83 protein-coding genes and 1 pseudogene (2 of these 84 only partly in view) are annotated in these 115,343 nt (G+C 70.8%); 43 read left to right on the top strand and 41 right to left on the bottom strand.

The annotated features are described in order from the left end of the window. Positions 1–4 carry the end of an NADH-quinone oxidoreductase subunit N gene (locus WMF22_RS23170; RefSeq protein WP_437301260.1) on the top strand. Its footprint begins 1,523 nt before the window's first position, so only the last 4 of its 1,527 coding nucleotides appear in the window; the start codon falls outside the window, past its left edge; its stop codon occupies positions 2–4. A 309-nt stretch (positions 5–313) separates the two neighbouring features. Beyond that, positions 314–1,243, top strand: a complete 930-nt coding sequence (locus WMF22_RS23165) for a hypothetical protein (protein ID WP_438037068.1) — start codon at positions 314–316, stop codon at positions 1,241–1,243. Between the two features lie 36 nt (positions 1,244–1,279). Here WMF22_RS23165 and WMF22_RS23160 read toward each other — a convergent pair whose 3' ends face one another. Both WMF22_RS23160 and hisC read right to left on the bottom strand, forming a co-directional pair. Next, a complete protein-coding gene (locus WMF22_RS23160; protein ID WP_437301258.1) occupies positions 1,280–2,488 on the bottom strand; it encodes a tetratricopeptide repeat protein in 1,209 nt (402 codons plus the stop codon). After that, positions 2,479–3,570 carry a histidinol-phosphate transaminase gene (gene hisC, locus WMF22_RS23155; protein ID WP_438037067.1) on the bottom strand — a complete coding sequence of 364 codons (1,092 nt, stop codon included), beginning with the start codon at positions 3,568–3,570 and terminating at the stop codon, positions 2,479–2,481. Before hisC ends, WMF22_RS23160 begins: the two co-directional genes overlap by 10 nt. Before the next feature lie 100 nt (positions 3,571–3,670). Here hisC and WMF22_RS23150 point away from each other — a divergent pair, with 100 nt between their 5' ends. Together WMF22_RS23150 and WMF22_RS23145 are read left to right on the top strand one after the other, a co-directional pair. Further along, positions 3,671–4,600: a hypothetical protein gene (locus WMF22_RS23150; protein WP_438037066.1), complete on the top strand. Its 930-nt coding sequence runs from the start codon at positions 3,671–3,673 to the stop codon at positions 4,598–4,600. A 149-nt stretch (positions 4,601–4,749) separates the two neighbouring features. Next, a complete protein-coding gene (locus WMF22_RS23145) occupies positions 4,750–5,838 on the top strand; it encodes a hypothetical protein (RefSeq protein WP_438037065.1) in 1,089 nt (362 codons plus the stop codon). On the opposite strand, the gene WMF22_RS23140 is transcribed toward WMF22_RS23145, so the two are convergent. The 10 genes from WMF22_RS23140 to WMF22_RS23095 all read right to left on the bottom strand — a co-directional run bounded on the left by WMF22_RS23140 (position 5,839) and on the right by WMF22_RS23095 (position 20,432). Next, on the bottom strand, positions 5,839–10,119 hold the full coding sequence (locus tag WMF22_RS23140; protein ID WP_438037064.1) for a PAAR-like domain-containing protein: 4,281 nt from the start codon (positions 10,117–10,119) through the stop codon (positions 5,839–5,841). 137 nt (positions 10,120–10,256) lie between these two features. After that, on the bottom strand, positions 10,257–11,021 hold the full coding sequence (locus tag WMF22_RS23135; RefSeq protein ID WP_438037063.1) for a phosphoenolpyruvate--protein phosphotransferase: 765 nt from the start codon (positions 11,019–11,021) through the stop codon (positions 10,257–10,259). Positions 11,022–11,298: 277 nt separating this feature from the next. Then, a complete protein-coding gene (locus WMF22_RS23130; RefSeq protein WP_438037062.1) occupies positions 11,299–12,873 on the bottom strand; it encodes a hypothetical protein in 1,575 nt (524 codons plus the stop codon). Next, positions 12,849–13,496 carry a hypothetical protein gene (locus tag WMF22_RS23125; protein ID WP_438037061.1) on the bottom strand — a complete coding sequence of 216 codons (648 nt, stop codon included), beginning with the start codon at positions 13,494–13,496 and terminating at the stop codon, positions 12,849–12,851. Before WMF22_RS23125 ends, WMF22_RS23130 begins: the two co-directional genes overlap by 25 nt. Beyond that, positions 13,493–14,755: an AAA family ATPase gene (locus WMF22_RS23120; RefSeq protein WP_438037060.1), complete on the bottom strand. Its 1,263-nt coding sequence runs from the start codon at positions 14,753–14,755 to the stop codon at positions 13,493–13,495. Before WMF22_RS23120 ends, WMF22_RS23125 begins: the two co-directional genes overlap by 4 nt. 121 nt (positions 14,756–14,876) lie before the next feature. Then, a complete protein-coding gene (locus WMF22_RS23115) occupies positions 14,877–15,782 on the bottom strand; it encodes a hypothetical protein (RefSeq protein WP_438037059.1) in 906 nt (301 codons plus the stop codon). A gap of 510 nt (positions 15,783–16,292) precedes the next feature. Then, on the bottom strand, positions 16,293–17,294 hold the full coding sequence (locus WMF22_RS23110; protein ID WP_438037058.1) for a hypothetical protein: 1,002 nt from the start codon (positions 17,292–17,294) through the stop codon (positions 16,293–16,295). Continuing rightward, complete coding sequence (gene mvaD / locus WMF22_RS23105) at positions 17,291–18,298, bottom strand: diphosphomevalonate decarboxylase (RefSeq protein WP_437301246.1); 1,008 nt, start codon at positions 18,296–18,298, stop codon at positions 17,291–17,293. The genes WMF22_RS23110 and mvaD overlap by 4 nt, the downstream gene beginning before the upstream one ends. After that, positions 18,295–19,323 (bottom strand): mevalonate kinase, encoded by a 1,029-nt coding sequence (gene mvk, locus WMF22_RS23100; protein WP_438037057.1) that lies wholly within the window; start codon positions 19,321–19,323, stop codon positions 18,295–18,297. The genes mvaD and mvk overlap by 4 nt, the downstream gene beginning before the upstream one ends. After that, positions 19,320–20,432: a polyprenyl synthetase family protein gene (locus tag WMF22_RS23095; RefSeq protein WP_438037056.1), complete on the bottom strand. Its 1,113-nt coding sequence runs from the start codon at positions 20,430–20,432 to the stop codon at positions 19,320–19,322. The genes mvk and WMF22_RS23095 overlap by 4 nt, the downstream gene beginning before the upstream one ends. A 220-nt stretch (positions 20,433–20,652) precedes the next feature. Between WMF22_RS23095 and WMF22_RS23090 the strand changes: the two genes are divergently transcribed. After that, positions 20,653–22,644, top strand: coding sequence for a DUF6345 domain-containing protein (locus WMF22_RS23090; protein ID WP_438037055.1), 1,992 nt, complete (start codon positions 20,653–20,655; stop codon positions 22,642–22,644). Positions 22,645–22,698: 54 nt separating this feature from the next. Here WMF22_RS23090 and WMF22_RS23085 read toward each other — a convergent pair whose 3' ends face one another. Further along, positions 22,699–23,127 (bottom strand): GxxExxY protein, encoded by a 429-nt coding sequence (locus tag WMF22_RS23085; protein ID WP_437301242.1) that lies wholly within the window; start codon positions 23,125–23,127, stop codon positions 22,699–22,701. Positions 23,128–23,503: 376 nt separating this feature from the next. Beyond that, entirely contained in the window at positions 23,504–26,236 is a 2,733-nt protein-coding gene (locus tag WMF22_RS23080; protein ID WP_438037054.1) for a protein kinase domain-containing protein, read from the bottom strand. A 731-nt stretch (positions 26,237–26,967) separates the two neighbouring features. Between WMF22_RS23080 and WMF22_RS23075 the strand changes: the two genes are divergently transcribed. Continuing rightward, complete coding sequence (locus WMF22_RS23075) at positions 26,968–28,857, top strand: phosphoenolpyruvate carboxykinase (GTP) (protein WP_437301594.1); 1,890 nt, start codon at positions 26,968–26,970, stop codon at positions 28,855–28,857. 354 nt (positions 28,858–29,211) lie between these two features. Then, entirely contained in the window at positions 29,212–34,911 is a 5,700-nt protein-coding gene (locus tag WMF22_RS23070; protein ID WP_438037053.1) for a sensor histidine kinase, read from the top strand. A gap of 19 nt (positions 34,912–34,930) precedes the next feature. Here the strand turns inward: WMF22_RS23070 and WMF22_RS23065 are convergent, their stop codons facing one another. Beyond that, a complete protein-coding gene (locus WMF22_RS23065; protein WP_437301239.1) occupies positions 34,931–35,938 on the bottom strand; it encodes a cation diffusion facilitator family transporter in 1,008 nt (335 codons plus the stop codon). Positions 35,939–36,544: 606 nt separating this feature from the next. Between WMF22_RS23065 and WMF22_RS23060 the strand changes: the two genes are divergently transcribed. The 3 genes from WMF22_RS23060 to WMF22_RS23050 all read left to right on the top strand — a co-directional run bounded on the left by WMF22_RS23060 (position 36,545) and on the right by WMF22_RS23050 (position 43,984). After that, positions 36,545–37,054, top strand: a complete 510-nt coding sequence (locus WMF22_RS23060; RefSeq protein WP_437301238.1) for a hypothetical protein — start codon at positions 36,545–36,547, stop codon at positions 37,052–37,054. Positions 37,055–37,082: 28 nt separating this feature from the next. Beyond that, a complete protein-coding gene (locus WMF22_RS23055) occupies positions 37,083–37,982 on the top strand; it encodes an STAS domain-containing protein (RefSeq protein ID WP_438037052.1) in 900 nt (299 codons plus the stop codon). 308 nt (positions 37,983–38,290) lie between these two features. Further along, the gene (locus tag WMF22_RS23050) at positions 38,291–43,984 is read left to right on the top strand and encodes a sensor histidine kinase (RefSeq protein WP_437301236.1); all 5,694 of its coding nucleotides are present in this window, start codon (positions 38,291–38,293) and stop codon (positions 43,982–43,984) included. A 49-nt stretch (positions 43,985–44,033) separates the two neighbouring features. Here the strand turns inward: WMF22_RS23050 and WMF22_RS23045 are convergent, their stop codons facing one another. Further along, entirely contained in the window at positions 44,034–45,284 is a 1,251-nt protein-coding gene (locus WMF22_RS23045) for a zinc-dependent alcohol dehydrogenase (RefSeq protein ID WP_437301235.1), read from the bottom strand. A 1,044-nt stretch (positions 45,285–46,328) separates the two neighbouring features. Here WMF22_RS23045 and WMF22_RS23040 point away from each other — a divergent pair. From WMF22_RS23040 to WMF22_RS23030, 3 genes are all read left to right on the top strand, one after another. Next, positions 46,329–46,877 carry an RNA polymerase sigma factor gene (locus WMF22_RS23040; protein WP_438037051.1) on the top strand — a complete coding sequence of 183 codons (549 nt, stop codon included), beginning with the start codon at positions 46,329–46,331 and terminating at the stop codon, positions 46,875–46,877. Next, positions 46,874–47,158: a hypothetical protein gene (locus WMF22_RS23035; protein WP_438037050.1), complete on the top strand. Its 285-nt coding sequence runs from the start codon at positions 46,874–46,876 to the stop codon at positions 47,156–47,158. Before WMF22_RS23040 ends, WMF22_RS23035 begins: the two co-directional genes overlap by 4 nt. Before the next feature lie 439 nt (positions 47,159–47,597). Beyond that, complete coding sequence (locus WMF22_RS23030) at positions 47,598–48,452, top strand: hypothetical protein (protein WP_438037049.1); 855 nt, start codon at positions 47,598–47,600, stop codon at positions 48,450–48,452. A gap of 61 nt (positions 48,453–48,513) precedes the next feature. Here WMF22_RS23030 and WMF22_RS23025 read toward each other — a convergent pair whose 3' ends face one another. Both WMF22_RS23025 and pyrE read right to left on the bottom strand, forming a co-directional pair. Beyond that, a complete protein-coding gene (locus WMF22_RS23025; protein WP_438037048.1) occupies positions 48,514–48,717 on the bottom strand; it encodes a hypothetical protein in 204 nt (67 codons plus the stop codon). Positions 48,718–48,779: 62 nt separating this feature from the next. Continuing rightward, positions 48,780–49,373 (bottom strand): orotate phosphoribosyltransferase, encoded by a 594-nt coding sequence (gene pyrE, locus WMF22_RS23020; protein WP_438037047.1) that lies wholly within the window; start codon positions 49,371–49,373, stop codon positions 48,780–48,782. 676 nt (positions 49,374–50,049) lie between these two features. Here pyrE and cas2 point away from each other — a divergent pair. Next, the gene (gene cas2, locus WMF22_RS23015) at positions 50,050–50,343 is read left to right on the top strand and encodes a CRISPR-associated endonuclease Cas2 (RefSeq protein WP_438037046.1); all 294 of its coding nucleotides are present in this window, start codon (positions 50,050–50,052) and stop codon (positions 50,341–50,343) included. Positions 50,344–50,412: 69 nt separating this feature from the next. Here the strand turns inward: cas2 and WMF22_RS23010 are convergent, their stop codons facing one another. Beyond that, complete coding sequence (locus WMF22_RS23010) at positions 50,413–50,748, bottom strand: hypothetical protein (protein ID WP_438037045.1); 336 nt, start codon at positions 50,746–50,748, stop codon at positions 50,413–50,415. 304 nt (positions 50,749–51,052) lie between these two features. On the opposite strand from WMF22_RS23010, the gene WMF22_RS23005 reads away from it, so the two are divergent. Further along, entirely contained in the window at positions 51,053–52,147 is a 1,095-nt protein-coding gene (locus tag WMF22_RS23005; protein ID WP_438037276.1) for a transposase, read from the top strand. Between the two features lie 109 nt (positions 52,148–52,256). On the opposite strand, the gene WMF22_RS23000 is transcribed toward WMF22_RS23005, so the two are convergent. The 3 genes from WMF22_RS23000 to WMF22_RS22990 all read right to left on the bottom strand — a co-directional run bounded on the left by WMF22_RS23000 (position 52,257) and on the right by WMF22_RS22990 (position 58,931). Beyond that, positions 52,257–55,754, bottom strand: coding sequence for a kelch repeat-containing protein (locus WMF22_RS23000; RefSeq protein WP_438037044.1), 3,498 nt, complete (start codon positions 55,752–55,754; stop codon positions 52,257–52,259). 601 nt (positions 55,755–56,355) lie between these two features. Then, positions 56,356–58,053, bottom strand: a complete 1,698-nt coding sequence (locus WMF22_RS22995; RefSeq protein ID WP_438037043.1) for an AAA family ATPase — start codon at positions 58,051–58,053, stop codon at positions 56,356–56,358. Positions 58,054–58,154: 101 nt separating this feature from the next. Further along, entirely contained in the window at positions 58,155–58,931 is a 777-nt protein-coding gene (locus WMF22_RS22990; protein WP_438037042.1) for a tetratricopeptide repeat protein, read from the bottom strand. A gap of 58 nt (positions 58,932–58,989) precedes the next feature. On the opposite strand from WMF22_RS22990, the gene WMF22_RS22985 reads away from it, so the two are divergent. From WMF22_RS22985 to WMF22_RS22975, 3 genes are all read left to right on the top strand, one after another. Beyond that, positions 58,990–60,273 (top strand): glycoside hydrolase family 1 protein, encoded by a 1,284-nt coding sequence (locus WMF22_RS22985; protein ID WP_437301231.1) that lies wholly within the window; start codon positions 58,990–58,992, stop codon positions 60,271–60,273. Positions 60,274–60,299: 26 nt separating this feature from the next. Then, complete coding sequence (locus WMF22_RS22980) at positions 60,300–62,129, top strand: radical SAM protein (RefSeq protein WP_437301230.1); 1,830 nt, start codon at positions 60,300–60,302, stop codon at positions 62,127–62,129. Between the two features lie 62 nt (positions 62,130–62,191). Beyond that, positions 62,192–63,010: a HugZ family protein gene (locus WMF22_RS22975; protein WP_438037041.1), complete on the top strand. Its 819-nt coding sequence runs from the start codon at positions 62,192–62,194 to the stop codon at positions 63,008–63,010. Between the two features lie 74 nt (positions 63,011–63,084). Here WMF22_RS22975 and WMF22_RS22970 read toward each other — a convergent pair whose 3' ends face one another. Continuing rightward, positions 63,085–64,374 carry a PAS domain S-box protein gene (locus tag WMF22_RS22970; protein ID WP_438037040.1) on the bottom strand — a complete coding sequence of 430 codons (1,290 nt, stop codon included), beginning with the start codon at positions 64,372–64,374 and terminating at the stop codon, positions 63,085–63,087. 309 nt (positions 64,375–64,683) lie between these two features. Between WMF22_RS22970 and WMF22_RS22965 the strand changes: the two genes are divergently transcribed. The 11 genes from WMF22_RS22965 (at position 64,684) to WMF22_RS22915 (ending at position 78,501) form a co-directional block, all read left to right on the top strand. Beyond that, the gene (locus WMF22_RS22965) at positions 64,684–65,814 is read left to right on the top strand and encodes a lysylphosphatidylglycerol synthase domain-containing protein (protein WP_437301227.1); all 1,131 of its coding nucleotides are present in this window, start codon (positions 64,684–64,686) and stop codon (positions 65,812–65,814) included. A gap of 49 nt (positions 65,815–65,863) precedes the next feature. Further along, positions 65,864–66,943, top strand: coding sequence for a hypothetical protein (locus tag WMF22_RS22960; protein WP_438037039.1), 1,080 nt, complete (start codon positions 65,864–65,866; stop codon positions 66,941–66,943). Beyond that, positions 66,940–67,752 carry a cytidylyltransferase domain-containing protein gene (locus tag WMF22_RS22955; RefSeq protein WP_438037038.1) on the top strand — a complete coding sequence of 271 codons (813 nt, stop codon included), beginning with the start codon at positions 66,940–66,942 and terminating at the stop codon, positions 67,750–67,752. The genes WMF22_RS22960 and WMF22_RS22955 overlap by 4 nt, the downstream gene beginning before the upstream one ends. After that, on the top strand, positions 67,749–68,615 hold the full coding sequence (locus WMF22_RS22950; protein ID WP_438037037.1) for a transketolase: 867 nt from the start codon (positions 67,749–67,751) through the stop codon (positions 68,613–68,615). The genes WMF22_RS22955 and WMF22_RS22950 overlap by 4 nt, the downstream gene beginning before the upstream one ends. Then, positions 68,615–69,553, top strand: a complete 939-nt coding sequence (locus WMF22_RS22945) for a transketolase family protein (RefSeq protein WP_437301223.1) — start codon at positions 68,615–68,617, stop codon at positions 69,551–69,553. The genes WMF22_RS22950 and WMF22_RS22945 overlap by 1 nt, the downstream gene beginning before the upstream one ends. 16 nt (positions 69,554–69,569) lie before the next feature. Next, entirely contained in the window at positions 69,570–70,949 is a 1,380-nt protein-coding gene (locus WMF22_RS22940) for an aminotransferase class III-fold pyridoxal phosphate-dependent enzyme (protein WP_437301222.1), read from the top strand. A 9-nt stretch (positions 70,950–70,958) separates the two neighbouring features. Then, entirely contained in the window at positions 70,959–71,768 is an 810-nt protein-coding gene (locus WMF22_RS22935; protein WP_438037036.1) for an SDR family oxidoreductase, read from the top strand. Between the two features lie 13 nt (positions 71,769–71,781). After that, positions 71,782–72,294 carry a KdsC family phosphatase gene (locus WMF22_RS22930; RefSeq protein WP_437301220.1) on the top strand — a complete coding sequence of 171 codons (513 nt, stop codon included), beginning with the start codon at positions 71,782–71,784 and terminating at the stop codon, positions 72,292–72,294. 76 nt (positions 72,295–72,370) lie between these two features. Beyond that, complete coding sequence (locus WMF22_RS22925; protein WP_437301219.1) at positions 72,371–73,294, top strand: N-acetylneuraminate synthase family protein; 924 nt, start codon at positions 72,371–72,373, stop codon at positions 73,292–73,294. A 26-nt stretch (positions 73,295–73,320) separates the two neighbouring features. Next, the gene (locus WMF22_RS22920; protein ID WP_437301218.1) at positions 73,321–74,202 is read left to right on the top strand and encodes a sterol desaturase family protein; all 882 of its coding nucleotides are present in this window, start codon (positions 73,321–73,323) and stop codon (positions 74,200–74,202) included. A gap of 216 nt (positions 74,203–74,418) precedes the next feature. Further along, positions 74,419–78,501 (top strand): chemotaxis protein CheB, encoded by a 4,083-nt coding sequence (locus WMF22_RS22915; RefSeq protein WP_438037035.1) that lies wholly within the window; start codon positions 74,419–74,421, stop codon positions 78,499–78,501. Positions 78,502–78,619: 118 nt separating this feature from the next. On the opposite strand, the gene WMF22_RS22910 is transcribed toward WMF22_RS22915, so the two are convergent. Further along, the gene (locus tag WMF22_RS22910) at positions 78,620–79,156 is read right to left on the bottom strand and encodes a hypothetical protein (RefSeq protein ID WP_438037034.1); all 537 of its coding nucleotides are present in this window, start codon (positions 79,154–79,156) and stop codon (positions 78,620–78,622) included. A gap of 586 nt (positions 79,157–79,742) precedes the next feature. On the opposite strand from WMF22_RS22910, the gene WMF22_RS22905 reads away from it, so the two are divergent. Then, positions 79,743–80,303: a hypothetical protein gene (locus tag WMF22_RS22905; RefSeq protein WP_437301215.1), complete on the top strand. Its 561-nt coding sequence runs from the start codon at positions 79,743–79,745 to the stop codon at positions 80,301–80,303. Between the two features lie 34 nt (positions 80,304–80,337). On the opposite strand, the gene WMF22_RS22900 is transcribed toward WMF22_RS22905, so the two are convergent. Further along, positions 80,338–81,474 (bottom strand): CAP domain-containing protein, encoded by a 1,137-nt coding sequence (locus WMF22_RS22900; RefSeq protein WP_437301214.1) that lies wholly within the window; start codon positions 81,472–81,474, stop codon positions 80,338–80,340. A gap of 590 nt (positions 81,475–82,064) precedes the next feature. On the opposite strand from WMF22_RS22900, the gene WMF22_RS22895 reads away from it, so the two are divergent. Further along, the gene (locus WMF22_RS22895) at positions 82,065–84,668 is read left to right on the top strand and encodes an RTX toxin (protein ID WP_438037033.1); all 2,604 of its coding nucleotides are present in this window, start codon (positions 82,065–82,067) and stop codon (positions 84,666–84,668) included. 217 nt (positions 84,669–84,885) lie between these two features. Here the strand turns inward: WMF22_RS22895 and WMF22_RS22890 are convergent, their stop codons facing one another. Beyond that, positions 84,886–86,172, bottom strand: a complete 1,287-nt coding sequence (locus WMF22_RS22890; RefSeq protein WP_438037032.1) for an extracellular catalytic domain type 1 short-chain-length polyhydroxyalkanoate depolymerase — start codon at positions 86,170–86,172, stop codon at positions 84,886–84,888. A gap of 374 nt (positions 86,173–86,546) precedes the next feature. Between WMF22_RS22890 and WMF22_RS22885 the strand changes: the two genes are divergently transcribed. The 4 genes from WMF22_RS22885 (at position 86,547) to WMF22_RS22870 (ending at position 90,179) form a co-directional block, all read left to right on the top strand. Next, the gene (locus WMF22_RS22885) at positions 86,547–88,007 is read left to right on the top strand and encodes a protein kinase domain-containing protein (RefSeq protein WP_438037031.1); all 1,461 of its coding nucleotides are present in this window, start codon (positions 86,547–86,549) and stop codon (positions 88,005–88,007) included. Then, positions 87,997–88,989: a hypothetical protein gene (locus WMF22_RS22880; RefSeq protein WP_438037030.1), complete on the top strand. Its 993-nt coding sequence runs from the start codon at positions 87,997–87,999 to the stop codon at positions 88,987–88,989. The genes WMF22_RS22885 and WMF22_RS22880 overlap by 11 nt, the downstream gene beginning before the upstream one ends. Then, positions 88,989–89,780 (top strand): hypothetical protein, encoded by a 792-nt coding sequence (locus tag WMF22_RS22875; RefSeq protein ID WP_438037029.1) that lies wholly within the window; start codon positions 88,989–88,991, stop codon positions 89,778–89,780. Before WMF22_RS22880 ends, WMF22_RS22875 begins: the two co-directional genes overlap by 1 nt. A gap of 192 nt (positions 89,781–89,972) precedes the next feature. After that, complete coding sequence (locus tag WMF22_RS22870; RefSeq protein ID WP_438037028.1) at positions 89,973–90,179, top strand: hypothetical protein; 207 nt, start codon at positions 89,973–89,975, stop codon at positions 90,177–90,179. 26 nt (positions 90,180–90,205) lie between these two features. Here the strand turns inward: WMF22_RS22870 and WMF22_RS22865 are convergent, their stop codons facing one another. From WMF22_RS22865 to WMF22_RS22830, 8 genes and pseudogenes are all read right to left on the bottom strand, one after another. Further along, positions 90,206–91,963, bottom strand: a complete 1,758-nt coding sequence (locus WMF22_RS22865; RefSeq protein ID WP_437301186.1) for a hypothetical protein — start codon at positions 91,961–91,963, stop codon at positions 90,206–90,208. A 59-nt stretch (positions 91,964–92,022) separates the two neighbouring features. Then, on the bottom strand, positions 92,023–92,937 hold the full coding sequence (locus tag WMF22_RS22860; protein WP_438037027.1) for a hypothetical protein: 915 nt from the start codon (positions 92,935–92,937) through the stop codon (positions 92,023–92,025). After that, positions 92,934–93,506, bottom strand: coding sequence for an RNA polymerase sigma factor (locus WMF22_RS22855; protein WP_437301184.1), 573 nt, complete (start codon positions 93,504–93,506; stop codon positions 92,934–92,936). Before WMF22_RS22855 ends, WMF22_RS22860 begins: the two co-directional genes overlap by 4 nt. A gap of 57 nt (positions 93,507–93,563) precedes the next feature. Then, the gene (locus WMF22_RS22850; RefSeq protein WP_438037026.1) at positions 93,564–93,785 is read right to left on the bottom strand and encodes a hypothetical protein; all 222 of its coding nucleotides are present in this window, start codon (positions 93,783–93,785) and stop codon (positions 93,564–93,566) included. A gap of 2 nt (positions 93,786–93,787) precedes the next feature. Next, positions 93,788–96,400, bottom strand: a complete 2,613-nt coding sequence (gene rph, locus WMF22_RS22845) for a rifamycin-inactivating phosphotransferase (protein ID WP_438037025.1) — start codon at positions 96,398–96,400, stop codon at positions 93,788–93,790. 175 nt (positions 96,401–96,575) lie between these two features. After that, a complete protein-coding gene (locus WMF22_RS22840; RefSeq protein WP_438037024.1) occupies positions 96,576–96,809 on the bottom strand; it encodes a hypothetical protein in 234 nt (77 codons plus the stop codon). Continuing rightward, complete coding sequence (locus WMF22_RS22835) at positions 96,722–97,372, bottom strand: hypothetical protein (protein WP_438037023.1); 651 nt, start codon at positions 97,370–97,372, stop codon at positions 96,722–96,724. The genes WMF22_RS22840 and WMF22_RS22835 overlap by 88 nt, the downstream gene beginning before the upstream one ends. Before the next feature lie 317 nt (positions 97,373–97,689). Beyond that, positions 97,690–97,844 (bottom strand): annotated as a pseudogene (locus tag WMF22_RS22830) (dihydrofolate reductase family protein); the annotation flags it as partial. Between the two features lie 123 nt (positions 97,845–97,967). Here WMF22_RS22830 and WMF22_RS22825 point away from each other — a divergent pair. The 3 genes from WMF22_RS22825 to WMF22_RS22815 all read left to right on the top strand — a co-directional run bounded on the left by WMF22_RS22825 (position 97,968) and on the right by WMF22_RS22815 (position 100,647). Then, positions 97,968–99,620 carry a ferritin-like domain-containing protein gene (locus WMF22_RS22825; RefSeq protein ID WP_438037022.1) on the top strand — a complete coding sequence of 551 codons (1,653 nt, stop codon included), beginning with the start codon at positions 97,968–97,970 and terminating at the stop codon, positions 99,618–99,620. A gap of 167 nt (positions 99,621–99,787) precedes the next feature. Further along, complete coding sequence (locus tag WMF22_RS22820) at positions 99,788–100,153, top strand: ArsR/SmtB family transcription factor (protein WP_438037021.1); 366 nt, start codon at positions 99,788–99,790, stop codon at positions 100,151–100,153. Beyond that, entirely contained in the window at positions 100,150–100,647 is a 498-nt protein-coding gene (locus WMF22_RS22815; RefSeq protein ID WP_438037020.1) for an SRPBCC family protein, read from the top strand. The genes WMF22_RS22820 and WMF22_RS22815 overlap by 4 nt, the downstream gene beginning before the upstream one ends. A gap of 34 nt (positions 100,648–100,681) precedes the next feature. Here the strand turns inward: WMF22_RS22815 and WMF22_RS22810 are convergent, their stop codons facing one another. After that, positions 100,682–101,494 (bottom strand): phytanoyl-CoA dioxygenase family protein, encoded by an 813-nt coding sequence (locus tag WMF22_RS22810; RefSeq protein ID WP_437301175.1) that lies wholly within the window; start codon positions 101,492–101,494, stop codon positions 100,682–100,684. A gap of 270 nt (positions 101,495–101,764) precedes the next feature. After that, on the bottom strand, positions 101,765–102,343 hold the full coding sequence (locus WMF22_RS22805; protein WP_437301174.1) for a superoxide dismutase: 579 nt from the start codon (positions 102,341–102,343) through the stop codon (positions 101,765–101,767). 470 nt (positions 102,344–102,813) lie between these two features. Between WMF22_RS22805 and WMF22_RS22800 the strand changes: the two genes are divergently transcribed. Together WMF22_RS22800 and WMF22_RS22795 are read left to right on the top strand one after the other, a co-directional pair. Next, a complete protein-coding gene (locus tag WMF22_RS22800) occupies positions 102,814–104,220 on the top strand; it encodes an MBL fold metallo-hydrolase RNA specificity domain-containing protein (RefSeq protein WP_438037019.1) in 1,407 nt (468 codons plus the stop codon). A gap of 19 nt (positions 104,221–104,239) precedes the next feature. Then, positions 104,240–104,404 (top strand): hypothetical protein, encoded by a 165-nt coding sequence (locus WMF22_RS22795; RefSeq protein ID WP_437301172.1) that lies wholly within the window; start codon positions 104,240–104,242, stop codon positions 104,402–104,404. 237 nt (positions 104,405–104,641) lie between these two features. Here the strand turns inward: WMF22_RS22795 and WMF22_RS22790 are convergent, their stop codons facing one another. Further along, complete coding sequence (locus tag WMF22_RS22790; RefSeq protein WP_438037018.1) at positions 104,642–105,895, bottom strand: acyl-CoA dehydrogenase family protein; 1,254 nt, start codon at positions 105,893–105,895, stop codon at positions 104,642–104,644. A 380-nt stretch (positions 105,896–106,275) separates the two neighbouring features. On the opposite strand from WMF22_RS22790, the gene WMF22_RS22785 reads away from it, so the two are divergent. Beyond that, positions 106,276–107,172 (top strand): LysR family transcriptional regulator, encoded by an 897-nt coding sequence (locus tag WMF22_RS22785; protein ID WP_437301170.1) that lies wholly within the window; start codon positions 106,276–106,278, stop codon positions 107,170–107,172. A 100-nt stretch (positions 107,173–107,272) separates the two neighbouring features. Here WMF22_RS22785 and WMF22_RS22780 read toward each other — a convergent pair whose 3' ends face one another. From WMF22_RS22780 to WMF22_RS22770, 3 genes are all read right to left on the bottom strand, one after another. Then, a complete protein-coding gene (locus tag WMF22_RS22780) occupies positions 107,273–108,505 on the bottom strand; it encodes a GNAT family N-acetyltransferase (protein ID WP_438037017.1) in 1,233 nt (410 codons plus the stop codon). Between the two features lie 134 nt (positions 108,506–108,639). Next, entirely contained in the window at positions 108,640–110,427 is a 1,788-nt protein-coding gene (locus WMF22_RS22775) for a hypothetical protein (RefSeq protein WP_438037016.1), read from the bottom strand. Positions 110,428–110,530: 103 nt separating this feature from the next. Beyond that, positions 110,531–111,340, bottom strand: coding sequence for an alpha/beta hydrolase (locus WMF22_RS22770; RefSeq protein WP_438037015.1), 810 nt, complete (start codon positions 111,338–111,340; stop codon positions 110,531–110,533). 536 nt (positions 111,341–111,876) lie between these two features. Here WMF22_RS22770 and WMF22_RS22765 point away from each other — a divergent pair. Both WMF22_RS22765 and WMF22_RS22760 read left to right on the top strand, forming a co-directional pair. Further along, positions 111,877–113,598, top strand: coding sequence for a DUF1592 domain-containing protein (locus tag WMF22_RS22765; RefSeq protein ID WP_438037014.1), 1,722 nt, complete (start codon positions 111,877–111,879; stop codon positions 113,596–113,598). Next, positions 113,595–114,971, top strand: a complete 1,377-nt coding sequence (locus tag WMF22_RS22760) for a DUF1552 domain-containing protein (RefSeq protein WP_438037013.1) — start codon at positions 113,595–113,597, stop codon at positions 114,969–114,971. Before WMF22_RS22765 ends, WMF22_RS22760 begins: the two co-directional genes overlap by 4 nt. A 74-nt stretch (positions 114,972–115,045) precedes the next feature. Here the strand turns inward: WMF22_RS22760 and WMF22_RS22755 are convergent, their stop codons facing one another. Further along, positions 115,046–115,343, bottom strand: the 3' portion of a protein-coding gene (locus WMF22_RS22755; protein ID WP_437301164.1) for a S1C family serine protease. It continues 869 nt past the right edge of the window; 298 of the gene's 1,167 nt are visible here — the last part of the coding sequence; the start codon falls outside the window, past its right edge; the stop codon is at positions 115,046–115,048.

Below are 115,343 nucleotides of genomic sequence, written 5' to 3'. Positions count from 1 at the left end.
CTAGAGCGGGGGGCCACCCGCTTCGGATACGGGCCCACCTCGACGTTTTCGGTGCTCAGCGCACAGGAGTGCGCTTGCGCGCCGAAAACGCCGATCTGGGCCCGTCTCCTGTGCGGGTGGACCCCCGCTCGGCAACGCGGGTGCGGGTCTGGAAGAGGGCTGCCAACTCGTGTGGCAACGGAGCGCTGGCGATCGAGGCGCTCGCGCTTCGTTCGGCCGTGAAACCGGGGTGCTGCGCGGGGCGCGCGAGTTGCTAAAGTCGGCGCCGATGCGAACCGGCGAGAAGCTGCAGAGAAGAGCGGGTGATGCGAGGATGCGAGCGGCGTGCGTGGCGCTGCTCGGGGCGCTCGGGTGTCAGGGAGGGAACGCGAGCGGCGGCGCAACCGCAGGGAGCGCGACACCGGCGGGGAGCACGGCGCCTGTGGCCGCGGGGAGCGCGGCGCCGGTGGTCGCGGGGAGCGCGGCGCCGGCGGGGAGCGCGCAGGCCGGGGCGGGCGAGGCGCGCGAGATCTCGCTGACGTCCGAGGACGTCGCGAAGGTGATGAACCCGAAGCGGCGGGCGCCGTACAGCGGGCCCACGGGGACGCTGCGAGGACGCGTCACCATCAAGGGCGACCCGCCGCCCGATACAGGGCTCAGCTTCCCCATCGGCAAGTGCGGTGAGGCCGCCGCGACCTACGGGCGGCTGTTCCGCGTGGGACAGCAGAACGGGGTCGCCGACGCGCTCGTCACCGTCGTCAACTACAGCGGCTACGTGCCGGAACGCGAAGAGGCGGAGAAGGTGACCATCCACGGGTGCGCGTTCTCGAAGCGGACGGTGGTCATGACCTACGGCCAGCGGCTCGAGGTCGCGAACCTCGATCCCCTGGAGCCGTACATGCCAAACCTCGAGGGCGCGCCCTTCATGGCGGTCCTCGTCGCCGTGCCGCAAGGCGACCCGGTGAAGTTCTACCCGCCGCAGCCAGGCTACTACCACCTCGTGGACAAGCTGCCGAAGCCGTTCCTCAAGGCCGAGGTCTTCGTGCTCAAGTTCGCGACCCACGACGTGACCGGGCTCGACGGCAAGTACGAGATCAAGGGCATCCCCGTGGGCAAGGTGCTCACCGCCGCCCTGCTGCCGGCCATCGATCAGGACGTGAAGAGGGAGATCGAGATCAAGGAGGGCGAGAACACGCTCGATTTCGAGCTCAACTTCGACCTCAAGAAGTACAAGGAGAAGCCGCACACCAAGCGCGCGCCTTGAGTGATGACGGCGAGGCGCGTGCCCCCGCCGTGTAGCTCAGCGTGCGCCGCCCATGAGCTCTCGGTGGACGCGCCGCTCGACCTCCTGGGACAGCGCGTCCGGGGCGCCGAGCGCAGGCGGCGGCGGGCCGAGCCAGGTGAGCGCGGCGTCGCGGCCGACGCGACGGAAGAGCAGCTCGGCGAAGAGGAGCCGGGCGAGCCGCGAGGGGGCCACCGTGGGGCCGCCCGCCGCCGCGGGCAGGTCGAGGGCGTCGCAGGCCCGGGCCAGCGCGTCGAGATCACCGCTCAGATCGGCCGCCACCGCGAGCGCCACGAGCGCCTCGGCGCTCGCCGGATCGGCCGCCGAGACGAGCTCGGCCTGCTCGCGGGCCTCGCCGAGGCGGCCCAGCGCGGCCGCGCGCACCGCGACCTCGGCGGGCGTCAGGTCCGCGTCGCGCGCAAGGCGGCGGGCGCGGCGCAGCTGGCCCAGGACGAGCGCCTCGTCGACCTCGGCCAGCCGCCCCCCTGACGGCATCCGCCGCCCCAGGACGGCCGCTCCCGGCGCAGCCAGCTCCCGCAGGCGCCGCGCAGCCTGCTCGGCCACCGCGCGATCGCCCGCCTCGACGGCCGCCGCGTGCAGCGCGCGCCACGCCTCCGTCGACCAGGGGCGCCGCACCACGAGCGCCCGCAAGGCGAGGCGCGCGTCGTCCGTGCGGCCCAGCCGCCGCAAGATCTCGGCCCGGAGCAGGGCGCCGTCGTCACGATCCGGATCGAGCAGGATCGCCCGATCGATCCGCCCGAGCGCCGCCTCGAGCCGCCCCGCCGAGAGATCGCAGCGCGCCTGCTCGCGGTAGGCCGGCTCGTAGTCGGGCTCGATCGCGCGGGCCCGATCGAAGGCGGCGCCCGCCGCCTCCCCGCGCCCGAGCCGGCAGCGCACGGACCCGATACGCGTCCAGATGTCCGCGCTGTCGGGGTCTCCGTCCTCCGCCAGCTCGTACGCCTCCAGCGCCGTCGCGAGATCGCCGCGCGCCTCGGCCTCGGCGCCGATCGCATACAGCGCATAGGCGTGCGCCGCGATGGTACGCCCCTCGATGATCTGGCCGTCGATCGAGCGCGCGACCCGGGGCGCGGCGCAGCCGGCAATGGACGTCAATGCCGTCAATGCCGTCAATGCCGTCAACGCCGTCAATGCGGCGAGCCCCGCGAGCGTCGCGAGGAACACGCGCGGCGCGCGCCGCGCGGCGGAGAGCGGCACGGCTACGCGCACGCGGCGATCTCGGCGAGGAGGCGATCGTTCTCCTCCGGGAGGCCGACGGTGATGCGGAGCCGGTGCGCGAGGCGCCCGCCGGCCGCGTGGAAGCTGCGCACGAGGACGCCGCGCGCCGCGAGCGCCTCGAAGACCTCGCCGGCAGGGCGGCGCGTGCCGATCCAGAGGAAGTTGGCGTGGCTCGGCGCGACCGAGAGGCCGAGCTCGGCGAGCCCGGCCGCGAGGCGCTCGCGCTCGGCCGTCACGGCGGCGGCGGCGCGGCGGAGCTCGCCGCCGAGCTCCCGCAGGGCGAAGGCGGCCGCGCGCTGCGACGGGGTGGGCAGGTTGTAGGGCTGGCGGACCTTGTCGAGCTCGGCCACGAGCTCCCGGGCGCCGATGAGCCAGCCGATCCGCAGCGACGCGAGGCCGATCTTCGAGAGCGTCCGCAGCACGGCGACGTTCGGGTGCTTGCGCAGGAGGGCGAGCTGGTCGCGCGGGGCAAAGTCGATGTACGCCTCGTCGACGATCACGAGGGCGTCGCTCGCCGCGGCGACGACCGCCTCGAGGCGGTCCTCCGACATGAGCGCGCCCGTCGGGTTGTTGGGCGAGGCGATGAAGACGACGTTGGGGCGCGCGAAATCGACGGCGCGCCGGAGGCCCGCCACGTCGAGATCCCAGCCGGCGTCGAGCGGGACCTCGACGACGCGCATCCCGCGCGCGCGCGCGCTCAGCTTGTACATGACGAACGTGGGGCTGACCGTGACGACGCTCGCCGCGTCCGCGCCCTGCCGCGGGCGGCTGAGCGCGGTGAGCACGATCGAGATCACCTCGTCGGAGCCGACGCCGGCCACGATCTCGTCGGGCTCGGCGCCGCAGTGGGCGGCGATGGCCTCGCGGAGATCGAGGGCGCGCGCGTCGGGGTAGCGGCCCCAGTCCTCGGGCGCCGCGGCGCGCGCGAGGGCCGCCCGCGCCTCGGCCGAGAGCAGCGGCGGGCTCTCGTTGGCGTCGAGGCGCACAGGGAAATGCCCCGCGACCGGGGTGTAGGCGTGGAGCTCGGCGAGCTCCGGACGAAGCAGCGCAGGGAGGAAGTCGGGCAGCGGCATGGCTCGGTCCATGGTCGTCGCGGGCGCGGCGAGGAGGGGAGGCGGAGGGGAGCGGTATACTATCCGCCTCCTTCCAGGACCAGAGGACCTCATGCCCACGATGAGCCCTGCGACCGTGCTCGTGCCGTCGCTCTCGTCCCCCATCGTTCCAGACCTGAACCTGCTCTTTTCGCCAGACTTTCCCTTCGAGGAGCGAGCGGGAGAGGCGTTCCCCGTGCCCCACGCCAGCGGGTCGCCCTGGTCGGTCACGCGCGTCGGCCCCGCAGGAGAAGCGCTCCGGGACATCGAGCAGGAGATCGCGCGTCGGTTCGGCCCCGTCCCCGAGGGCGCCCTGCCGGAGAGCGCGCCGGGTGACGCCCTCGGGGCGTACGCATTCTCGTTCGTGCGTCCGTCGTTCGTATCGCCCTTCGCCAGCCAGCTGGAGGCCATCCGCTTCGGCGAGCACGTCGTGCCTGTCTTCGGCCTCTGGAAGGATGTCGACGATGTGACGAGGTCGATGGCCGCGGCGCAGCTCCTGGTGCATCGTCACCGCGGCCTCGACGACTTCGTGATCGAGATCGACGCCAAGGACGATGAGCGGGTCGTGGTCGCGCGATGCCCGCGCCCTGAGACGCTCGGGGCGGCTGTCGCGGAGGTCGTCGCGTCCGTGCGGAGGTCGCGGAGCTGGCTCCGGAGATGGTTCGGACAGAAGCCTTTCGATGGGAGCTGTGCGCTGAGGATCCCCCCGCTCGATCTGTGCGCGATCCGCGCTCATGAGGAGCTCATCGGCAAGCCGCTCGCGGACGGGGATGGCCGCCGGATCGGCGACGCCCGCCATGTGGTTCGCTTCCGCCTGGGCTGGGACGCGCTCCCGCCGATCGGGCCCGGGCCGATCACCCTCGGGCGCGGCGATGCGTACGAGCGCCCCTTCGTCTGCAACGGCCCGTTCCTCGTCGTCGTCCTGGGCGCGCCGCCGCAGGACGAGGTGCGGCTCGCCGCCTGGATCGCGGCACCGGAGGCGCTGGAGGGCGCGACCGCCGGCGCATCCTGAGGGTTCGGCGCGCCGAGCCAAGGGAAACCAACGTGCGGGAGAGGGAGATGACCAGGCAGGAACGTCGGGCTCATGCTTCTTCCTGGCGCTGGCGGCGCGGGCTCGCTCGGTGCGAGGCAGGCGTTCGCGATTAAACTCCCCTTGTCGCCATGCCGCCCACCACCTTCGCCGTCTGTCACCACGACGCGCCGCACGCGTTTGTGCGCGTCTGCCCTCACCTCGACGTCGAGCACCGGCCGGGCGTGAGCCTCGTGTGGACCGGCGTGAGCGCGATCGCGTGGCAGCGGCTCGCCTCGCTGGCAGGGGCTCCCCTCGAGATCGCGCTTGCTGGGACCGGCGAGCCGGCGGCGTCGCTCGCGCAGGCCACGCGCGAGAGCTCGATCGACGAGACGACCCTGGACCCGGCGTACTGGGCCGCCTGGGCCGGGCCGCTCGCCGAGAGCTCGGCCGAGGCGCTCCAGCGGGAGAGCTGCCGTCTCTTCGGCGTGGACTGGCCCCTGGGCGCGCCGTCCGGCGCGGACCCGGACAGGATCGCCCTGTGGAGCGGCTTCGCGATGCACCCGCGCTTCGATCCTCCGCTGGCCCGCGCTCCGTTCCCTCGATCGCATCACGGCGTTCAGGTCCCCTGCTTCGGCGTGTGGTCGAGCCCGGACGAGCCCGAGTCCGTCTGGCAGTCGCGGGCAACGCAGGCGCTCGTGCATTTCCCCCGCTACACGGACGCCGAGCTCGTGGGCCTCTCGGACGAGGAGATCGACGCCGCGTACAACCAGTTCGTCGTCGAGCTCCGCGCGGCTGATCCCGAGGTCAGGATCATCGTGGCCACGTTGCCCGCCGGATCGACGCTGGCGCGCACGATCAACCGCGCGCTCTCCCTTCTTCAGGAAGACGACGCGCACCCGCGCGCGCGCTTCTCCGCCGACGAGGGCCTGTTCATGCCGGTGATCGACATCGCGTGCGCCGCTCGCTCGAGCGAGCTCGCCGACCGCGTGATCGAGAGTCCGTCGCTCGGGCGCGTCCGCCTGGGCCCTCTCGAGCAGGTCATCCGCTTTCGCCTCGACGACGGGGGCGCGACGGCACCCTCGCCGTCGCGCTCCTTCGGCCTGATGTCACCCCCGCGGCGCTTCAGCTGCGCCATGCCGTTCCTGGTCCTCGTCCTCGCCCGGCGCAGCAAGCTGCCCGTCTTCGCGGCGTGGGTCGAGAACGCCGAGGTCCTCGCGAAGGCGAAAGCGCCCCGGTGATCAGTCTTCGTGCGGCGGCGCGCCGGGGAAGCCGCCGCCGTGCGACCCGCGCCCGGTCGGCGCCGTGGGATCGTTCCACGAGCCGGCGTGCTGCGAGCTGGGCGCGCTGACCTGGCTCACCGTGGGCGTGCCACCGCGCGGACCCGTCGCGCGGTCCCAGTGCCCATCCGTGAGATCCACCGAGCCCGCAGCGCCCGGCGTCGGCGGGCAAACGCCGCAGTATTGCTGGTTGTAGGGGCGGACATAGGCGATCCCCGAGGGCCCCGAGGTCGGGCAGCCCGTGGCCTGGTTGACGCCCGCGATGACGCTCTGCCTCGGTCGCTCCGTGGGGGTCGTGGACGCATTGCAGGCGACGACAACGACCTCCGAGCTTGGCTGTAGCCCTGCCTGGTTCAGCGCCTCGCCGAGCTGGCGGCCGGTCGACCAGTTGCGCTGCCCGTTCTGGAACGTGACCTGGCCGCCGCGGGTCGAGCCGTGCGTGACGACCTCCACGTGCGTCTCGCCTTCGAGCGAGATGCCGCCCGGGTTGTGGGGACCGCGCAGCTCGTCGGCGCGCACCACCCGCTGTCCGGTGGCCGCCCCGCGTTCCTGCGCGGCGCGGAGCGTCTCGCCGCGCCCCTGCGCGTCGGGATGATCGTCGTTGGCCGTGTAGCCGATGATGACGATGAGCCCCAGCGGGTCGATGTACTCGGTCGCGTTGGGGACGAAGCCGATGTCGTGCACCGAGCCGGCCTGTCCGAGCGGGTCCGGCGTAAGAAAGGTCCCGAGCTCCGGCGAGTAATACCGGTGCCGGTTGTACCGGAGACCGGTCTCCACGTCGGCGCGCTGGCCGGCGAACCGGAGCAGCCCGATCCGCCCCTCGATCCTCGCCTCGTTGCCCAGAGGGTCGAGATCGAGCGACGCGACGGCGCCGCCGGCGCTCAGGTAGAGCCAGGGCGTCGCGGCCGCGTCGGTCGCCACGAGCCGCCAGCCTGCCTCGTCCGCGAGCTCGGCGAGAGGTGTATATCCGTCCTCCCGGAACACCCGGCGCACCGCGTGCCCCGCGCTGGGCCGCTCCTCGACCATCGAGTCGCCATCCCATCCGAACCAGGTGCTCGTCCCGTCGCTGCGCAGGAGCGCAAGGCGCCGCCCGAAGGCGTCATAAACGAAGCGGACCACGAAGCCGTCGTGCCGCTGCGCCTCGATCAGCCGGTTCTCGCCGTCGTAGGCGTACGTCCACGAGCTCGCCGGCGAGTCGCCGAGGCGCTGCGCGAGCCGTCCGCTGGTGTCCCACAGGAAGCGCGCCGAGCCGGCCGCGCGCTTGCGGCCGCCGCGGCCGACGGAGGCGGTGCCCTCGCTGCCCGCGATCGGCGTCCCCTGGGCCGCATACTCGTATCTCTCCTCGACCCCGAGGCCGCTCGCGCGGCGGACACGACCGATCGCGTCGAGCGTGTAGCTGCGGCGACCGTGGGCGCTGTCCACGACGGTCGCGATGCCCGGCTGGGGCGCCCACTCGAACGCGCGCTCGCGGATCGACGCGCCGCCCTCGCCGAGCGCGCGGACGCGCACCGGCCTGCCGAGGCGGTCGCGGGTGATCGCGATCCCGGTCCGCCGATCGGAGCGCCGCACGATCTCCTCGGGCCCATGCTCGAACGTCAGCGCCTCCTCGATGGACCCGTCGGCGCCGTGCACGGTGAGCTGCTCGATGACACCGCCTTTGCCCCTGCGGCGCGAGACGTACCAGCCGGTCGAGTAGCGGGTCCCGACCTCGTGGCCGAGCGAATCGAACTCGTGCTGCACCGAGAAGGACCACCCGCCGCACCGCTGCGTCTCGCGCACGACGCGACCCGTCTGGTCGCGGACGAGCTCGACGCTCGCGATCCCGTCGAGGGCGCGCGTGACGAAGCCGCGGACATCGCGCTCGAGGACGACGCTCGTCCCGTCGTGGCGCTCCCGCCGAACGACCTGCCCCGCGGCGTCGAGCACGAGGCGCAGCGCGCGCCCGTCTTCTCCTGTCCTTGCGACGCACCGACCGAGGAGGTCGTACTCGTAGTGATGCTCATGTCCGGCGAAGGTCCGCTCGCGCACGAGCTGGCCCGCCACGTCGTACTCGAACAGGTGGCGCTCTCCGGCGGCGTTCTCGATCCACACGGGGCGCAGCATCGCGTCGTAACCCCATCTGAGCCGGGAGCCATCCGCGAAGGCGCGCTCCACGAGCGCATCTCCCACGAATCGCGATCTCGTGATCCCGCCTCCCGGGTGCCGCTCGGCGACGACCCGCCGGCGCGCGTCAAACTGGCGCTCGGCACGGCGCCCGTGCGGCCCAACGACCTCCACGATATCGCCCCGGGAGTCGTACGAGAGCTCATACACCGCGCCCGTGGGTGTCTCGAGGCGCACGGGGAGGCCGAGGAGATCCCACGTGTAGCGCCATGTCTCGCCGCGCACGCCGATCCGCTCGATCAGGTTCGCGTGGGCGTCGTAGCGCGTCTCTTCCGTCCCTCCCGGCCCGGTGGTCCGTACCGCGCGCCCGCAGGCGTTGTACTCACACCGCGTTGCGGCGCCTGACGGATCGGTGCGCTGCACCAGCCGGCCAGCGGCGTCGTGCTCCATCTTCCAGACCGCGCCGGCCGGGTCGGTCAACTCGACCGCGTTGCCCTGCGGGTCCCGGCGAAAGCGCAGCCGGCGACCGAGGACATCGGTCGACGTGAGCGGTCTGCCCATGGCGTCGTGACGCGTGTGGTCGACGTAGCCCATGGCATCCTGCACGCTGGCGAGGTGGCCGTTCGCGTCGTACGACAGGCGGGTCGCGCGGCCGAGCGGATCGACGTACCGCTCGACCAGCCCGAGCGCGTTGCCGTGATAGCGGTGGACGCCGCCCGTGGCGTCGGTGACGGTCGACTCGAACGGGCTCGGGCCGTAGGCGATCTGCACGTGGAAGAGGCCCTTCGCCGCGGAGGCGCCGCGGTCGCCGATCTCCGCGAGGATGTCGCGGCCGGGCAGCTCGCCCCACGTCTCGACGCAGCGGCGCTTGCGGTCGGGGCCGTCCTCGTAGCGGAAGCGGTAGACCATGCCGTCGGGCAGCCGCTCCTCGATGAGGAAATGCTCCTCGTCATAGCGGTACTCGACGGCAACGCCGCCCGAGTCCACGACCTTGACCAGGTCCCCCCGCGCGTCGATCTCGTACGCGACCCCGAGCCGGCGGTGCTGCGCGCCGTTCTCATCGGTCATCAGGATCCGCCACAGGATCACGTTGCCCGCCTGCTCGCGCTCGATCCGTCGCCCCACGGAGTCCGTGAGCGCGACGAGCTGGCCGCCCTCCCACGAGAGCTCGATCTCGTTGCCGGAGCGGTCACGGACGGCGTGCAGGCGGTACCGCCCCTGCGATTCACGCTGCAGCACGCGCTCCACCCCGTCCCGCGTCGCGAGCACGAGCGCTGCGCCCCTCCGCTCAAGGCTCCGGCCGAACGGCGCATAGGCGATCTCGCCGTCGTTGACGGGTGGAAAGTGGAGGGGGCTCCCCTCGCTGTCGAAGACCGTGACGATGGACTCGCCGACCTCGGCGGTCCAGCCGAACGAATGGGTCCATCCCCAGCCGAGCCCCGATCGGCGGTGAACAGCGGACGTGCGGTACTGGCGCACCCACTGCAGCGGGAGCGGCCCCCCGAGCTCGAAGTCGACGGAAGGCACCGTGAACATCGCGCCGGTGATCACGTCGACCGGGTGCCCAGCCTTGCCTTGACCGTCGGCGCCCGGCGGCGCGGGCGGGCTCGGCGGCGCGGCGCCGCTGTTGCTCCCGCCGCCGTCTCCGCCGCCGTTGCCGCCGCCTTGCGGGCTGGCGCCGCCCGGGCCCCCGGCGCCGCCGCCGCCGCCCCCACCGCCGCCGCCGCCCCCGCCCGCGCCGCTCGCGCTGGCGCCGGCGCCGACGGTGATGCTCTTGTTCATCTGGCCCATGCTGCCGGTGATGCCGGCCATGCCGAGCTCGATGATGACGTTCGGCGCGCCGAGCCAAGGGAAGCAAGGCCCGCCGGTGTTGAGGCTGACGACCTCCTTGAGCGTGCCCGGCTCGTTGCCGTGGCACGCCTTCATGCAGCCGCCGACGGTGAGGATCTTCGCGCCCTCGATCTTCGTGCGCATGCACGGGTCGATGATCCCCTCCGCGACGGTGCCCATGGTGGGGTAGGGGATCGGCAGCGGGCTGGGCGCGGCCGGGGTCAGACACACGCTCACCGCCAACCCGGTCATCTGGTGACCGGATTTCTCGGTGATGGTGTCCATATGGAGGGCGGTGACCTTACCCATGGTGACTGGATGGTCCCACGGTCCCGCGAATGTGTGCAATCGCGGCAATCGCGAGCCCACCGTCCGGCGGCCCGGGAAAGCTACATGGCTCGGACGGCCTCGCCGGGGGCGCGGCTGACGTGCGGGAGAGGGGATGATCAGGCGGGAACGTCGGGCTCGTGCTTCTTCCTGGCGCTGGCGGCGCGGGCCCGCTCGGTGCGCCGCTCCTCTTCCGCCGCGTCCTCGTAAGGCGACAGGAGGCGGTCGCGGAAGAGCGCATGCGCCTCGTCCTTGTCGTCGTCGTACTCGGCGTGGACCTGGACCAGGAGCGTGCCGTAGGCCTCGTGCCACGCCTCCACCGCCTGGATCGCCGGGGCCGCGCTCTTCGCCTCGGTGACGCCGAGCTTCTGGCCGTAGAGCGCGGTCCAGCGCCGGAGGCGATCGACCTCGGCCGCGAGCCCGAGGCGCTCCACCGCCGCCTTCACGTCCTTGCCGTCGAGCGCCTTGATCATCGCGCTCATGCGCACCCACTGCTGGGAGTACACGAGCTTGACGAAGCCCGTGCCGGACGACAGCACCTCCGACCGCACCCGCGCGGCGTCGGCCCGGCGCGCGGCCTCGTCATCGCTCAGCGGCACGATGTCGTCGTGGTCGAACGAGCGCTCGATGCCGTCGAGCTGGGCGCCGAAGGCGGAGATGCACCGGTCGGCGCCGCGATCGATCTCCGTCATGGTGGCGTCGGTGCTCCCGAGCGCCTCGACGGCCTCGGTGCGCGCGATGACGGACTGGACGGCTGCGTCGACCCTGGGGGCGAGCTTGATCTTCTTCGATTTCAGCGCCTCTCGGTGAGACGCGAGCCTCGTACCTGCGACGATGCACCCGCTCGGCGTGAGCCGGCGGGCGAGAAACGCGGCATTTCCCATGATGGCGGGGGTAGCACGGTCGCGCGGGCGCGAAAGGGGCGGGCAGGATTCCGGCCATGGGAGGCAGCTTTGCGACGTGGGTGGCGGCGGCGATCCGGAGCGCGTCGGCGACGCGGAGGCGGTGACCCGGGGGGCGTCGGCGACGCGGCGCGGGCTCCCCGGAGGGCGTCGGCGACGCGGCGCGGGCTCCCCGGAAAGCGTCGGCGACGCGGCGCGGGCTCCCCGGAGGGCGTCGGCGACGCGGCCGGCCTCGACGCGGCCTGGGCCCGAGGCGCCGCTACGGCAACCAGCGGCCCACCTCCGCGATCGCGGAGGCAGCGCCGACGATCGCCGCCGAGCCGCCCAGCCTGCGCAGCAGCGGCGCGAAATCCGTGAGCCCGCCCCAGCCGATCAAGAGGTTCTCGAAATCTTTCTGCCACCGGTTCCCCAGCACATCGCAGAGCACGCATGAGGCGTCGTCCAGCGCCATCCACGGCGCACATGCGAGCACGGATCGCAGCGTGTCGTCGTCCCCATGCTGCCAGTAGGCGTCCATGACCTCGGCCACGGCTCGTTCGCGGAGCGCTTCGGGCAGGTGCGGCACGATCGCCGCGAAGGCGGTCACGCGGAGGACACCCTCCGTGCTGCCGGCCAGACGCAACGCTTCTTCCGGCTCAAGCCCCGCGCACGCGGCGGCAGCCTCATGATAAGGACCGGAGAGAAGAGACCCGAATTTGTTGGGAGCGGCGTCGCGCAACCGGCGCGTGAGCTCCGGATCGGCCTCTGTCGGGATACCGGAGAACGAGGGGATTGGACACGGCACAAGCTCGCTGGCCTCACCGAGCGCAGCCCGCGCCTCGTCCGCCCATGCCTGCACCGTTTCCCGTTCGGCCCCGGTGAGGGTGCCTGCCAGCGTGACGAGCGCCACCGCCCGCGCGCGCGCCGCGCCGGTCGGCTTCGCGAGATCCACGCTCGGCTCCTTGTAGGGGTGGGCGCGATCGTCACGCGGCCCGTGCCGGCTTCCCTCCTTGGCGAACAGCGCACCCTCGACGACGGCGCACCGCGTGATGTGGTTCAACGCCGCCGCGCGCTCCGGTTCGGTGGACGCGTTGAACAGCACCTCTTCTGCCGTCGTGCGCGCGCGGCGCGCGTCCGTGACGAACCCCACGAGCCCTCCCGGTCTGTCCATCCACGCGGCGAGCCACGCCGGTGAGACCAGCTCCATGAAGGCGGACAGCGCGGGCGCTCGCCGCGTCATGTGGGCCCCCAGGTACTCGACGAGGTAAGCAGGCCAGGTGAGCGCACCGCCGTCGGGGGCCCTGGCCGCGCGCAGGCTGGCCAGACCCCGAGCGACGATGCCGTCTTCGAGCGACGCGATGTCTGTCGATGCAGCCCAGCGCGCGCGCGTCGCGTCGTCGCGGAAGCGGTAGGTCCCGTCGTCCGCGTGGACCACGAGGTCACGCGCCGGGCGCGGCGCGCGATCGAGCGCCTCGAACGACGCGCTGGACAGCCCGAACGCCGCGATCAGGTCGTCCTTCGACAGCGGCGCGAGCGCCGCCGCCAGGGCGTCGAGGCACCGCTCCGCCGCGCGCCCGTCATCGCCGCTCCCGGTCAGGGTGTCTCGCGCCTGCTGCGCCGCCGCTTCTGCGGCGGTGGCGTCCCCTGGTAGGTGAAGCATCGCGGAGGTCTCCTCCGTCCATTCGAGATGCTGACGCCAGTCCGAGCTCCGCGCCGAAGGAGCTTCCACGCCCACGGACACGAGGAACCGCACCCTGAAACCGGCTTCGTCCAGAAACGGTACCCCCTTCTCAGGCTCCCAGTCCGCCGCGCGCTCGAGGCCGTCGACGATCACGAGCAACACAGGATCTTCCATCTCCAGATCCCACCGCAATGCTCCGGCGATCGACCACCCTCGATATCCTCAACGTGGCGACCTCCGTGCTCACGGCGGCAGATCTCGCTCGCGCGTCGAACGTTCTGGTAGAGCCAGGCCTCGATGCTCCGGAACGGGCAGACGAGAAGGAGACGCTCGATCTGCGGCACGGGCGCAGGCGGCTCGGCGTCGCCCTTGGCTCGCAGCCTGGTCCGAGGAGCGTTCGCGCGACCCTGCTCGGCGACCTGCGGCAGCAGCGTGCGGACCAGTTTATCGAACTTGTCGAGGTTCTCGCTGGTATTCCGCTCGGCCCACGGCCGATCCCCGTCGATATGGAAGACCACGAAGGTGTTGGGCAATAGCAGCATGCGTGCGATGTACTTGAGCAGCCGGACGCGTCGCTCGTGCTCGCGCGGGTTCTTCCCGTCGGTCTTCCAGACGTTGCCGCGCATCGCCTCCTCCTCGCTCGGCTCCCTCGGAAGGAAGTCGACCCGATAGCGCCCGTAACCGGGAACGACGAGCTCGAGCATCCGGCCGACGAGCGCTTCGACGGTCGCGCGACCGTCCTTGCCGCTGTCCTCCGTGAGGATCACGATCGAGAGGCGGGCCGCATCCGGGCTCACCACAGCCCCCGCGACTGCAGGATCTCGCTCACGTGCTCGACGCCGACCTCGTAGGCGGCGAAGAACTCCGCGGCGTCCTCGTCGCGCATGTTCGCCCAGGTCCAGGCCGGTCTGCCACCGCGCCGCTCGCCGCGACAGAGCACGAAGCTATGGTGGACCTGCTCGGGCGAGGTGATGGGGACGTAGTCGAGCAGCAGCGGGTTCTGGCTCGTCAAGAACGCCTGACGCTCTCCGATGGCGTCGACGCACGCCGTGATCCAGTGGTGATGCAGACCGTTCACGAGCTCGTCGGCGATGACGATGTCGTCGTTGCAGGCGAGGTAATAGAAGAACGTGAGCAGGCGCTTCTGTCCGTAGCTCAGGCGCGCGTGGGTGATGAACTCGCCGCCCTCCCACCAGAACCGGAATACGAAGTTCCCGAGCGTCACGTCCTCGTAAGCTTCACCCCACGGGTGCCGTTCGGTCACGTCCACCTTCAGCTCGGCGGCGTCGAACCCCATAATCCCCTTGATGGTGGCAAGGAACTCCAGCTCAGGGTGCTTGAAGGTGTAGTCAGACCTTGACCGTTCATACAACGGCTCCAGTTTTCGGCGGAGGGCATTCGGTAGGAGAGGGGACTTGATTCTGGAAACCAGCACCCTCTCTTGACGAACGACGACCACGCGGTGAGCATCGCTCGATCCGGTGAGCCACGTGAATAGCTCCAGCGACTCGTCGAAGCGTCTCGCCGAGCTTGCACCAAGAACCGTGTTGTAAATGGGGGTTGGGATGAAGTCAGGATCCTGCATCATGTAGATCCAAAGAAATCCTGGGTTGAGGCATGAAAGCTCCCGACCCGCTCCGATCGGCTGGTCGTCTCCGATCGTAAGTCCACGCTCGCTGTCGTACCGAATGTGGCGGCGAGGTCTAGATGGCGAGTCGTCGAGCGTGACGTCTGCAGCAGATCGCCAATACTCCGACAAGTCGATTATTGCGCGGGGCTTCGCTTCTACTTGTAGAAGGCTCGTCTGATCTTTGTTGCTGATAACGACGGTCGCTGTCGCCTCTCCTGGGATCGTGAGCTCGTACTCGACGGCGAACTCTTCTCTGGCCAAGCTGCTGAAATCCGACCTCACCACCATCGAGATCAGCTCGAGCAGCGTCGTCTTTCCGGTCCCGTTCTGGCCGAGCAGCACGTTGAGCCCGTCCGAGAACCGGAGCTCCGTGCCCGGCGCCACGCCCCGGAACTTCTCGATCCGCAGTCGCCTGAGCTTCAGCATCGCGCGCCGACGTTAGCCCGCCGCGCTGCGCCGTCAACCGCAGCGGCCCGAGCGCAGCGCGGCGCGCTCCCCCGCGTCGCCGAGCGATCGCGCCCGCCGGCGCCGTCGAGACCCGCACCCCTCAACGCGCGACGAGGCGCATCGGGGGGCGGCTGTGCTGGATGTGCTCGGTCTCGAGCTCCTCGAGCTCGAACGCCCTGTCCATGTCCATGTCGAGCTCCGCGAGCTCGCGCTGCGTGCTCTCGCCGTTGTCGATATCGTCGAGCTCGCGCATGAACCTGTCGATCTCCACGCACGTCGCCGGCGAATCCACGGGCGTCATCGACTGCTCGTGCATGAGCTGGATGAGCTCCAGGATGGTGGCGAGCTTCTGCGACACGACCTCCAGGCCGTCGCGGGTCTGGCTCCAGCACTCGGCGCGCCGGTACGCGATCGAGAGGCGCCGCTCGGACAGCCCGCGGGTCCGCCCCGCGGACGTGCTCCGGACCGCCTCGAGCGAGCGGATCGTGTCCATGAGCTCGCCGTGGTTGGTCATCGCGAGCGACTCCTGGCCGGCCTTGTGCGCGATCGCGAGGCGGATGTAGCTCATGATGAGGCGGCTCAGGCCGAAGCCCTCGTCGAGCAGGGGCGGGACCGATCCGCCGCGGCGCCGGATGTTCTCGCGGGTGCGATCGATCAAACGATCGAGCCGCGCGAGCTCCTGCTGGTGCCGGATGTCCATCTGCCGGATCAAGGACTCGCGCGCCCTCGACCAGGCCGCCCGATCCACCTCGTCGAGCTGCGCGTCGATGCTGCGCCGGAAGATGCCGCGCCAGGGGATGACGCACAGGATCACGAGCTCCGCCCCGAGCCCGAGCAGCAGGAGCAGCGGGCTCCAGCCGATGAAGCTCAGGAGGAGCGCGCTCCCCACGACGAGCAGGTTGTACGGGTGGACCAGCACCCGCCCCAGGTACGTGCTCGCGGTGCGCTTCCGCAGCGGTGCGACCTGGACGCCGAACGCTGCCAGCATGGCCCTCGACTCGGCCATGCTGGCGCCAAGCACATCCTCCAATCGGCAAAGCTCTCGATCGCACGTCGTCATGGAGCCCCCCTCCTCACCTGGTCCTCTGGTCCTCGTGCCACCTCACCCCGTTCACCACCCCCCGCGGCCGAACCGCGACCGACGGCCGGCGGTCCGGCGCGCCTGCGCGCGCCCCCGCGCCGATCCGTCACCGCGCTGTGAACGCAGGTCACGCCCGCCGAGCCCGCGCCGGCAGCCTCCTGCCCGCGGAGCCCGCCTTGGAGGACCGGGCGCCCACCGCGCTCATCGGCCGTCCAGGCGGTATCACCATGAAAACTCAAGCTTTCACGGCGGCGCTGCAGCATCGCCGGCTCCACGAAGTCCATGCTTTCCCTGCTGTTCGCGTCCCGAAGGCCTCATGAAGGACCGCGGTGCGTCGCCCGAGCGCAGCGCCGCGGTCGATCCGGGAGCGAGCAGAGCGGGCTCCGTGCCAAGCGCTCCGGCACCGCGCGGCGCACGATCGGCGAGGGGACGCGCTCAGGCGGGGAGCGGAGGGGCTGCGTCCAGCACGTGGACGCCGGGGGCGCCGAGCGACATCGGCACGCGCTCGAGGCCGGCTTCACGCGCCGCGGCAAGCCATGCCGTCGAGGGCGGCGCGCCGCCGACGAAGAGGGAGACGTCGCCTCCGCCCGCGCCGCTCGGCGCGATCGCCGCGCCCTCGGCGGCCGCGGCGGCGCGGAGGCGCCTGAGCGCGGGGGTGACGATCGGCGCGCCCGAACGGTCGCCGAGCTCGGCGAGCGCGTCGACCTGCCGATCCAGCGCGGCCACGAGCGCGCGGGCGTCCGCGGCCTCGATCGCGGCGCGCGCCCCCTCGGCGGCCGCGCCGAGCAGCGCGCGGTGCACCTCCGGCTCGCGGGCCGCGAGCGCGCGCACGCGCTCGAGCATGGCGCTCGTGCGCGCCGAGGCGTCGCTGGCGAAGACCTCGATGACGAGGCCGCCCGGCAGGGCGTGCGGCGCCACGTCGAGCTCGCCGCCCGGCCCGAGCCGGCAGCAGAGCACGCCGCCGTAGACGCTCGCCGCGACGTCCACGCCGCTGCCTCCGCCCTGCGCGCGCCGGTGCGCCGCGAGCGCGTCGAGGAAGAGCGCGCGGGGGTCCCACGCGGGCGCGCGCCGGTCCTCGGTGGACGCGCGCGCCGCCCGCGCCTCCGAGGCCGCCGCGGCGCGCGCGGCGAGCGTCGCGACGAGGATGGCGGCGCTCGATCCGAGGCCGAGCTTGCGGCTCGCCTCGCGGGGCGGCGCGCCCGGCGAGGCCAGCGGCGGCTCCGGCGCCGCCGAGCGGAGCGCGGACGCGTCGAACCACGCCGCCGCGTCGAGCGCGCCGGCGTCGATCGCGGCCTGGACCTCCTCGGTGACGAGCGCGGCGGGCCGCGCCGGGTCGGCGAGGACGTACCGATCGACGGCGGCGACCAGCGCCGGCGCGCCCTCGAGCACGGCGTAGGCGCCCGAGAGGACCAGCTTGCCAGGCGCCCGGACGATCACGCGCCCCCGGACGAGGGCGCGAGGCGGGCTCCGCCGCCGGGGATCGCCGTGATGGTGCGGAGGACGCCAGGGACGGCGAGCAGCGCCGCGCCCACGGCGGCCTGCGCCTCGGGCGTCGTGAAGACCTTCACGTGCGGGCCGGCGTCGATGGTGAAGAACGCCGGCGTCCCCTGGGCGCGGAGCCTCCGCACCGCGGCGATCACCTCGACGGTGGCGCCGGTCCAGTAGAGCAGGCCCGGCGAGGCGGCGATGCTCGAGGCGTGCATGCACAGGGCGCTCGCCTCGGCCGCGGCGCCGAGCGCGGCGAGGTCGCGCGCGAGGACCGCGGCGCGGACCGCGTCGAAGAGCGACGGCGCCGCGTCCACCCACGCGGGGAAGTACGGGCTCGTCATCGCGGTGTGCCGCATGCCGTCGCTGGAGCCCACGTCCTTCGGGCCCTCGCGCGTCACCGCGATCACGACCGCGAGCGGCCAGTGGTCCTCGGGCGCGAGCGGCGTCGCGGCGAGCGTATCGTCCCCGGGGCGGCCGGCGCGGAGCTCGACGAAGCCGCCGAACGCGGAGCGCGCGGCCGAGACCGAGGTCTTCCTCGCGAGATCGCTCACCAGCGCAGGCGCGGTGGGCAGGCCCGCGGCGGCGCTCGCGGCGAGCGCGAGCGCGGCGAACGCCGACGCGCTCGAGGCGAGGCCCGCCGCGGTGGGGAAGTCGTTCCGGCTGACCACGCGGGCGCGCTCGCGCCGCCCCGAGGCGGCGCGGACCCGGTCGAGGAGCCCGGCGACCCGGCGCGTCGCCTCCGCGTCCGGCGGCAAGGCCGCGCCGCCGAGGTGGAGCTCGTCGCGGTCGAGCGACGCGTCGAAGGCGACCTCGGTCGTCGTCTCCATCCCGGCGAGCGTCACCGAGAGGCTCGGGACGGCGGGCAGGTTGTGGCCATCGGCCCGCTTGCCCCAGTACTTCGCGAGGGCGATGTTCGGATGGGCGATCGCGGTCGCCCGGCTCACGACGCTCATGCTTGCTCCTGTGACTCCGTCCTCGTCATGCCCGCTTTTACCCGGGTGACGAAGCCGCTGTAGCCCGCGTCGCGCCAGGCGGCGAGCACGCGGTCCGCGGCGCTGTTCGACGCCGCCGCCCCGCCGTCGCCCGGCGGAGGCGGCGGGAGCAGCGCGATGACCGAGCCGCCGCCGCCGGCGCCGGTGAGCTTGGCGCCGAGCGCGCCGGCCTCGCGCGCGAGCTTGCACAGGGCCTCGATCGCCTCGGTCGAGACGAACATGCCGGCGAGGAGCATCTGGTTCAGGTCCATCAGCCGGCCGAGCGCGACAGCGTCGCCCGCCTCGATCGCGAGGGCGGCGTTCTCGACGAGCGCCGTGATGCCCGCGATGGACGTCGCGGCCAGCGTGGGCTTGCGCTCGAAGAGCCTCGCCACGAGCTCGACCATGCTGCGCGTGGACGACGACACCCCGGTCGAGCCCACGCAGAGCCACAGGTCGTCGCGCGGGGAGACGGAGGTGGCGCCGTGCGCCCGGGTGAAGCGGAAGCAGCCGCCGCGGGCCGCGGCCGCCGTGTCGATGCCCGACGGGTTGCCGTGGAACACGCGCTCCCAGGCGGCGGCGGCGTCGGTCACGGCGGCGGCGTCGGCCGCTGTGTGCGCGGCGGCCGCGCCTTCGGACGCGGTCCACGCGGCGGCCGCGGGCGCGCGCGCGAGCGCGGCCACCGACCGGGCGATCGCGACCCCGAGCGCCGCCGAGCTGCCCAGGCCGCCGCCGGGCGGCAGATCGCTCTCGGCCTCGACGCGCACCGGGCCGACGTCGGGCAGCGCCCGGAGGAGCGCCGCGAACGCCCGCGCGACGTCCTCCTCGGCCGGCGCCGCGCGGAGCTCGCGCCCGCCGAGGAGGAGGGCGCTCGCGCCGGAGCAGCGGGCTGCCCGCGCGCGGGCGCCGCGCTCGATGCCGGCGGCGAGCGCGGGCGCCCCGTACACGACGGCGTGCTCGCCGAGCAGGATGACCTTGCCGGACGCCTCGCCGAGCGCCTCGGTCATGCGCCGGTCCACCGGAGCGCGCTCGCGGCCCCGCACAGGATCTGCCGCGCCGGTGTGCTCACGGGCAGCGAGCGCGCGAGGACCTCGGCCTCGCCGCACAGGGCGGAGAGCCGCTCCTCGACCGCGCGCCGCGCGCCGCACGCCTCGAGCGCGAGCGTCGCGGCCGCCACGGCGTCGCCGCTCGCTTCCTTGCGGCCGAGCGCGCGCTCGACGGCGCTCCGGCCGGCGGCGTCGAGGCGGCCCTCGGCCGCGGCCAGCACGGCGGTGCGCTTGCCGGCGCGCAGATCGTTGCCGACCGGCTTGCCTGTCGCGGCGGCGCTCCCGAAGGTGCCGAGGAGGTCGTCGCGCAGCTGGAAGGCGACGCCCACGGGCGCCGCGAACCGCTCGAGCGCCGCCACGGTCTCGGCCGGCGCGCCGGCCAGCGTGGCGCCGAGCGCGAGCGGGCCGCGCACCGTGTAGCTGCCGGTCTTGAGCGCGTGCATCTGCTCGACGTCCTCGGCCCGGCCGACGACGTCGAGGTGCTGCCCGAGCACGACGTCCTCGTGCATCTTGCAGAACAGCACGACGGCCGCGAGCGTCGTCGCCGGCGGCGCGTCCGCGCCCGCGAGCGTGCTCAGCGCGAAGCTCCAGGTGAGGTCGCCAGCGAGGATCGCGGACGAGGCCCCGAGGTGCGGATCGCCGAGCGTCTCGGTCAGCGCGACGTGGACGGTGCGGTCTCCGCGCCGGACGGTGTCGCCGTCGATCCAGTCGTCCTGGATGAGCAGGTACGTCTGGAGCAGCTCGAGCGCGACGCCGGCGTCGATCGCGGGGCCGAGCGGCGCGTCCGGCGCGACGCCCTGGTAGGCGGCGACGAGCAGCCCCGCGCGGAACCGCTTGCCGCCGCGCAGGGTGAGGCTCCGCGCCTCGGAGACCATGGCCTCGACCTCGCGGCCGTAGCGCTGCACGGAGGCCGCCTTGTCGCGCCAGCGCTGATCGAGCGCGGCGTCGACGCGGGGGCGGATCGAGGAGAGAAAGTCGAGGAACAGGCGCGCGCCGGGATCCGCTGTCCCTTCGAGCGTCCGATCGCCGGCGCCGGGCGCGCTCTCTCCGTCCTTCGTGTGCGCTGTCATGGAATGCGCGGCAGCCTAGGAGCCGGACGCGAGGCGGTCAATCTCGGCCGAGAGCGCGGGGAGTCGCGCCGCGGAGCGGCGCGGCCGAGGTGGCTTGGGTCGTGCAATGCGTGGTGCTCGCGTCGCGGGCCGCGAGCGCCGCGCGGAGGCTCCCTGCGAGATCGCTCGTGCGGAGTTGCGCGCCGAGCCTCGCCGTGGCCGCAGGGAAAGGGGGATTTTGATGAAGAGATCACCGGATGGGGTGCTGGGCGTCTTTCTCCTCGTGACCCTCGGCGTCGCCGGGTGCGGCGGCCGCGACGCCCGCGAGGATCTCCCGGAGAGCGCCGATCGCGGCGTGGTCCGCGCGGGGTCGCCTGCCGCGGCGTCGCCTGCCGCGGCGTCGCCTGCCGCGGGGTCGCCTGGCAGGGAGGCGCGATCCCTGCCCGCATACCGCGTGATCGGCGGCGGCGCCGACGTCGCGCGGGCGTCGGCGCTCGCCGGCGCGCTCGGGCTCGCGGAGGATCCCGCGCGGGGGGGCGCCGCCGCGCTCGTGGCCGACGGCGCGATCCGCTACCTCGACGGCGCGCGATTCCAGCGCTTGCCCACGAGGAAGGCCGACGCGCCGCCCGCGCCCGGGTTCCGCGACGAGCGCGGCTTCGAGACGTCGGCGGGCGATGACGCCCTGGATTTCGAGGCGCTCGCGGCGCTGCGCGTCCTGCCGGAGCCGGACGCGGCGGCGCGGGCGTGGGCCGCGCTGGACGCCGCGGGCCTGCCGGCCGGGAGCGACATCGCCGTCGGCCACGCGCTGCTCGAGGCGGTCGACGCGGAGGGGCGTTATGTGGCGCGGGCCGAGCTCGACACGCAGGTGAGCTTTCGCGACGAGCTCGAGGGGATCCGGCTGATCGGCCCCGGGGCCAAGGTCCGGGTGACGTTCGACGGCGAGGGCGTCGTGACGCACCTGATCTACGCGCGGCGCGAGCTCGCGCGAGGGGAGGACGTCGCGATCGTCCCCGCCTCCGAGGCCCCCGCGCTGTGCGCCGGCGCGCTGGGCGTCGGCGCGGTGATCGCGGCCGAGCCGGAGCTCGTCTATTACGCGCCGCCGCTCTCCCGCGACGTACGGCGGATCCTGCCCCATTATGTGTGCAGCGCACGGCGGACGGTCGGCGGGGAGGTGGTGGACGTCCGCAGGCGGATCGTGCCGGCCGTCATAGACGCTCCGAGGGCCGAGATCTCGGTGCGTGTGGACGGCGCGACCGCGGTCGCGGAGGCGAGCGTCACCGGAGGTACTGCTCCATACACGTACAGGTGGGTATCGTCGGCGCGCTCGCTCGACGCGGTCGGCGAAGGGCGCGACGGGCGCGAAGGCGGCGCGCGGGTGATGGTGTCTGGCGTCTCTGGCCTTCGCGGGGAGACGGAGACGCTCTCGCTCTATGTCACGGACGCCGACGGTCTGGTCGCGACGGCGGCGCAGCGGCTCTCGTTCGTCCGCGCGCCGGCGGGGCTCGGCGCGGCGCGCCCGCCGCTCCCGCCGCCGGTCGACGACGGCCGCGCGGTGGTCGGCGCCGAGTGGGTCGGGCTCTGCGGCGGCCTGGATCACTCGGCGGCGAACGTCGACGGGCTGCTGAAGAGCTTCCGGGAGGGGGGCATCGACTCTCGTTTCAACTGGGGCGATCAGCGCGCGTGGGAGGTCGATTTCAAGGATCCGGCGCTGGGCGGCCAGGACGCGTCGTTCGCGGATTCGGTGGATCTCACGTTCTACACGGGGCACGCGAACGGCGTCGGGTTCATGTTCTGCAGCGCGATGAACGACAGGGTCCTCCATTTCAGCGACGCCCGCTGGGGCAACGCCAACCTGGAGTGGATGGTGGTGGCCGCCTGCGGCCCGCTCCAGGACGACGGCGGCGCGTGGCGTTACCGGTGGGCGGGCGCGTTCGATGGGCTGCACCTCTTGCTCGGCTATGCGACGGAGTCGTTCGACGACACGACCGAAGGATCGATGTTCGCGCGCTACCTGCTCGACGACGCGAGCCCGGCGCCGGTGCGGCAGGCGTGGGTGACGACGGCGATCGAGGTCCAGCCGGACGACGAGGTGATCTACGCGGTGATGGGGGCGTACGGGCAGGGGTGGACGGTGCCCAACTACGATGACCATTTCTGGGGGAAGGGGCCGGTCGGGCCGGATCTGGCGGGGGCCGCGAGGATCGGGTTCTGGCGGATCTCCGGGCCGACCTAGCACACTTGCGGGAGGTTGGTCGCGCAAAGAGAGGAACCGCCAAGGACGCCAAATTCAGGGGGAAAGGACCACGCGCCTGACGCCCGTACGGAGGACGGCCACGTTGAAGGTGATCACGAGGCCAAGCCGAAGTCTCGTTGCTTTGAGATATGTCAGCAACTGTGCGAGGTGGACCGGGGAGATGCACTCGGTGGCCTTGAGCTCGACGACGAGCCGACCATCCACCACGAGATCCATACGAGCCTGCCCCAGCAGATTCCCCTTGTACTCCACGTCGACGCATATTTGCCGGGCGAACGGGATGTGGCGCAAGGATAGCTCGACGCAGAGTGCTTCCTCGTAGATAGCTTCGAGGAAACCAGGGCCGAGCGTTCGGTGCACTTCGAGCGCGGCGCTGACGACGCCCTGGGCGAGGCGATCCAACTCCGCGTCGGGCTCGCACCTCGCGCCTTCCTTGACGTCTTTGGTGTATTGGCGGTTCATCTCGCATCTATCGACACGGTCCCGCCCTCGGTTGCGTCCTCCGCCGCAAAAAAGCGTTTGGTGCTTTGGATAGCATGGGATGCCTTGACGGCGACGCGGAAGGCACGGAGCGAGCCACGCGATGAGGGCGTGCGCGATGGCGAGGCGGAGAGTGGCGAAGTGGCACTCAGCTCTCGGCACGGAGCTCGTAGCCAGGTAGTGAGGTACCTTGGTTGAAGGTGGGGCTTTAAAAATCGCCAAGGCGCCATAGGACGCCATAAGACGCCAAGAGGCGCCATAAGACGCCAATTTCATTATTTCTTGGCGTCTCATGGCGCCTCTTGGCGTCTTATGGCGTCCTCGCGGTGCCATCATTCCGGCAGGCTAAGAGCTCCCCTCAGTACCCGAGCCACTTCGCGTCGAGCTCGATCGAGCAGTGATCGACGAACCGAAACCCGACCCCGCCCCCGTCCGCGGCCCCGATCGTGTACACCGACTCGTTCGCCTGCGGCCGATGGTCTGTCGCGCTGAACGAGATCGGCCCCGCCGTCATCCCGTCGAGCACCACGTTCTGGAAGCCCTCGAGCGCGGCCTTCAGGTCCTCTCCGGTCGGGTGCGTGCGGCCAGCGTCGACGGCCCGCTCGACGGCCTTGCGCCACATGAGCGCCGCGGCGTGGCCCTGGACGTAGGGCTGGTCCTGGTACAGCTCCAGCGGGTGGCCGTCCTTCTCCCGGTAGGCTCTGTGGATCCGCAGCATCTCCGCCATCCCGCTCGAGTGCTGGGTGTCGCCATAAACGGGCACCGGGAACAGCCCATAGAAGATCCCCGCGCAGTCGGCGCCGCAGATCGCCAGGGTCCTCTCGCCGATGCCCCAGTTGTTCGCCATCACGCGCAGCTGCCAGCGGCTCTTCTCCGGCCCCGGGAACGCCTGCTGGATGAGCTTCTGCGCCGCGGCCGCGCCCTTCCCGACGAAGGACGAGGAGAGCACGCTGTTGCCGGCCCAGAACCAGCTCGCCGGCACATACGACGGGTCCGCCCGCTTCTTCTCGATCTCCCGCTTCACATAGCCGATCACCGCGTCGACGATGCGCCCCTCGTCCTCGAGGGACGACGTCTGCGGGACGATCAGATCCTCGCCGAGCAGCATCCCGGGCAGCTCCTCCACGTACGCTTTGCCCGCGGCGAGCGGATCGACGCAGTAAAGACACTTGTCTATCGTGTCGTGCACCATCGCGATGCGCCCGGGCGCGATCTTCCAGGCGGCCTTGATGCCGATGCGGATCGCTGTCGAGTAGTCCGTGGCCGGAAAGAAGATGTAGGGATATCCAGGGCTCGTCTTGTGCTCTGTCGCGGAGGCGCTCTGGCCCAGGGCGTTGAACTCGGCGTGGGACACGTCCGCCGAGATCGGCACCGGCGTGGCGAGCGAGCCGGCGTAGGAGCCGGGAATGATGAGCTTCTTCTCCTCCGTGAGCCTCGGGGCCACGCGGGTCGTCGGCCCGGTGCCGAACACGAACAGCGTGGAGACCTCGCTCCACCCGGGCTGCCGCCGCCACGACTCGATGACCTCCTCCGTCCTGGCGGGGTCGTACTGCGCGTCCTTCATGTCGACGTCGATGGGACAGCCCCGGAGCCCTCCCTGACTGTCGTTGAGGTGGCGCAGGTAGTCGTAGACCCCGTGGTTGTACGGCGGCGCGATGTCGGTGGCCGTCCCCGTGTCGTCCGTCGTGATCCGGACGCGGAGCACCCCGGTGCAGCGAGCGCCGGCGTCCGGCTCGACGAGCACGGCCGCGGCGGAGCCGGCCGCCGGCGCCTGCCCACCAGGGCGGCGCGTCGAGAACGCCGCCGCCGCGACAAGCACGGCCGCGCCGAGCGCCCCGATCCAGTAGCTGCGCTGCTGAGGCCCGGCGGCCGTGCGGAGGTTCGACCTCAGGCTCGTCGAGTCCGAGGCGGAGCGCCCGGGGCCCGGCGTCCCGGAGGCCCTCTGCCCGAGCTCGTCGTCGAGGGTGATCACGGGCTGGATGCGCCTTCCTTCCGCGCCCTCGAAATGGCTCACGCGAGAGGGGCGGGGCTCGACGGGCACGCTCGGGCGGTCCGCGCCCTGCGCGCTCTGCTCGAGGTACGCCTTGACCTGCCGCTGCATGCTCGCCCGGCGCTCCGCGAACACCCCCAGCATGCTCGCGCCGATCTCGTCGGACCCGACGTCCTCGCCCGCCGCGCGCAGGTGGTCCTCGAGCGCCGCGCGCATCTCCTGCGCGGTCGCGAACCGCTTCGCCGGATCGCGGTCGAGCGCGCGCGCCACGATGGCGTCGAGGGCCGCGGGGACGTCCGGCCGGAGGAGCGAGGGCCGCGGGATCTCGTCCACGGCCGCCAGCTTCCAGAGCGCGCTCACGGCGTCGCCCTCGAAGAGCCGCTCCCGCGTGAGGAGCTCCCAGAGCACGATCCCCGCGACGAAGATGTCGGCCCGCCGATCGGTCGACCCGCTGCCGACGGCCTGCTCCGGCGCCATGTACGAGGTCTTGCCCTTCAGCTTCCCGGTCTCGGTGAGGTCGGCGTTGATGGACGCCTTGGCGATGCCGAAATCGAGCAGCTTCACCGCGCCGTCGTACGTGACGAAGATGTTGTGCGGGGAGACGTCGCGGTGGACGATGCCGAGCGGCGCGCCGTCGTAATCGCGGAGCTCGTGCGCGTAGTGGAGGCCGCTCAGGAGGTCGGCCACGATCCTCACCAAGACGCCGCGCGTGAAGCCCGCCGCGCCAGGCTCCCCCTCGGCCACCGCCCGCATGACCGCGCTGAGCGGCTGGCCCTCCAGGTACTCCATCACGGTGAAGTAGCCGGCGTCGTCGTGATCGACCTCGTAGGTCTGGACGATGTTGGGGTGGTTGAGGCGGGCGGACAGCTTCGCCTCGTCCAAGAACATGGCGACGACCCTCTCGCCGTCCCGGCCCGCTCCGCCCACGCCGCGGTGGCGCTTGACAACGACGAGCTTGTTGAACGACCCCGGCCCGCGCGCGATCGCCAGGAACACGTCGCCCATCCCGCCCCGGCCGAGCCTCGCGATCAGCCGGTACTTGCCCATGATCGCCGCCTGGGTCGGCTCCGCGTCCGAGGTGTCTTGACCCGTGCCCACCATGTTACCGGCCGTCCTCAGGGGCGCGCGATGCTCCGAGCGGATTGGGTAGTTGAGCAAAGCCGGTTATCCTTGTCAACGCCCCTCGCGGGCTGGACCACGGCAGGCCGCCGGCGTCGTCCGCGTGTCCTCGCGTGTCCTCGCGTTTCCTCGCGTGTCCTCGCGTTTCCTCGCGTGTCCTCGCGTGTCCTCGCGTTTCCTCGCGTGTCTTCACCCGTGTCACCTGTGTCTTCACCCGCGTCCGGCCCGACGTATCCGCCCGAGATAGGTGCTGAGGAGGATGCTGTTCCTCTTGGAGAAGGGGCGTCTTGGAGAAGGGGCGTCGCGCCCGGGCGGCGTTCGCGCGGGAGCCGCTGTACGTCGCGTGGCCATGGTGAGCACCGGCGCGTAGCCACCGGGGGCATCGGCGGGCGGCGCGGCTGGCCGCGAGGCAGCCCTCGGGGCCAACCTCGGGACGGATCTCGGGCGGGTTTCGGGCGGATCGACGACCCAGCGCGCGGCGCAGGGCTCGCCCCCCGGGCGCACCTGGTGCATGCAGCCCTGCTGTAGCGATCGGACTCAGAAAGAATCAGGGCAGCCTTCCGGCCGCATTTCGGCCAGAATTGGCGTCGAGGGCGGGCAGGGCCTGCGCTTTGCAGAGCGCGTTCGACCCAGAGAGCCAGGAGGGTACGCAAGTGTCCGTAGCAGCCAGCCAGAACAGCCAGAGCTCGTTCCACTCGGAGCCGCCGCCGCCGGTGTCGATCCCCGGCCTGCGGGCGAAGATCGCGAACGAGAAGCTCAGGCAATGGATCGCCGAGGTCGTCGCGTTGTGCCAGCCGGACAGCGTGCACGTGTGCGACGGCTCGAAGGAGGAGTACGACGCGCTGTGCGACCAGATGGTCAAGGCGGGCACGCTCATCCGCCTGAACCCGGAGAAGCGCCCGGACAGCTACCTCGCGCGCTCGGACCCGAGCGACGTCGCGCGGGTCGAAGACCGCACGTTCATCTGTAGCCGGCGAAAGCAGGACGCCGGCCCCACGAACAACTGGGCCGAGCCGCAGGAGATGAAGGCCACGCTGCGCCGGCTCTTCGCCGGGTCGATGCGGGGCCGCACGCTCTACGTCATCCCGTTCAGCATGGGCCCGATCGGCTCGCCTTATTCGCACATCGGCGTGGAGCTCAGCGACTCGCCGTACGTCGCCGCGAGCATGCGCATCATGACGCGCATGGGGCGCAAGGTGCTCGAGGCGCTCGGAGACGGCGATTTCGTCCCCTGCCTGCACTCGGTCGGCATGCCCCTCGCCCCGGGGCAGGCCGACGTGCCGTGGCCGTGCAACGCGGAGCACAAGTACATCGTCCACTTCCCGGGAGAGCGGCTGATCTGGTCGTACGGGAGCGGCTATGGAGGCAATGCGCTGCTCGGCAAGAAGTGCTTCGCGCTGCGCATCGCCTCGGTCCTCGGCAGGGAGCAGGGGTGGCTCGCGGAGCACATGCTGATCCTCGGGGTCGAGTCGCCGAAGGGAGAGAAGACGTACGTGGCCGCGGCCTTCCCGAGCGCGTGCGGCAAGACGAACTTCGCCATGCTCATCCCGCCGAAGGCGTTCGCGGGCTGGAAGATCACGACCGTCGGCGACGACATCGCCTGGATGAAGCCCGGGCGGGACGGGCAGCTCTATGGGATCAACCCCGAGGCGGGCTATTTCGGCGTGGCCCCGGGGACGTCGGTCAAGTCGAACGCGAACGCGATGGCGACCATCCGGAAGGGGACGATCTTCACCAACGTGGGGCTCACGCCCGACGGCGACGTCTGGTGGGAAGGGATGACCGACGAGCCGCCGCCGGAGCTCATCGACTGGCAGGGGAAGCCCTGGACCCCGGACTGCGGCCGCAAGGCGGCGCACCCGAACGCGCGCTTCACGACGCCTGCGTCGCAGTGTCCCTCGATCGATCCGCGCTGGGACGACCCGAACGGGGTGCCCATCAGCGCGATCGTCTTCGGCGGGCGGCGCGCGACGACGGTTCCCCTCGTGGTCCAGTCGTTCAACTGGAGCTTCGGCGTCTACACGGCCGCGACGATCGGCTCGGAGATGACGGCGGCGGCCGCCGGCAACATCGGCCAGGTGCGCCGCGACCCGATGGCGATGCTGCCCTTCTGCGGCTACCACATGGGCGATTACTTCAATCACTGGCTGCAGATGGGGCGCCAGATCGTCAATCCGCCCCGCATCTTCTCGGTGAACTGGTTCCGCAAGGACGACCAGGGCAACTTCCTGTGGCCGGGCTTCGGGGAGAACATGCGCGTCCTCAAGTGGATCGTCGACCGCGTGCACGGCCGCGGCTTCGCGGAGGAGAGCCCGCTCGGCTGGATGCCGCGCTACGAAGACATCGAGTGGCGGGGCATGGACCGCTTCTCGAAGGAGCAGTTCTACCAGCTGATGGCGGTCGACCGCGAGGCGTGGAAGGTCGAGTTCGGCTCGCACGGGGAGCTCTTCGAGCGGCTCTACGACCGGCTGCCCAAGGAGATCCTGCTGATGCGCGAGCTGCTCCTGTCGCAGCTCTGGCGCTCGCCGGAGCGGTGGGAGCTCGCGCCCGAGCGCTACCTCGAGGAGCACGAAGACGACGACGTCGACGAGCCCGGCGCGTAGAGGCCTGCCCGGGTGAGGGCGCCCGCGCGACCATGGCGCGGGCGCTCCCCCGCGTCGGCGCCGAACGAACGCGAGGCTGACGGCCGCTCACCCACCGAGAGGTGCGCCCTGGAAATGACCGGCCTCCCTCGTGGTAGTCTATCGATGGAGGGGGCGCGGGGTGGCACGACCGTCGGAGACGGTGACCGGGAACGCGGCGCCCGGCGGGCGCCACGCGCTCACGCCGCCGGTAAGGGTGGATCGTCTCGGCGAGGCGCGCGGCCTCGACAGCGCCCGGGTCGACGGCTGCCCCCATGTCCTGCCGGACAGCCAGACTCTGACGCTTCGTGGCGCGTCTTCCGCATGGGGCTCCCCATGGACGTGAGCGCTCCCTCGTACCTTGTCACCGAGACCCTGCACGAGGGCCAGCGGGGCAGCCTGCTGCGCGCGGTCCGGAGCGCGGACGGCCTCCCGGTGGTCCTGAAGGTCCTCGACCCGAGGCGCAGCCGCCCGCAGGACGTCGACCGCTTGAAGCACGAGTACGCGATCGGCAAGCTGCTGGGCCACGAGGCCGTCGTGGCGCCGCTCGCCCTCGAGACGCACGACGGGCTGCCGGCGCTCGTCCTGGAGGACTTCGGCGGCGAGCCGCTCGACCACCTCATCGGCGCGCCCATGAATCCTGCGCGGTTCCTCGAGCTCGCGGTCCGCATCGCGGCCTGCGTGGCGGCGATCCACGAGCGGGACATCCTGCACAAGGATCTCAAGCCGCAGAACATCCTCGTCAACACGGCCACCGGCCAGGTGAAGCTCGCCGACCTCGGCCTCGCGTCGCGCTTCTCCGGCGAGCAGCCGCCGGCAGGGCCTCCGAGGCTCATCGAGGGTTCATTGCCGTACCTGGCTCCTGAGCAGACGGGGCGAATGAACCGGGGGATCGACAGCCGCGCCGACCTCTATGCGCTCGGCGTGACGTTCTACGAGATGCTCACCGGGCGCCTGCCGTTCGAGGCGCAGGATCCGCTGGAGTGGGTGCATTGCCACGTCGCGCGCCTCCCGCCGGCGCCCTCGGCGCTGGTGCCCGAGCTGCCCGAGGTGCTCTCGGCGCTCGTCCTGAAGCTCCTGGCCAAGATGGCGGAGGATCGCTACCAGACCGCCCGCGGCCTCCAGCACGACCTCGAGCGGTGCCTCTCCCAGGTCCGGGCCACCGGCCGGATCGAGCCGTTTCCCCTGGCCGAGCGCGACGTCTCAGGCCGCTTCCAGATCCCTCGGAAGCTCTACGGCCGCGAGGGCGACGTGGCCGCGCTGCTCTGCGCGTTCGACCGCGTGGTGGCCACGGGCTCTCCCGAGCTCGTGTTGATCTCCGGCTATTCGGGCATCGGCAAGTCGTCGCTGGTGCACGAGCTCTACAGGCCGATCGTCCGGGAGCGCGCCCTGTTCCTCTCGGGGAAGTTCGACCAGTACAAGCGCGACATCCCTTATTCCACGCTGGTCCAGGCGTTCCGTGAGCTCGTGCTCGAGATCCTCGTCGAGAGCGAGGACCGGATCGCGGCCTTCCGGCAGCGGCTGCTCGGAGCGCTCGGGAGCAACGGGCAGCTCATCGTGGACGTGATCCCCCACGTCGAGCTCATCATCGGCCGGCAGCCGCCTGTCCCCGAGCTCCCGCCGATCGAGGCGCAGAGCCGGTTTCGCGTCGTGTTCCGGCGCTTCATCGGGCTGTTCGCCCGGAAAGAGCACCCCCTCGCGCTCTTCGTCGACGATCTCCAGTGGGCCGACTCGGCGAGCCTGGGCCTGCTCTGTGAGCTGGTGACGCACCCGGAGATGCGCCATCTCCTCGTCATCGGTGCATACCGCGCCAACGAGGTGACCCCCACGCACTCGCTCCTGTTGGCGCTCGACCAGGCGCGCAAGGAAGGCGCGCGCGTCTCGGACATCGTGCTCGGCCCGCTCTCCCGAGAGCACCTCGGCGCGCTCGTCAGCGGCGCGCTTCACTGCAGCCGCGAGGCCGCCGCGCCGCTCTCCGACCTCGTCCACGAGAAGACGGCCGGCAACCCCTTCTTCGCCATCCAGTTTCTCATCGCGCTTCACGAGGAGCGCCTGATCGAGTTCGACGTCCACGCGGAGGCCTGGCGGTGGGACGTCACGAAGATCCGCGAGAAGGGCTTCACCGACAACGTGGTCGACCTGATGGTCGGCAAGCTCGCGCGGCTCCCTCCGAGCACCCAGCGCGCGCTGAAGCAGCTCGCCTGCCTGGGAAACAGCGCGGAAGTCGCCCTCCTGGCGATGGTCCAGGGCGGCTTGGAGGAGGACATGCACGCGGATCTCCGGGACGCAGCGCACGAGGGGCTCGTCTTCCGCCTGGACGGTGCGTACAAGTTCCTTCACGACCGGGTCCAGGAGGCGGCCTATTCGCTCATCCCAGAAGGCGAGCGCGCGGCGGCGCACCTCGAGATAGGCAGGCTGCTCGCGTCGCGGGCGGCGCCGGAGGAGCTGGAGGAGAGGATCTTCGAGATCGTCAACCAGCTCGACCGAGGGGCCGCGCTGATCTCATCGCGCGAGGAGCGCGAGCGGGCGGCCGAGCTCAACCTCATCGCGGGCAAGCGCGCGAAGGCATCGACGGCCTATGCGTCGGCGCTGAAGTATCTCGCCGCGGGCGCGGCGTTCCTGGAACTGGAAGACGACAGCTGGGAGCGGCGGTACGAGCTCGCCTTTGCGCTCGGGTTCCACCGGGCCGGATGCGAGTTTGTGACCGGCGAGCTCGGGGCGGCGGACGAGCGGCTCTCCGAGCTCGCGGGCCGCGCCAGGAGCTTTGCCGACCTCGCCGCCGTCACGTGCGCCCGCGTGGAGCTCTACACGATGCTGGATCGAAGCGAGCGCGCCGTCGAGATCTGCCTCGAGTCGTTGCGGCGCGTCGGCGTCGCGTGGTCGCCGCACCCGACCGACGAGGAGGTCCGGCAGGAGTACGAGCGGATGTGGCGAACGCTAGGGAGCCGCCCGATCGAGGCGCTCGTCGACTTGCCACCGATGACGGATCCGGATTGCCGCACGCTCATCGACGTCCTCATGTCGGGCGAGCCGCCGGCGTCGCTCACCGACGAGAACTTGTTCTGCCTCATGGTCGGCCGCATCGCGAACCTCAGCCTCGCGCATGGCCACAGCGACGGAGCCTGCATGGCCTACGTCTGGGTCGGGACGGCCCTTGGCGCGTATTTCGGCGACTACCGCGCGGGCTACCGCTTCGGCGAGCTCGGCCTGGAGCTGGCCGAGAAGCGCGGGCCGCTCCGCTTCAAGGCCCGCGTCGACCTGGTCTTCTGGTTCATGATCAACCCCTGGAGCAGGGACATGCGCACCAGCGTCGATCCGCTGCGGCGGACCTTCCTCGCGGCGCAGGAGACCGGCGATCTCGCCTATGCGTCCTATGCCCTCAACGGCTCGATCGCGCTCCTGCTCACCGGGGGAGCGCCGCTCGACGAGGTGAATCGAGAGGCCGAGAGCTCGCTCGAGTTCGCGCGGAAGGCGAAGTTCGGTCTCATCGTCGATCTCATCACCGCACAGCTGCTGTTCATCCGGGCGCTCCGAGGCTCGACGCCGGCTCTCCCCTCCGACGATGACGATCTCGACGAGGGGCAATTCGAGCGGCACCTCGATCGCGATCGACGCCTCTCGGCGGCCACGTGCTGGTACTGGATCGGCAAGCTACAAGCGCGCCTCTTTGCGGGCGACCACGCCTCTGCCGTCGATGCCGCCGCGAGAGCGCAGCGGCTCCTCTGGACGTCGCGGTCGTTCCTCGTGGTCGCCGAGTGCCACTTCTATGGTGCGCTCGCGCGGGCGGGTCGCCATGACGCTGCGCCCGCCGATGAGCGGCCCCCGCTCCTCAGCGCGCTCGCCGCCCACCGCGAGCAACTCGAGGTCTGGGCCGACAACTGCCCCGAGAACTTCCGCGCCCGCGCCGCGCTGGTCGGCGCCGAGATCGCGCGCATCGGCGGCGAATGGGACGAGGCGGCGCAGCTGTACGAGCAGGCGATCCGCGCCGCGCGCGAGAGCGGCTTTGTCCACGTCGAGGCGCTGGCGTACGAGGTGGCGTCGAGGTTCTACCGGACACGAGGGTTCGATCTGATCGCGGACACGTATCTCCGCGAGGCCCGCGCCTGTTACGCTCGCTGGGGCGCGGACGGGAAGGTCAGGCAGATCGACCAGCAGAACCCGCGGCTCTCGGACCGGAGGCCGCTCGCGCCGAGCGCGTCGTTCGCGGCGCGCTCCGACGAGCTCGAGCTGCTCTCGGTGATCAAGGCGTCGCAGACCATCTCGAGCGAGATCGTCCTCGACCAGCTCCTGCGGACGCTGCTCACGGTCGTCCTCGAGCAGGGGGGCGCGCAGAGGGCTTGCCTGTTCCTGTGCCAGGACGAGCGCGTCACCATGGAGGCCGAGGCGACCCTCGAAGGGAAAGGCGCGGCGACGATCCTCCTCGCGCCCTCGCTGGACGACGCGTCGTGGCAGCGCGTCCCCGGCTCGCTCGTTCATTATGTCCAGCGGACGAAGGAGCGCGTCATCCTGCACGACGCGGCCGCGGACGCGGGCAAGTTCTCCGGAGACGACTACTTCACGCGGTATCGGTGCCGATCGGTCCTGTGCGTGCCCATCCTGAGGCAGGCCGGGGTCGCGGGTCTGCTCTACCTCGAGAACAACCTCCTTGCCGGCGCCTTCACGTCGGACCGGCTCACCTCGCTCTCGCTCCTCGCTTCGCAGGCGGCGATCTCGCTGGAGAACGCGCGGCTCCTCTCCCAGGAGCGGGCCGCGCGGACCTCGGCCGAGTCGGCGGAGCGGCGCGCGGCCTTCCTGGCCGAGGCGGGGGAGATCCTCGCCGCGTCTCTCGATTACGGAGAGACGGTGTCGCGCCTCGCGCGGCTGTCGGTGCTGACGCTCTGCGACTGGTGCCTCATCGACATCGTGGAAGGTGGAGGGATCCGGCGGCTGTCCTGGGCGCACAAGGACCCCGCGAAGGAGCCGTTGATGGAGGAGCTGGAGCGGCGGTATCCCTCTCGCTGGGAATCGCGCCGCCTGGCGTTCCGGGTCCTCCGGACCGGCGATCCGCTCCTGCTCTCCGAGATCCGCGACGAGGTCATCCGGCAGTACTGCGAGGACGACGATCACGAGAGGCTCATCCGCGAGCTCGGGACGCGCAGCGTCATCGTCGTGCCGCTCGTGGCGCGCGGGCAGCCGATCGGGGTGCTGACCGTCGTCTCGTCCGCGCCAGGGCGCCGCTACGGGGACGCCGACCTGGAGCTCGTCCAGGAGGTGGCGCGCCTGGCCGCGATAGCGATCGACAATTCGCGGCTCTACAGCGCTGCGAACGAGGCGGTGCGGATGCGCGACGAGTTCCTGACGGTCGCGACGCACGAGCTCAACACGCCGATGACATCGCTCCTGCTCACGCTCGAGGCCATGGATCGGGGGGTCCGCTCGGATCGGCCCTGGGATCGGCAGGCCGTGGGACGGCAGGTCGACCGCGCGCTGCGGCAGGCGGCGCGCCTGACCCGCCTGAACAGCGAGCTGCTGGACGTCTCGCGGATCAACGCGGCTCGGTTGAGGCTCGATGTGGCGGAGGTCGACCTCGGGGAGGTCGTCCGCGACGTGCTCGCGCGGTTCAAGCTGGATCTGGCGCGCGCGGGGTGTGCGGTCTCGCTGCGGGAAAGCGGCCGGGTCGTGGGCCTCTGGGATCGCTCCCGCGTGGACCAGATCGTCTCGAACCTGCTCGCCAACGCGATCAAGTTCGGGGCGGGCAAGCCCCTCGAGATCTCCGTCGGTGAGGAGGCGGGGACGGCGCGGCTCTCGGTGCGGGATCATGGAATCGGGATCGACCCGGCGCGCCAGGGGCAGATCTTCGAGCGGTTCGAGCGCGCGGTGTCGGACAGGCACTACGGCGGGCTGGGGCTCGGCCTGTACATCAGCCGCAGGATCGCGGAGGCGCACGGCGGCTCGATCGGCGTCGAGAGCGCGCTCGGCGCCGGGGCGACGTTCGTCGTCGAGCTGCCGCGGGCCGGGCCGCCGCGCGAGGCCGAGCCGCGCGCCCAGCCGGGCTGAGCGGCGCTGCCGGGTGCCCTCACGCCGGCTCGTCGCGCTCGGGGTCGATGTGCACGAGCACCTCCGCGTCGGGCTCGATGGCGAGGATGGCGTCGCGCGCGCGGTCGCCGGTCGCGTGCGCGCGCGAGAGGGGGAGGTCGCCCGGGAGCTCGATGTGCACCTCGACGAACAGCGTGCGCCCGGCGATCCGCGTGCGCAGCCTGTGGTGGCCGAGGAGCTCGCCGCGCGCGCGCATGGCGTCGAGCGCGGCCGCGATGGCGCCGACGCGCTCCTCCGGGGCGCTCGTGTCGATGAGGTCGCGCACGCCGAGCCGGAGGAGGGTCCCCGCGGACGTGAGGATGTAGACGGCGACCGCGACCGAGAGGACGCCGTCGATGCGGGAGAAGCCCGTCGCGTACGTGAGGGCGACGCCGACGAGGACCGCGAGGTTTGCGGCGATGTCGGTGCGGTAGTGGACGGCGTCGGCCTGGATGGCGCTCGAGCCGGTGCGCGCGGCGACCCGGCCGAGGTAGGCCACGAGCGCCGCGGTGATGAGCGCGGCGGCGGCCATCGCGCCGAGCGTGACGGCGGCGAGGCGGAGCGGCTCGGGCGAGAGCAGCCGCCGGATCCCCTCGATGAGCAGGTAGACCCCCGAGCCGCCGATGAGCAGGCCCTGACCGGCGGTCGCGAGGGTCTCGATCTTGGCGTGGCCGAACGGGTGCGAGCGGTCGGGCGCGGCGTGGGCCAGCTGGATGGCGAGGGCGTTCGCGGAGGAGGCGAAGAGATCCGTGAGCGAGTCGACGGCGCTCGCGGTCACGGCCATCGACTGGCCGAGCTGGCCGGCGACGAGCTTGCCGAGGGCGAGGCCGCCGGCGGTCAGCGCCGCGATGCGCCCGGCGCGCAGGGCGGCGCGGGCGCGGTCGGCAGGGTCGTGGCGGCGCTCGGCGGAGGGCGCGGCGCCGCGGTCGACGGGGCGGGCGGCGGGCGCAACGCCGGGGTCGGGGTCGGGGCGGGCGGCGAGGCGGGCGGCAGGACGTGGTCCGCTCATCGCCGGGAGGCTACCCCGCGACACCCTTGCCCGTCATGCGCGTGGTGGTCAGGACCACCCGAGTGGGCGCACTGCCGCGTCGCACGCGCCCCGACCGCGAGATCGTCGAACGGATGGCGCCGCAGCTCTCGGCGGCCGGCTGCTCGACAGAGATCGAGATGGACGAGCGGGTGGTGGGGTACTCGGGTAAGTCCCGCCTGGAGCAGGTCCTGCTCAACCGCGTGTCGAACGCGATGAAGTACGGCATGCGTCAGCCCATTCACGCGAGCGCGCGCAAGCAGGCCGTCTCGGCATGGATCACCGTCCGAGATCAGGAAATCCCGATAGCAGAGGAAGCGTTCATCGTGGAACTCCCCTTGCGTCCCCCGGCGAACCGCAGGTCTCCGATCAACCACGGGACGGCCCTGGCCGAGATGGCGGAGTACAAGCTGCTGAACGAGCTCATCGGCTGCCTCGCTCATGCGCTGTCTCACAAAACACCGGCAGCTCGCGCGCGCCCGGGGCCTGAAGACGCTTGCGATGGCGAGGTCGCTCTCGATAGGTATCTCCAGACGCCCCCTGCGGCGCTCCGGGGGACCTGGGTGGCAGGGGGGTGGGGGAGATCCGATGACCAAGACGCTCAAGAGGCCCATCGAGACCCGGACCGGCATCCGCGTCGTGCAGGACGGCGACGTCGTGGAGACCTTCAACGTCGTTGGCGAGCGCATCCACCGCATCGAGAAGCCTGGCCGCATCCCCGGGGTCTTCGTGGCGCGCTGGTATGGCACGCCGCTCGACGAGGAGATGAAGGAGATCATCGGCGGTCATTTCTACGATGTGTTCCTGGAGTGCGGGGGCCCGCTGTGCCTCATCGACATACGCGACTGCAAGGCGAGCTGGGACGGCATCAACGACTGGCAGCGAGACGAGATCATGCCGAAGGCCTACGCGGCCGGGCTGAAGCGGGTCGCCACGCTCCTGCCCAGGGAGGCCGCGGAAGGGGCGGAGCAGGTCGTCGAGAACCACGAGTTCGCCGCCAGCCGGTTCGCGGAGGACGACGCCCACATCGCCGCGTTCTTCTCCGAGGAGGAGGCGCTGGCCTGGCTGCGCGGGGCCCACCCGCCGGGGGCGGCGTGAGCGCGGAGCCCGCGCGCGAGGCATCGGCATGACCGAGCGCGACACGCCGCGGGAGGGCGCGGCGCTCGAGGCGCTGCGGGGCGTGCTCGACGCGATCCGCGACGGCGTCCTCGTTTACAGCGGAACGGGCGATGTCGCGTTCGCGAGCGCCCGGATCCGGGAGCTGCTCGGGGACGGCCTCGCCGGGCGGGAGGCGCTGGCGATGCGCGGAGGGGCGCTGGCGAGCGGGCACCCGCTCGAGCCGCTCGGGCGGGCGTGGCCGGACGTGCTCGGCGGCGCGCGCAAGCGGTTCACCTGCCGCGCCGCGCGCGAGGACGGCCGCGCGGTCGACCTCGAGGTGCTCGCGCGCAAGGTGAGCGCCGCGGGCGAGGAGCTGATCCTCGTCGAGCTGCGCGATGTGACGCGAGAGAAGCAGGCCGAGCGGGCGCTCCTCGAGAGCAAGCGGCAGGCCGAGGGCGCGGTCCTCGTGCGCACCGAGGAGCTGCGGAGGAAGATTCGCCTCGTCGAGGAGCAGGAGCGGGCGCTGCTCGAGCTCTCCACGCCGGTGATCCAGGTCTGGGAAGGCGTGCTCGTCCTGCCGCTCGTCGGCGCCATCGACCAGCGTCGATCGTCGCTCGTCCTGGAGAGCCTGCTCGGCAGCGTCGTGGAGACCTCGTCGGACCGCGTGATCCTCGACGTGACGGGCGTGTCGGTCGCGGACGAGGTCGTCTCGGGCTACCTGCTCAAGGCCGTCCGGGCGGCGCGGCTGCTCGGCGCGGCGTGCTCGTTCGTGGGCATCTCGCCGGCCATGGCGCAGGCGCTCACGCGGCTCGGGCTCGACTGGTCGGGCGTGGAGACCTTCCGGGACCTGCGGGCGGGCCTGAAGGCCGCGATCGCCGGCCGGCAGCGTGACCCGGCCGCAGCGCGACGCGCAGCGAAGCCCGCCTGATCGCCGCGGCGAGCGCTCGCGAAGGCAGCGGCCAGCATGGAGGTCCCTGCTCGTCGGGGCCCGCGACGTGCACCGCGGAACTGCCGGGCCTGACCCGTGGTACCTTTCGATCGAGGGGGTGCTGGGGTGACACGATCGTGGGAGGCCGTGACAGAGAATGCGGTCCCCGGCGGGCGTCATGTGCTCACGCCGGTCGTGTGGCTGCGTCGTCTCGGCGAGGCGCGCGGACTCGAGCGCACCGGCGCCGACGGCAGCCCCCAGGGGCCGCCAGGCCGCCGGGCGCCGGCGCTTCACGGAGTGCCTTCCCCATGGGGATGAGCACCGCCTCGCCATACACGATCATCGAGACCCTCCACGAGGGCCTGAGGACCAGCGTGCACCGCGCGGTCCGGCGCTCCGATGGCCGCTCGGTGATCTTGAAGATCATCGACCCGAAGCGCAGCCGCCCGCAGGACGTCGAGCGCCTGAAGAACGAGTACGCGATCGGCAAGATGCTGAATCACGAGGCCGTCGTGACGCCGCTCGCCCTCGAGACGTATGAGGGGCTGCCGGCGCTCGTCATGGAGGATTTCGGCGGCGAGTCGCTCGATCACTTCATCGGCGCGCCGATGCCAACCGAGCGGTTCCTCGACCTCGCGGTCCGTATCGTGGCCGGCGTGGCGGCGCTCCACGCGCAAGGCATCCTCCACAAGGATCTCAAGCCCCAGAACCTCCTCGTCAACGCGGCCACCGGCCAGGTCAAGCTCACCGACTTCGGCCTCGCGTCCCGCCTCTCCCGCGAGCAGCCGCCGGCGGGGTCTCCCGGGCTCATCGAGGGCTCGTTGCCGTACCTGTCTCCGGAGCAGACAGGCCGCATGAACCGGGCGATCGACAGCCGCGCCGACCTCTATGCGCTCGGCGTCACCTTCTATGAGATGCTCACCGGGCGCCTGCCGTTCGAGGCGCGGGACCCACCCGAGTGGGTGCACTGCCATGTCGCCCGCGAGCCGCAGCCGCCCTCCGCGTTCGTCCCGGAGTTGCCCGAGATCCTCTCCGCGATCGTCCTGAAGCTCCTCGCCAAGATGGCGGAGGATCGCTACCAGACCGCGAGCAGCCTGCAGCATGACCTCGAGCGGTGCCTGGCCGAGCTCCGGGCCACCGGCAGGCTCGACCCGTTCCCCCTGGCCGAGCGCGACGCCTCCGGTCGCTTCCAGATCCCTCAGAAGCTGTATGGCCGCGAGGACGAGGCCGCCGCGCTGCTGTCCGCGTTCGAGCGCGTGGTCGGCACCGGAGCCCCGGAGATCGTCCTGGTCTCGGGCTATTCCGGGATCGGCAAGTCTGCGCTGGTCAGCGAGCTGCACAAGCCGATCGTCCTCGAGCGGGGATTCTTCCTCTCGGGGAAGTTCGACCAGCACAAGCGCGATATCCCGTACTCGACGATCGTCCAGGCCTTCCGGGAGCTGGTGCTCGAGCTCCTCGCCGAGAGCGAGGAGCGGCTCGCGGTCGTCCGGGAGCGGCTGCTCGCCGCCCTCGGGGTCAACGGACAGCTCATCGTGGACGTGATCCCGCAGGTCGAGCTCGTCATCGGGCGGCAACCGCCGGTCGCCGCGCTGCCGCCGGTCGAGGCGCAGAGCCGGTTCCGCGTCGTGTTCCGGCGCTTCATCGGGGTATTCACCCGGAAGGAGCACCCCCTCGCGCTCTTCCTCGACGATCTCCAGTGGGCCGATCCCGCGAGCCTCCGGCTCCTCGAGGACCTGATGACGCACCCCGAGACGCGGTGTCTGCTCGTCATCGGTGCGTACCGCGACAACGAGGTGACCCGCTCCCACCCGCTGATGCTGGCGCTCGAGCAGATGCGGAAGGGGGGCGCGAGCGTCCGGGAGATCGTGCTTGGCCCGCTCTCCCGCGAGCAGCTCGCCGCGCTCGTCAGCGACACGCTCCACTGCCGCCGCGAGGACGCCGCGCCGCTCTCGGATCTCGTCCACGAGAAGACGGCCGGCAATCCCTTCTTTGCGATCCAGTTTCTCATGGCGCTCCACGAGGAGCGCCTGCTCGAGTTCGACGTCTACGCAGAGGCCTGGCGGTGGGACATCACGAAGATCCGCGCCAAGGGCTTCACCGACAACGTGGTGGCCCTGATGGTCGAGAAGCTCATGCGGCTCCCTGCCAGCACCCAGGAAGCAGTGAAGCAGCTCGCCTGTCTGGGAAACACCGCAGAGGCCGCGTTCCTGGCGATCGTCCATGGCCGCTCGGAGGGGGCGTTGCACGCGGTCCTCTGGGAGGCCGTCCGCGCAGGGCTCGTCGTCCGCACGGACGGCGCGTACAAGTTTCTCCACGACCGTGTCCAGGAGGCGGCCTATTCGCTCCTCCCCGAGGACGAGCGCGCGGCGATGCACCTCGGGATCGGCCGTCTGCTCTCGTCGCGGACGCCGCCCGAGGAGATCGAGGAGACGATCTTCGAGATCGTGAACCAGCTCAACCGCGGCGCCGCGCTGATCACGGCGCGGGAAGAGCGCGAGCGCGTGGCCGAGCTCAACCTCGTCGCGGGCGAGCGCGCCAGGAGAGCCACGGCCTACGCCTCGGCGCTGAGCTATCTCACGGTCGCCGCCGAGCTTCTCCGGGGTGAGGGCTGGGACACGCGGTACGAGCTCGCCTTCGCGATCGAGCTCCACCTGGCCGAGTGCGAGATCGTCACCGGCGCCCCGGCGGCGGAGGAGCGGCTCTCCGCGCTCTGGCGCCGCGCGCGGGACCTCGTCGAGGCGGCCGCCGTCGCGCGCAAGCGCGTCGAGCTCTTCACGACCCTGAACTGGAGCGACCGCGCTGTCGGCGCGTGCCTCGAGTACCTCCGACGCGTCGGCGTCGCGTGGTCGCCGCGCCCGACGGACGAGGAGGTCCAGCGGGAATACGAGGGGCTATGGGAGCGGCTCGGGAGCCGCTCCATCGAGGAGCTCATCGACCTGCCCCCGATGACCGATCCGGTCCCGCGGGCGACCGTGGACGTCCTCACGTCGACCATAGCGCCAGCGCTCTTCACCGATGCCAACCTGCTCGCCCTCATCCTGGGTCGCGCCGTGAACCTCAGCATCGCGCATGGCAACAGCGACGCCTCGTCCTTCGCCTACGTCTACCTCAGCACGTGCCTCGGCCCGCGCTTCGGCGACTACCAGGCGGCGTACCGCTTCGGCAAGCTGGGCTTCGATCTGGTGGAGAAGCACGGGCTGCTCCGCTTCAAGGCCCGCGTCTACGCGACCTTCGCGTTCATGGTCCTGCCCTGGACGAGGCACCTGCACGCCAGCGTCGAGCTCATGCGGCGCGCCCGCGACGTGGCGCAGGAGACCGGCGACCTCGCTTATGTGGCGTATACCGGCAGCTCCCTGGTCTCGCTGCTGCTCTCGGACGGCGATCCGCTCGACGAAGCGCAGCGCGAAGCCGAGAGAGAGCTCGAGTTCGCGCGGAGGGCGAGGTTCCATCTCATCGTCGACGTCTACACCGGAAACCGGCGGCTCATCCGGACGCTCCGGGGCCTCTCGTCGGACTTCTCCACCTTCAACGACGCGGAGTTCGACGAGGGCCGGTTCGAGCAGCACGTCATGAGCGATCCCACCCTGACGGTCGCCGCCTGCTGGTACTGGATCCGCAAGCTGCAAGCGCGCTTCTACGCGGGCGACCACGCCTCCGCCATTGAGGCGGCGTCGAGGGCAGAGCAGCTCCTCCCGTCGTCGGCGGCGTTCTTCGAGGCGGCGGAGTACCATTTCTATGGCGCGCTCGCGCGGGCGGCTCACCACGACGCGGCGACCGGCGACGAGCGGCCCCGGCACCTGGATACCATCGTCGCTCACCACCAGCAGCTCGAGCGATGGGCGACGAACTGCCCCGAGAACTTCGGGAACCGAGCGGCGCTGGTCGCCGCCGAGATCGCGCGCATCGAGGGCCGGCTCCTCGACGCCGAGCGCCTCTACGAAGAGGCTATCCGCTCGGCGCGCCATAGCGGCTTCGTCCACAACGAGGCGGTCGCCTGCGAGGTCGCGTCCCGGTTCTACCGATCACATGGGTTCGACAGGTTCGCCGACACCTACCTCGGCGACGCGCGGACCTGCTACGCCCGCTGGGGCGCCCGCGGCAAGGTGACGCAGATCGACGGGCAGAACCCGCGCCTCCGCGAGCCGGGGCCCAGCCCGTTCACGGCCACCTTCGCGGCTCGGCCCGAGCAGATCGACCTGCTCTCGGTGACCAAGGCTTCACAGGCCATCTCGGGCGAGATCATCCTCGACAGGCTCCTGCGCACGCTGCTCGAGGTCGTGCTCGAGCAGGGCGGCGCGCAGAGGGCCTGCATCCTCCTGAGTCAGGACGGAAGGCTCTCGATCGAAGCGGAGGCCGCGATCGAGGAAGGCGGGGCGGTGGTGAGCGCCCTCGAGTCGAGGCCGGTGGATCCCTCGCAGCGCCTCCCCTCGTCGCTCGTCGACTACGTGTGGCGGACCGAGGAGCGCGTCATCCTGCACGACGCGGCCGCCGATGCGGGCAGGTTCTCCGGCGACGCCTACATCGCGCGGAATCGGCCCAAATCGCTCCTCTGCGTGCCCATCCTGAGGCGGGCCGAGGTGGTGGGCCTGCTCTTCCTCGAGAACCACCTCCTCGCGGGCGCGTTCACGCCGGAACGTCTCACGGCCCTCTCGCTCCTCGCCTCCCAGGCGGCGATCTCCCTGGAGAACGCGCGGCTCCTCTCGAAGGAGCAGTCCGCGCGGACCGCGGCAGAGATGGCCGTGCGGCGCGCGGCCTTCCTGGCCGAAGCCGGGGAGATCCTCTCCGGGTCGCTCGATGATCGGGAGACGCTGTCGCGGCTCGCGCGGCTGTCGGTGCGATCGTTCTGCGACTGGTGCATCATCGACGTCGTGGAAGGTGGAGCGACCCGGCCCGCGGCCTGGGCCCACAGAGATCCCGCGAAGGAGCCTTTGCTCGCGGAGTTACGGCGGCGATACCCTCCTGGCCGGGACTCGCCCCACCCGGCGGCCAGCGTCCTCAGGAGCTGTGAGCCGCTCCTGCTCCCCGAGATCTCCGACGAAGTCATCCGGCGACACGCCGAGGACGACGGGCACGCGAGGCTCATCCGCGAGCTCGGGGCACGTAGCTCCGTCGCCGTGCCGCTCGTGGCGCGGGGACAACCGCTCGGGGTGCTGAACGTCGTCTCGTCCGCGCCGGGGCGCCGCTACGGGGACGCCGATCTCGAGTTCGTCCAGGAAGTGGCGCGCCGGGCGGCGATGGCCATCGACAATTCGCGGCTCTACCGTGCTGCCCAGGAGGCCGTCCGGATGCGGGACGAGTTCCTGACCATGGCGACGCACGAGCTCAACACGCCGATGACGTCGCTCACGCTCACGCTCGAGGCGATGGATCGAGGCATCCGGTCGGGTCGGCTCTGCGACCCGCAGGCCATGGGCAGGCAGGTCGACCGCGCGCTGCGGCAGGGAGCGCGCCTGACCCGCCTGAACAGCGAGCTCCTCGATGTCTCGCAGATCGACGCGGCTCGGCTGAGGCTCAGCGTCGCCGAGGTCGACCTCAGGGAGGTCACCCGCGACGTGCTCGCGCGATTCAGGCTGGATCTGGAGCGCGCCGGGTGCTGGGTCTCGCTCCGGGACGGCGGCCGGATCGTGGGCCGCTGGGATCGCTCCCGCGTCGATCAGATCGTGACGAACCTGCTCGCCAATGCGATCAAGTTCGGCGCGGGCAAGCCCATCGAGGTCGTCCTCGGCGAGGAGGCCGGGATAGCGTGGCTCTCGGTCAGGGATCACGGGATCGGCGTCGATCCGGCGCGCCAGGAGTGGATCTTCGAGCGCTTCGAGCGCGCGGTGTCCCACCGGCACTACGGCGGGCTGGGGCTCGGCCTGTACATCAGCCGCAGGATCGCGGAGGCGCATGGCGGCTCGATCCGCGTCCAGAGCGCGACCGGCGCCGGCGCCACGTTCATCGTGGAGCTGCCGCGCGCTGGGCCGCCGTGCACCGTCGATCCGAGCGCTCTGCCGAGCTGAGCGCCGCGTCCAGGGGGATGCGGCGCCGCCTCGAGCGCGCGGCGCCGGGCTACGCGACGGCGCGGTCCAGGCGGGCCGGCGCCCCCGCCCGCGACGGGCGGAGCTCGACCTTCACCCACCCGGCGTCTCGCCGGTCGAAGGCCTTGTAGGCGTCGATCGCCGACTCCAGGGGCGCTTTCCTCGTGAGGATCGTGGTGGGATCCACCTGGCCGGTCTGCACGAGGTCCACGAGCTTCGGGATGTACTTCCTGTGATTGCAGTTGCCCATCTGGAGGGTGAGGTTCTTGTTCATGGCCTCTCCGATGGGGAACGTGCGCGACGTCTGCGGATAGACGCCGATGAGCGCGATGGTCCCCGCCTTGGCCACGCACCGGACGGCCCACTGCAGCACCTGCGACGGCCCGTCGCCGGCGCGGAAGGCGTCGCCCGTGGTCCGCGCGTCGGGGGCGATCTGCTTGACCTCGAGGTCGAACGCCTTGGCCTGCTGCTTCGCCTCCTTGTGGGCGGGGCCCTCGTGCGGGCGCTCGGCGTCGACGCCCACGGCGTCGATCGCCCGGTCCACGCCGATGCCGCCGGTGAGGCGCAGGATGGCCTCGATCGGGTCCTCGGCGGAGAAGTCGACGGTCTCGGCGCCCTGCTCGCGCGCCATCTCGAGCCGGTCGGGCACGCGATCGACGGCGACGATGCGCCCCGCGCCCATGAGCTTGGCGCTCGCGATCGTGAACAGGCCGACGGGGCCGCAGCCGAAGATCGCGACCGTGTCGCCGGGCTTGATCTCGGCGAGCTCGGCGCCGAAGTACGCCGTCGGGAAGATGTCGGAGAGCAGGATGGCCTGGTCGTCGCTGACGCCGTTCGGCAGCTTGACGAGGCCGACGCCCGCGAAGGGGATGCGCGCGAGCTCGGCCTGCAGCCCGTCGAACGGGCCCGACATGGCGGGGCCGCCGAAGAACGCCGTGCCCGCGTGCTTGCCGTTCGGGTTCGCGTTGTCGCACTGCGCGTAGTACGCGGCGCGACAGTACGAGCAATAGCCGCACGCGATCGTCGAGGGCACGACGACGCGATCGCCCTTCTTCAGGTTCCGCACGTCGGCGCCGAGCTCCTCGACGACGCCGACCGCCTCGTGGCCGAGGACCGTGCCCGGCACCATCCCCGGCATCGTGCCGCGGACGAAGTGGAGATCGGTCCCGCAGATGGCGCTCGCCGTGATCCGGAGGATCGCGTCGGTCGGCTCCTTGATCTTCGGCTCCTTGACGTCGTCCATCCGGATGTCGCCGACGCCGTGAAACACTACCGCCTTCATGGGTTCTCGCTTTCTCCCTCGGGGGCGGCGCGCCGGACTGTCACGGAAGGCGCAGGCCGGCGCGCGCTGCTGAGATGGCTGAGGGTTCGGACGTGGCTGGACGTGCTGATCCCGTGCCAGGGCGAGGGGGAACGGGCCGGGGCGGGGCGGAGGTGGAGGCGATTGACGGACGAGCGACGGGCGCGGCGATGGGGGGCAGGGGACGCCGGGGGTGCCGCCGAGATGGGTGAGGCGAGGTGCTCCTCTGGGGGGAGGTCGTGGCGATTTGTCCCGGCGGGGACAATGGGGCGCGGAAAGTGCAGCTGAGCTATCTCTGGAGCACCGTCGGCGGTTCGGGAGGCAAGCTGAGCTAGCCCAGGGAAACCGTCGGCGATGCCGGAGGGCAAGCTGAGCTAGCCCAGGGAAACCGTCGGCGATGCCGGAGGGCAAGCTCAGCTACCCCGGGAAGACCGTCGGCGGTTCGGGAGGCAAGCTGAGCTGGCCCAGGGAAACCGTCGGCGATGCCGGAGGGCAAGCTGAGCTAGCCCAGGGAAACCGTCGGCGGTTCGGGAGGCAAGCTGAGCTGGTAGTGCGGTCCTTTGAGATCCGGTGCGGTCATTTGACCCCGGACCTTCGATGAGCCGCTAAGTTCGGCCGGAAGTAGGCGCAGCCCGCGACGACGGCAATCGTCCGGGCTGCATGGTCCGACATCCGCTTACACGGAGCCGAACAAGTGCAGTTATACCTGATCCCGCCCGACGGTGGGCAAGGGACCGGTGCGTCCAAGCGCCGCGGTCCCCGTTCCACGTCCTTGACCGATGCGGAGGCGATGCGCCTCCGTGCCGCCCTGCGCAACCTGCGCGGGCTGTTCGGCAGCTGGCCATGCCTGGCTGCCGCGATGGGCGTCCCGAAGACGACCATCACCAACTTCGTGTACGGCTCGAACCCGGGCACGACGCACGGGCTCGCGGCGAAGGCTGCGCGCGCCGCCGGAACCACAGTCGAGCGGCTCCTGGGCCGTCCAGCGGCGGCTGACCGCTGCCCGCACTGCGGCAGGGGTGCCCCATGAGCGCGTGGGGCCATCAAGCCGGCCCCGCTCGCGTCCTGAACATCGCCGAGATCGTCGCGCAGGAGCCGTTCATCCGGACCGTCCTGCGTGGCCTCGGCGTGCCCGTCGTCGATCTTGGCGATGTGGTCCAGGACGTCGTGCTTGGGGCCTGGATGAGCTCTCAGGCCGGGCGCTACAGACCCGACCGAACGCGTGAGCCGCTGGACGCGCTCAAGCGCTGGCTGTTCGGCGTGTGCCGATTCCACTGCACCCATTACCATGAGCGCGCCTTCCGACGGCGGGAGGTGCCCGTCTTCGACCCCTGGGCCGCCACGGGAGAGGAGCGCGTGGATCCCGGACACGTCGGCGAGCGCATCGACGCCGGCACGGCGCTCATGGCGATCGCCGGGATGCCGCTCTGGGCCCGCGAGGTGCTGGTCCTCGCCGCACTCGGACACGGCGGCACCGAGATCGCCGACATCCTCCGCATCCCGCTCGGCACGGCAGGCAGTCGCCTGCGGCTCGCTCGGGCTCGCCTCGCTCGGAAGCTCCGGAGGCGCAAGTGAAGCCCCGCGACCCGAAGCGGCGCATCCGCGTGACCGTGCCCGGCAAGCCCGTCACGCGCTCGGTCACGCCCGAGCAGATCGACCGCTACCTCGTCGACACCGGATGGGTGGACGACGGGTTACTCCCCGCCAGGACCGACCGGAGCGTCCCCCTGACCCGCATCATCGCCATGATCGCGATGTGCGAACGTCGCTCCCCCGGCGAAGTCCTCGCCGACATCGTCGCCGGCAGGGGCCAGGAGCGCCGCCGCTCTCGGACGGTCTGGCGCACCTGGGAGTAGACCGGGCGATGCGGCTGCGTCTCGGCGGTTCCGCATGAACCCGAGCACGGCAGCGTCCAGGCTTCGGATCGCCCGCGAGGCGCTGGCGCTACGGCTCAAGAGGTGGCGGCGGTGAGCGCCGCCCGGGGCGGATCTGCTAACGTAGCACGTTCCCCGTTGCTCTGGTCGCCAACCTGTGAGACCCTACGCCCATGGAGCCGTATGCGCTGGTAGCCATCGGCGGCGCGGTACTAACGTTCGTTGCGAGGGCAGCGTACGCGCTGGCGTCGCCGCTACGAAAACGTATCGTGGAAATAGTGTACGACCCGTCCTTCCTTGCGAAGAAGCAGAGCGACCCCTATTTCAATAGGGAGAGCATACATCGGGGAGGCACGATCCGCAAGGACAACGCACGCTCTGTGCGGGCATAGGACCACGCGTCCGTGTAGCCACCGCATCAATGCCCGTTAGTTCCAAGAGCAAAAGCTGGTTCATAGCCGCAGCAATATGGCTTTTGGAGGCCGGCTTCGTTGGCCTCTTCGGCTTGCTCGCTGGAGCCGGAGCCGACTGGCTAAAGTACGACAAGGCGTCGTTCATTAGCGCAGGAACGGTTGGAGTCGGGATTCTAATAATCGCCGTCGCGCGCTCAAATTGGTCATATTACTCACTGATTCACAGGTTCAGCCTCGTGAAATGGACCGGGATCACGCGCACATTCCCGGTGAGGCCATACCCGAGATTCGGGGGCTCTGCCAACAAGAGCATCCAGGATGCGGCGAGGCGCGCGCTGATGGCCATCACCGAGAATGCTGGGTCACTGAACTTGCTGCTAGTGTCCGGCTGGCACTACATAGGATGCGGCAAGCATCAGGGAGTTTTGTATCAGCAGCTCTCAAACCGGACCGACTCGCTTTCTCTGGATGTTCTGTTGCTGGACCCAGATAGCGACGAGGCGAGGAAGAGGGCCGAATTCTCTGGTATCGCTTACAAATCGTATGCCGAGGGCATCAGAGCCGTAACCTGGACGTTGGTCCACTTCGCAAACACAAGAGGGATTAAGCTTAGGATCGGGTACTACCAGGAAGAGCCTATCTGGCAGATGGTTATTACGGAAGATGAGTTATGGCTCATCTGCGCCAGGGGGATGTCCGCACAGGATTCTCCGGTCTACTGTCTTTCAAAGAAAGAGAAGTACAGCATCGCATGGGGGCTTGAGGCGGTCTGGCAACGGCGCTGGGATTCCGCCAAGATGGTTGATCTGTCGACGGTTCGCGACCCTCAGTGGACCGAGGTGCACAACAAGATGGCTAGTTAGTTCCGCATTGAGGCTGTGCGCCTCGGGCGGTTTAGTTGCGCGATCCGCTGACAAGCGGCGGCTATTCAATCCACTCAAGACGCCCGCGCAACTTGCCCCACGCCATCTTGAGTTGATCGCAGGCCAAGCCGGCCTGCGCTACCGGCATCACCGCGAGCGCTTCCAGCGGCGATGCAAGGGCTTGATTCAGTGCGTCGAAGCTTTCGACTGTCATCCCTTGCTCATGATGTTCCCAGCATTCAATGAGCGGGTCGAGCACTGACATGATCGCGTCATACTCGGTCGTTGCGGCAGAAAACTTCTTATCTAATTCGTCCCGAATGATCCTTACACGGTCAAGCGTGAGACCTTTTGCTGAGCTTCCCATTCGGCTCGCACCTCAGACTTCGTAAATACAGGCTTGATCGGTATCTCAGGTCCTACCTCTTGTCGTATATTTTCAAGGCCGCCCTGCTCGCGATCAACGAGCACGATCACCTGAACAATGTGGAGACCACCGTCACGACATTTGCGTATGGCCTCGATCGTAGAGCCGCCGGTTGTCACGACATCATCGACAATCGCCACGTCGACGCCTTGACGCACGGAGCCCTCGATCATCTTTTTTCGCCCGTGCTCCTTGCGGTCTTTCCTGACGCTGAACCACACTAGCGGGCGCGCAGCTTCGGCACTGGCGTAGGATGCAGCTATCGCAATGGGGTCCGCCCCCATCGTCAGACCTCCCAGAGCAGTCACACGGGGGTCGATCATGTCCAAGAGCGCGCGGCCGAGCGCTGGGAGCGCCTCCGCCTGACTGAGAGCCTGCTTACAATCCAGGTACTCGTCGCTGATCGCGCCGGACGCGAGCTTGAAGCCGCCGGGCTTGTACGCGTACGCGTGCTTTGCCAACAATTTCAGTAGCTTTCGCTTATGATCGTGCATCGGTACTTCCATCCGGTCGGTTCGTCTCGATTCGGAACGCGCACCGTAGTGTACCCCGGATCGTAGGTTCAAGACTCGGCGTTCGAAGTTTGTGGTCTAGATATCGTCCACAGCGGATCGTTTCGTCGTAGGCGTACGGCCTCAGCCATGCGGGCTGTCCATGCTGTATCGGCGCTCACATGGCGCGGCTATTTCGCATCGCCTGGCGGGTCGTCAAACAAGCGCAACTGAGCCGCACCCCCGGCTTCGGCCTCCAGGCGAACAGATCAAGCTGGCCGGTCGACTCGGCGGTGGCGGGGGCATGCTGCTGCTGCGGCGCTGCGGAAGCGGTCGTTGTGGCGACCGCGACGGGCGGCGGCTGCGGAGCGGTGGTCGCTGACGGCGCGGAGCCGCCCCTGTCCCCTCCGGGTCTGCGCACAGTGTCGCACCGAGGCCACGGGTCAACTTCGAACTTGACTGGGCAGACAGCTCGGCGTAAAATAGTCCCGGGATGGCTGCGTGCGCCTCTTGACAGAGGCGCGGCTTTCGGCCATCCTCTGGCCACGGAAGCCGCGCGCCCCGGAGGAACCGACCCCTCAGTCAGCGGGCGCCTCCGCGCGCCGTCATGGCGCCGCCTGCGCTCTCGGCGTCAAGAAAAGGCTTCCGCACGGCCCCTCACGGGCGGGAGATAGCAACCATGACCGTTCTTCTCGTTTCCTACGATGTGCGCGAACCTGGCGACAGCAACAAGCGAGATAAACTGCTAGAGACCATCAAGTCATACAACGAAAGGCACGTTCAAGTATCCGAGTCTAGCTACGCGATATACACGAACGAATCGCCGCGCGACGTGCACGGCAGGCTGGCTATGTTTATCGACCGCAGCCGTGACACTCTAGCTGTCATTCGGCTTGATAAACCGTATGAAATGTCTTCGCATAGTGAAGAATTGCTTAGGTGGATGACTCACTATCTCGGCCATCTGTCGTAGCGGAGCCAGCGTCGGGTTGCTCGGAACAAATCGTTCTCCCGGGGCCGCGCGCGACCGGGTTGGTAATGGTCAATCTTGACCAACCGGCTCGTCGTCGTCTTGACGGCTGAGCTCGTCCTTAAGCCTCGCCCGCAGCGTCGCCTCACCCTCTATCTCCCACCCATTCCGCGTGAGGATATCGAGGCGGAGAAGGTACACCCATGGGATATGTCTATATGCACTGTCTTTGATTATGTCCTCGCGCAGGTAGACGTCCACCTCGCCGCGGTCCGCGACGTACTCGACGCGCTCCACGCACCGATAGCAATCCGCCATCAAGTACCCGCCCACGGCAGGCACCTTCGCCAGCTCCACGTGTTTCGTAATGGTGTGGCCGGCGTTCTCCAGGATGAGCCGTGCTCGCATGGGCGCCCCTACCACGGGCCCGCAGCGCTCCGACCGCGCTCGCGCGCCATCGCGCGAAAGGCCCTTCAAACAGGCTGCAAACGCGCACGGCGGCTGCGACATACCCCGTCCTGTCGGCATCTCCCGCGCACTGATCCGAGCGGTTTTCCTCGACAAAAACGCTATAATCAGAGGACCTTAGACGAAAACGCCCCGCTCTCAGCTGCGAACTGGGAGCAGGGCGGCAGAAGCCGAGCGGTGCGACCCGTCCGACGTCCTAGCAGACCGGATCGTGGGCCCTCCGCTGGGGGAAGGCAAGGGTCCCGTGGCGAACGTGCTCCCGGCGGAGAAGCGCCTGCGTGTGCTCGCGGCGCTCGTAGACGGCAACAGCGTGCGCGCGACCGAGCGCATGACCGGCGTCCAGCAGAAGACCATCCGACGCTTCGCGCTGGCCCTGGGGCAGGGTGCGGAGCGCCTCCACAACCGGATGGTGCGGGACCTTCGATGCGTCCTCGTCCAGGTCGACGAGATCTGGGGCTACGTGCAGAAGAAGCAGTCCCGCGTGACCGAGGCCGACCCGCCCGGCGTGGGCGAGGCGTACACCTTCGTTGCGATGGACACGCTGTCGAGGCTGGTGATCGCCTACCGCGTCGGCAAGCGCGACCAGGCGACGACGGACGCCTTCATCGAGGACCTCCGGGCTCGCATGCTGGTGATGCCCCAGCTGACCAGCGACGGCTTCGCGCCGTACATCCCCGCCGTGGGCAGGTCGTTCGGCACGTCGATTGACTACATGCAGACGGTGAAGAACTACCGCTCTGGCAGCCGCGGGCGTCGCGACGACGATCACCGCTACGAGCCGCCGCGTGACCCCTTCATCACGAAGTCTACGGTCTACGGCGCGCCAGACGCGAAGAAGGCGTCGACCGCGTACGTGGAGAGGTTGAACGGCACCACGCGACACCAGAACGGGCGGATGCGGCGTCTGTGCCTGGCCTTCTCCAAGCGCATCGAGCATCACCGCGCGTCGGTCGCGCTGGTGTACGCCTACTACAACCTCTGTCACGTCGTGAAGACGCTTCGGGTCACACCGGCGGTGCAGGCCGGCATCACCGACCACGTGTGGGGCCTGGACGAGCTCCTGGAGACGCTCCTGACCGAGGGAGAGACGGACGCCCCCGAGGCGCAGCCGCTCGCTCATCGCGAGCCCTCCGCACCGGCGAGGCCGCTCCCGGGCGGTCGCGGGTTCCTGCGCCTCGTGACGGAGCCGACGCCCGCGTTGAAGCAGCGCCGTAAGAGCGAGCCGCCGCCTCCGGCGTCGCCTCCGGTCCAGGCTGCGCCACCTCCGCCGCCTGACCCGCCGCGACGGCCGGTCCAGCTCGATCTGTTCGATCTCGGCGAGCCGCCCACCGAGGACTGAGCGCGTGATCGGGTGCGGTCATTTGCTCGCCAACCGCGGTCATTTGGGCAAATGACCGCACTACCGCTGAGCTGGCCCAGGGAAACCGTCGGCGGTGCCGGAGGGCAGCTCAGCTGCCCCGGAAGACCGCTGGCGGTTGGGGTAGGGTAGCCGAAGCTGGATCTGCCTTGCGCCACGCGCCAGCGCGCCCCGAGCGACTCCGGCTCCACTGGAGCAAGAGCAGCAATCCGAAGGCTACCCACGGGGCCTTGGATGTCGAAGTCATGCCCGGCCCCACCTTGCATCCGCTACCAGCGCTCGGATCCGTGCCTCCGCTCGCGTCGCCGCCTCCGCCCCCGTCCCCCCCTCCACCGCTCGTGTACCCGCCGCCGTCCGCGCCGCCGGCGCCGGCTCCGCTGCTGACGTCCGCGCCGCCGGCGCCGGCTCCGCTGCTGACGTCCGCGCCGCCGGCGCCGGCTCCGCTGCTGACGTCCGCGCCGCCGGCGCCGGCTCCGCTGCTGACGTCCGCGCCGCCGGCGCCGGCTCCGCTGCTGACGTCCGCGCCGCCGGCGCCGGCTCCGCCGGTACCAGCTGGACTGCACGCGCCGTTCGTGCACGTGCCGCCGGAGCAAACCGTGCCATCGGGCTTGAGCGGAGAGGTGCACATCCCGGTCGCTGGGTCGCACGTGCCCGGTTCATGACAATCGTCCAGCGCCGGGCAGCCCACCGGGTCGGCGCCCGTGCAGACGCCTGCCTGGCACGTGTCGCTCTGGGTGCAGCCGTTGCCATCGTCGCAGGAGCTCCCCGTCAACAAGGCGCAGGTGCCGTCCGAAGCGGCGCCCGCCGCCACGGAGCAGGCGTCGCAGGGGCCGGCGTCGCAGGCGGTGTCGCAGCAGACACCATCGGCGCAGAAGCCGCTCTGGCAATCGGGGCCAGAAGCGCAGGCGCTACCCTGCGGCGACGCCGGAGGAGGCGTGTACAGCTCTGCGCCTGTCAGGCTTTCAAGGGCCCGCTCGTCGCCGCCCGTCACCAGCACCTCGCCGCTCCCGAGCAGCGTCGCGGCATGCCAGGAGCGGCTCTGGCGCATGGCGCCCGCCGACGACCAGGCGTTCATCGCTGGGTTATAGAGCTCCGCGCTCAGCAGGATGCCCTCATAACCGCCGCCGCCTGCCACGAGGACCTTCCCGCTGCGAAGCAACGTCGCGGTGTGTCCGCCGCGTGGCTGGGCCATCGGGGCGGCCGGAGACCAGGTGTTGGTCGCCGGGTCGTACAGTTCCGCGCTCGCAGGAGCGCCGTCCATTGCGCCGGCTCCGCCAGCTACGAGGACCTTGCCGTTGCCGAGCAGCGTCGCGGTGTGCTCGGTGCGGGGCTGGGCCATCGGGGCGGCCGGAGACCAGGTGTTGGTCGCCGGGTCGTACAGCTCCGCGCTCGACAGTCGACCTCTGAAGTCGCCGCCTGCCACGAGGACCTTGCCGTTGCCGAGCAGCGTCGCCGTGTGGCCAACGCGCCCCTCGCTCGTCGCGCCGGCCGAGGACCAGGTGCTGGTCGCCGGGTCGTACAGCTCCGCGCTCAGGGGATCATCGGAGCTACCGCCGACGACCAGGACCATGCCGCTGCCGAGCAGCGTCGCGGTGTGCCCCTCGCGGCTTTCGCTCATCGACGCGGCCGGAGACCAGGTGTTGGTCGCCGGGTCGTACAGCTCCGCGCTCGACAGTGTACCTATGAGATAACCGCCGGCGACCAGGACCTTGCCGCTGCTGAGCAGCGTCGCGGTGTGATAGGAGCGGGACTCTTTCATCCGGCTGGCCAGGGACCATGTTCTCGTCGCCGGGTCGTACAGCTCCGCGCTGATGGCGGTGGCGCTAGAATCGTCCTCCCCGCCCGCCACCAGCACGCTGCCGCTCCCGAGCAGCGTCGCGGTGTGGTCGGCGCGACGCTCGCTCATCGCGCCGGCCGAGGACCACGTGCTTATCGCCGGGTCGTACAGCTCGACGCCTGCCGACTCGTACGCTCCGCCGCCTATCACCAAGATTTCACCGCTCCCGAGCAGCGTCGCGGTGTGATCGGCGCGGGGCTGACTCATGGCATCGACCAGCGACCACCTCCCGGTCTCCGGGTCGTACAGCTCCTGGCTCGCCGTGGCGCCCTCATCGCCTCTGCCGCCCGCCACCAGGACCTTGCCGCTGCCGAGCAGCGTCGCCGTGTGCCCGCTGCGGGGGCGCATCGAGCGGGCCGAAGACCACGTATTCGTCGCCGGGTCGTACAGCTCCGCGCTCCCCGCGTAGCCCCAGATCCCGTAGCCCCCCGCCACCAGCACCTTGCCGCTGCCGAGCAGCGTCGCGCTGGGCCAATCACGGCCCTCGCGCATCGAGCCGGTCGGAGACCAGGTGTCGGTCGCCGGGTCGTACAGCTCCGCGCTCTGCGAGTCATTGGATCCACCGCCGGCGACCAGCACCTTGCCGCTGCCGAGCAGCGTCGCGGCATGAGAGCTGCGGGCATCCAGCATGGAAGCGGCCGGAGACCAGGTGTTGGTCGCCGGGTCGTACAGCTCCGCGTTCGCCTGGATGGCCGTGGTCGTGTCGGTATTGTCCAGGCCGCCCGCCACCAGGACCTTGCCGTCGCCGAGCAGCGTCGCCGTGTGCCAGTGGTGCGCGTGGCTCATCGCGCCGGCCGGAGACCAGGTATTCGTCTCCGGGTCGTAGAGCTCCGCGCTCGCCAGATAGCGGTAACCGCCACCATCGCCGCCCGCCACCAGGACCTTGCCGCTCCCGAGCAGCGTCGCCGTGTGATCGTGGCGCCCCTGGACCATCGTGCCGGCCGGGGACCAGGTGTTGGTCGCCGGGTCGTACAGCTCCGCGCTTGCCAGAGCACCCGTGCCGTCGCTCCCGCCCGCCACGAGCACCTTGCCGTCCTGGAGCAACGTCGCGGTGTGAAGAGAGCGACCCTGGATCATCGGGGCGGCGCTCACCCACAGCGGATCGATCAGCACCGCCTCGCCGTCCGCATCGACATGAAGCTCGATCTTCACCCCGCTTCCCACGAGCCGCGCCCTCACCTCGCGGCCCCCTTCGGCGTACGCCGCAGGCGCGGTCACCGAGAGCCGGACCACCCCGCGCGCGTCGGCCACCTCGATGGCCTCGCCCCGCTGCCGCACGTCCCCCTCCTCGATCTCCCACGAGGCAACCGCCGCTCCGGCGCGCACCGCGCTCGCCTCGAGGTGCAACCACTCCTCCACGCCGCCCGGGGCCGCTGTCCAGAACGAGGTGCCCCCCACACGCGGATACGCCACCGCCCGCTCGGCCAGCGCGCCCTCGCCCTGGGCGCCGATCTCCCGCACCCGCACCTCGACGCCGCCGAACCCGCGCAGGCGGATCACCTCCCGGCCGTCGCGGGGCAAGGCGACCTCCACCCCGTGCCGGGCAGTCCGCCCCTCCGGCGCCTGCAACGCAAAGCCCGCCCCGGTGGCGACGAAGCCGTCGCCTCGCTCCAGCGCCAGGGCCGCCTGCGCCGGAAAGCGCTGCTGCAGCACGCTCGCCCGCTCCCATGCCGGCGCCTCGGGAGCGCCGCCGCAGCCGACGGCAACGCCGGGCCCCAGGGCGATGACGAGGGCAAAAATGAGGAGCAACAAGCGGCATCGCGAGCGGCTGGAGTCGCTCTTCGGGCCGGAGCCGCCGCCATCCTGCGATCCCTCAGCGCCCCTGTGGCTCCCTTGTCGCGCCATCACCACGCCTCGCGTCCCCCTGTGGGGTCGCGCTGCGCTGCTGCAGCGACCCGCGGCAAGCCATCCTTTGATCGAAACCCCGGTCAACAGCACACTGGTCTTCGCCGCCCCCACGCCCTGCCCGCTTTTGGTGTTCATCAAAGATGCCCTCGCACTCTATCCATACAGCGTTACAGCCGCTGCGGCATCGCGTTTGACGCGCTGACGTCGGATGGATTCCCCGAAGCGATCGGCCTGGAGCACGAGAAGGCACCCACCACGGAGACTGCCCAGCATACCTAGAACACATTGGAACATCCTTCGGTGCCCCACTCCTGGGCGATCCGCGGCGCGAGGATGTCGTACCCGCGGATTGGGTGTGCGCCAGCGCTCCCTCGGCGCTCAGGCGCTCCGGGAGAGCGCCGCTCCAGCGTTTGGCGTGCGCGACGGCTGCATGATCGTGGTCATCGCCCGGCCTGGTGCGGCAGCAAATTGTCCGGCCCTTGAAGAATCCGCGGGCGCTGCGCGCTTATCCCGGCGCTTCCGCTCGCACCCGGACGACCTTCCCATCGAACGCGACCGCCAGCGCATGGACCGGCGCAGCCCCGCTCGCGCGCAGCTCGGCGGCGTAGTCGCGCGCCCGGATCTGCGCCAGCGCCTCGTCGAGCGCCTGCTCGAGGCTGACCCGCGGCGCGCGGGCGACCTTGAGCTCGAGCACGACGCCAGGCCGGCCCGGCTGCGCCGGCCGGATCATCACGTCGGGCCGCCCTTGCCCGGATTCGCGGTTGGAACGCACCTGATGGCCCGGCTCGAGCGCCGCGAGCAGGCCGGCGACGAAGCCGTGATAGACCGCCTCCGGATCGACCGTCGTCGCGTCGTGGTACGAGAGCACGCCGGCGACGAACGCCTGGAGCTCCGCTTCGAACCCCGCGGCGTCGCCCGAGAGGAGCGCGGCGAGGAGCCGTTGCATGCTGCTGCCTTGCCGCCTGAGCCGCGCCTCCGCCCAGCGGCGGAACGTGCCCGTGTAGAGCAGCCGCACCTCGCGGTTCGGGATCTTCAAAGCGTGCGCTGGCTGCTCCCCGTGGCCGCGCGAGCGCTTCTCGGCGCGCAGGTATCCGGAGAAGACCAGCAGCCCGAACAGCGCATCTTCGTTCTGCGCGAGGTCGCCGATGGCCACGTTCTCCTCGAGCACGCGTTCGAGCTCGCCTCCCTCCATCAAGACCTCCAGCGCGGGCTGCAGCGTCACGGCGTGCTCCTCAATCACCTTCTGGATGAGATCGTTGGAGCTCGTGCCGAGCCAGAACGGGAGCGGATCCTGGTCTTGCCCTTCGAGGAAGCTGAGGATCGACCAGGGGTTGTAGATGACGGCGCCGCCGAAGTCGTACCCGTTGTACCAGGCGCGGATCACCTCCAGCAGGCTGCGCCGCCCCGCCTTCTCGAGCAGCGCCTCCACCTCGGCCTCCGTGAACCCGAAGCAGGTGTTGAAGTCCGATCGGAGGAGCGAATAGGCGACCACGTTGTTGAGCCCGGAGAAGATGCTCTCGCGCGCCACCCGGAGGATGCCGGTAAGGACGGCCCTGTGGAGGTGCGGATTGCCCTTGAGCCCCTCGGTGAGGAACGTGCGTACGAAGTCGAGGATCCGCGGGGCATAACCGTGCAGATACCCGGCGTGGATGGGCTCGTCGTACTCGTCGATGAGCATCACGACGCGCTCGCCATGGAGGCGATGGAGGTGGCTCGACAGATCCAGGAGCGCCCGACCATAAACGGCCTCGGACGCCGTGCCGTCCAGCACTTCCTTGTAGCGGCGCTGCTCCACCTCCCCGAGCTGACCGCTGTCGAGCACGTGGCGGTGCTGGTTGTAGAGCTCGACGATCTTCTCTCGCAGGGCCGCCCAGCAGCGCTCGAACGTCTCCTGTTTCGCTCCCTTCAGCGTCAGGTAGATGACGGGATACCGCTGGAAGTGCTCGCGATAGCGCTCTCCGGCCCGCCATACCGAGAGATCTTCGAACAGGTGGGACAGGTCCTCCTGCCGCTTCTCGAAGAACCAGCGCAGCATCGATAAATTCAGTGTCTTTCCGAACCGCCGGGGGCGGGGGAGGAGGACGACCTCGACGCCCCCCTTGTCGATGAGCTCCAGGATGAGGTGGGACTTGTCGACGTACTCCAGCCCGGACTCGCGGAGCTTTCGGAAGTCGTCGATGCCGAGCGGGACGCGGAGGGACATGGGATTGCAGCCGTATGCGGCCCGTCCGACAGGAGGTCAAGCGAGCCGCGCCGCTGGCCGCGCCCCGTGCCCGATACGGCCGCCGGGCCGGCGTCGTGCCGTCACCGCCCTTCGCGCCGCCGATCCGCCGCGCTCCCCCGCGCAGGCGCCGCGGCGTGCCGCGCGAGCGCGCGCCGGACCGGGCCGCGATCGGCGCCCCCGGCGCGCACCGGATCGGCCTCGCCGACAAGCACCGACAGCGCGCGCGCCTGCGTCGCCGCCGCGGCCGCGAGGGTGCGATCGCCTCCCCGCGCGGCGAGCGCCGAGAGCCGCCGCGCGACGCCGAGCGCCGCCGGCAGCGCGCCCGCCGCCACGTAGGCGGCCGCGAGCTCCTGGAGCAGCTCGCCGTCGTCGCCGCGGAGCGCCGCCGCCGCTTCCAGGTCGGCGATCGCCTCCTCGCGCCGCCCCTCGCGCGACCGCAGCGCCGCCCGGGCGCGGTGGCCCTCGACGAAGCCGCTCACGTGGTCCAGCCCCACGGTGTACGCGCGCTCCGCCTCGCGCGGATCGCCCGCCCGCTCGTACAGCGCGCCCAGCCCGAGGTACGCCGGGCCGTAGGTCGCGTCGAAGCGGACCGCCTCCAGGTACCGCCGCAGCGCCACGTCGGCCTCGCCGGCCGCGGCGCGGGCCTCGGCCTGGCGCGTCAGCTCGGCGGCCTGGGCCGTCGCCCAGCCGACCCCGTCCGCCCGGGCCGGCGCGGCCCCGTGCAGCAGCGCCGCGGCGAGCGAGGCGGCGGCGAGGGCGCGCGCTCGCGCGCTGTTTCGGGGGCGCGCGCCCCCCGCATCTACGCACCGCGCCGCGCACACACGGCCGAGCGTACCGGCGCCCGGCCCCCCGGGCAATCGGACGGCTGCTCCGGAAGGCAGCCGCCCGGCGCGAGTTCGCGTAGGATGCGCGCTCATGGGTGAGGATCTGCGCTTCCCGGACGGGTTCCTGTTCGGCACTGCCGCCTCCGCCACACAGGTCGAGGGGCACTGCGCGCAGAGCGACTGGGCCGCGTTCGCGCGCGAGCCGGGGCGCGTCCGCGGCGGCGACACGCCGGACGACGCGTGCGACCAGCTGCACCGCTTCCGCGAGGACGTCGCGCTCCAGGCGCGGCTCTGTATGGGGGCGCACCGGCTCTCCATCGAGTGGGCCCGCGTCGAGCGGGAGCCGGGCGAGTTCGATCCGGCCACGTGGGACCACTACCGGGACGTGCTCGGCGCGCACCGGGACGCCGGGATCACCCCGATGGTCACCGTCCATCACGTCACCTTGCCGCGCTGGGTCGCGCAGCGGGGCGGCCTGCTCTCGCAGGAGCTGCCGGCGCTCCTCTCGCGCTTCGCCGAGCGCGCCGTCGAGGCGCTCGGCGACCTGTGCCAGCTCTGGGTCACCATCAACGAGCCCAACATGCTCGCCCTGCAGGCCCACCTGCTCGGCGTCTGGCCGCCGGCGCGGAGCTCGCCCGTCGAGGCGGTGCGCGCCCACCAGAACCTCTTCCGCGCCCACGCCGCCATGTACCGCGCCATGCACGAGGCCGCGGGCCGGCGCGGGCACTCCATCTCGGTCGGCGTCGCGCACCACCTGCGCGTCATCGAGCCGGAGCGGTTCGGGCGGCTCGCCGACCGCATGTGGGCGGCCCTCTTCGAGCGGCTGTTCAACGACGCGTTCGCGCGCGCCGTCTGCGACAGCGGCCTGCACGACTTCTTCGGCGTGAACTACTACAGCCGCGATCTCGTCCGCTTCTCGGCGGCGCACGCGCGCGCGGGGTTCCTCCGGCGGCTCGTCCCCGAGGGGGCGGAGGTCAGCGATCTCGGCTGGGAGATCTACCCGGAGGGGCTCGGCTACGTGCTCGACGCCTGGTGGCCCCGCGCCCGGGTCCCGATCTACATCACGGAGAACGGCATCGCCGACGCCGACGACGACCAGCGCCCGCGGTTCCTCGTGGGACACCTCGCGGAGGTCGCGCGGGCCATCGAGCGCGGCGTCGACGTGCGCGGGTACATGCACTGGTCGCTGCTCGACGGCTTCGAGTGGGCCGAGGGGTACGCCCCGCGCTTCGGGCTCGTCGAGGTCGACCGCGTGACCCAGGAGCGCAGCCCGCGGCCGAGCGCCGAGCTCTACGCCCGGATCGCGCGCGCGCGCCGCATCGAGGCAGACGGCCCCGGCGGCGCACAGCGCGAGCGCGGCGCCGCGCCCGCGTGACGGACGGCACCGGAAAGACAGGAACGATGCGCATCGCGCTGCTCTACCCACCGCCCTGGAAGATCCCCGCGCCCGGGGAGGCGCCCGACACGAGCGGCGACGGCCCGCCGGCCGAGTACCGCGAGGGCGACCTCGACCCGGACTTCCACCAGACCCCGTACGGGCTCTTCTCGCTGGGCGCGCAGGCCCTCCGCGCGGGTCACCAGGTGAAGGTGCTGAACCTCTCGTCGTACCCGTTCTCGCAGGTCGAGCGGGTCGTGCGCGAGCTCGGCGCGGACGTGTTCGGCCTGTCGTGCTGGACCGCCAACCGGCGCGGCGTGGCGCTCACCGCGCGGTGCATCCGGCGGCTCCACCCCGGCGCGCACATCGTCGTCGGCGGGCCGCACGCGACCCCGCTCGCGGCCGAGATGCTGCGGCACCACCCCGAGATCGACACGGTGACGCTCGGCGAGAGCGAGCACTCGTTCCTCGAGCTCCTCGAGCGCCTCGAGGCCGGCCGGCCCGCGCTCGGCGTCCCCGGCACGGCGTACCGCGTCGACGGCCGGGTCGAGCTCGGCCCGCCCCGGCCCGCGATCGAGGAGCTCGACGCGCTCGCGTCGCCGCACGACCACTTCGCCACGCACATCGTGATGACCTCGCGCGGCTGCGCCTGGGCGTGCACGTTCTGCGGGGCCGAGGCGACCTGGGGCCGCGGCTTCCGGGGCCAGTCGGTGCCCTACGTGCTCGACTCCATCGAGGCCGCCGTGGCGAAGCTGCCGGTGAAGATGGTCCAGATCAAGGACGACACCTTCACGACGAACCGCAAGCGCGTCATCGAGATCTGCCGCGGCATCCGCGATCGGAAGATCTCTTTCCTGTGGAGCTGCGACACGCGCGTCGACGTGCTCGGCGAGGAGCTGCTCCGCGAGATGCGCCTCGCCGGCTGCCAGCGCCTGAGCCTCGGCGTCGAGTCGGGCTCGCCGTCCATCCTGAAGAACATCGACAAGAAGATCACGGTCAAGAAGATCATCGAGTCGACCGAGCTCGCGAAGAAGTACGGGATCCAGGTCCGCTACTACATGATGCTGGGCAACCGCGGCGAGACGGCGGAGACGTTCCGGGAGACGCTCGCGTTCCTGGAGGCGGCGAGGCCGCACCAGTACATCTTCTCGTGCCTGTCCATCTATCCCGGCACGCGCGACTTCGACGACGCCGAGGCGGCCGGCTGGCTGGAGCGCGACGTCTATTTCCGCGGCGACTTCCAGGAGCTCAAGACGCCGTTCGACGCCTCGGAGGAGGACACGGCGCTGATGAGCGCCTGGTTCGAGAAGAACAAGGGGCTGCGCGAGCTCTACCGCGAGGGGGTGGGGGAGCGCCTGGCGATCCTCGAGCGGCTCGGCGATCACCACGCGGCGCACCTGGAGCTCGGCGTCGCCTACCTCGACGCGGGGCAGCTCGACCTCGCGGAGCGGCACGCCGCGCGCGCGCTGGAGCTCGGCCATCCGCTGCCGGGGCTCGCGCTCAACGCGCTCGCGTGCGTCGCGGCGGGCCGGCGCGACTGGCAGGCGATGCAGGACCACTTCACGGCGGCCGCGAAGCGCGACCCGCAGCACGCCGTGCTCATCCGCAACGTGCAGGCGGCGCGCGCGTGGTTCGCGAAGGGCGGGCCTGGCAAGGGGCTCCCGCTCGATCTCGTCGCCCGCTGCGACTTTCAGCTCCTGGAGCGGACGGCGCAGCCGGCGCTCCCCGGGCCGCTCCCGGAGGACTTCGCCGTGTGGCCGCAGGCCGTGGCGCGGCCGGCGCCGCCGCGCGCGGCCGAGGCCGCCGCCCGCGACGCAGCGGCGCAGCGCGGGCGGCTCCGGGTGCTGCCGTCGTAGCGCCGGGCGGCGCGGCGCCGCCTCGGTTCCTCCGGCCCTCCCGGCGTGCTACCCGCCCTGCCATGTCGAGGAGCACAGACCACGGCCGCCCCGGCGCCGGCGCGGAGCCGGCGGCGGATCCACCTCTCCAGGGCGCGAAGGCGCCGAGCCACGCCGAGCGCTGCCGCACGCTGGCGCAGCGGGCCCGCGCCGCCACGCTGTGCACGCTCGCGCGGGATCCCGCCGGCTATCCGTACGGCTCGCTCGTCGCCGTCACCGTGGACGCGCACGGGCGCCCGCTGCTGCTGCTCTCGGCGCTCGCCGAGCACACGGGCAACCTCAAGGTCCGCGCCGAGGCGTCGCTGCTCCTCGCCGAGCCCGCCGAGGGCCTGGCCGACCCGCTCGCGCTCGGCCGGATGACCCTGATCGGCCCGTGCCGCCCCCTCGAAGGCGCGGAGGCGGCCGCCGCCCGGGCGAGGTTCCTCGCGACGCACCCGCGTGCGTCGTACTACGTGGATTTCACGGACTTTTCTTTCTACCGGCTCGACCCGGTGTCGATCCGCTACGTCGGCGGCTTCGGCCGCATGTCCTGGGTCGAGGCCGACGCGTACGCGGCCGCCGAGCCCGATCCGCTCGCGGCCGACGCCGCGGGCATCCTCGAGCACATGAACACCGATCACGCCGACGCGGTCCTCGCGTACGCGAAGGTCCTCGCCGGCATCAAGGACGCCACCGGCGCCACGATGACCTCCGTCGATCGTTACGGCTTCGAGCTCGACGTCATCACGCCGGCGGGGCCGAAGGCGACGCGCCTCCCGTTCGACGCGCCGGTCTCGACGATGGACGAGGTGCGGAAGGCGATGGTGGCGCTGGTGCGCGAGGCGCGCGGCCGCACCGCCTAGCGGCGCGCCGCGCGGGCGCCGTCCACCCCTGGGGGGCACAACTTGCGAGAGCCGGGCAGGATCTCCGCAGCCCGTCACCCGTCGCGGCGCCGCGGGCCGCTCGACCTCTTCCCGCCGCGGCGCGAGCGCCCCAGCGCGTGGTGGAGCCCGCTCTGGAGCGAGCTCAGCGTGACGATCTCCCGGAGGTCGATGCCGATGCCCACCATCGTCTGCGCCACCTCGGGGCCGACGCCTGTGAGGATGACCTCCGCGCCGAGCAGCTTGACCGCCTGGGCCGCCCTGATCAGCGAGTCCGCGATCTCGGCGTCCACCATCGGCACGCCGGTGACGTCGAGGATGACCGTGGCCGCGCGCTGCGCCACCACCCCCTGGAGCAAGCGCTCCAGCAGCTGCTCGATGCGCACCCGGTCGAGCCGCCCGACGAGGGGCATCACCAGGATCCCCGCGTCGAGCGGGATGAGCGGCGTCGAGAGCTCCCGGATCGTCGCCTCCTGCGCGTCGATCATCTGCGCTTGAAGCGCCGCGCGCTCCGCCTCGGCCCGCCGGAGCTCGGTCACGTCGTAGCCCTCGGCGATCAGGAGGACGCTCTGGCCCAGCGTGTCGAGGATCGGCTTCATCTTGAGGTCGAGCGTCGCCACGCGCCCGCCGGGCCCGTGGATCTTCACCTCGCACGACGACGGCTCGCCCGAAGCTGCCCGGCGGACGCACTCCCTGATCCGCTCCCCTGCGCTCGCTCCGCCGACCCAGAACGGCGCCTGCCAGAGCGGCCCGCCGCGCGCTTCGCCCGGCCGCGCTCCGGTGAAATCGGCCATCGTCCGGTTGCGCTCGATCAGGTCCCCGTCCGGGGTGAGCAGGCCGATGAACATCGAGGTCTCGTCGAAGATCGCCCGGAACTTCTGCTCGCTCTCGCGCAGCGCCTGCTCGCGCTTCAGCTGCTCCGTGAGGGGGCGCGAGAAGGCCGAGAAGAACTGCTCATCACCGCTCTGGACGAGGTGAGAGCTCACCTCGACGTCGATCAGGTGGCCGTCCTTGTGGCGGTGCCTCGCGAGGAAGCGGAGCGACCCCTTGGCCTTGATCTCCTCGATGACCATGACGACCTCGTGCGGCGGCCGCGGGTCGATCTGGCCGATGTGCATCGTCAGGAGCTCGCTCCGGTCGTATCCCACGATGCCGGCGAAGGATGGATTGCAGTCGAGGATCTCGCCGTTCATCCCGACGACGTGGAACCCCTCGCCGGCCGCCTGCAGGATCAGCCGCGTCCGCTCCTCCTGGCGTTCCAGCTGCTCATGGAGCCTGTCGATCTCCTTGCGCAAGCCGGCGTTCTCCACCCGGAGCCGCTCGATGCTGTCCTGATCGGTCTCCACGTTCGCTCTTCCTTCCATGCTTCCGGCCGCCCCCTCCCACCCCGCCGAGGAGCCGCTCGCCCCTCCAGCGCGTCTCCAACGAACAAGGAAGATAGCCGATCGCGGCGTCACGCCGCGTGCTCGTCGGTCGGCTGTCCGAGCGCGCCGGGCGCGCTCGACCGGAGCGGACGAGCTCGACGCACCGCCGTGCTTGTCGCGGCGTGTCGCGGCAGCGTTGCGCCCATGACATCAGCGCGCGACGCGCCTGCGCGATACGAGCATGCGCCCTCGACCATTGGCCCTCGACCGGCGCCGGAGCGCGATCGTGCGATGACCCTCCTTGCCCGTGACGCCCACGATGAGCCGCTCCCCGGGGCGCGAGCCCGCCCCGGCGCGGGCTCCGTCGCGCTGAGGTGGCTCGGCGTCGCCGTCGCGGCGGCGGCGCTCTGGAGCACGCTGCGCGGCGCGGATCTCCCGAGCGTGGCGGCGCTCATCGCCTCGGTGGGAGCGCCGATGATGGCGCTCGCCCTGGTCCCCAACCTCGTCGCGCGGCTATTCCAGGCCGAGGCGAGCCGGCGCGTCTTCGACACGTGCCACCCCGCGTCCGGGCGGCCCGCGCCGTTCTCCCGGTATCTCGCGCTCACGCTGTCGACCGAGGCGCTCAACATGAGCGTCCCCGCAGGCGCTGCCCTCTCCGAGTCGGTCACGTTCTACCTGCTGCACCGGTGGTGCGGGATCCCCGGGCCGCAGGGCGTCGCCGGCATCGCGGCGCGCAGGGCGCTGATCGTGCTCGCGAACGCCGCGTACGTGGCGATCGCCCTCGCGCTCGGCTTCGGCCACCTGGAGCGCGCCTCGAGCCCCCTGATCGGCGGGCCGGGGCTCCCGTGGCTCGTGGTCCTCTCGGGGCTCGGCCTGCTCGCCGCGGCGCTCGCGCTCGCGGGCGCGCTCCTCTCGGGCACGGTCGCGTCGCGGGTCTTCGCGTGGCTCAAGCGGCTGCCCGGCCAGCGCGTGAGGGCCTATATCGAGGCGAGGGCGGCGGCCTTCTCCGCGACCGACCGCCACGCGGCCGCGCTCGGCGAGCGCCGCGGCGCGCTCGCGGCGGCGGCGCTGCTGCTGCTCGGGATGTGGCTCGCCGAGGGGGCGGAGACCTACTTCTTCCTCCGGCTGCTCGGGGTCGACGTCTCGCTCCCCGAGGTCCTCTCGTTCGAGGTCGTCCTCGCGCTCCTCCGCGCGGCCGCCTTCATGGTGCCTGCCGGGCTCGGCGTGCAGGACGCCGGCTACGTCGCCTTCCTGACCGCGCTCGGCGTGCCCGCCGCCGCCACGGTGGGCGCCGCCTTCGTCCTCATCAAGCGAGCCAAGGAGCTCGTGTGGATAGCGCTCGGCCTGCTCGTGTTCTTCGGCGGCCGGGCGGCCTTCCGCCCGGCGCCCGCCCCCATGACAGGGAGCGAGGCGACGAGATGATGAGACGGTGTGGTGATGAGATGACGAGATCCTAAAGTGACGAGGTGAGATGATGTCGAGAAGCAAGGCGCTGTTCATCTGTGGATCCATCAACCAGACGACGCAGATGCACCAGATCGCCCGGGAGCTCCCCGAGGTCGACGCGTACTTCACCCCGTATTACGGCGATCGCGACGTCGAGCTCTTGAGGAGGCTCGGCGCGCTCGAGGGCACGATCGGCGGCAACAAGCTGCGCGGCCGCTGCCTCGACTACCTCCGGGAGCACGGCCTCCCGGTCGACGACGGGGGCCGGCGGGGCGACTACGACCTCGTCCTCCACTGCTCCGATCTCGTGTGGCCGAGCAACATCACCGGGAAGAACGTGGTGCTCGTCCAGGAGGGGATGACCGATCCGGAGAGCATCCTCTTCCCGCTCGTCAAGCGGCTGCCGTCCCTGCCGCGGTGGCTCGCGGGCACCTCGGCCACCGGCCTCAGCGACCGGTACACGCGCTTCTGCGTGGCGAGCCCGGGCTACCGCGACCTCTTCGTCCGCCGCGGCGTCCGGCCGGAGAAGATCGTCGTCACCGGGATACCGAACTTCGACGACTGCACGCGTTACCGCGACAACAACTTCCCCTTCAGGCACTACGTGCTCGTCTGTACATCGGACATCCGCGAGGTGTTCTGGTACGAGGATCGCGAGAAGTTCATCCGCAAGGCCCGCTCGATCGCCGCCGGGCGCCCGCTCCTGTTCAAGCTCCACCCGAACGAGAAGGTGTCGCGCGCGGTGGCCGAGATCTCGCGGTTCGCGCCCGAGGCGAGCGTCTTCACGGGCGGGTGCGCCGAGCACATGGTCGCCAACTGCGATGTGCTGATCTGCCAGTATTCCTCGCTGGCCCACGTCGGCCTCGCGCTCGGCAAGGAGGTCCACTCGTTCTTCGACCTCGACGAGCTCCGCCGGCTCTTGCCCCTCCAGCACGGGCGCGCCGCCAGGAACATCGCCGACGTGTGCCGCGCCCTGCTCGCGGGCGAGGGGCGCGCCGCGCGGGGGCCCTCCGCCGCGGCCGCCGCGCCGGCCGCCGCGCGGGGCCGCCGGCGCGGCATCCCGGCGCGCACAGCCGCCGGTGAGGCGGAGGAGGCGAGGGCGTGACCACGCTCGTCGTGATCCAGGCCCGCATGGGATCGAGCCGCCTGCCCGGCAAGGTGATGATGCCGCTCGCGGGCAGGCCGCTCCTCCAGCGCATAATCGCGCAGGTCGCCGCCGCGCGCTCGCCCTTCAAGCTCACCGTGGCGACCACGGTCGAGCCGGCCGACGACCCGATCGCCGCGCTCTGCGCTGCGATCGGCGTGCGGTGCTTCCGCGGCCACCCGACCGATCTGCTCGACCGCCATTACCACGCTGCCGTGCTCGCCGGCGCCGATATCGTCGTGAAGATCCCGTCGGACTGCCCGCTCATCGATCCGGACGTCATCGATCGTGTCCTCGCGTTCTTCCGCAGCACCGAGGGCCGCTACGATTACGTGAGCAACCTCCACCCCGCGACGTACCCCGACGGAAACGACGTCGAGGTCATGACCATCGCGGCGCTCGAGCAGGCGTTCCGCGAGGCGCGGCGCCCGCTCGAGCGCGAGCACACGACGCCGTTCCTCTGGGACAACCCGGGCCGCTTCCGGCTCGGCAACGTCACCTGGGAGACCAGGCTCGACGCCTCCATGTCTCACCGGTTCACGGTCGACTATCGGGAAGATTACGATTTCGTGAAGGCCGTTTACGAAGCGCTCTCCACCCCTCAGAATCCCATCGTGAGGCTCGGCCCCATCCTTGAGCTGCTCGCGGCGCGCCCGGACATCATGGCCATCAACGCGAGGTACGCGGGCGTCAACTGGTACAGGCACCACCTGGGCGAGCTCAGGACCGTTTCCGCCAGGGAGACGAGGGTGCCCGGAGACACCGCATGAACGAACTCGGCCCGTCCTGCCGCGCGGAGCTCGCCGCGCTCGCGCTCCGCGTCCGGGAGCACATCGTCCGGATGTCGGCGGACGGCGGCTGCTTCATCGGCGCCTCGCTGTCGTGCGCCGACATCCTCGTTTACCTCTATGCGCGCGTGCTCAGGATAGCGCCGGCGACAGCCGCGGATCCAGGGCGCGATTACTTCTTCCTCTCGAAGGGGCACGACGTCCCCGCGCTCTACGGCACCCTCGCGGAGCTCGGCTTCATCCCCAGGGCGCGCCTCGAGAACCACCTCAAGCCCTCGGATCGCATCTACTGGCACCCGAACCGCGCCGTCCCGGGGGTCGAGTTCCACTCCGGCTCTCTCGGACACCTGCTCTCGGTGGCGATCGGGGTCGCGCTCGACATCAAGCTCCGCGCCGAGGACGGCCGCGTCTACGTGCTGCTCGGCGACGGGGAGCTCGACGAGGGTTCGATCTGGGAGGCGTGCCTCGTGGCGCACGCCCAGGGGCTCGACAACCTCGTGGCGATCGTCGACAGGAACGGGTTCCAGGCCAACATGGCCACGGAGGATCTCCTCCCGCTCGAGCCGCTCGACGAGAAATTCAGGGCGTTCGGCTGGTCGGCGTCGACCTGCGACGGACACGACTTCTCCTCGCTCGCGGCGGCGCTCCGGGGCCTCCCGCGCGAGCCCGAGCGGCCGACGGCGATCATCGCGCGGACCGTCCGCGGCAAGGGGCTCCCCAGCATCGAGGGGCGCGCGGATCGCTGGTTCGTGAGCTTCACGCGCGCCGAGGTCGAGGCGCTGCTCGCGGAGCTCCACGGGGGCGGCCCGGCGGCGGTGACGTCCGAAGCGCGGATCGTGAGGTGATGAAGGTGCGTTACGAAGAGGCGCTCCTCGCGCTCTGTCAGGGCGACCCCCGGCTCGTGGTCATGACCGCCGAGAACCGCGCTGCGATCCGCGGCCTGCCCGGCCGCCTCGGCGGCCGGTTCATCGACGTCGGGATCTGCGAGCAGACGATGATCGGCGCCGCCGCCGGCCTCGCCCTCCGCGGGCGCGTCCCGATCGTGCACGCGCTCGCCACGTTCCTCGTGATGCGCGCCTTCGAGTTCATCCGCACCGACGTCGGGATCCCGGGACTGCCGGTGAAGCTCATCGGCGCGGTGCCGGGCTTCCTGTCGGAGGCGAACGGGCCGACGCACCAGGCGCTCGAGGACGTCGCGCTGATGCGCGGCGTGCCGGGAATGCAGGTGTTCTGCCCCGCCGACGAGGCGGAGCTCGTCGCCTGCCTCCCGCAGGTCGTCGCGAGCCCCGCGCCTTGCTACGCGCGCTTCACCGCCCTCCCGCCGCGCTCTCCGCACCCCGAGCCGCCCGCGATCGGCAGGGCGGAGGTCCTCTCGCAGGGGCGCGACGTCGCGATCCTCACGTACGGCTTGCTGGTCGGCGAGGCGCTCTCTGCAGCCGAGGCGCTCGCCGCGCGGGGGCTCTCGGCGCGCGTCGTGAACCTCCGATGGCTCAAGCCGATCGACGAGGACGCCGTGCTCGACGCGCTCGCCGGGGCGCGCCTCACCGTCCTCCTCGAGGACCACTTCACGACCGGCGGGCTCGCCTCGATCGTCGCGGAGCTCTGCCTCGCGCGCGGCGTCGCCGCGCCCGTCCTGCCGATCTCGCTCGGGGATCGCTGGTTCTCGCCCGCGCTGCTCGCCGACGTCCTCGAGGAGGAGGGCTTCACCGGCCGGCAGATCGCCGCCCGCGTGCTGGCCGAGCTCGACCGGCGATCGCCGCGCTCCGCGCCGCCTACCCGCTGAGCCGGAGAGAGAGCTCATGAGCCCTCCCACGCAAAGCCGACCCGATTCGAGCGGTCCGAGCCCGGCGGACGCGCCCCGCCCGCGGGCCGCGTCGTACCCCGACATCACCCGATCGACCGCGCTGTTCGAGCGCGCCCGCGGGCTCATCCCGGCGGGGACGCAGACGCTCGCCAAGGGCCCTGGGCAGTGGGTCCGCGGCGTCGCGCCGAAGTACCTCGTGCGCGGCCGGGGCGCGCGCGTCTGGGACGCGGACGGCAACGAGTTCATCGATCTCGTGATGGGCGTCGGGCCGATCTCGCTCGGGTACGCGTACCCTGCGGTGGATCGCGCCATCGCGGCGCAGCTCGCCGAGGGGATCACCTTCTCGCTCATGCACCCGCTCGAGGTCGAGGTGGCGGAGCTCGTGCGGGAGGTCGTCCCGGGCGCGGAGATGGTCCGGTTCAGCAAGACTGGCGCCGACGTCACGAGCGCCGCGGTGCGGCTCGCCCGCGCCTTCACCGGCCGCCGCAAGGTGCTGTGCTGCGGATACCACGGCTGGCACGACTGGTACATCGCCGTCACGGATCGGAGCGCGGGTATCCCGGGGGAGGCGAGGGATCTCACCTTCACCTTCCAGTACAACGACCTCTCGAGCGTCGAGGCGGCGCTCGACGGCGACGCCGCGTGTGTGATCCTCGAGCCTACCGTGTTCGAGGCGCCGGCTCCCGGGTTCCTCGAGGGCCTCGCCGCGCTCTGCCGGGAGCGCGGCGCGCTGCTCGTCTTCGACGAGATGTGGACGGGCTTCCGGCTCGCGCTCGGCGGCGCGCAGGAGCGCTTCGGGGTGAGGGCCGACCTCGCCTGCTTCTCCAAGGCGGTCGCGAACGGAATGCCGCTCTCGATCCTGACGGGGCGGCGCGACGTCATGCGCCTCTGCGAGAAGGACGTCTTCTTCTTCACCACCTTCGGCGGAGAGGCCCTGTCGCTCGCCGCCGCGAAGGCCACGATCGAGGAGATCCGCGACAGGGCCGTCCCCGAGCGGCTGGCCGAGCAGGGCAGGAAGCTGAAGGACGGTTACAACGACCTAGCCCGCGCGCTCGACATGCCGTACACCGCGTGCTCCGGGCCCGACTGCCGCTCGATCGTGACGTTCTCGGGCCCCGAGCCGCTCCTCATGAAGTCGCTCGTGCAGCAGGAGATGCTCGCGCGCGGCGTGCTCTGGGGCGGCTTCCACACGATGTGCTTCTCGCACACCGACGAGGACGTGGCGCGCGTGCTCGGGGCTTATGGAGAGGTCCTTCCCATGCTCAAGGACGCCGTTACCCGCGGCGACGTCGCCGCGCGCCTCAGGGGCGAGCCGGTCGAGCCGGTCTTCAGGAAGACCCACAACTTCCACCTCAAGCCGAGGCCCGTGGGCTGAGGAGATCCGATGAGCACCACCGTTGCTTTCTCCCTCGATGGCCGCGTGGCCATCGTCACCGGCGCCCTCGGGCTGCTCGGGAGGCACCATTGCCGCGCGCTGCGGGACGCGGGCGCCCGCGTGATCGCCGCGGATCTCGACCACGCGGCGTGCGAGCGCTTCGCCGCCGAGGAGGGGCTCGCGGCGGGGCTGGGGGTCGACATCACGCGCCGGGCCGCGGTCGAGCGCCTCACCGACGCGGCGCTCGCGCGGTTCGATCGCATCGACGTGCTCGTGAACAACGCCGCGGTGAACGACAAGTTCGAGAGCCCCGCTGCCTCGGCCGAGCTCTCCCGGTTCGAGAGCTACCCGATCGAGCTCTGGCAGCGCGCGCTCGACGTCAACGTGACGGGCACGTTCCTGTGCTGCCAGGTGATCGGCGCGCACATGGCCCGGCGGCGGCGAGGGAGCATCGTGAACATCGCTTCCACCTATGGCGTCGTGGCGCCGGACCAGTCGATTTACCGGCGCCCCGACGGGACGCAGTCGTTCTACAAATCGCCCGCTTACCCTGCGACCAAGGGGGCCGTGCTCTCGCTGACGCGCTTCGCGGCGGCCTACTGGGGCGCGAACGGGGTGCGGGTCAACGCGATCTCGCCCGGCGGCGTGGAGGCCGGGCAAGAGGGGTATTTCATCGAGAACTACGCGCGCAAGACGCCGCTCGGCCGGATGGCGAAGCCGGACGACATCGCGGGGGCGCTCCTGTACCTCGCGAGCGACGCCTCGAGCTACGTGACGGGCGTGAACCTGCTCGTCGACGGCGGCTTCACGGCGTGGTGAGGCGGGCGCTCCGATGATCGAGCTCCCCGAGGCCGAGCTGCGCCTGCGGGCGCGCCGGATCCGGCTCGTCCTGACGGACTGCGATGGAGTCCTGACGGACACCGGCGTCTATTACTCGGAGCGCGGCGAGGAGCTGAAGCGCTTCTCCCTGCGCGACGGGATGGGCGTGGAGCGCCTCGCGACCGCCGGCGTCGCGTCGGCGATCGTCACGGGCGAGACGTCGCCGAGCGTGCGGCGGCGCGCGGACAAGCTCGGGATGCGGGTGTTCCTTGGCGTCCGCGACAAGGAGGGTCACCTCCCGGCGGTGCTGCGGGAGGCCGGGGTCGCGCGCGGCGAGGTCGCGTACATCGGCGACGACGTGAACGACCTGGGGATCATGCGGGCGGTCGCCGAGCAGGGCCTCACCGCCGCGCCCGCCGACGCCGTGGCCGCCGTCTTCTGCGCGGCGCACCGCCGGTGCGAGGCGCGCGGGGGACACGGGGCGTTCCGCGATTTCGCCGACTGGATACTCGAGCTCGCGTCGTGAGCCGGGCCTCGCCGCCCTCCGGGGCGGCCGGGCGCGGCGCGCGCCCCGCGCGGGCAACGGAGATGGAGGTTAGCTCATGTGGTCATCACCTGCTGTCGTCAAGATCGGCAATCGGCTCGTGGGCGACGGCGAGCCCGTGTTCGTCATCGCGGAGATCGGCATCAACCACAACGGCTCTCTCGAGATCGCGAAGAAGCTCATCGACGGCGCGTGCCTCGCGGGGTGCGACGCGGTGAAGTTCCAGAAGCGCACGCCGGAGAAGTGCGTGCCGCGGGACCAGTGGCACGTCGAGCGCGACACGCCCTGGGGCCGGATGACGTACATCGATTACCGGCACCGGGTCGAGTTTGGCGAGCGCGAGTACGCCGAGATCGATCGCTACTGCAAGGAGCGGGGCATCCTCTGGTTCGCCTCGTGCTGGGACGAGGAGTCGGTCGAGGTGATGGAGCGGTTCGATCCGCCCTGTTACAAGGCGGCTTCCGCGGCGCTGACGGATCACGCCCTCTTGCGCGCGATGAAGGCGACGGGGCGCCCGCTCATCGTGTCGACCGGCATGTCGACGATGGAGGAGATCGAGGCCGGGGTCGCGGCGGTCGGGCAGGGCAAGCTGCTCATCGCGCACGCCACGTCGGCGTACCCCTGCGCGCCGGAGCAGCTCAACCTGAGGATGATCGCGACGCTCAAGGCGAGGTACCCGCGCTGCCCGATCGGCTATTCCGGCCACGAGACGGGGCTCGCGCCGTCGGGCGCGGCGGTCGCGCTCGGCGCCACGTTCATCGAGCGGCACATCACGCTCGATCGAGCGATGTGGGGCACCGACCAGGCCGCGTCGGTCGAGATCGTCGGGCTGGTCAAGCTGGTCGCGAACCTGCGCGACATCGAGCGCTCGCTCGGCGACGGGATCAAGCGGGTCTACGAGAGCGAGCTCGCGCAGCGGAAGAAGCTCGCCCGGGTGCGCCCGTCGGACGGCGCCGCGGCGAGCGGGGCGCGCGCGGGCTGAGGCGGCGCGGGGCGGGGTGAGGGGCGATGTCGCTCGACGTGCTTGGCGACTGGAGGGTGCTCTCGCCGCTGCTCATCGCGGGCGCGGCGGGGGTGCTCATCGGCCTGGAGCGGCTGTTCCCGTACGACCCGGGCCAGCGGCTCTTCCGGAAAGGGTGGTTCAACGACTTCTTCCTGTACACGCTGGCGCAGAGCTATGTCCTCGGCCTCGTCATCGACGCAATCATCCGCGCGATCGACGGGGCGGTCGGGCCGGGGCGATTCCGGCTCGTCGAGGGCTGGCCGGTGTGGGCCCAGCTCCTGTTCTTCTTCGTCGTCCACGACTTCTACATCTACTGGTTCCACCGGCTCCAGCACTGGTCGCCGATCCTCTGGCGGACGCACGAGGCGCACCACTCGGTGGAGGACGTCGACTGGCTCGCGGGGTCGAGGTCGCACCCGATCGAGATCCTGATCAACCAGACGGTCGAGTTCGCGCCGATCGTGCTGCTCGGCGCCGCGCCCGAGGTCGCGCTGATGAAGGCGACGCTCGACGCGGTGTGGGGGATGTACATCCACTCGAACATCGATGTCCGGACAGGCCCGCTCCAGTACGTGATCAACGGGCCCGAGATGCACCGGTGGCACCACTCGGGCGTCTTCACCGGGTACGGCTTCAACTTCGGGACGAAGCTCGCCGTCTGGGACTGGCTCTTCGGGACGGCGTACCGGCCGGCGGGGGAGAAGCCGCCCTGCTACGGGCTCGTCGGGGTCGATTTCCCGGAGGGGTACCTGCGGCAGATCCTGGCAGCGTTCCGGCGGCCGGGGGGCGTGGCCCGCGACGCCACGGACGATGCTCCCCAGACGTGCTCGACCTCGAGAGAGGGGGCTCCGGAGACTTCGACGAAGGGCTCGCCTGCCGCCGTCTGACGAGCCACGCCAGAGAGGGAGCCTCGCTCCCTGCACACGATCACCACCGTCCAGGAGCCGTTGCGACGCCGCAAGACCACCACATGTGGCGCGCAGCGAGGCAATTTGCCACACGTCCGACGTCCACCCGCCGCCTGAATTCCGGGGATTTTGGCCCGGTGAAGGCGTTCGCGAGCGGCCACAGCCTGGGCACGCTTGCTGCCGTCGAGGTCGGCCATGTCGATCGAGCGCGAGGTGCGCGACGCCACAAAGACAGGAGCCCGCACAGTCCGGCCAGAGGTGGCGCCCTACGTGGTAGGGATCGGCGCTTCGGCGGGGGGGCTCGAGGCGCTCGAGCACTTCTTCGCGAACATCCCGAAGGAGAGCGGGATGGCCTTCGTCGTTGTCCAGCACCTGTCGCCGGACTTCAAGAGCCTGATGGACGAGATCCTCGGGCGCCGCACCGAGCTGCCCATTCACCTCGTCGAGAACGGCATGCTGGTCCAGCCCGACCACGTCTACCTGATCCCGCCGAAGAAGGAGATGATCATCGCCGGAGACCGCCTCCTCCTCAGCGAGAGGGATCGCGACCAGGAGCTCGCGCTGCCCATCGACGTGTTCTTTCGATCCCTCGCGCAGGACTGCGGCCCGCGGGCGATCGCCGTCGTCCTCTCCGGGGGCGGCAGCGATGGCTCACGGGGGATCCGCGCTGTTCACGAGGCGGGCGGGCTGGTCGTCGTGCAGGACGTCGACAGCGCGCAGTTCGATGGGATGCCGAAGACCGCGCGTGACGCCGGTGTGGCCGACTGCGTCCTGCCTCCCCAGGACATGCCGCGCGTCCTCCTCGATCACGTGAGGTCCAGGGGCCGCCGGCCGGAGCGGGACGCGGCCAGCGTCGATCAGGGGATGAGCGCGGTCTACAGGATGCTCGAGGAGCAGTTCGGAATCGACTTCACGCACTACAAACCGAGCACCGTCACGCGGCGCATCGAGCGGCGGATCCAGCTCGCGCATACGGACGATATCGAACAGTACGTCAAGCGCCTGAAGAGCAAGTCGAGCGAGCTCGACGTGCTCTACCGTGATCTCCTCATCGGCGTGACGCGCTTCTTCCGGAACGAGGAAGCGTTCGGCATCCTCGAGCGCTCGGTGCTCCCCGAGCTGCTGCGCGCCGGGCCGCGGGACGCCCCGTTCCGCGTGTGGGTCGCCGGCTGCGCGACGGGCGAAGAGGTCTATTCGCTCGCCATCCTCCTCCACGAGCTCACGTCCGCGGGCGGCCACCGCCCGTTCAAGGTCTTCGCGACCGACGTTCACCATGGATCGCTCGAGGTCGCGACGCGCGGGCTCTACGAGGAAGAGGCGGTGGTGAACGTCTCGCCCGAGCGGCTCGAGCGGCATTTCATCCGGCGCGGACGCAGCTACCAGATCGTCCCGGATCTCCGCCAGGCGGTGGTGTTCGCGCACCACAACGTGATCAAGGACGCGCCGTTCACGCGCGTCGACTTCATCAGCTGCCGCAACGTGCTCATCTACCTTCAGCCGGCGGTGCAGCAGAAGGTCCTGAGCCTCTTTCACTTCGCGCTCAACCGCGGGGGCGTTGTCTTCCTCGGGCCCAGCGAGACGCCGGGGCACCTCGCGCACGACTTCGAGATCGTCGACAAGCAATGGCGGATCTACCGGAAGTACAGCGACCGGCGGATGCAGGTCGAGCCCCGCTTTCAGGCGGTATCACCGAAGGCCCGGAGCGCCCCGCGCTCGGGGATCACCGCGCCCGTCGCGCGCCACCCGGCGTCGCACCTGCTCGGGACCTACGACGCGCTGCTCGACGAGTTCATGCCTCCGGGCCTCCTCGTCAATGACGCAGGGGAGCTCGTCCACGCGTTCGGCGGCGCGAGCCGGTTCCTCAAGGTCAAGGATGGCAGGCAGGGGCTCGACGCCTTCGAGATGCTGGACTGCGACCTCAAGATGGTGCTGACGGGGGGCCTCCGGCGCGTCCTCAAGGAGCGCACGGCGATCGTGTTCAAGGGGGTGCAAGCGGACGGCGGCACCTACAAGATCACGATGCGCCGCGTCGAGAGCCGGCGAGGCACTTTGCCCCACGTCCTCATCACCTTCGACGCGATCGACGGGGCGCCGCGGCGGGCGGCGATGCCGGAGATGGAGATCGACCTCGACGACGTATCGCGCGAGCAGCTCGGCGCGCTCGAGGCGGAGCTCGGGCACACGAAGCAGACCTTGCAGGCGATGACAGAGCAGCTCGAGGCGAGCAACGAGGAGCTGCAGGCGGCGAACGAAGAGCTCCTCGCCTCCAACGAGGAGCTCCAGAGCACGAACGAGGAGCTCCAGAGCGTCAACGAGGAGCTCTACTCGGTGAACGCGGAGTACCAGCGGAAGATCGCCGATCTCACCGAGCTCGGAAACGACATGGAGAACCTCCTGTCGAGCACGGACATCGGCACGATCTTCCTCGACAGGGAGCTCAAGATCAGGAAATTCACGCCGCAGATCGCGGAGAGCTTCAACCTGCTCTTGCAGGACGTCGGCAGGCCGATCGAGACGTTCACGTATGCTGTCGACCACCCGGAGCTCACCGCGGATCTCAAGCGCGTGCTCGCGACGGGGGAGCGCGTGGAGCGCGAGCTGCGCGACCGGCATGGCCGCTCGTTCTTTCTTCGCGTCCTCCCCTACCGTGCCAAGGGCACCATCGCGGGGGTCGTGCTCACGCTCATCGACGTGAGCGGCCTGAAGGCGGCGGAGGACGCGCTCTTCCACGAGCGCTATCTCCTGAATAGCCTGCTTCGCAGCGTTCCCGACGCGATCTACTTCAAGGACGCGCGCGGCCGGTTCATTCGCACGAACAACGCCATGGCGGAGCGCCTCGGCCTCTCCGATCCAGGCGAAGCGGCGGGCAAGACCGGCTTCGAGCTGCCCGGGTACGAGGCGGCGCTCGCCGTTCACCAGGAGGACGAGGTGGTGCTGCGGACCGGCGAGGCGCAGCACTACAAGCTGGAGAAGCGCGTGCGGCACGACGGCGTCGTGGAGTGGGACCTCGTCACGCGGCTCCCGCTCATCGATGCGGCGCGCCACATCGTCGGTATCATCGGCATCTTCCGGAGCGTCACCGCGCAGAAGCGATCGGAGGAGCAGATCAAGGACGCCGTGCGCAGGCGCGACGAGTTCCTCGCCATGCTGTCGCACGAGCTCCGCAACCCGCTCGGCGCGATCGTCCACGCCACGGCGCTGCTCAAGGAAGACTGCTCCGCGCCGGACGGCGCGTCCGGGATCGACGAGAAGGTCGTCCAGATCCTCGAGCGTCAGTCCGCGCAGATGGCGCGCCTGCTCGACGATCTGCTGGAGGCGAGCCGCGTCACGCAGAACAAGATCGAGCTCCGAAGGCGCGTGCTCGACCTCGGCACGGTGGTGAAGGACGCCGCCGACGCGGTCAAGAACCTCATGGACACGCGCGGCGTCCATTTCTCGGTCGCCGTCGATCGAGAGCCGATCTGGGTCGAGGGCGACCCTGCGCGGCTCCAGCAGGTTCACGTGAACCTGCTCAACAACGCTGCGAAGTACACCTCGCGTGGGGGTCATGTCACCCTGGAGGCCAGGCGCGTGGACGGACACGCGGTGGTCCGCGTGAAGGACGACGGCGTCGGGATCCCGAAGGAGATGCTCGACACGGTGTTCGAGCTCTTCGTGCAATCGAGCCGCACCCTGGACCGATCGGCGGGAGGGCTCGGCGTGGGGCTCACCCTCGTCCGGGGCCTCGTTGAAAAGCACGGCGGCACCGTGAGCGCGCGGAGCGAGGGAGAGGGCAAGGGGTGCGAGTTCGAGGTGCGGCTGCCGATCTCCGAGCCGTCCTCCGAGCAGGAGGCGGCGCGCGGCTCGCTCCTCGCGAACATCCCCAGGAGATGGCGGGTCGTCGTCGTGGAGGACAACGACGACGGCCGCGAGGCGCTCTGCGCGCTCCTTTCGCGCGCCGGTTTCGAGTGTCACTCGGCGTCTCACGGGATCTCGGGGATCGAGCTCATGGACGAGGTGCTCCCGCACGTGGCCATCGTGGACATCGGGCTGCCGGGGATCGACGGCCTCGAGTTCGCGCGCCGCGTCCGGGAGAAACCCCAGCACAAGAACGTCTATCTGATCGCGCTCACCGGCTACGGGCAGCAGGGCGACCGCGAGAGGGCGCGTGAAGCCGGGTTCGACGAGCACCTCGTGAAGCCCGTCGATCTCGCCACGCTCAAGCAGCTGCTCGCCGAAGGCGAGCCGGTGACGGGCGAGGGCGGCGCCGGAAGCGCTCGCCCGACGGGCCTTTCCTGAGCGCCACGCCTCCTCGCCCGGCGAGCCAGCTCGTCTCGCCTGCGCGCTTCGGTCCGCGCTGGGCGTCAGGCGGCGCCAGCGCGGCGCGACGACCGAGCTCGGCGGCGCCGGCGGGCTGTCAGAGGCATTCGACGAGGCCGTCGTAGAGCGATCGGTCCGTTCCGGGGAGCTCCGCGTCGATCGCCCGACCTGCCGCCGCCGAGAGCGCCTCGACGAGGTCGGTCACGGCCGTGTCCGGGGCGATGGGCATCTCGCAGAGGAAGACCCTCGCGTCGACCTCGACATCGCCCGTGGGAGGCACGATCTCCTCGTTGCTCGCGGCGAGGATCCATACACAGCGGCCTATCGTCCCGGCGTGCTCCTCGACGGAGCAACGGAATCGAAGCGGCTCGTAGTTGCTGAAATCGCCTTCGCAGAACGTGTCGCCGCACACGACGTCGAAGTCGTCGTTCAGCTCGCGAAGCAGCTCGTACCAGGCGTCGATCTCGGCCGAGCTCGTGAAGTACGACGCGGCGTCGACGAAGCTCCTCGCGCTCGTCGAGCCGGCCGGCGCCGCTGCGCCGTCGTGCTGCGGTGGGGTGCTCTCCGGCGGCTCCGGGGCGGCGCCTTGCGCGGTGGAGCAGGCGAGCGCGAGGACAGGGAAACTCATGGACATGGCATGACGAACCGACATGGGTGCCTCCATCCGAGCGCGGCGCGTGGCGCCGGCTCGGGCCAGCACGCCGCTCCCGGGCCTCGCGCTGCCCCGCAACGGCGGGGACCAGCGCGGGGTCGGACCTCGCGGCGCTTCGGTGGGCACGTATTGCGAACGGTATGCCGCGGCCTTTTTTCGGGATCTCTGGGCCCTCTCCGCGCTCCGGGACCTGGCGGCCGCCACCCGCGCCGCCAGTTTCGCCAGCGCGGGGCCGTCGCGCGCGGCGCTCGGATCACGGGAAGGTCAGGATCTCCACCCAATGAGGGCCACGGCCCACCGGGTACGACGTCGAGGAGGTGAGCCCGCGCCGGGCGGCGCGCCTGCCCACGTCGCAGCAACGCGCGCCATCAGGCAAGCCGAGCTGCAAGGGCGTGAGGCGCGGAGGCGCGAGGGGTGACGGAAGAGGTGAAACCCCATGGACGAATCGCCCGAGGACCGGCACGATACCTCGCCATGGGACGAAAGAAGGCGCATGCTGCGGCGATGAGCCGCTCCCCGCGGGCGTGATGGTCTGTCTCGGCGCATGGGCGCGGAGGTGCAAGGTCCGATGCTGAAATGGCTGCTCGTCGGGCTCGTGGTGTTCCTTGTCTACCGGTTCGCGACGAAGCGGCCGCGTTACGATCGGCTGTTCTCGCCGGACCACCTGATCGAGCTCTCGCGCGGGCTCGGCCGCGCCAAGGACACCGCGCTCAAGCGCCCCGGCGGGGGCCCGCCCGCGGACCCGTTCGCCGAGGGCAATGCGTTCATCACGTCCGCCGACATCGCCGTGGTGTATACCGTGGCCGAGGCCGGCGAGGCCGGACGAGAGCACCACGTCTCGCTCTCGTTTCGCGGCGGCGCTCTCGCTCGCGCCGCCGCAGGGTTCCTTGCCGCGGCGCTCTGTCGATTGCTCGGCCTGGGGGAGACGCAGCGCGTGCTCGCGGTCTCGAGCAGCGGCGTCTACCACCTGATCTTCCAGGTCCCCGCCGCGGACGAGGCGCGATTCGCAGCGCGCGCCGTCCCGAAGCTCGACGACGCGTCTGCGCGGAGGCTCGTCGGCGCGGCGATGGAGGATCGGGGGCCGCTGCTCGCGCGCCTCGGCAAGCTCGACGTCAAGGTCCCGAAATGATGTTCTTGCCGGAGCTGAAGGAGAACGAGATCCTCTATTCGCAGTCGACGAACACGACGTCGTACGCGATGGTCGCCGAGATTCCGGAGACGCTCACGGAGTAGGTGTTGCCGGCTTCAGGGTCCCAGCCGTTCGGCACGATGCGGATGGCGTTGGTGGAGCCGTAGCGCCCCTGGAGCGGCTCCACGTCGACGGCCAGCGGGGCTCCGCCGCTCGTGATCGTGACCTCGGCGTCCTCGAGCTCGATGTCCTCGCTCTGGATCGACCATCCGGTGTCGCTGAGTGAGCTCCAGCGGTCGCCGTACGCCTGCATCGGGAACACCCCGGGCGGTGGCCAGGCCGTCCACTCCTTGCCGGCGCGCCCCGTCCCTCCGATGTTCTGCATGCAGGAGGCGCCGCTCTTGCCGGTAGAGCCGAGGCCGATCGGGCCGAGATCGTTCGCGAGGATGATGCGCCGGTGGCCGAAGGTCGTCTCGTTCCCGGGGTCGATCAAATAGCCCAGGACGCTCGCGACGCCGGGGCCACTCGAGATATTGCTCGTCCTCGCGCCGTCCGCGCCTGCTTTCGAGTAGCACTTCCAGCTCTCCGGCGGCTCGTGCGAGAGCGAATTGTTCGCGTCCATCATGAGCGCGCAGGCCTGGGCCTGCACGTCGCGGGTGGGCTCGGTCACGACCGGGGGCAGGTCCGCCAGCCAGCGGTACAGGTTGAAGAGCCGGAGCGCGTTCGCTCGACCGTCGGCAGAGATGTCTCCCGGGTCGCACTCGGGATCCAGCGAGCCGCTCCACGTGCCCTCGCTCATGTCGGCGGTGTCGGCGTTGAAGCGCGCGCAGGTGCCTTCCGGCGAGCGATCGCCCGTCTCGGGTGTCGACCCACCCGAACCCCCGGATGTCGTGCCTGCCGATCCGCCGCCCCCTGCGCCCGTGCCGACCGCGGACGAACCGCCCGTGGAGCTGCCGCCAGTTCCTCCGGCGCTCGAGGCGTCCGAACCTGAGCCCCCGACGCCGCTGCTCGCGGCTGTTCCACCCGTCCCGCCCGACCCGGAGGCTGGCGGTGAGCCGCCCGACGAACCTGACGTGCCAGGATCGGCATCTTCGCCGCTGCAGGACGCGACGGCCGCGACGAGGAGCGCCGTCGATGCAACGAGTTTGAAGCGAGGGAAAGCCGTCTTCATGGGGGAAGGAAATCCAAACGTCTCGGAAACGTCAAGCCCCATCGCGGGACCTGCCCCGGGTTGACTGAGCATTTTTACGCGGGCCGACTTCCTCCTGAAACGTGATGCTGGATCGACGGCTCGTCCATGCATCGAAGAGGCCGCGTCGACTCCAGAGGCTGCGGGGCGGCGGTTCTCTTCACCGCGGCTCCCGCCGACCGCGGGGGAGCCCGGCAAGAGATGTCACGGGGAGGGCGTGACATGTCACGGAGCGAGCGTGACATGTCACGGAGCGAGCGCGACATGTCACGCCCGGCGGCGAGCCCCTCGACCGGCGCCGTCGCGTGAACGGGCCTGAATGCCCTCTTGCGTGTCCTGGCCCGAGGGTTGCTGATCAAACGCCCGGAACGCCCGGGTGCCTCGCCGCCACCGGCGAGGCACCGCGAGAGCCCTGGCGGGAAGCGCCGGAGCGCTCCGCAGAACGCCGCAGCGCGGAAATGCAGTCTCGAACGGTGTGTGGAGCCTGCTCTTGAAGCGCTTGCTTTCTTGAAACTAGAACAAAGAGCCATCGAGGACCTATGTCGACCCATGTGCCTGGAAGACGACGGACTTTGCGAGCGCGCGAGCGGGGTGGCCAGCGGCTTGGAGCCCTGGTCGCGCTGAAGGTCATCACATTCTCTCTCCTCGGGTGCCTCGGCGAATCGCCGCGAGAGCCCGACGTGGACGGCGGCGAGCTCGACGAGGCCGCGCAGGGCCTCCGCGCCGACGACACGCGGATCCATGCGGCGTCCGAGGAGCCCATCGTGAGCACGGGCGACGGACACGCCTGCGCCCTGAAGCCGAACGGCACGGTCGACTGCTGGGGGAGCAACATCCACGGCCAGGCCACCGACCCCGCGACGGACGACACCTATCTCCAGGTCAGCGCGGGCGCATGGCACACGTGTGGGGTGAGGACGAACGGCACGGTCCATTGCTGGGGTTACAACGCCGATGGGCAGGCCACGGATCCGCCTGTGCCCGGGCCCGAGCACCCCTGGGAGCCGCCGCCTCCCGCGGATACCTACACGCAGGTCAGCGCTGGCCGCTTTCATACCTGCGGCGTGAGGACGAACGGCTCGGTCCACTGCTGGGGGAGCAACACGAACGGCAGGGCCACGCCTCCAGCGACCGGCAACTACGTGCAGGTCAGCGCGGGTGGATGGCACACGTGCGGGGTAACGGAGTCCGGCACGGTCCACTGCTGGGGGAGCAACGCCCAGGGCCAGGCGGCGGATCCCCCGGTCAGCGACACCTACACCCAGCTCAGCGCGGGCAGCGCGCACACCTGTGGTGTGAGAAAGAACGGCACGATCCACTGCTGGGGGCGCAACGTGGAGCTCCAGGCGGCAGATCCCCCGCAGAGCGAGACCTATATCCAGGTCAGCGCGGGCGAAGTCCACACCTGCGGGACGAGGAGGGACGGCTCGGTGAACTGCTGGGGGAGCGACGACGACGGCGGCGGGACGGATCCGACGGGGAGCTTCTCCCAGATCAGCACGAACGGCAGAATCACCTGCGGTCTGAAGGTGAGCGGCGCAGTGGACTGCTGGGGGGACGATGAGGCTGACCCTGCCGCCGGCTCGATCTTCGGGCGCAGCACGGTCACGGTGGGCCTCCACCATTCCTGCGCGCTGACCCCTTCCGGCGCGGTGATCTGCTGGGGGAGCGACAACGTTCTCCAGTCCACGGAGCCGTCCGGTACCTACAAGCAGCTCAGCGCAGGCAACAGCCACACGTGCGGGCTTCGGTACAATGGCACGGTCCACTGCTGGGGCAGCAACAGCCACGGCCAGAGCTCGGATCCCGCGGGCACCTACAACCAGATCAGCGCAGGCAGCATTCACACCTGCGGTGTCAAGACGGACGGCACGGTCCACTGCTGGGGCGACAACGGCTCGGGCAAGGCGGACGATCCGTCGACCAGCGATACCTACACCCAGGTCAGCGCGGGTGATTTTCACACGTGCGGCGTGAGGACCAACGGCACGGTGCACTGCTGGGGGCGCAACGTCGAAGGCCAGGCCACCGACCCCACGTTCCTGGTCCGCTTCACCCAGGTCAGCGCGGGCTACATGCACACCTGCGGGCTGACGACCGAGGGCGCCGCGCACTGCTGGGGGAGCGACGGATCAAACCAATCCGACAGCCCCGACGGCCGCTTCGCTCACGTCACCGCGGGGTTGAACCACAGCTGCGGGCTGAGGACCGATGGCAGGGTCCAGTGCTGGGGGAGCAACAGCCTCGGACAGACCTCGGCTCCCGACGGCACCTTCGTCCAGATCGACACGAGGAGGAATCACACCTGCGGCGTGACGGAGAACGGCCTCGTGGCCTGCTGGGGCGACAAGGATGCGGAGAAAACCGCGCCGCCGTCGGAGAGCTTCTCTCAGATCAGCACGGGCACCGAGCATGGTTGCGGCGTGAACGCGAGCGGCTCGGCGAGGTGCTGGGGGGACCGGTCGGGGGGCCGGGCCCTGGAGCCTGCCGGCACCTTCACGCAGGCCAGCGCGGGCCAGGACCACACCTGCTGGCTGAGGTCGACCGGATCCGTGGATTGCTTCGGGGACAACGGCTATGGGCAGGTTACCAAGCCCGCCGGCAATTACATCCAGATCGACTCGGGGTCGTTTCACAACTGCGGTGTGAAGGCGGACGGCACAGTGAACTGCTGGGGGGACAACACCGCCAACAAAGCCACGGATCCGGAGAGCTCCCTCCACTTCCTCCAGGTCAGCACGGGCGGCGCACACAACTGCGGCGTGAAGACGGACCACAAGCTGCACTGCTGGGGATACAATGGAGAGGGTCAGTCCACGAGCCCCGCGGGTGACTTCGTCCAGGTCAGCGCGGGCGGCTTTCACAGCTGCGGTGTGAGGGAGGGAGGTGCGGTCGACTGCTGGGGGCTCAACGACCAGGGCCAGGCGACGGATCCCCCGTCCTCCGACACCTACACCCAGGTCGCCGCGGGCCACCTTCACACCTGCGGCGTGCGGACGAACGGCACGGTGCACTGCTGGGGATACAACGTGGACGGGCAGACCGAGGATCCCGAAGGCACCTTCGTCAGCCTGAGCGCCGGTTACCTCCACACCTGCGGGATGAAGACCGACGGCCGGGTGCACTGCTGGGGGAAGTCCGGCGACGGCCGACTGTGGCTCCCGCTCGCGTTCTGAGCACGAGCCGCTGCGCCAGCGGCGCACCGGGCGGCGTGCCGCTGGCGCTCGCGGCTCTCTCGCGTCTCTTCGCTCCAAGCCAACCAGGTCCAGGATCGATGTTGATGCGTGTGCCCACAGGGCTAATTTTTCCAGACTTGCTCTGGCTCTCGCTCTGCACGTAGCAGAGGTGGGCGGAAGCCGCTGTAGACCGAGCTTCTTCGCCGGCGTTTCACGCTCACGCAGCAGATCGGCGGCGGCGGCGGACCACCGCGCCAAGCCCTGCCACGAGCAATCCGACGAGCGGGCCGCCGGGCAGCTGACCCCCGGAGGCCGCGTTGAAGCTGCACCCACCGTCGTCCGACGCGCTGTCGCCGCCTGTCGTCGTCGGATCGCTGTCTCCGGAGGCGGTGCTCCCACCCGCGTTGCTCGTCGAGCCGCCCGTGGTGGCTCCGCTGGTGCCTTGCGCCGCGCCTCCGGTGGTCGCTCCGCTGCTACCCGTGCTGCCGCTCGCGTCGCCACCCGTGCCTGACGTGGCGCCGCTTGCGCTGCCACCTTCGCCGCCTGCGCCGGAGGCGCTGCCACCTCCGGTCGATGTGTCGCTGCCGCCGGTGCCATCACCGCCGCCCGCGCCGTCCCCGGGGGGTGGAGGATCCATATCGAGCCCGAAGAAGCGCACGACGTCCTTCCACAAGCCGCGCCCCGAGAGATCGTGCGGGGCACCGTCCGCGTAGTTCGCCTCCAGGAGGAGCGTGCCCGCGGCGTTCGTGTAAGAGTACCGATGCCATGTATCTTGGGAGCCCATGAAGATGCTCGTCTTGCTGTCCGAATGACCGAAACCAAAGACGTCCGTCCACTGCGCGATCTCGGCTTTATAGTTCGGCTCGTAGTTGAGGGTGGTGTCAGCCGTTCCGTGCCAGATCTGAACGCGAGGCCGTGCGCCGGTGAAGCCCGGAGCCGCCTTGCGCACGATGTCACCCCACTCGGGGGCGGTCCTGTCGGGAGGGGTCATCCAGCCATAGGCGTTGCCTCCCGTCCAAGCGCCGGCGGGGACACCGGCCAGCACCGAACCTCCAGCGAACACGTCGGGGTAGGCCGCGAGGAGCGCGTTCGTCATGCAAGCGCCGGAAGACGCCCCCGCAGCGAAGACTCGGGTCGGATCGGCGTGGTGCTGTGTGATGGCATACTGGACCATCTTGGTGATGGCCTCTCGCTCACCGCTGCGCGCGGGCGTCGCGTCAAAGCAGTTGCCGCCTGCCTGCGGCGTGATGATGAGGAAGCCGTGCTGATCCGCCAGACCCTGGAACCAGCCGTGAGCGTTTCCGGCGTTCCCGCTGCAGTAGTGCAGCGAGACCACGACCCCCGGCGAGGCGTCGACCTTGTCCGGGACGTAGAGGTCCATGGGCGTGTTCCCGCCGTAGTTGACCCGGGTCTGCCACGAAGCCGCCAATGACGGCGAGATCGCGAGCAACACGGTTGCGAGGGAAGCGGCGGCGGGCGCGACGAATCGAAGGGTGGTGGTCATTGGCTACCTCGCTAATCGCTATATCAATAGCAGCCGACGAGTAGAACAGAAATCGAGGCGCGTAATCGAGGCAAGCCCGAGCGCTGGGCGAGGAGGTGTGTCGTTTCGTAACAATCGGTGAGAGCGTGTCATTTCGTAACAGTCGGTGGAAGGAATGGAAGGGCCCGTCAGCGCTGCGGCCTTCGCTGAAGACTCGGTCGTCGTCGCGCTGCTCCCGGCGGGTCGCGACCCGTCGGGAGCAGAGCGGTCGCGGCAGGGCAGGATAGGCCAATCCATGGCAGCGCTGCCCGGCTGAGGCCGGCGCGGTGGAAAATTGCATGAGCCTCTGACCGTGACGTGGCATAGTGGATGCCCTTCTTCCGCGCTGGCGTGCCATGTCGAGCCCTGACGAGACCACGATTGCCCCCGGGGATGTCCTCCTCGGCAAGTATCGCGTGGAGAGCGTCCTCGGACGGGGCGCCATGGGGCTCGTCGTCGCCGCGCGCCACCTCGCCCTCGACGAGCGCGTCGCGATCAAGGTGCTGTTGCCGAAGTACGTGCGGGATCCGGAGATCCTCCAGCGTTTTCTGAGGGAGGGGCGCGCCGCCGTGCGCGTCCGCAGCCAGCACGTCGTGCGCGTCGCCGACGTCGGCACGCTCGAGAGCGGCGCGCCGTACATGGTGATGGATCACCTCGAGGGGAGGGACCTCGCCGCCGTGCTCGCGGAGAGCGGGCGCCTCGCGGTGCCCGTGGCGGTCGAGCTGGTGCTCCAGGTCTGCGAGGCGCTCGCGGAGGCGCACGCGCAAGGCATCGTCCACCGGGACGTGAAGCCGAGCAACCTGTTCGTCACGCGGAACGCGGACGGCTCGCCGTGCGTCAAGGTGCTCGATTTCGGGATCTCGAAGATGACGCACGCGGAGGACCACGCGTTGACGCGGGTGGGGGGAGTGCTCGGCTCGCCCCTCTACATGTCCCCCGAGCAGCTCCGCTCCTCGAGCGACGTCGACGGCCGCGCGGACATCTATTCGCTGGGCGTCGTCCTCTTCGAGCTGCTCACGGGGCGAACGCCGTTCTTCGCGCACGAGCTCGCGCAGCTGGTCTACCTGGTCACGCAGGGCGAGCCGCAGCGGCCGCGCGCGCTCCGCCCGGACCTCCCGGAGCCGCTGGAGCACGTGATCCTCGCGGCGATCGCGCGCGATCGCGATCGCCGGTTCCCGACCGTCGCGGATCTCGCGCTCGCGCTGGTGCCGTTCGCTCCGCCGCACGCGCGCGCGGCGGCCGAGCGCCTCTTCGGCGCGCTGCGCGGCGCGCTGCCGGCCGGGGCGCTGCCGCCCGGCGCTTCTCGCACCGCCACGGCGGTCACCGCGGCCGGGGCGACCCTCCCCGCGTCGACCGTGCCCCTCGGCGGGGGAGCGCTCACCATCGCGCCGCTCGGCACGACGAACCGCAAGCCAGCGTCGCGCGAGAGGCGCGCCGCCGCGATCGGGCTCGGCCTTGTGCTCGCGAGCGGCGGCCTGCTCCTCTGGCGCCTGTCGGACCGAGCTCCGCGCGACATCGAGCGCGAGACGGCGTCGCCGGCGGGCCCCGAGGGCGCGGTCCCGGAGCCGCGCCCCGCGCAGCCGAGCGCCGCGCCGGACGCGGCCGTCGAGCCGGCCACCAGCGCCGTGCCGCCGTCCGGCGCCGCTCCCGGCGCGTCGGCCGAGGGGCCGCCGCCCGAGGCGCGCGCCGCCGCCTCGGGCGCCCCCGCCGCGCAGAAGCCAGCGAGGCCGGGCGGCTCGGCGCAGCCGGCGAAGCGCGGCGCGCCGCAGGGGAAGCGGCCCTCCAGCACGGACCCGTTCTCGCGCGATGTCTTCTGATACCTTCGCCGACACGATGAAGCCGCCGCAGACGAAAGGCCGACCGAAGCGCGGGCGCGCCGCGCGTCTCTGCGCGGTCGGCATCGGCCTGGCCGCGGCGATCGCGGGCGGGCGCGCGGCGAGGGCCGAGGACAAGGCGGGCGCCGTGGCGCTGTTCCGGGAGGCGGGAGCGCTCGTCGACGCCGGCCAGGCGTCGCGTGCCTGCCCCAAGTACGAGGAGAGCCTGCGCCTCTACGACAGCGTCAACACCCGCTACTTCCTCGCCGATTGCTACGAGCGCATCGGCAAGATGGCCTCCGCGTGGGCGCACTTCCTCGAGGTCGCCGCGCGGGTGCACGCGAGCGGCGACCGGGAGAAGGAGGCGAAGGCGCGCGAGCGCGCGGCGGCCGTCCAGCCGAAGGTCTCGCGCCTCTCGGTGGTCGTCGAGGCCGCGAGCACGCCGGGCCTCGAGGTGAAGCGCGACGGCACCCCGGTCGGCCCCGGCCAGTGGGGCGTGCCCATGCCGGTCGACGCGGGGACCCACGTGATCCAGGCGAGCGCGCCGGGCAAGCGGGCGTGGACTGCGCAGGTCGAGGTGAAGCCGGGCGGCGCGACCTCGACCCTCGTCGTGCGCGCGCTGGAGGACGACCCCGCGTCGAGCGACGCGGGCGGCGCGGGGGATGGCCGCCGCACGATCGCGCTCGTCACGGCAGGCGCGGGGGTCGTCGCCGTCGGCGTCGGGGCGGGGCTCGGCTTCGCGGCGAAGTCGAGGTTCGACGAGTCGCGCCCGTTCTGCAACGGCGACCGCTGCGATCGGCGCGGCATGGACATCCGCGGCAGCGCCGTGGCGCGCGCGAACGTCGCGACCGTCGTCTTCGGCGTCGGCCTCGCGGCCATCGCCGGCGGCGGCGTGCTGTGGCTCACCGCGAAGAGCTCGACCCAGGGCGCGTCGCTCGGGCTTTCGCCCGCGCTGGGCGGCGCGCTCGTGCAAGGAAGCTTCTGATGCGCTTCCAGGTGCTCACGGTCGCCCTCTGCGCGTCGGTGTCGCTGAGCGGATGCGGCCTCGTCCTTGGCATCTCGCCCGGCGAATACGACCCGGATCCGTTCGGCCGCGATGGCGGCGCCGGGGGAGCCGGCGGCTCGGACGGGGGTGCGGGCGGCGCCGGCGGCTCGGGCGGCTCGGACGCGGAGCCCGAGATCCCTGCCTGCACCGCGCTCCTCGACGACCTGGAGGACGGCGACGGCGCGATCCTCCGGTGCAAGGACCGTGTCGGCAGCTGGTACACGTACAACGACGGCACGCGGGGCGGTGCGCAGACCCCTCTGCCCGGCCGCCCGTTCCTGCCGGTCTCGCCCGGGCACGACCCGAGCGAGTACGCCGCTCACGTCGCGGGGAGCGGCTTCGTCTCGAGGGGGGCCGGCATGGGGTTCGACCTGAACTTCGCCCCGGGGGGCGCGAAGCTCACCTACGACGCTTCTGCCTACTCGGGCCTGACGTTCTGGGCCAAGGCGGCGGCGCCGACGCACATCTACGTGAACTTCCCCGACCGCAACACCGATCGCGAGGGCGGCGTGTGTGAAGGCTCCGGCTGCGGCGACCACTTCGGCGAGGGGATCGACATCACGACCGAGTGGGCGCAGTACACGGTCATGTTCGATATCCTCAGCACGGACGGCTGGGGCGTGCCCGCGCCCCCGGCGTTCGACCCGGCGCACGCTTACTCGATCGAGTTTCACACGGCGAAGTCGACCGTGTTCGACATGCTGGTGGACGACATCGCGTTCGTCCCGTGACGAAGCCCGGCACCCTCGGTCACGACCACGTTCGTGAGCCATGGCGGGGGCATGGCCACAGGCGTTGACCAAGCTTCGCGTCCTGAGCGCGACCGAACGAGCGCGGTGAACATCGATCCCGTCGAGCAGGCGGCTGCCTATTCGTAGGTGACGTGCACGACGCGGTTGCTGTTGCAGTGGACGAGGATGGCCGTGTCCGTCGCGGGATTCGCGCCGCGCCTCGCCGCGCAGCCGCTCGAGGTCGCGCTGGATGTCCAACTCCCAGTCGAGCTCCTTGTCCGCCCACCCGTGCTGCCGTTCCGGTACGTGCGGAAGGTGATGCTCGTCGGCGCGCCCCCGCAGTGGGCCGCGCTGAAGAAGACATTCTTACTTGACCCCCCGGCACGCGGCGTAGTTTGAGCCCGACGCTTGCAGTCTGGAATGGATCAGTCGCAGGTGCCGCCCGCGTAGTTGCCGGTCACCTCGATGGTGGGCGTGCCGGGGTCGAGCTGATCGGCGATGGCCTGGGCCTGGCAAGTCGGAAGCGACTCATTGTCCCTGATCGAGAGCTCTTGCGCCACGATCTCGAGTGAGCCGAGCGCAGCGATGCTCGTGAGCATCGGGTTTTGCCTGATCAAGAGCGAGGGGACCGAGGTCAGGTTGTCGAGCCCCGAGAGGGAGACGAGCCGATCGTTGTCAAGGATGAAGATGTAGCTGGTCGCGGCTTCGAGCATCTCGAGCCCGGTGAGGTCGCTCAGGCTCCGGTTTCCGGTGACCCACAGGGCCCTGAGGACGTGATTGTCGGGGTTGAGACCGGTGAGGCTCTCGAGATCGGCGTTGTCGGAGACGGAGAGCTCCTCGTCGATCTTGGCGTTCTCGAGGCCCTCGAGGTTCGTCACGCCCGTCGCATGGATCGCGATGTGATCTGCACGCGTCAAGTTGCTCAGGGCTCGGAGGGACGTGACGCCCGGCGCGCCGAGGATCAGAATGGATCGGACGCTCGTGAGGTCCTGTAGGCCATCGATATTCGTGAGCGAGGCGTTCCCCTCCAACCAGAGCTCATCGAGCTCGACGCCCGCGAGCGCGTCGATATTCTCGAGCGCGTCGTTCCAGCTCACGTGAAGTACGCTTATCTCGCTCATGTTGTGCAGGCCGGCGAGATCGCGGAGTTTGTCGTTGTCCTCGATGGCCACCGTGGCGCCGCGCGTGAGACCGTGGAGGCCAGCGATGCTCAGCAGCTCGGCATGCTGGCCGACGTAGAGCTGCTCTCGGACCTCGGTCAGCGACGACAGGGCGTCGAGGTTCGTGAGCGAGCTGTTGCCGGCGATCAAGAAGTTTGCGACTCGCTCCACCCGGAGACCGTCGAGGCTTTCGAGCGCCGGGTTGTCTTTGACGGAGAGATGTCGCGCGTCCGTGATGCCGAGGCCGTCCAAGCTCTCCAGGCTCAGATTGCCGATGATGTCGAGGTAGTTCGAGTCCTCGACGTAGAGCTCGAGGCCGTGGAGATCGAGCAGGGCGACGTTGTCGAGGATGCTGAAGTAGCGGCCCACGTGACGAAGCCCTTCGAGGCCCGAGAGGGAGCGCAAGACTCCGGTGTTCATGACGGTGAGGTCGTTCGTGACCACCTGCAGACGTTCGAGCCCGCTCAGATCCTCGAGCGCGTCGCTCGTGATTTCGACGATGTCCGCCCCGGTCAGGCACTTGAGGTGCTGGAGGTTCTCGACGCTGCCGTCGATCGCGACGTCGCCCGCGCTGTGAATGAGCGGCAGCGCGTCGAGCTGCGCCTGGGTCTTCACCTGGATCGGAGCGAGATAGGCGACGGAGTCCGCGCACTCCGGATCGGTCGGCTTTCCTGGGAGGTTCTCTCCTCCGCCTCCCGCACCACCGCCGCCGGTGGGCGGCATACCGCCGCCGCCATCGCTGGCGCCAGCTCCGCCCGCGCCCGTCGCGGTGGTGGCGCCGCCGCCCGCGCCCGTCGCGGTGGTGGCGCCGCCGCCCGCGCCCGTCGCGGTGGTGGCGCCCGGCGGGGACCCGCCCGTGCCCGTCGCGGTACCGGGACCATCACCGTCTCTGGGCTCTTCGCCGATCTGGAGCTCGATCCCGCAGCCGCCGAGGAGCGGCGAGGTCGCCGCGAGCGAAGCGAGGAGGAAGAGGTTCGCGGCGCGCCGCGGGAACGAGGCGCGCGAGGAAAAGCGATTCGACATGGGTGTTCTCCGCCGAGAGGACCGCATCGTGCGGTCACCTGGTGCGTGGAGAGAGAGGCTCAATTTTTTGGAGAGGATCCCTCGAGGCCGAGCGATTCGAGCCTGCCGCGGTACGCGGAGCCGGGGAACCGCTCGAGCAGGCTCGCGGCGCGGGCGCGCGCCTCGGCCGCACGGCCGAGGGCGAGCAGGGCGCGGATGGCGATGATCTCGCGCTCTTGAGCGAGCGCGCCGGCGGGGAAGCGCCGCGCGTGCTCGACCGTGAGCGCGAAGGACGAGCCAGCGTCGGTGGCGAGCGCGTCCTGCGCGCGATGGAGCAGCTGGACCTCGGTCTCCGCCTCCCCGGCGGCGCCGGCGGAAGGAGGGCTCGCGCTCGGGGGAGCCCCGCCGCTCGGCGCGCCCGGCGCGGGGATCGCCGCCTCGTCGGCGCGCGGCGCGGCGGCGCTCGCGCGCGGGAGGAGCTCGCCGTGCGGCGCGGTCGCGCTCGAGGGCTCACGCGCCGCGCCGCCACCCGCCTCCGACACCGCGTGGCCGGGGCCGTCGAGGCCGGGCTCCGCGGGCCGCGGGGGGGCTTTCGTGGGCGCGGCGGCGCTCGGCCCAGAGGCGCTCGCGATGACGGTGAGCGCGGCGTCGCGCGGCGCCGTGGCGGCGTCGCGCCACCACACGCCGCCCACGACGCCGAGGCCGAGGAGCGCGCCGACGAGCGCGCTGGCGGCCACAGAAGGCCCCGCGGCGGCCGCGGTGAGGTGCCCGGGCGCGGGTGGAGGCGACGGGGGCGGCGAGGCGACCTCGGGCGCCCCGGCCGGCGGCGCGGCGCCCGAGGGCGGGAGCGGCCCGAGCGGGAGGCGCGCGGCGAGGCGGGCGAGGTCGGAAGGCCCGGGGAGCTCGCGCCGACCCGCGCGCAGGACGGCGCGCACGGCGTCGGTCGTGTCCGAGGACGCATCGAAGAGCCGCGGCGGATCCTTCGGTTTGCTCAAGGCATCCTCCTCTCGGCCGTGGCGCGCCGCAGGGCGGCCTCGACCACGCGGCGCGCCGCGTAGAGCCGCGCGTACGCCGTCTGGAGCGGGCAGCCCACCGCCTCGGCGACCTCCGTCATCGGCAGCTCCTCCAGCTCGAAGAGCACGAACACCGCGCGCTTGTCGTCGTCCAGCGTCTGGACGCACGCGTCGAGGAGCGCGCGCGCCTGACGGTCCTCGAGCGCCCCGTGCTGGTCCTCGAGCGCTTCCTGGTCGGGCAGCTCGGCGCGCGTGGACTCGCGGCGCCGGTGGGCGCGCTTGCGGTAGTCGGCCGCGACCCGGATGCAGATGCCGTAGATCCAGGTCTGGACCGAGGAGCGCCCCTCGAAGCCCGCGAGGCGCCGGTGGACGATCATGAAGACCTCCTGGCAGACGTCCTCCGCGTCGGCTTCATGGACGCCGAGCCGCCGCAGCGCGCGCCAGACGAACGGCGCGTGTTCGAAGAAGAGCTGCTCGAAGGAGGGGACCGGGCCTCCCGGCGCGGAGATCGCGCGCGGCCGGCCTTCGGGCGCGGTGGCGAGCAGGGACATGCGCTGGGGTGAGTGGACGCGCGGCGGGCGCGTTTTGAGAGAATCGACGCGGCCCGGTCACGGCAGCGCGAGGCCGAGGCCGAGGCCCACGATCGCCGATACCGGCGGCCCCTGGAAGGTACCGTGCCGCGCCCCTGCCGCGTCGGTGTAAAAATGGACGTTGTGTACGGTCGGCACCGTGATCCCGAGCCCGACGGCCACGCACCGCGGCGCCCGCGCCCGCCGCTCGCCGGCGAGCGCGAGCGCCCGCGCGTCAACACACGCCTCGGCCCCAGGCATCCTCAGGTCAGGATCTCGACATACCCGTCCGTTCCATGCACGCGGATGCGTTGCCCATCCCGGATCCGCCTGGTCGCGTTGTCCACGCCGACGACCGCCGGCAAGCCGTATTCACGGGCGATCACCGCGCCATGGGTCATCAGGCCCCCCACCTCGGTCACGAGGCCCTTGATGGACACGAACAAGGGCGTCCAGCTGGGATCGGTGAAGGTGGTGACCAGGATGTCCCCCGCCTCCAGCTCCGCGTCGGCCATGTCCAGGAGGACGCGGGCTCGTCCCTCGACGACGCCGGAGGAGACCGCCAGGCCGACGAGGGCTCCGGCGGGGAGATCGGCTCGTTCGCGCGCGCCTGCCACGATCTCCCCATCGGACGTGATGACGAGCGGCGGCGACAGCTTCTTGTGGAGCTCGTGTTCCGCGCTCCGTTGGCCGACGATCCGGTCGTCCAGCCGATGGGTGCGCACGACCTCGCGGAGCTCGTCGAACGTGAGATAGTAGATGTCCTCGGCGTCGTGGATCACGCCGGCCTGCACGAGCCGCTCGGCTTCTTGCAGCAAGGCCTGCTTGTAAATGAAGTAGCGATTGACGAGGCCGTACTTCGGATACTCGCGATAACCGATGAAGGTCCGGAGCCGGTCGATCATCCGCTGGGCCTCGCTGGCCTTCTGCTCCCCGTCCGGCAGCTGCCTCAACCGATCGAGCAGCGCTCGCGCCCGCTGCGAGGCCTCCTGCCGCCCCTGCTCGAACCTCCGCGCGCCGGCACGAGGCTCGAAGTTCTTGATGTTGCTCAGGATCAAGGGGACCAGGGTCGCCGGCTTCTCGCTCCAGCGGGCCCTCGTGATGTCGATCTCCCCCGCGCATCGCATCCCGTATTTGTCGAGGTAAGCCTGGATGGCGTCCCGGGCTTCCTTGCCGCCGTCGAGCGCGGCCAGCTCCTCCAGGAAGCCATCGTGCTTCACGTTCTGCAGATGAGCGACCACCTGCGGATAGGGACGGATCACGTCGGCGACATCCAGCAACGCGAGGCCCATCTCCGACGTGATGTTGTTCGACACGGACTGGGAGAGCGTGTCCGCGACGCTCTTCTCGCCGAGCCACGCCATCATCTTCTCGTTGATCCACGAGGAGGCGTTCATGCCCGCCATGATCGCGCCCATGCTCCGCGGACCGAACATGGACTTGCTCAGCCCCTGGATGTCCTCCCGGATGAAGTCGAACAGCGCCGTTCCGGTCCTGGTCCGGATGTCGCGCTTCAGCTCCGCGAGCGAGGCCTGGGTGCGCTCGATCAGCTCCGCGACGATCGCCGGGTCGTCCTCGACCTGCGCGTCGAATCGCCCGGGCGCCTGCTTGCCCTGGCCGGGGCGCGGGGCCGCCGGATCGTCGGGCAAGGGCTCGATGAAGTCTCCCCGCGAGAGGATCGTCGCGAGGGCGTCCCTGAGGAGCGGATGGGAGCGCCCGAGGAGTTCCAGGAGGGCGTCCCGGCTGGCCGGTGAGGCCAGCTGCTTCGTGGGATCGACGAACAACCTGCCGCCCGCCGGGAGCATGCGGCCACCCGAGGTCAGCTGGAACAACGACAGCCCGAGGGGCCTCATCGGGTCGGTCATCATCTGTTGATGGCCGACCGAGATGTAGACGTGGTTGCCTTGATCACCGGCTTCGGGGATGGGGTACAGGGTCGTGATCGGCCGGCTCTGGACGATGTGGAGCTCCTCGTCGACAAGGCACCACTCGATGTCCTGGGGATGGCCGAAATGCCCTTCGATCTGCCGGCCCAGGCGCTCGAGCCGCAGGATCTGCGCGTCGGTCAGCACCTGCCCGTCCTGCCGCTCGGGCTCGATCGCCCGCTCCTCGGTGCCGCCCTCCTCAAGGGCACGCGTGGCCAGCGTCTTCCTGGCGATCGCCTTCTCGATGACCTGGCCGTTCCGCACCTTGTAGCGATCGGCGCTCGCCAGGCCGGCGACCAGGGCCTCCCCCAGGCCGAAGCCTGCCTCGATCGACGACACCTTCCGGTTCGACGTGACGGGATCGGCCGTGAAGACGATCCCGGCGGCCTGCGGGAAGACCATCTTCTGCACCACCACCGCCATGTGGACCTTGCGGTGATCGAAGCCGTGCTGGATCCGGTAGGTCACCGCCCGCTCGGTGAAGAGCGACGCCCAGCAGCGGCGGACGTGCTGCAGGATCGCCTGCGTCCCGAGGACGTTCAGGTACGTGTCCTGCTGGCCCGCGAAGGAAGCCCCTGGCAGATCCTCCGCCGTCGCGCTGGACCGTACGGCGCAGGCGTCGCCCGCGCCAAGCGTGGAAAGAGCCTGGGTGAGCGCCTCTCGTAGGTCCTCGGGGATGGCCGTCCCCTCGATGATCCGGCGCAGCTCGGCGCTGAGCTCCCGGATCCCGTCCCGGTCCTCCGCCGCGAGCGACGACAGCCGATCGAGGAGCCCGCCGGCCGACGGCGCTTCTCCCATGATCCGCTGGAAAGCCTCGGTCGTGACGCAGAAGCCGGCGGGCACGCGGATCCCCTCGATCCTGGAGAGCTCACCCAGGTTCGCGCCCTTTCCCCCGACCACGCAGGCCTTCGTTCGATCGACCTCTTGGAGCGCAAGCACATAGGTCTGCATCCGTTCACCTCCATCAGGGCGTCGGCGGCTCGTTCACGTCGACGGATCGTCGCGCCCCCCTCGTCGAAGGGCGCCACTATAACGCGAACCGGGATGCGCTCCACCGAACGAAACCCCAGGATGGCGACCTCGTCAGGTCGACGGAAGGCATCCCCGCTTCCGGCGGCTCGACGCCTCACTTCATGACGAGCTTCCCGGCCGACGTGATGCACGATCGGTTGGGCTCGGGCGGCGTGTCGCCAGATTCGCACTCCGCCGGCACCTTGTAGTCCTTGCCGACCGTCCCCTTCGGGTACCAGCACTCCGCGTCGAGGTAGCGTATCAGGTAGCGGTCCCCGTCGGTCGACGATGCCTCGTTCGTCTTCCAGTCCGTGCCCGTGTAGAGGATGATCGCGCCCTCCCCGCACATCCTTTCGGCCTCCTTGACGAGCTCCGGCTTCCAGATGGGGCAGGCGTCGTGCCCTTCTCCGGCACCTTGTCGCACGCCGTGAGCTCGCGCGAGCCGTCGTCCTGGGCGCGGAGGTTCGTCCGCTCGACCGTATCGAAGTTCAGGGCGCCGCTCACGGAGGTGGTCCAGTCCATGCCGGGGCGCTGCTTTCCGCCTTCCACGCGGAGCGAGGCGAAGCCGCAGCCCTGCTCTCCCGAGTCCTTCTTGCGGAGCGCCGTCAGCATCTCGGCGCATTTGTCACGCGCCTGCTCCACGGACATCTTCCCGTCCACGGTCTCGGCCATCCACTCGTTGGCCACCGCCAGCTTGGTCTTGTCCGCACAGCTCGCGGCCACGACGATCAAGTTGAAATACGCCTCGTTCGTGTCGAGGCTCTTCTTCGACGCGGCGGCCGTGTCGTTGTACCTCTTCGCGAACTCGTCGAGCTGAGCCTTCTCCTCGGGGCCGAGCGACGCGATGAGCGCGCCGCAGCCGAGCGGCGCCGCGCACGAGAGGAGCAGAATCGCCGTCAATGCCTTTGACATCGTCCCATTCATGGGGCGGTGCGATAGCGTCGCACGGATATGGCGTCAACGCGAATGCGCGCCGCGTGGCGGGCCGGCGCGCGCCTTCGCAGGTCGCGCGCCGGCCTCCTGTGCGGGTGCGCCGCATCTCCGCCCACCTGCGCCGGGTGGATTCACGAAGCCGACACACCCGCCATCGATAGGGGAGCCCGACCTTCAGGATTTCCGCTGCCGCTCGATCTCGGCGCGCAGGCGTTCGTCCTGCTCGCCCGGCATCCTCCCCGCCTCGGACTCCTTCGTGGCCTTGACGAACACCATGACTCTCACGGAGCTCTTCTCCCTGGACTCTCCTTCGCGCGCTCCAGCGCGGCGTGGATGCCGTCGGTCACGAAGTGGAAGGTCGTTCCGCCTCCATGGTGAAGGACTCACGGGCATGGTGGGTGAGCACGAAGACGGGCACGTGGTAGGGCGGGTTCTTGCCCCACCATCCCTTCCTGTGAAGGTGCCGTTCATCTGGGATCGAGAAGGGTTGGGCATGCGAACGAAACCTCCGAACCGCGCAGTATACGCCGGCTGGGTTGGTCGAGCATCCCTCGCATGACGTCTTGAGCGACCCGTGGATACCTACCGGCGTGGTGCGGATAACATGGCTCGAACGAGTGAGCCCGCTGGGGCTGTGGGCTCTTGTTGGTGCATCAAGGGTTCATATGTTTTGAACGTTATGGTCGCTGCCGGTGATTGCTGGCAGCACCCGCAGCGTCGTGCAGAGACCTTCCACGAGCGCTCGCCGGGCAAGCTCCTCGCCGCCGTTCAGCTGGTGGTCGATGTCGATGTCGATGTCGAGGTGAAGCTCGACGCCGAACGAAGCGGCTCGAGCTCTCCGGTGGGGATGCGGCGGCTTCGTGCCGCTCGATGCTTCGATCAAGCCCGTGACAAACTCCCCCTGGCTCCCGTTCTGCTAGGTTCAACGCACATGAGACGCAGGAACAAGCTCGTGGCGATCGAGGTCGTCGGTGCGGTCGCGTTCCTGGCGCCGGCGCAGGCCCTGGCGTCGTCCGCGCCCGAGGGGTCGTTCAACCCCGGCTTCTTGCTGTCCGTCGGCAGCGGCGAATGCCCGGTCGGCGTCGGCACGGAAATCAGCGGCATGGTCTTCCCGAAGGGAGACCCGGGCTCGATCGGTTACGGTGGTTTCTTCCAGGCGCAGACGTATGCCGGCGACTATGCGCGCCTGGCGTTCGGGTTTCAGCTCGGAAACGTCGTCGGTGGAGAGCTCGGCATCGCGGGTCTGACCCGCAGCGATCTCCACACGTCGACGTTCGCACTGCACACGGGCGTCTTCGCCTCGGCCGCCGTGCTGGGGACGGGGCTGCGCGTGACGATCCCGATGAGCGGCGCCGATCACGGCCTCCCGGCTCACGGCGTCGAAGTGTCGTGGGTCTTGACCCTCAAGGTTCCGATCTACAGCGGCAAGATCTTCAACTCGCTCGGCCGGCCGCTGCGAGACGAACAGGGCCCCATCACCGCCGCGGCGCGCGAAGCGAGCGGCTGGGCGGACATCAGCGATCCCGCGCTGGTCGCTCACCTTTCGCCCCGGGAGCGTGAAGAGCTCGCCGCCCTGTGGCTCGAGGCCGCGCTCGCCGAGCACGCCTCGATCGCGACGTTCTCCGCGCTCGCGCTGGAGCTCCTGGCGCTCGGAGCACCCGCCGACTTGCTCGTGGCTTGTCAGCACGCGGCGCAGGACGAGACCGAACACGCACGCCTCTCGTTCGGTCTCGCGAGCACGTACGCGGGGCTGCCGCTCGGGCCGGGCAAGCTGCCGTTGCCGGCCACCGCGCTCTCGGGCGACGCCGCCGCCGTCGCGTACCTGAGCTTCACGGACGGCTGCATCGGTGAGACGTTCGCCGCGGCGCTCGCGCGACGAGCGCAGCGCCACGCGACCGATCCGGCCGTCGCGCGGGCGCTCGCGCGCATCGCGACGGACGAAGCGCGGCATGCTGCGCTCGCCTGGAGCATCGTCACGTGGTGCCTGACGCTCGACCCCGCGCGCGTCCGCGCCGCGCTCGGCGCTGCGCTGGCGGAGCCGGAGCTCGAAGCGCCTGTCGCCCCGCTCACGGATGTTATGGGGCTGCCGATCGTGCCGGCGGCTCGCCACGGAGCGGTGCCGGCCGACGAGCAGAAGCCCCTGCGGCGCCGCGCCGAGCGGACCGCGCGGGCACGCTTGAAGCGCATGCTGGGGGCGCCGCGCGATGCGGGAGGCCTCGTGCCCTGACCGGGGCGCCCTGCGCGAGCGCTCGCGCCCGACACACAGGTGAGCCGCCGCGGAGCCGCGCCGCGCTGAGCCGCGCTCCACGCGGGCCGGCAAGGTCCGGCCGCGCGCGCAGCCCCGCGTGCCGTGGCGCTTGACCGACGTATGCACCGTGGTGTATATGCATAAACATGCAACTGGACGTCTTCGAGGTCCTGGCCGATCCCACGCGCCGCCGCATCGTCGAGGCTCTCCTTTCTGGCGAGCAACAGGTGGCCGAGGTCGTGGAGAAGGCCGGCATCCACCAGTCGGGCGTGTCGCGGCACCTGCGCATCCTCTCGGAGTCAGGTTTCGTCTCGATGCGACCCGATGGGCAGCGGCGCCTCTACTCCCTTCGTCCCGAGCCTTTCCGCGAGCTCGACGACTGGCTCGGCCGCTACCGGCAGCTCTGGGAGGAGCGCCTCGATCGTTTCGGTGCCGCGCTCGAGAAGAAGCGTGCGTTAGCTCAGAACAACCCGGCCGTTCAAGGCGGCCCAGCCACGAGGAAGCGATCATGAACAGCGCAGTCAAAGCCCAGGCCCGATCCAAGGTCAGAGTCGAGCGCACCTACCGCGCCACGTTGCAGGAGGTCTGGGACCTCTGGACCACGCGAGAGGGCTTCGAGTCCTGGTGGGGGCCGCGAAACTTCCGGGCCGCCGTGGCGGAGCTCGACGCGAGGCCGGGCGGCACCCTGCGCTACGAGATGATCGCCGCCACGCCCGAGATGGTCCGCGCCATGGCGGAGATCGGCCAGCCGCCCTCGCACGCCGTCACCTCCACCTTCGCCGAGCTCAGGCCCATGACACGGCTCGTGCTCCGCAATGTGATCGACTTCTTGCCCGGTGTACCGCCCTACGAGGCCGACATCGAGGTCGAGCTCACGGAGCTCGGCGACCGCGTGAAGATGGTGGTGCTGCTCGACACCATGCATAGCCCCGAGTTCACCGAGATGCAGAAGGAAGGCTTCACCAGCCAGCTCAGCAAACTGGACGAGAAGTTCGGGGCGGCGTGAGGCGCGGCCGCGCCTCGGCGAGCGGCGTCGCGCGTCAGTAGGCGAAGGCCTGGTAGACCTCGGTCTCCTCCGTCTCCTCGCGCGCGTCGAGCGATTCGACGATGGGATTGAAGCGGAGCATGCGCTTCGCCCGCTCGGACAGGAGGGAGAGGCTCTCGCGGGGCACCCGGATCGAGACCTCCGGGCGAAAGAGCCAGCGGCGGCTGTAGCCGATGACGACCATGGGCCGCGGCTCGCGCGAGCGGTTCGGGGTCCCGCGGTGGAGGCCGCGAACGTCGCGGACCATGACGTCGCCGAGCTCCATGGCGATCGGCTCGAGCGCGACCTCGCCCTGCGCGAGGCGCCGCATCCCCTCGGCCTTGGAGAGCATGTGTGTGCCGCGGGCGATCTCGATGGGGCCGTTCTCGGCGGTGACGTCGACCAGGGGGAAGTTGACGGCGAGCTGGAACGCGGGTGTCTCTCTCCCGGTCTCGGGGAAGAGCGGCGGCGCGTCGCGGTGGACGTCCTGGTAGTCAGACCCGAGGAGCGGGGTGTCGGTCGCGAGCTGGACCATGGTCATGTCGGCCCCGACGAGGCGCTCCACCACGCCCAGGATCGTCTCGTCCTCGTAGATGCGCGGCTCCGCGAAGGGGGCCTTGAACGGGAGCGTCACGTAATAGCGACCGGGCCCCCGGTTCTCGAGGTGCCCCTCACGCGCGATGTGGGCGTCGAGGAGCGGCGCGAAGGCCTCACGCCACGAGCGCAGCAGGCTCTTCGGAAGGAGGTTCTTTATCAGGCAGAACCCATCGCGCTGCGCTGCGCGGGCAAGCTCATCCATCTCGGCGCTGGTGTGGCGGGCGTGGCTCATGGCTCGGGCCGAGCTTGGTGGATCGAGCGGAGTCGTCAAGCTCGGCGCTCGCCCTCCGCCGGCTCATCCCCATCCCACCACCGCCGGAATCATCGTCTTCGGAGGAGAACGCGGCGCTCAAGGCGCCCGGCCCACGCGCGCGGGACGGGCGAGTGATCTCGGCCTCACGAGGCCGACGCCCGCGCGGCCCCGCTCTGCGTCAGCTCAGGCTGGTCGCCCTCATGCCTGACACAGAGCGGCTTCGACGCCCCCTTCGCGGGAGCGCGCCGGTCACAGCTTCGAGGCGGCGTGGTCCCAGTTCACCAGGTTCCACCACGCCTCGACGTACTTCGCCCGGGCATTGCGGTAGTCGATGTAATACGCGTGCTCCCACACGTCGCACGTGAGCAGCGGCGTCTTGCCCTCCGTGAGCGGGCTCCCGGCGTTGCCCGTCTGCACGATTTCCAGCTTGCCTGAGCCATTCTTCACCAGCCAGGCCCAGCCCGAGCCGAACTGACCGATGGCCGCGGCGGTGAACTTCTCCTTGAACGACGACACGCTTCCGAACGCCTCGTCGATCGCCGCACGGAGCGCGGCGGTAGGCTCACCGCCGCCCTGCGGCTTCATGCTGTGCCAGTAAAACGTGTGATTCCACACCTGAGCTGCCTGGTTGAAGACCGCGCCGGACGTCGTGCGGACGAGATCCTCGAGGCTCTTGCCCGCGAGCGCCGCGTCCGCTGCCACGAGCTCGTTCAGCTTCGTGACGTAGGCGTTGTGGTGCTTGCCGTGGTGGAAATCGAGCGTCTCGGCCGAGATGTGGGGGACCAGCGCGTCTCTGGAGTAGGGGAGCTCGGGAAGAGTGAAGGTCATGGTTCTGTTCCTCGTGTTGCGTATCGGCGGCCACGCGCTCGTCGCAGCCCGTTGTGAGTAGCTCGGCGAGGACCTTCGGGTGGCGCTCCAGCCACGGATCGAACGCCCGCGCTTCGCGGCCAGACAGCCGCTCCACGTCGCCGGGTCCGGCGGCAGCGTAGCAACCCCGGTGGGCGCGCGTGGCGCCTTGCCAATGAGTTGGCAGTTTTCCATCCATTTGGAGAGACGGCCTCCCGGCCAGCGGCTCCGCGGCTCCGCAAACCTGCCAGAGCGGACGGCGCGCGGCGCGGCCGCCGCGCGTGACGGGGCTCTCACAGAGATCGAGGAAGGCCTCGATGCACGTCCGGCGTATGCGAAGATCCCGCGACGCCGCCAGGCGGCGCCCTGGAACGGCCGCGTTCGAGGAGGGGAACGTCGAGGGAGCTCGATGATCTGGCCGGTCTGTCGGCGCGGTTGCTATCATCGAGCCCGTGCACCTCGAGTTCATCGGCGCCGCCAGGACCGTCACCGGATCCATGCACCTCCTGAGGACGCGTGACGCGACCATCCTGCTCGACTGTGGCCTCTACCAGGGCCGCCGCGCCGAGTCGTTCGAGCGCAACCGCCACCTCCCTCTCCCCATCCACGAAATCGACGCCGTCGTCCTCTCCCACGCGCACATCGATCACTCCGGCGCCCTGCCGATCCTCGTGAAGAACGGCTATGAAGGCCCGATCTACGCGACCCCGGCGACGCGCGATCTCGCGGCCGTGATGCTGCGCGACGCCGCCGCGATCCAGGTCTCCGACGCGCGCTACCTCAACCGCCGCGCCGAGAAGCAGGGGAGCGACGAGCCGCGCGTCGAGCCGCTCTACGAAGACGACGACGCTGTCGAGGCGATCTCCCGCCTGGTCGCCGCGCCCTACCACCACCCGATCGAGATCGCGCCGGGCGTGCGGCTCACCTTCCTCGACGCGGGCCACGTGCTCGGCAGCGCCGTCTCGCTGCTCGACGTCGTGGAGGGCGACGCCCACAGGCGCGTCGCCTACACGGGCGATCTCGGCCGCTACGAGCGCCCGATCCTGCGCGATCCCGAGGTCGCCGAGCGCGCGGACGTGCTCGTCTGCGAGAGCACCTACGGCGATCGCCTGCACGAGGGGACCGACGAGCTCGACGAGGATCTCGCGCGCGTCGTCCGGCGGACCTCCGAGCGGGGCGGCAAGCTCTACATCCCCACGTTCGCGCTCGAGCGCGCGCAGGAGGTGATCTTCGCGCTCAAGAAGCTCCGCCGGAACGGCCGCATCCCGCGGCTGCCGGTCTACGTCGACTCGCCGCTCACGGTGAAGCTCACCGACGTCTTCCGGCTCCACCCCGAGTGCTTCGACGTCGAGACGCGCGCGCTCCTCCGCGGCTCAGGATCACCCTTCGATTTCGAGGATCTTCGCTACGTCGAGGACGTCGCGGGCTCGAAGGCGATCGACGCCGAGCCCGAGCCCTCGATCGTCATCGCGGCGAGCGGCATGTGCGAGGCGGGGAGGATCCTCCACCACCTGAAGGCCGGGATCGAGGACCCGAAGAACACGATCCTCATCGTCGGCTATCAGGCGCAGCACACGCTCGGGCGGCGGCTCGTGGAGGGACGATCGCGGGTGAGGATCTTCGGCGTGGAGCGGGACCGTCGGGCCGAGGTCGTGGTCCTGAACGGCTTCAGCGCGCACGCCGATCAGGGCGACCTGCTCCGCTACGCGGACCGCTGCCGCGAGCGCGGCCCCCTCGGCAAGATCGCGCTCGTCCACGGCGAGCCGCGGGCGCAGGAGGTCCTCGCGAGGATGCTCCGCGCGCGCGGGCACGGCGAGGTCGTGATCCCGGCGCCCGGTGAGCTCCTGGAGATCGTCTGAGCGGTCGTGGCTGGTGATCGTGGGCGTCGGCCCCCGCCCCGACCGCCTCGACGTTGCCGGTCACCTGCTCGAGCCCATGGGGCTCTCGAGGCAGGGCGTGGCCGACGAGCACCACCCGGCTCCATGCGTGTCCGAGCTCGCCGCCCCGGAGCGCCTCGGCGAGCCGATGGTGGACATCGGCTGAAGAGGTTCATGCGGCTCACGAGGAGGTGATGCGGCGCTCTCTGCGCAGCGCTCACCGGGCGCGCTCGCGGGCCGGCTGCGTCCGCCCGAGCGCCTGGGTGGCCGTCGCTGACCAGGTCGACGCGCTCATCATGAAGATGCAGCTCGATGTGAACAGCGAGACGGCGACCTGTCCCACGCCTCGAACGCCGCGGTTTCAGATCGCCGTCTGGTACCGCTCCGGGTCTCGCCACGTACTTCAGTAGGCCCCCTTCGGATCGAGGCCCAGCATGTGCTGGCCTACCATGGTGGACACGGCGTCCCAGTTGAGCGTGATGTGCTGGGCGATCGCATTGCCGTCTCGCCACATGCGCTGGATGGGTTGACCGAGCGCCAGGCTGCTGCCACCGACGCACGAGAACAGCGACTGAATGGCGGCGTGCGACAGCTTCGCCGCGTAGGCGTGGCCTCGCCGGTTGCGGATGCGCTTCTCGACGCTCACGGACCTCCCCTGGGCCGCGGTCAGCTCCACCTCGGTGATGTCGCGGTCGAGGACGAGCCTCGCCGCGTCCACGGCGGCGGCGGCGTCGGCCAGACGCGACTGGACGTGAGCGAACTGGCTCAGGAGCGCCCCCGCGCCTCCGATGCCGCCGCGCGTGACGCGGTTCTCACAGAGATCGATGAAGGCGTCGATGGCGCCTTGGGCGGTACCCAGGAGCGGGGCCACGAGGCAGACGGGGATCGCCGAGAGGAAGGAGATGCTGTAGATGCGGTTGGGGTTCACCGCGGCCCCGGGAGGCGCACCGGACGCGGCCTCCGCGAAGGTGAGCTTCCGATGACCCGGGACGAAGGTCGGCTTGTCGATGACCACTGTCTTGGACCCGGTGCCAGCTTGCGCCGCGACGTACCAGTCGTCCTCGATCGACCAGTCGGAGCGGGGCGCGAGCAAGAAGCCGGCGCCGGGGGCGGCGTCGCTCTCCTTCGGGAACTGGACGCCCAGCATGGCCCATTGTGAGTTGTCGATGTTCGAGGCGAAGCGCCACTTGCCCTGGATCAGGTACCCGCCATCCACCGCCTGCGCTGAGGTGATGGGCGAGTAGGAGCCGCACAGGATGGCCCGGGGACTTTCCCTCCACACGTCGTCCTGCGCCTGCGCCGGGAACAATCCGAGCAGCCACTGGTGGATGGCCCCGAGCGAGCACGCCCAGGCGGACGAGGTGCAGCCCCGCCCGATCTCGCTGATCACGTCGAGCAGCGCGGTGAAGCCGTACTCATAGCCGCCGTAGCGGGCCGGTTGCATCAGCCGGAAGAAGCCGGCGCGATGGAAGAGCTGGTTCGTCTCCTCCGAGACGCGGCGCTCGATCTCCGTCTGCTGGGCCCGCTCGCGGAGGCGAGGGACGAGCTCGCGCGCAGTGGAGACCAGGCTCTCCAACGACGGCGCGTCGGCGGCGGGGCTCATCCGACCGGGGGCCTTCATGGCAACGGTTCTGATCGAGGAGTGTTCGAGATTCATAAGTTATGCCTCGCGGGGCGAAGATTGGCCGGCTGGCGCGACCCGATCGGCGCGGCCAGGGGCACGCGCGTCGGCGCGACGAATCGGGCCGACATCGAAGCGAACACGAAGAGCGCTGACGACCTCGCCCCTGCAGCCAGCCCAGCGGCTGCAGGGACGGCCGCACGCGCGGCTGTCGTGGCAGGGCGGAGCCGACGGCGCACGCGCTGCGCCCTCCGGGGCCTCGGGGGGAACCGGCATGGCCGACGGCGGCGCGGATCGCCGCGAGGCGGGACGCCGCGCCGGCGCCGCCACGCTTAGGATCACGTCCAGAGTATGCGAGGATGCCCGCGACGGCGCCAGATGGCGCCCTGGAACGGCCGCGTTCGAGGAGTGGAACGTTGAGGGAGCCCGATGATCTGTCCGGTCTGTCGATCTTCGTGCGCATCGTCGAGGAAGGCTCGCTCAGCGCGGCCGGCCGGGCGCTCGGGCTGCCCAAGGCGACCCTCAGCCGCAACCTCGCGCTGCTGGAGAAGAGGCTCGGCGCGCCGCTGCTGATCCGCTCCACGCGCGCGCTCAGCCTGACGGATACGGGCAGGCGCTTCTTCGACAAGGTCCAGCCCATCGTCCGAGAGGCGCAGCAGGCGACCGCCGAGGTCAAGAGCCTCCATGCGGCTCCCTCCGGGCTGCTGCGCGTCACCGCGCCCGTCGCCTATGGCCAGGCGGCGATCGCGCCCCGCCTGCTCTCGTTCATGAGGCGTTATCCGGCGGTCCGCATCGACCTGCACCTCCATGACGGGCGCGTCAACCTGGTCAACGGCGGCTACGACCTGGCCATCCGGATGGGGGCGATCGAGGACAGCGAGCTGATCAGCCACAAGCTGGCCGACGTCACCATGGTCATCGTCGCCTCGCCGAGCTGGCTGGAGCAGCACGGCATGCCCCAAAGGCCCGCCGACCTCGCCCAGCACGCCGCCGTCGTCACGCGGCCGGATATCGTCCAGTGGAGAGTCGGCGGGGAGACCGTGCGCGTCTCCTGGCGCATGAGCACCGGCAACATGATCGTCACGCGGGACGCCGCGAGGGCCGGGCTGGGCATCGCCTTCGTGCCCGAATTCCTCGTGTTGCGTGACCTGGAAGGAGGAACGCTCGTACGCCTGCTCCCCGACGTCGAGCTGCCGGTGATTCAGGCGACCGCGCTGTACACCCGCGCCGCCAGCCAATCGGTGGCGCTGCGCGCCTTGCTCGACGACCTCCTCGCCAGCCGACCCATCGAGGTCGACGCCGCGCCGTCGTGACCCTGCCCGGGCGCGGGTGATATCCCCCTCTGCTGCGACATGCGATGTCGGTACACCGGCCTTGTATCAGGTGGGGTGAAGACGAACGAGCCGGCGCCGTTCAGAACCTATCTGCCAGCGTGAGCTGCGGGTGCTGCGCCGGGAAGAGCACCGGGACGAGCCGGGCGGCGTCTCCTGTGAGCCGGAGCTCCCCCGCGTCGCACACCTCCAGCGGCGCGTCCGAGCCGAGGAGGAGCCGCGCCACAGCCCAGCCGCCGCGGACCGCGCTGCGCGCCGCCGCGGCGCTCCGCCCGTCGACGACCTCGACGCGGCCGCGGTCGAGGCGGAGCGTCGCCGTCTCCTCGGGGCTCTCGAGGGTGAGCGCGCCGCGGTAGCCCGCGAGCTCCGACGCGGCGAGCCGGGCCGAGAGCTCCGGCGCCATCGCCGCGAGGCACCCCGGGAGGTCGACGACCCGGACCATCGCGGCGCCGCTTTCCGCATACCGCTGCTCGTGGCGGCTGTTCAGCCTCCGGAGCCGCGCGGCGAGCGCCGAGCGGTAGGGGAGCGTGTCGAAGCGGAGCTCGGGGAGCGCCTTCCGCCGGCAGAGGGCCCCGAGCGCCGAGAGCGCCGCGTCCGGCGCGCCGGTCGCCTCGGCGCACACGAGCCGGCTCCTGCCCGCCTGGACGACGACATGCCCTTCGGGACGCTCGCGATCCGCGCCCCAGCACCAGGCCTCGACGTCCTTGCGCATGCCGCTCCACGAGCGCAGAAAGGTCGGCCGCACCGCCGTGCCGGTGAGGCCGGCGTTCCACCGGTTGTGCAGCCGCACGAGCGCCCGCGTGGGCGCCGCCGGGATCCGGCGCAGGCCGCGCAGCCGAGGCAGCGCGGCCGGGAGATCGGCGAGCTTTACGCGCCACCGCGACTCGGGCCAGGCCGGCACATAGCCGAACCGGTGGTAGAAGTCGTCGATCCCGAACAGGATCGAGAGGTGATAGCCGCGGGCGCGCATGCGGTCGAGGCTGTGCGGAGCCGTGCGGGCCATGAGCCCTTTCCCGCGGTGGGCCGCCTCGGTGGCCACCGCGCCGATGCCGCCGCAGCGCACCTCCGCCCGACCGATCCGCATCCGGTAACCCCACACGCCCCAGTGGGTGACCATCGCGTCACCGAGGAACCCGACGACCGAGGCGTCCCAGTCATAGTGGCTGTGGTTCACGTACCAGGCGGCGCAGTCGGCGCGGAAGCTCGCGTAATTGCCAAAGGTGCGCGCCGCGATCTCGATCACCGCCGTCGCGTCGGCGACCGGAGCGGGGGAGCGGACGGTGAGGGACGGAGTCTTCAGGAGCGTACCCGCCATCGGTAGGAGCGGTTCGCCCACGGCGTGCGATCGAGCATGCGTCCCTCGTATCCGGACCCCGCCGACCCTGTCCAAGTTTCTGATGCAGCGGCGCTACCAACCCTTCTCCGGGGACGTGGATCACATCGGAGAGCTCAGAACAACCCGATCGGCCCCGGCGACCACGGGAACTCCACCGCCTCGCCGACCGCGGGCGGCGCGACGCGGCGGAGCCTCCCGTCGCGCCACGCCAGGAGGACGAGCCCTGGATCCTCGAGCGGCGCGCCCAGGTCGACCTCGAGCCGCACCGGCCTCCCGTCCGCGACCTCGGCGACCCGGATCGTGGCGCCGCACTGGCCGACCTCGTAGCCCGCGGCGATCGGCGAGGACGGCGCGCGGTAGAGCGTCTCGAACGCCCCGGTCAGCATCGTCCCGTCGATGCGCCCCAGGGAGAACGAGGACGGGCCTGTGCGCGTGAGGCGGTGGGTGCCCTTGTTCATCGAGAGGATCGACCAGCAGGAGAACGAATCGGGCGACTCCAGGGCGCGGATCGCCTGAGGGTACATGGCTGCCATGGGATCCGACGCGGCCGCGATGAAGACCCGCTTGCGGGGCGGCGCGTCGATCTCCGCGGTGCGGGCGATGTCCTCGAGCTTGCGCGCGATATCGACGCTCGACGAGGTGGCGGCGAGGAACAGGAGCGGCGCGATCCCGAGGTGCACGGCGGCGAGGAACCCGGCGCCGGCGCGGCGGGGCCATGACGCGGCCCCGGGCGAGGGGGCGCGGCGCAGCCCGCGCAGGACGACGACGGCGAGGAGCGGCGCGATCCCGAGGCCCGGCATCAGCAGCAGGCGCGACCCGGGGAAGCCCCCGAGGCTCGTGAAGAACGCGAGGAGCGCCCCGGGGACGAGCCAGCGCAAGGCGGCCCGCTCGCGCTCGGGGACCGCCGGGAGGCAAGCGCGGTAGAGGAGGGCGACGCCGGCGGCCGCCGCGAGCCCGACCGCGATGAAGGGGAGCTTGGGGAGCGGGACGGAGAGATCCGCGGGCACGGCCACGAGGGCGCCGCCGATCAGGATGGGCAGCCGCTCCGCCGCGGCGGCCACGAAGGCGAGCGGGCTCGTGAGCGGGTCGATATACCCGCCGGTGTGCGCGGCGCCGCCGCCGAACGCCTTGTACGCGGCGAAGTACACGAGGAGGCCGAGCACCGGGAGCACGCCGGCAACCCGGGCGCGAAAGCCCTCTGCGCGGCCCGGCGGCACGGGACCGGCGAGCTGATAGGTGATCCAGTACGCCGCTCCGCCGAGCGCCGCCTCGCCGCCGAGGAGCCCGATCCCGAGCCCGAGCGGGCCCAGGTACAGCCCGGGCCGCCACCCTTCCTCGCGGTAGCAGAGATACGCCAAGAGCCCGAGCACCACCGGGAGCGCCGCGAGCAGCATGTGCTGGCACGCGATCCAGCCGACCGGGTGAACGTGATTCCCGCTGATCGCGAAGATCAGCGTGGCGAGCGCCGCGGTCGCGCCCGGGAGCACCCGCAGGAACAGCCTGCCCGCGGCCGCGACCAGGGCGACGTAGAGCCCGATCGAGACAAGGTGGTACCCGAGCGGGGCGTCGCCGAAGACAGCGCGCTCCAGCGTGAGCAGCGCGCTCGCCAGGGGGCGGACAAGGTGGATCCTGAGCCCCGGATCGGTCCACCACGGCAGCCCGGAGATGGAGACGGCAGCCCGTGTCTCCTCCGGAACGCCGGGGAAGAAGTTGTAGAGATCGTACCAGGGAGGCGAGCCGGGGATCAGCTTCGCGAGGTAGCAGAACAGGATGTAGTCATCGGCATAGAAGGCGATCGCCACCGTGGGCAGCGCCAGGGCGAGCGCGAGGAGCAAGACAGCCGTGAAGAAGCGAGGGTGGCTGAGCCACCGCGCCAAGCGATCGGAAGGATCCTGTTTCATTCGGGCGCACAACGTAGGGTAGGTCGCGCGCGCCGTGTAGAGCCCGTGGAAACAGCGCATCCGGGCGGGTGAGGGCGAGGCCCGTGGCCGTGTCCGGACGGTGTCAGCGCGTCTCGGCGGCGGCGCCGCGGATGAGCTGCAGGAGGTCGCGCCGCATCTCGCCGCTCACCGTGTGGCCGACGCCAGGGTAGCTCACCAGCCTCGCCTTGACGCCGCGCCCCTCGAGCGCCGCGATCGCGTCGCGCGTCGGGCCGATCGGGACGCGCCGGTCGTCCTCGCCGTGCAGCGCGACGAGCGCTGGAGCCGCCGCGCCTGCGCCGGGCAGCACCGCCGAGGGGACCCAGCCGCCCATGGGGAAGGCGGCGCCGACCACGCGCGGGTGGTGAAGCGCGAGCGCGAACGTGAGCGCGCCGCCCTGGGAAAAGCCGGTCACGATGGCCTTTCCCCGCGTCGGCCGCTCGGCGGCCACCCGCTCGATGGTCGCCGCGAGCGCGGCGGCCGCGCGCAAGATGCCCTGTCCGACCTCATCGCTCGCGAGCGCCTGCTGGAGCGGAAACCACGAGTAGCCGCCGCCGTACGGCGTGAGCCCGCGCGGCACGATGAGGCGCGCCTTGACGTCGGCGCCCGACAGCAGACCCGCGAACGACTCGGGCCTGTCGCCGAGCCCGTGAATCGCGACGACGAGGGGGAGCGCCTCGCTCCGGTCCGCGCCGCCCGTGATCTCTTCGAGGTACTCGACCGCGGCGGCGGGGACCGCCGCGCTCGCGGCTTGCGCGGCGGGAGGCGCCTGCTGCTCGGTGCCCGCAGCGCCGCCCCCGGGCGGGGCTGCCCGTCGCTCGCACGCGGCGAGCGAGACGAGCGACGCGAGCGCCAGCGCAGACCAGGCGTAGCAGCGGCGGCGAGAGGGGCGCATCGCGCAGATGCTCGCTGAACCCGCTGCTCGGCAGCAACAGCGAAGTTCCCGCGGCGGCGACACAGCACCGCCTCGTCAGGAGTGGCCAGCCATCGAGATCTCCTGCGATGGCCGGCATGCATGGGAGATCACACACACGAGCAAGGAGAGTTTTGGGTGCCGTTGGATTTGTCTGCTCCAGGGCGATCGTCGCGCACCTGCCCATGGACCGAGATTTTTTTTGGTTGTTAGTAAAGGGTATTTCCTACATAACTGGATCTCGCTGCTTGGCTTAGAGCGAACGAAACCTCTTGTCGCCAGGCAGCCGATGGTCGGCGCGTCGCGTCGTTGCTCCGCGTCGCCCTGCTTCAGCAGGGCGCCTCGTGGCACCCGGCGCTGCGCCCACCGTCGGCTGCCTGGTGCAGTCCGGGTTCGTTCGGAGCCTTTCTTCAGGAGAGGTCGGCGACCTCACTGGCTTATCGATTGACCACCTCGTCGCGCTGGCGGCGGGGTGTGTCTCCTGCGTACACAATCGATCTGCTCATCAGGAGAGCTCGATGATCTCACTGGCTTGTCGATTGACCGCCTTCCCGCGGTGGCGGCGGCTGCTGCTGGGCGCGGGGTTGAGCGTCGCCGCGCTCCTGCTCTCGGGGTGTACGGGCGCCGTGGGTGATCCGCGGGAGGGCGACGGGGACGGCGTCGTTCCCGGCGGGCCGACTGGGCCGACTGGGCCGACCGGGCCCGAGGTCGCAGAGCGCAGCATGTTTCCGCGCCTGACCCACGCGCAGTGGGAGAACACGGTGCGCGACCTCCTGCGCCTCGACGACCGGTCTGGCCTCTCGGCGTCGTTCACGAGCGACCCGCTCGGCGGCGTGTTCGACAACAACGAGGCTGCGCTCCTCGTGACGCCGGGCCTCTGGGGCGATTACCAGCGCGCCGCCGAGGAGCTCGCGGCGATGGTGACCGCCGACCCGGGCAAGCTCGGTCGGATCGCGCCCGCGGATCTGCCGGAGGCGCCGGAGGCGCGGGCGCAGGCGTTCGTCGAGCGGTTCGGCGAGCGGGCGTTCCGGCGCCCGCTCACGGACGAGGAGCGGGACGCGCACGTCGCGCTGTTCCACCGCGGCGAGGAGCTCTTCGAGGGCGAAGACCCGTTCACCGCGGGCGCCCGCGCGGCGCTCGAGGCGTTCCTGCAGTCCCCCCATTTCCTCTACCGCGTCGAGGTCGGCGCCGGGCCGGCGGAGGGCGGGCTCATCCCGCTCGGCGGACACGAGATCGCGACCAAGCTCGCTTACACCCTGTGGAACACGATGCCCTCCGACGCGCTCCTCGAGGCGGCGAAGGCGGGCGAGCTCTCGACCCGCGAGGCCGTCCGCGCCTACGCCGAGGGGATGCTCGACGACCCGCGCGCCCGCGAGGTCGTCGGCGCGTTCCACCGGCAGCTCTACGACTACGAGCTGTACCACGACCTCAACAAGGACCAGGCGCTCTACCCCGAGTTCGTCCCCGAGATGGGCGACGACATGCAGCGCGAGGCGGAGCTCTTCGTGGATCACGTCGTCTTCGACGAGGAGGGCGGGCTGACCGACCTGCTCACCGCGCGCACCGCGTTCGTGAACGATCACCTCGCCGCGGTCTACGGCGTCGAGGGGGACTTCTCGGACGAGTTCGAGCGGGTGGAGCTCGACGAGGCCGAGCGCTCGGGGCTGCTCACGCGCCTCGGCTTCCTCGCGGCCAAGGCGACGGCGCGGCAGCCGGACTCGATCCACCGCGGCGTCTTCGTGAACCTGAGGATCCTCTGCGCCTCGCTGCCGCCGCCGCCCGACGACGCGACCTCGCTGCCGCCGGGCGAGCTCGCGACCAACCGCGAGCGCGTCGAGGCGCACACGGGCAAGGGGACGTGCGGCGCGTCGTGCCACGGGGTGCTCATCAACCCCGCCGGGTTCGCCTTCGAGCATTACGACGCGATCGGCAAGTACCGCACGACCGACAACGGCGCGCCGGTCAACTCCGCGGACGCCTACACGCTCGGCGGCCAGCCGAGGAGCTACGCGGACGCGGTCGAGTTCAGCCAGCTGCTCGCCGAGAGCAGCGAGGCGCACGGGTGCTACGCGGAGCGCTGGCTCGAGTTCACCCACGGCCGCGGCGCGCGCGCGGAGGACCGGGCGCTCGTCGAGGAGCTCGGCGAGGCGTCGCGCGGCGGCGCCTCGACCAAGGAGCTCATCGTCCGGATCGTCTCCTCCACTCCCTTCCTCGCTCGCGTTCCCGCGGAGGCGCCATGATCACCCGACGACGTGTGCTTCGAGGCCTGTTCGGCGTCACGGTGGCGCTCCCGTTCCTGGAGACCTTCGCGCCGCGGCGCGCCTCGGCCGGGACGGGGGACGCGCCGCCCTTCGCGATCTTCATGCGCCAGGCCAACGGCGTCGCGCAGCAGGTCGGCGATGAGCCGGAGATGTTCTGGCCCAGCGCGCCGGGCCCGCTGACCGCCGAGTCGATGGCCGCGGAGGCCGATCGGGCGGTCAGCGAGCTCAAGGACTACGCGAGCCAGCTGATCCTGGTGCGCGGCGTCCGCTTCGCGTTCCCGGGCAACGGGTGCGGCCACTCCGGCGGCGGCAACCAGTGCCTGACGGCCGCGCGGGTGTCGGAGGATCCGGCGGGCAACGAGTCGCTGGCGATGGGCGAGTCGATCGACAACCGCATCGCGACCGAGCTCAACCCGGCGGGCGTCGAGCCGCTGACGCTCTACGCGGGCAGGAAGTCCGGTTACATCAACGAGGTGCTCTCGTACCGCGGGCCGAAGCAGCTGCGCGCCGCCGAGCGCGACCCGTACAAGGCGTACCAGAAGCTCTTCGGGCTCGCCGAGGTGGACGCCGCGGCCGCGAAGGCGCTGGCCGCGCGCCGCGCCAGCGTGAACGACCTGGTCCGGGAGCAGATGCAGGCGCTGATGCGCCGGAAGGACCTCAGCCAGGGCGACCGCGAGCGGCTGCAGCTCCACTTCGACAGCATCCGCGACCTCGAGGTCGGGCTCGCCTGCGCGCTCCCGCCGGAGCGGATCGCGGAGATGGAGGCGATCTCCCCGGACGTCGGCAGATCCGAGAACGTGGAGACCGTCGCCCGCATGCAGATGGACATCATCGCGCTCGCGATGGCGTGCGGCGCGACGCGCGCGGCGACCCTGCAGGTCGGCGACGGCAACGACGGGACCGAGTACACGATCCACGGCGTGCGGCAGAAGAGCTACCACAAGATCTCCCACCGCATCGACGGCGACGGCGAGGTCGGCCCGCCGATCGAGGGCGCGCAGGAGCTGCACCACCAGATCGACCGCATCCACGCGCGGATCTTCAAGCACCTGCTCGACAGGCTCTCGTCGTACGATCTCGGCTCGGGGACGCTCCTCGACCGCGGCGTGGCCGTGTGGCTCAACGACAACGCCGACAAGTACCACTCCTACTCGAGGGTCCCGTACATCCTCGCCGGCGGCGCCGCGGGCTACCTGAAGACCGGCCAGTTCATCGACCAGCGGGTCACCATCAACAAGCTGCTCAACACGATCGGCGCGGCCGTCGGCTGCACGAACGGCCAGGGCGGCCCGCTCGACGACTTCGGCGACGAGAGCCTCGAAGGCGGGCTGATGGATACGATCGTGGCCTGAGAGAGGAGCTCGCCCGCAGCGGGCGAGCTCCGCCGGCGCCTGGATAACTCGGGGACGGGGCGGGGAAGGGCGGCTCAGCCGAGGAGCTCGACCGCGACCTCGATGGTGGCCTTCTCGCCGCTCGGGCCGCGGAGCACGTCGACCTTCACCTTGTCGCCCGGCTTCTTGCCGTCGAGCGCCTGGTACAGCCCGTCGTAGTCCGTGACGGGCGTGCCGTCGATCCCGACGATGACGTCGCCCAGGACGAGCCCGCGGTCGCCCTCGGAGAGGCCGCGCATGCCCGCCTTGTCGGCGGGGCCGCCCGGGACGACGGTCATGATGATGAGGCCGCGGATGCCGTTGCGCCGCTCGAGGCGGCGGGACTGATCGAGC

The sequence above is a fragment of the Sorangium sp. So ce204 genome (assembly GCF_051526795.1).
GTDB lineage: Bacteria > Myxococcota_A > Polyangia > Polyangiales > Polyangiaceae > Sorangium > Sorangium cellulosum_B.
This window is presented reverse-complemented; position numbering and strand designations above follow the sequence as displayed.

What these genes read in the sequence shown, in the direction of transcription:
- WMF22_RS22855 (WP_437301184.1), bottom strand. Translation starts at nt 93,506, where the DNA reads ATGTCCCTGCTCGCCACCGCGCCCGAAGGCCGGCCGCGCGCGATCTCC.
- WMF22_RS23145 (WP_438037065.1), top strand. Translation starts at nt 4,750, where the DNA reads ATGCCGCCCACCACCTTCGCCGTCTGTCACCACGACGCGCCGCACGCG.
- WMF22_RS23080 (WP_438037054.1), bottom strand. Translation starts at nt 26,236, where the DNA reads ATGGTGGGCACGGGTCAAGACACCTCGGACGCGGAGCCGACCCAGGCG.
- WMF22_RS22780 (WP_438037017.1), bottom strand. Translation starts at nt 108,505, where the DNA reads ATGGCGGGTACGCTCCTGAAGACTCCGTCCCTCACCGTCCGCTCCCCC.
- WMF22_RS22865 (WP_437301186.1), bottom strand. Translation starts at nt 91,963, where the DNA reads ATGTCGAATCGCTTTTCCTCGCGCGCCTCGTTCCCGCGGCGCGCCGCG.
- WMF22_RS22925 (WP_437301219.1), top strand. Translation starts at nt 72,371, where the DNA reads ATGTGGTCATCACCTGCTGTCGTCAAGATCGGCAATCGGCTCGTGGGC.
- WMF22_RS23045 (WP_437301235.1), bottom strand. Translation starts at nt 45,284, where the DNA reads ATGAAGGCGGTAGTGTTTCACGGCGTCGGCGACATCCGGATGGACGAC.
- WMF22_RS23120 (WP_438037060.1), bottom strand. Translation starts at nt 14,755, where the DNA reads ATGCTGAAGCTCAGGCGACTGCGGATCGAGAAGTTCCGGGGCGTGGCG.
- WMF22_RS22945 (WP_437301223.1), top strand. Translation starts at nt 68,615, where the DNA reads ATGAAGGTGCGTTACGAAGAGGCGCTCCTCGCGCTCTGTCAGGGCGAC.
- WMF22_RS22930 (WP_437301220.1), top strand. Translation starts at nt 71,782, where the DNA reads ATGATCGAGCTCCCCGAGGCCGAGCTGCGCCTGCGGGCGCGCCGGATC.
- rph (WP_438037025.1), bottom strand. Translation starts at nt 96,400, where the DNA reads ATGCAGACCTATGTGCTTGCGCTCCAAGAGGTCGATCGAACGAAGGCC.
- WMF22_RS23060 (WP_437301238.1), top strand. Translation starts at nt 36,545, where the DNA reads ATGACCAAGACGCTCAAGAGGCCCATCGAGACCCGGACCGGCATCCGC.
- WMF22_RS22965 (WP_437301227.1), top strand. Translation starts at nt 64,684, where the DNA reads ATGACCCTCCTTGCCCGTGACGCCCACGATGAGCCGCTCCCCGGGGCG.
- mvk (WP_438037057.1), bottom strand. Translation starts at nt 19,323, where the DNA reads ATGACCGAGGCGCTCGGCGAGGCGTCCGGCAAGGTCATCCTGCTCGGC.
- WMF22_RS22790 (WP_438037018.1), bottom strand. Translation starts at nt 105,895, where the DNA reads ATGAATCTCGAACACTCCTCGATCAGAACCGTTGCCATGAAGGCCCCC.
- pyrE (WP_438037047.1), bottom strand. Translation starts at nt 49,373, where the DNA reads ATGCACGATCATAAGCGAAAGCTACTGAAATTGTTGGCAAAGCACGCG.
- WMF22_RS22920 (WP_437301218.1), top strand. Translation starts at nt 73,321, where the DNA reads ATGTCGCTCGACGTGCTTGGCGACTGGAGGGTGCTCTCGCCGCTGCTC.
- WMF22_RS23165 (WP_438037068.1), top strand. Translation starts at nt 314, where the DNA reads ATGCGAGCGGCGTGCGTGGCGCTGCTCGGGGCGCTCGGGTGTCAGGGA.
- WMF22_RS22875 (WP_438037029.1), top strand. Translation starts at nt 88,989, where the DNA reads ATGCGCTTCCAGGTGCTCACGGTCGCCCTCTGCGCGTCGGTGTCGCTG.
- WMF22_RS22840 (WP_438037024.1), bottom strand. Translation starts at nt 96,809, where the DNA reads ATGTGCGGGGAGGGCGCGATCATCCTCTACACGGGCACGGACTGGAAG.
- cas2 (WP_438037046.1), top strand. Translation starts at nt 50,050, where the DNA reads ATGACCGTTCTTCTCGTTTCCTACGATGTGCGCGAACCTGGCGACAGC.
- WMF22_RS22810 (WP_437301175.1), bottom strand. Translation starts at nt 101,494, where the DNA reads ATGAGCCACGCCCGCCACACCAGCGCCGAGATGGATGAGCTTGCCCGC.
- WMF22_RS22940 (WP_437301222.1), top strand. Translation starts at nt 69,570, where the DNA reads ATGAGCCCTCCCACGCAAAGCCGACCCGATTCGAGCGGTCCGAGCCCG.
- WMF22_RS22820 (WP_438037021.1), top strand. Translation starts at nt 99,788, where the DNA reads ATGCAACTGGACGTCTTCGAGGTCCTGGCCGATCCCACGCGCCGCCGC.
- WMF22_RS23130 (WP_438037062.1), bottom strand. Translation starts at nt 12,873, where the DNA reads ATGGAAGATCCTGTGTTGCTCGTGATCGTCGACGGCCTCGAGCGCGCG.
- WMF22_RS22835 (WP_438037023.1), bottom strand. Translation starts at nt 97,372, where the DNA reads ATGTCAAAGGCATTGACGGCGATTCTGCTCCTCTCGTGCGCGGCGCCG.
- WMF22_RS22770 (WP_438037015.1), bottom strand. Translation starts at nt 111,340, where the DNA reads ATGCGCCCCTCTCGCCGCCGCTGCTACGCCTGGTCTGCGCTGGCGCTC.
- WMF22_RS23115 (WP_438037059.1), bottom strand. Translation starts at nt 15,782, where the DNA reads ATGGCCGAGTCGAGGGCCATGCTGGCAGCGTTCGGCGTCCAGGTCGCA.
- mvaD (WP_437301246.1), bottom strand. Translation starts at nt 18,298, where the DNA reads ATGAGCGTCGTGAGCCGGGCGACCGCGATCGCCCATCCGAACATCGCC.
- hisC (WP_438037067.1), bottom strand. Translation starts at nt 3,570, where the DNA reads ATGCCGCTGCCCGACTTCCTCCCTGCGCTGCTTCGTCCGGAGCTCGCC.
- WMF22_RS22995 (WP_438037043.1), bottom strand. Translation starts at nt 58,053, where the DNA reads ATGTCCCTCCGCGTCCCGCTCGGCATCGACGACTTCCGAAAGCTCCGC.
- WMF22_RS22915 (WP_438037035.1), top strand. Translation starts at nt 74,419, where the DNA reads ATGTCGATCGAGCGCGAGGTGCGCGACGCCACAAAGACAGGAGCCCGC.
- WMF22_RS23055 (WP_438037052.1), top strand. Translation starts at nt 37,083, where the DNA reads ATGACCGAGCGCGACACGCCGCGGGAGGGCGCGGCGCTCGAGGCGCTG.
- WMF22_RS23135 (WP_438037063.1), bottom strand. Translation starts at nt 11,021, where the DNA reads ATGGGAAATGCCGCGTTTCTCGCCCGCCGGCTCACGCCGAGCGGGTGC.
- WMF22_RS23140 (WP_438037064.1), bottom strand. Translation starts at nt 10,119, where the DNA reads ATGGGTAAGGTCACCGCCCTCCATATGGACACCATCACCGAGAAATCC.
- WMF22_RS22760 (WP_438037013.1), top strand. Translation starts at nt 113,595, where the DNA reads ATGATCACCCGACGACGTGTGCTTCGAGGCCTGTTCGGCGTCACGGTG.
- WMF22_RS22850 (WP_438037026.1), bottom strand. Translation starts at nt 93,785, where the DNA reads ATGCCTGGGGCCGAGGCGTGTGTTGACGCGCGGGCGCTCGCGCTCGCC.
- WMF22_RS23040 (WP_438037051.1), top strand. Translation starts at nt 46,329, where the DNA reads ATGAGCGCGTGGGGCCATCAAGCCGGCCCCGCTCGCGTCCTGAACATC.
- WMF22_RS22910 (WP_438037034.1), bottom strand. Translation starts at nt 79,156, where the DNA reads ATGTCCATGAGTTTCCCTGTCCTCGCGCTCGCCTGCTCCACCGCGCAA.
- WMF22_RS23070 (WP_438037053.1), top strand. Translation starts at nt 29,212, where the DNA reads ATGGACGTGAGCGCTCCCTCGTACCTTGTCACCGAGACCCTGCACGAG.
- WMF22_RS22765 (WP_438037014.1), top strand. Translation starts at nt 111,877, where the DNA reads ATGATCTCACTGGCTTGTCGATTGACCGCCTTCCCGCGGTGGCGGCGG.
- WMF22_RS22980 (WP_437301230.1), top strand. Translation starts at nt 60,300, where the DNA reads ATGCGCATCGCGCTGCTCTACCCACCGCCCTGGAAGATCCCCGCGCCC.
- WMF22_RS22815 (WP_438037020.1), top strand. Translation starts at nt 100,150, where the DNA reads ATGAACAGCGCAGTCAAAGCCCAGGCCCGATCCAAGGTCAGAGTCGAG.
- WMF22_RS22905 (WP_437301215.1), top strand. Translation starts at nt 79,743, where the DNA reads ATGCTGAAATGGCTGCTCGTCGGGCTCGTGGTGTTCCTTGTCTACCGG.
- WMF22_RS23025 (WP_438037048.1), bottom strand. Translation starts at nt 48,717, where the DNA reads ATGTCAGTGCTCGACCCGCTCATTGAATGCTGGGAACATCATGAGCAA.
- WMF22_RS23095 (WP_438037056.1), bottom strand. Translation starts at nt 20,432, where the DNA reads ATGACAGCGCACACGAAGGACGGAGAGAGCGCGCCCGGCGCCGGCGAT.
- WMF22_RS23065 (WP_437301239.1), bottom strand. Translation starts at nt 35,938, where the DNA reads ATGAGCGGACCACGTCCTGCCGCCCGCCTCGCCGCCCGCCCCGACCCC.
- WMF22_RS22775 (WP_438037016.1), bottom strand. Translation starts at nt 110,427, where the DNA reads ATGAAACAGGATCCTTCCGATCGCTTGGCGCGGTGGCTCAGCCACCCT.
- WMF22_RS23010 (WP_438037045.1), bottom strand. Translation starts at nt 50,748, where the DNA reads ATGCGAGCACGGCTCATCCTGGAGAACGCCGGCCACACCATTACGAAA.
- WMF22_RS23050 (WP_437301236.1), top strand. Translation starts at nt 38,291, where the DNA reads ATGGGGATGAGCACCGCCTCGCCATACACGATCATCGAGACCCTCCAC.
- WMF22_RS22985 (WP_437301231.1), top strand. Translation starts at nt 58,990, where the DNA reads ATGGGTGAGGATCTGCGCTTCCCGGACGGGTTCCTGTTCGGCACTGCC.
- WMF22_RS22950 (WP_438037037.1), top strand. Translation starts at nt 67,749, where the DNA reads ATGAACGAACTCGGCCCGTCCTGCCGCGCGGAGCTCGCCGCGCTCGCG.
- WMF22_RS23085 (WP_437301242.1), bottom strand. Translation starts at nt 23,127, where the DNA reads ATGAACCGCCAATACACCAAAGACGTCAAGGAAGGCGCGAGGTGCGAG.
- WMF22_RS22885 (WP_438037031.1), top strand. Translation starts at nt 86,547, where the DNA reads ATGTCGAGCCCTGACGAGACCACGATTGCCCCCGGGGATGTCCTCCTC.
- WMF22_RS22900 (WP_437301214.1), bottom strand. Translation starts at nt 81,474, where the DNA reads ATGAAGACGGCTTTCCCTCGCTTCAAACTCGTTGCATCGACGGCGCTC.
- WMF22_RS22880 (WP_438037030.1), top strand. Translation starts at nt 87,997, where the DNA reads ATGTCTTCTGATACCTTCGCCGACACGATGAAGCCGCCGCAGACGAAA.
- WMF22_RS23090 (WP_438037055.1), top strand. Translation starts at nt 20,653, where the DNA reads ATGAAGAGATCACCGGATGGGGTGCTGGGCGTCTTTCTCCTCGTGACC.
- WMF22_RS23150 (WP_438037066.1), top strand. Translation starts at nt 3,671, where the DNA reads ATGAGCCCTGCGACCGTGCTCGTGCCGTCGCTCTCGTCCCCCATCGTT.
- WMF22_RS22890 (WP_438037032.1), bottom strand. Translation starts at nt 86,172, where the DNA reads ATGACCACCACCCTTCGATTCGTCGCGCCCGCCGCCGCTTCCCTCGCA.
- WMF22_RS22975 (WP_438037041.1), top strand. Translation starts at nt 62,192, where the DNA reads ATGTCGAGGAGCACAGACCACGGCCGCCCCGGCGCCGGCGCGGAGCCG.
- WMF22_RS22935 (WP_438037036.1), top strand. Translation starts at nt 70,959, where the DNA reads ATGAGCACCACCGTTGCTTTCTCCCTCGATGGCCGCGTGGCCATCGTC.
- WMF22_RS22805 (WP_437301174.1), bottom strand. Translation starts at nt 102,343, where the DNA reads ATGACCTTCACTCTTCCCGAGCTCCCCTACTCCAGAGACGCGCTGGTC.
- WMF22_RS23030 (WP_438037049.1), top strand. Translation starts at nt 47,598, where the DNA reads ATGCCCGTTAGTTCCAAGAGCAAAAGCTGGTTCATAGCCGCAGCAATA.
- WMF22_RS22960 (WP_438037039.1), top strand. Translation starts at nt 65,864, where the DNA reads ATGATGTCGAGAAGCAAGGCGCTGTTCATCTGTGGATCCATCAACCAG.